General features: G+C 68.2%; 82 protein-coding genes and 4 tRNA genes (1 of these 86 only partly in view). 29 read left to right on the forward strand and 57 right to left on the reverse strand.

What is annotated here, in order from left to right; all coding sequences use genetic code 11:
* The 13 genes from ACFWPH_RS03135 to ACFWPH_RS03195 form a co-directional block, all read right to left on the reverse strand.
* On the reverse strand, nt 1-216 hold the beginning of the coding sequence (locus ACFWPH_RS03135; protein ID WP_378747796.1) for a phosphatidylinositol mannoside acyltransferase. The gene continues 756 nt to the left of window position 1, outside the view; 216 of the gene's 972 nt are visible here — the first part of the coding sequence; it begins with the start codon at nt 214-216; the stop codon falls past the left edge of the window.
* Nucleotides 213-881 (reverse strand): phosphatidylinositol phosphate synthase, encoded by a 669-nt coding sequence (gene pgsA / locus ACFWPH_RS03140; RefSeq protein ID WP_378747798.1) that lies wholly within the window; start codon nt 879-881, stop codon nt 213-215. Before pgsA ends, ACFWPH_RS03135 begins: the two co-directional genes overlap by 4 nt.
* Nucleotides 882-944: 63 nt before the next feature.
* Complete coding sequence (locus ACFWPH_RS03145) at nt 945-1,544, reverse strand: HIT family protein (protein WP_378747799.1); 600 nt, start codon at nt 1,542-1,544, stop codon at nt 945-947.
* Between the two features lie 36 nt (nt 1,545-1,580).
* The gene (gene thrS, locus ACFWPH_RS03150; RefSeq protein WP_378747800.1) at nt 1,581-3,653 is read right to left on the reverse strand and encodes a threonine--tRNA ligase; all 2,073 of its coding nucleotides are present in this window, start codon (nt 3,651-3,653) and stop codon (nt 1,581-1,583) included.
* Between the two features lie 392 nt (nt 3,654-4,045).
* Nucleotides 4,046-4,756, reverse strand: coding sequence for an IucA/IucC family C-terminal-domain containing protein (locus ACFWPH_RS03155; protein ID WP_378747801.1), 711 nt, complete (start codon nt 4,754-4,756; stop codon nt 4,046-4,048).
* On the reverse strand, nt 4,723-5,238 hold the full coding sequence (locus ACFWPH_RS03160; protein ID WP_378747802.1) for a TIGR02611 family protein: 516 nt from the start codon (nt 5,236-5,238) through the stop codon (nt 4,723-4,725). Before ACFWPH_RS03160 ends, ACFWPH_RS03155 begins: the two co-directional genes overlap by 34 nt.
* Nucleotides 5,239-5,514: 276 nt before the next feature.
* A complete protein-coding gene (locus tag ACFWPH_RS03165; protein ID WP_378747804.1) occupies nt 5,515-7,821 on the reverse strand; it encodes a SulP family inorganic anion transporter in 2,307 nt (768 codons plus the stop codon).
* 420 nt (nt 7,822-8,241) lie between these two features.
* Nucleotides 8,242-9,729, reverse strand: a complete 1,488-nt coding sequence (locus tag ACFWPH_RS03170) for an AMP-binding protein (protein ID WP_378747805.1) — start codon at nt 9,727-9,729, stop codon at nt 8,242-8,244.
* Nucleotides 9,722-10,324, reverse strand: a complete 603-nt coding sequence (locus tag ACFWPH_RS03175) for an energy-coupling factor transporter transmembrane component T family protein (protein ID WP_378747807.1) — start codon at nt 10,322-10,324, stop codon at nt 9,722-9,724. The genes ACFWPH_RS03170 and ACFWPH_RS03175 overlap by 8 nt, the downstream gene beginning before the upstream one ends.
* Nucleotides 10,321-11,001, reverse strand: coding sequence for an energy-coupling factor ABC transporter ATP-binding protein (locus ACFWPH_RS03180; RefSeq protein WP_378747808.1), 681 nt, complete (start codon nt 10,999-11,001; stop codon nt 10,321-10,323). Before ACFWPH_RS03180 ends, ACFWPH_RS03175 begins: the two co-directional genes overlap by 4 nt.
* Complete coding sequence (locus ACFWPH_RS03185; protein WP_378747809.1) at nt 10,998-12,125, reverse strand: thiolase family protein; 1,128 nt, start codon at nt 12,123-12,125, stop codon at nt 10,998-11,000. Before ACFWPH_RS03185 ends, ACFWPH_RS03180 begins: the two co-directional genes overlap by 4 nt.
* Complete coding sequence (locus ACFWPH_RS03190) at nt 12,122-13,243, reverse strand: AMP-binding protein (RefSeq protein WP_378747811.1); 1,122 nt, start codon at nt 13,241-13,243, stop codon at nt 12,122-12,124. Before ACFWPH_RS03190 ends, ACFWPH_RS03185 begins: the two co-directional genes overlap by 4 nt.
* A complete protein-coding gene (locus ACFWPH_RS03195) occupies nt 13,236-13,820 on the reverse strand; it encodes a biotin transporter BioY (RefSeq protein ID WP_378747812.1) in 585 nt (194 codons plus the stop codon). Before ACFWPH_RS03195 ends, ACFWPH_RS03190 begins: the two co-directional genes overlap by 8 nt.
* 355 nt (nt 13,821-14,175) lie before the next feature.
* Here ACFWPH_RS03195 and ACFWPH_RS03200 point away from each other — a divergent pair, with 355 nt between their 5' ends.
* On the forward strand, nt 14,176-16,509 hold the full coding sequence (locus ACFWPH_RS03200; RefSeq protein ID WP_378747813.1) for a molybdopterin-dependent oxidoreductase: 2,334 nt from the start codon (nt 14,176-14,178) through the stop codon (nt 16,507-16,509).
* A gap of 41 nt (nt 16,510-16,550) precedes the next feature.
* On the opposite strand, the gene ACFWPH_RS03205 is transcribed toward ACFWPH_RS03200, so the two are convergent.
* The 3 genes from ACFWPH_RS03205 to ACFWPH_RS03215 form a co-directional block, all read right to left on the reverse strand.
* Entirely contained in the window at nt 16,551-17,915 is a 1,365-nt protein-coding gene (locus tag ACFWPH_RS03205; protein ID WP_378747814.1) for an MFS transporter, read from the reverse strand.
* A gap of 88 nt (nt 17,916-18,003) precedes the next feature.
* Nucleotides 18,004-18,918 (reverse strand): NAD-dependent epimerase/dehydratase family protein, encoded by a 915-nt coding sequence (locus ACFWPH_RS03210; protein WP_378747815.1) that lies wholly within the window; start codon nt 18,916-18,918, stop codon nt 18,004-18,006.
* Between the two features lie 27 nt (nt 18,919-18,945).
* Complete coding sequence (locus ACFWPH_RS03215; protein WP_378747816.1) at nt 18,946-19,761, reverse strand: SDR family NAD(P)-dependent oxidoreductase; 816 nt, start codon at nt 19,759-19,761, stop codon at nt 18,946-18,948.
* A 162-nt stretch (nt 19,762-19,923) separates the two neighbouring features.
* Here ACFWPH_RS03215 and ACFWPH_RS03220 point away from each other — a divergent pair, with 162 nt between their 5' ends.
* Complete coding sequence (locus tag ACFWPH_RS03220) at nt 19,924-20,676, forward strand: IclR family transcriptional regulator (protein ID WP_378747817.1); 753 nt, start codon at nt 19,924-19,926, stop codon at nt 20,674-20,676.
* Between the two features lie 19 nt (nt 20,677-20,695).
* On the opposite strand, the gene ACFWPH_RS03225 is transcribed toward ACFWPH_RS03220, so the two are convergent.
* From ACFWPH_RS03225 to ACFWPH_RS03270, 10 genes are all read right to left on the reverse strand, one after another.
* Nucleotides 20,696-22,159 carry an NAD-dependent succinate-semialdehyde dehydrogenase gene (locus ACFWPH_RS03225; protein WP_378747818.1) on the reverse strand — a complete coding sequence of 488 codons (1,464 nt, stop codon included), beginning with the start codon at nt 22,157-22,159 and terminating at the stop codon, nt 20,696-20,698.
* Nucleotides 22,160-22,237: 78 nt separating this feature from the next.
* Complete coding sequence (locus ACFWPH_RS03230) at nt 22,238-23,041, reverse strand: HpcH/HpaI aldolase/citrate lyase family protein (protein WP_378747819.1); 804 nt, start codon at nt 23,039-23,041, stop codon at nt 22,238-22,240.
* A complete protein-coding gene (locus tag ACFWPH_RS03235) occupies nt 23,026-23,814 on the reverse strand; it encodes a fumarylacetoacetate hydrolase family protein (RefSeq protein WP_378747821.1) in 789 nt (262 codons plus the stop codon). Before ACFWPH_RS03235 ends, ACFWPH_RS03230 begins: the two co-directional genes overlap by 16 nt.
* 57 nt (nt 23,815-23,871) lie before the next feature.
* Nucleotides 23,872-25,026, reverse strand: a complete 1,155-nt coding sequence (gene hpaD / locus ACFWPH_RS03240; RefSeq protein ID WP_378747822.1) for a 3,4-dihydroxyphenylacetate 2,3-dioxygenase — start codon at nt 25,024-25,026, stop codon at nt 23,872-23,874.
* A gap of 46 nt (nt 25,027-25,072) precedes the next feature.
* Nucleotides 25,073-26,587 (reverse strand): 5-carboxymethyl-2-hydroxymuconate semialdehyde dehydrogenase, encoded by a 1,515-nt coding sequence (gene hpaE / locus ACFWPH_RS03245; protein ID WP_378747823.1) that lies wholly within the window; start codon nt 26,585-26,587, stop codon nt 25,073-25,075.
* 33 nt (nt 26,588-26,620) lie between these two features.
* On the reverse strand, nt 26,621-27,325 hold the full coding sequence (locus ACFWPH_RS03250) for a GntR family transcriptional regulator (RefSeq protein ID WP_378747824.1): 705 nt from the start codon (nt 27,323-27,325) through the stop codon (nt 26,621-26,623).
* Entirely contained in the window at nt 27,312-28,826 is a 1,515-nt protein-coding gene (locus tag ACFWPH_RS03255; protein WP_378747825.1) for a fumarylacetoacetate hydrolase family protein, read from the reverse strand. The genes ACFWPH_RS03250 and ACFWPH_RS03255 overlap by 14 nt, the downstream gene beginning before the upstream one ends.
* A 111-nt stretch (nt 28,827-28,937) precedes the next feature.
* The gene (locus ACFWPH_RS03260; protein ID WP_378747826.1) at nt 28,938-29,276 is read right to left on the reverse strand and encodes an IclR family transcriptional regulator C-terminal domain-containing protein; all 339 of its coding nucleotides are present in this window, start codon (nt 29,274-29,276) and stop codon (nt 28,938-28,940) included.
* Nucleotides 29,277-29,620: 344 nt separating this feature from the next.
* A complete protein-coding gene (locus ACFWPH_RS03265) occupies nt 29,621-30,766 on the reverse strand; it encodes an RNA-guided endonuclease InsQ/TnpB family protein (protein ID WP_378747828.1) in 1,146 nt (381 codons plus the stop codon).
* A gap of 19 nt (nt 30,767-30,785) precedes the next feature.
* Complete coding sequence (locus tag ACFWPH_RS03270) at nt 30,786-31,922, reverse strand: helix-turn-helix domain-containing protein (RefSeq protein WP_378747829.1); 1,137 nt, start codon at nt 31,920-31,922, stop codon at nt 30,786-30,788.
* A 332-nt stretch (nt 31,923-32,254) separates the two neighbouring features.
* Between ACFWPH_RS03270 and ACFWPH_RS03275 the strand changes: the two genes are divergently transcribed.
* Both ACFWPH_RS03275 and ACFWPH_RS03280 read left to right on the forward strand, forming a co-directional pair.
* Nucleotides 32,255-32,563, forward strand: coding sequence for a hypothetical protein (locus ACFWPH_RS03275; protein WP_378747830.1), 309 nt, complete (start codon nt 32,255-32,257; stop codon nt 32,561-32,563).
* A 501-nt stretch (nt 32,564-33,064) separates the two neighbouring features.
* Nucleotides 33,065-33,763 (forward strand): IclR family transcriptional regulator, encoded by a 699-nt coding sequence (locus ACFWPH_RS03280; RefSeq protein ID WP_378747831.1) that lies wholly within the window; start codon nt 33,065-33,067, stop codon nt 33,761-33,763.
* Between the two features lie 4 nt (nt 33,764-33,767).
* Here ACFWPH_RS03280 and ACFWPH_RS03285 read toward each other — a convergent pair whose 3' ends face one another.
* The 3 genes from ACFWPH_RS03285 to ACFWPH_RS03295 all read right to left on the reverse strand — a co-directional run bounded on the left by ACFWPH_RS03285 (nt 33,768) and on the right by ACFWPH_RS03295 (nt 38,685).
* Nucleotides 33,768-35,669, reverse strand: coding sequence for an FAD-binding monooxygenase (locus tag ACFWPH_RS03285; RefSeq protein WP_378747832.1), 1,902 nt, complete (start codon nt 35,667-35,669; stop codon nt 33,768-33,770).
* 129 nt (nt 35,670-35,798) lie between these two features.
* Nucleotides 35,799-37,151 carry an MFS transporter gene (locus ACFWPH_RS03290; protein WP_378747833.1) on the reverse strand — a complete coding sequence of 451 codons (1,353 nt, stop codon included), beginning with the start codon at nt 37,149-37,151 and terminating at the stop codon, nt 35,799-35,801.
* A gap of 895 nt (nt 37,152-38,046) precedes the next feature.
* Nucleotides 38,047-38,685, reverse strand: a complete 639-nt coding sequence (locus tag ACFWPH_RS03295; RefSeq protein ID WP_378747834.1) for a TetR/AcrR family transcriptional regulator — start codon at nt 38,683-38,685, stop codon at nt 38,047-38,049.
* A gap of 136 nt (nt 38,686-38,821) precedes the next feature.
* Here ACFWPH_RS03295 and ACFWPH_RS03300 point away from each other — a divergent pair, with 136 nt between their 5' ends.
* Nucleotides 38,822-40,822, forward strand: a complete 2,001-nt coding sequence (locus tag ACFWPH_RS03300) for a hypothetical protein (protein WP_378747835.1) — start codon at nt 38,822-38,824, stop codon at nt 40,820-40,822.
* A gap of 118 nt (nt 40,823-40,940) precedes the next feature.
* Here ACFWPH_RS03300 and ACFWPH_RS03305 read toward each other — a convergent pair whose 3' ends face one another.
* On the reverse strand, nt 40,941-41,852 hold the full coding sequence (locus ACFWPH_RS03305; protein WP_378747836.1) for a D-alanyl-D-alanine carboxypeptidase family protein: 912 nt from the start codon (nt 41,850-41,852) through the stop codon (nt 40,941-40,943).
* Between the two features lie 130 nt (nt 41,853-41,982).
* On the opposite strand from ACFWPH_RS03305, the gene ACFWPH_RS03310 reads away from it, so the two are divergent.
* Nucleotides 41,983-42,774 carry a GTP pyrophosphokinase family protein gene (locus tag ACFWPH_RS03310; protein WP_378747837.1) on the forward strand — a complete coding sequence of 264 codons (792 nt, stop codon included), beginning with the start codon at nt 41,983-41,985 and terminating at the stop codon, nt 42,772-42,774.
* A 100-nt stretch (nt 42,775-42,874) separates the two neighbouring features.
* Here ACFWPH_RS03310 and ACFWPH_RS03315 read toward each other — a convergent pair whose 3' ends face one another.
* Together ACFWPH_RS03315 and ACFWPH_RS03320 are read right to left on the reverse strand one after the other, a co-directional pair.
* Entirely contained in the window at nt 42,875-43,087 is a 213-nt protein-coding gene (locus ACFWPH_RS03315; RefSeq protein WP_378747838.1) for a ferredoxin, read from the reverse strand.
* A gap of 5 nt (nt 43,088-43,092) precedes the next feature.
* Nucleotides 43,093-44,295, reverse strand: a complete 1,203-nt coding sequence (locus ACFWPH_RS03320) for a cytochrome P450 (protein WP_378747840.1) — start codon at nt 44,293-44,295, stop codon at nt 43,093-43,095.
* A gap of 230 nt (nt 44,296-44,525) precedes the next feature.
* Between ACFWPH_RS03320 and ACFWPH_RS03325 the strand changes: the two genes are divergently transcribed.
* Complete coding sequence (locus tag ACFWPH_RS03325; protein ID WP_378747841.1) at nt 44,526-45,206, forward strand: helix-turn-helix domain-containing protein; 681 nt, start codon at nt 44,526-44,528, stop codon at nt 45,204-45,206.
* 145 nt (nt 45,207-45,351) lie between these two features.
* On the opposite strand, the gene ACFWPH_RS03330 is transcribed toward ACFWPH_RS03325, so the two are convergent.
* The 3 genes from ACFWPH_RS03330 to ACFWPH_RS03340 form a co-directional block, all read right to left on the reverse strand.
* Nucleotides 45,352-46,122: an SDR family NAD(P)-dependent oxidoreductase gene (locus ACFWPH_RS03330; protein WP_378747842.1), complete on the reverse strand. Its 771-nt coding sequence runs from the start codon at nt 46,120-46,122 to the stop codon at nt 45,352-45,354.
* 150 nt (nt 46,123-46,272) lie between these two features.
* Nucleotides 46,273-46,656 (reverse strand): hypothetical protein, encoded by a 384-nt coding sequence (locus tag ACFWPH_RS03335; protein WP_378747843.1) that lies wholly within the window; start codon nt 46,654-46,656, stop codon nt 46,273-46,275.
* A gap of 373 nt (nt 46,657-47,029) precedes the next feature.
* Nucleotides 47,030-47,101, reverse strand: a tRNA-Val gene (locus ACFWPH_RS03340).
* 322 nt (nt 47,102-47,423) lie between these two features.
* Between ACFWPH_RS03340 and ACFWPH_RS03345 the strand changes: the two genes are divergently transcribed.
* The 3 genes from ACFWPH_RS03345 (at nt 47,424) to ACFWPH_RS03355 (ending at nt 47,687) form a co-directional block, all read left to right on the forward strand.
* A tRNA-Gly gene (locus tag ACFWPH_RS03345) sits at nt 47,424-47,496 on the forward strand.
* A 44-nt stretch (nt 47,497-47,540) separates the two neighbouring features.
* Nucleotides 47,541-47,611: transfer RNA gene (locus ACFWPH_RS03350), tRNA-Cys, on the forward strand.
* 1 nt (nt 47,612) lies between these two features.
* A tRNA-Val gene (locus ACFWPH_RS03355) sits at nt 47,613-47,687 on the forward strand.
* A gap of 255 nt (nt 47,688-47,942) precedes the next feature.
* Here ACFWPH_RS03355 and ACFWPH_RS03360 read toward each other — a convergent pair.
* Nucleotides 47,943-49,082 carry a hypothetical protein gene (locus tag ACFWPH_RS03360; RefSeq protein ID WP_378747844.1) on the reverse strand — a complete coding sequence of 380 codons (1,140 nt, stop codon included), beginning with the start codon at nt 49,080-49,082 and terminating at the stop codon, nt 47,943-47,945.
* Between the two features lie 277 nt (nt 49,083-49,359).
* Between ACFWPH_RS03360 and ACFWPH_RS03365 the strand changes: the two genes are divergently transcribed.
* Nucleotides 49,360-50,607, forward strand: a complete 1,248-nt coding sequence (locus ACFWPH_RS03365) for a hypothetical protein (protein WP_378747845.1) — start codon at nt 49,360-49,362, stop codon at nt 50,605-50,607.
* Here the strand turns inward: ACFWPH_RS03365 and ACFWPH_RS03370 are convergent.
* The 3 genes from ACFWPH_RS03370 to ACFWPH_RS03380 form a co-directional block, all read right to left on the reverse strand.
* Nucleotides 50,597-51,514 (reverse strand): hypothetical protein, encoded by a 918-nt coding sequence (locus ACFWPH_RS03370; RefSeq protein ID WP_378747846.1) that lies wholly within the window; start codon nt 51,512-51,514, stop codon nt 50,597-50,599. The genes ACFWPH_RS03365 and ACFWPH_RS03370 overlap by 11 nt on opposite strands.
* A 150-nt stretch (nt 51,515-51,664) precedes the next feature.
* Nucleotides 51,665-52,618 (reverse strand): LysR family transcriptional regulator, encoded by a 954-nt coding sequence (locus tag ACFWPH_RS03375; protein ID WP_378747847.1) that lies wholly within the window; start codon nt 52,616-52,618, stop codon nt 51,665-51,667.
* An 8-nt stretch (nt 52,619-52,626) separates the two neighbouring features.
* A complete protein-coding gene (locus ACFWPH_RS03380) occupies nt 52,627-56,001 on the reverse strand; it encodes an FAD-dependent oxidoreductase (protein ID WP_378747848.1) in 3,375 nt (1,124 codons plus the stop codon).
* A gap of 176 nt (nt 56,002-56,177) precedes the next feature.
* On the opposite strand from ACFWPH_RS03380, the gene ACFWPH_RS03385 reads away from it, so the two are divergent.
* On the forward strand, nt 56,178-56,711 hold the full coding sequence (locus ACFWPH_RS03385; protein WP_378747849.1) for a GNAT family N-acetyltransferase: 534 nt from the start codon (nt 56,178-56,180) through the stop codon (nt 56,709-56,711).
* An 11-nt stretch (nt 56,712-56,722) separates the two neighbouring features.
* Here ACFWPH_RS03385 and ACFWPH_RS03390 read toward each other — a convergent pair whose 3' ends face one another.
* Together ACFWPH_RS03390 and zapE are read right to left on the reverse strand one after the other, a co-directional pair.
* Nucleotides 56,723-57,529: a tyrosine-protein phosphatase gene (locus ACFWPH_RS03390; protein ID WP_378747850.1), complete on the reverse strand. Its 807-nt coding sequence runs from the start codon at nt 57,527-57,529 to the stop codon at nt 56,723-56,725.
* A gap of 152 nt (nt 57,530-57,681) precedes the next feature.
* Nucleotides 57,682-58,698 (reverse strand): cell division protein ZapE, encoded by a 1,017-nt coding sequence (gene zapE, locus ACFWPH_RS03395; RefSeq protein ID WP_378747852.1) that lies wholly within the window; start codon nt 58,696-58,698, stop codon nt 57,682-57,684.
* A gap of 35 nt (nt 58,699-58,733) precedes the next feature.
* On the opposite strand from zapE, the gene ACFWPH_RS03400 reads away from it, so the two are divergent.
* From ACFWPH_RS03400 to msrB, 4 genes are all read left to right on the forward strand, one after another.
* Entirely contained in the window at nt 58,734-59,498 is a 765-nt protein-coding gene (locus tag ACFWPH_RS03400; protein WP_280419506.1) for a pyrimidine reductase family protein, read from the forward strand.
* A 161-nt stretch (nt 59,499-59,659) separates the two neighbouring features.
* On the forward strand, nt 59,660-61,210 hold the full coding sequence (locus ACFWPH_RS03405; RefSeq protein WP_378747853.1) for an alpha/beta hydrolase: 1,551 nt from the start codon (nt 59,660-59,662) through the stop codon (nt 61,208-61,210).
* A gap of 96 nt (nt 61,211-61,306) precedes the next feature.
* Nucleotides 61,307-62,638 carry a glycosyltransferase family 87 protein gene (locus ACFWPH_RS03410; protein WP_378747854.1) on the forward strand — a complete coding sequence of 444 codons (1,332 nt, stop codon included), beginning with the start codon at nt 61,307-61,309 and terminating at the stop codon, nt 62,636-62,638.
* Between the two features lie 43 nt (nt 62,639-62,681).
* A complete protein-coding gene (gene msrB / locus ACFWPH_RS03415; RefSeq protein WP_378747855.1) occupies nt 62,682-63,134 on the forward strand; it encodes a peptide-methionine (R)-S-oxide reductase MsrB in 453 nt (150 codons plus the stop codon).
* A gap of 94 nt (nt 63,135-63,228) precedes the next feature.
* Here the strand turns inward: msrB and hemQ are convergent, their stop codons facing one another.
* From hemQ to hemE, 3 genes are all read right to left on the reverse strand, one after another.
* Nucleotides 63,229-63,924, reverse strand: a complete 696-nt coding sequence (gene hemQ, locus ACFWPH_RS03420; RefSeq protein WP_378747856.1) for a hydrogen peroxide-dependent heme synthase — start codon at nt 63,922-63,924, stop codon at nt 63,229-63,231.
* 218 nt (nt 63,925-64,142) lie between these two features.
* Nucleotides 64,143-65,510 (reverse strand): protoporphyrinogen oxidase, encoded by a 1,368-nt coding sequence (locus tag ACFWPH_RS03425; protein ID WP_378747857.1) that lies wholly within the window; start codon nt 65,508-65,510, stop codon nt 64,143-64,145.
* Nucleotides 65,511-65,640: 130 nt separating this feature from the next.
* Entirely contained in the window at nt 65,641-66,696 is a 1,056-nt protein-coding gene (hemE, locus tag ACFWPH_RS03430; RefSeq protein ID WP_378747858.1) for a uroporphyrinogen decarboxylase, read from the reverse strand.
* A gap of 208 nt (nt 66,697-66,904) precedes the next feature.
* Here hemE and ACFWPH_RS03435 point away from each other — a divergent pair, with 208 nt between their 5' ends.
* Both ACFWPH_RS03435 and ACFWPH_RS03440 read left to right on the forward strand, forming a co-directional pair.
* A complete protein-coding gene (locus tag ACFWPH_RS03435; RefSeq protein ID WP_081595621.1) occupies nt 66,905-67,540 on the forward strand; it encodes a DUF3000 domain-containing protein in 636 nt (211 codons plus the stop codon).
* A 38-nt stretch (nt 67,541-67,578) separates the two neighbouring features.
* Entirely contained in the window at nt 67,579-68,949 is a 1,371-nt protein-coding gene (locus ACFWPH_RS03440; RefSeq protein ID WP_378747859.1) for an HRDC domain-containing protein, read from the forward strand.
* A gap of 7 nt (nt 68,950-68,956) precedes the next feature.
* Here the strand turns inward: ACFWPH_RS03440 and dxs are convergent, their stop codons facing one another.
* Nucleotides 68,957-70,855 carry a 1-deoxy-D-xylulose-5-phosphate synthase gene (gene dxs / locus ACFWPH_RS03445; RefSeq protein ID WP_378747860.1) on the reverse strand — a complete coding sequence of 633 codons (1,899 nt, stop codon included), beginning with the start codon at nt 70,853-70,855 and terminating at the stop codon, nt 68,957-68,959.
* A 221-nt stretch (nt 70,856-71,076) separates the two neighbouring features.
* Here dxs and ACFWPH_RS03450 point away from each other — a divergent pair, with 221 nt between their 5' ends.
* Nucleotides 71,077-71,745: an SIMPL domain-containing protein gene (locus tag ACFWPH_RS03450; RefSeq protein WP_378747861.1), complete on the forward strand. Its 669-nt coding sequence runs from the start codon at nt 71,077-71,079 to the stop codon at nt 71,743-71,745.
* A 549-nt stretch (nt 71,746-72,294) separates the two neighbouring features.
* On the opposite strand, the gene ACFWPH_RS03455 is transcribed toward ACFWPH_RS03450, so the two are convergent.
* Entirely contained in the window at nt 72,295-73,671 is a 1,377-nt protein-coding gene (locus ACFWPH_RS03455; protein ID WP_378747862.1) for a class I SAM-dependent RNA methyltransferase, read from the reverse strand.
* 240 nt (nt 73,672-73,911) lie between these two features.
* Nucleotides 73,912-75,900: an APC family permease gene (locus ACFWPH_RS03460; RefSeq protein WP_378747863.1), complete on the reverse strand. Its 1,989-nt coding sequence runs from the start codon at nt 75,898-75,900 to the stop codon at nt 73,912-73,914.
* Nucleotides 75,901-76,119: 219 nt separating this feature from the next.
* Here ACFWPH_RS03460 and ACFWPH_RS03465 point away from each other — a divergent pair, with 219 nt between their 5' ends.
* Together ACFWPH_RS03465 and ACFWPH_RS03470 are read left to right on the forward strand one after the other, a co-directional pair.
* Nucleotides 76,120-76,785 carry a potassium channel family protein gene (locus tag ACFWPH_RS03465; protein WP_378747864.1) on the forward strand — a complete coding sequence of 222 codons (666 nt, stop codon included), beginning with the start codon at nt 76,120-76,122 and terminating at the stop codon, nt 76,783-76,785.
* A 2-nt stretch (nt 76,786-76,787) separates the two neighbouring features.
* A complete protein-coding gene (locus ACFWPH_RS03470; RefSeq protein ID WP_378747865.1) occupies nt 76,788-77,507 on the forward strand; it encodes a potassium channel family protein in 720 nt (239 codons plus the stop codon).
* A gap of 149 nt (nt 77,508-77,656) precedes the next feature.
* Here the strand turns inward: ACFWPH_RS03470 and shbA are convergent, their stop codons facing one another.
* The 3 genes from shbA to ACFWPH_RS03485 form a co-directional block, all read right to left on the reverse strand.
* Nucleotides 77,657-78,295 carry an RNA polymerase sigma factor ShbA gene (gene shbA, locus ACFWPH_RS03475; protein ID WP_378747866.1) on the reverse strand — a complete coding sequence of 213 codons (639 nt, stop codon included), beginning with the start codon at nt 78,293-78,295 and terminating at the stop codon, nt 77,657-77,659.
* A 125-nt stretch (nt 78,296-78,420) separates the two neighbouring features.
* On the reverse strand, nt 78,421-79,134 hold the full coding sequence (locus ACFWPH_RS03480; protein WP_378747867.1) for a DUF3159 domain-containing protein: 714 nt from the start codon (nt 79,132-79,134) through the stop codon (nt 78,421-78,423).
* A 3-nt stretch (nt 79,135-79,137) separates the two neighbouring features.
* Nucleotides 79,138-79,542, reverse strand: coding sequence for an OB-fold nucleic acid binding domain-containing protein (locus ACFWPH_RS03485; RefSeq protein ID WP_378747868.1), 405 nt, complete (start codon nt 79,540-79,542; stop codon nt 79,138-79,140).
* 91 nt (nt 79,543-79,633) lie between these two features.
* On the opposite strand from ACFWPH_RS03485, the gene ACFWPH_RS03490 reads away from it, so the two are divergent.
* Nucleotides 79,634-80,365, forward strand: coding sequence for an alpha/beta fold hydrolase (locus ACFWPH_RS03490; protein WP_378747869.1), 732 nt, complete (start codon nt 79,634-79,636; stop codon nt 80,363-80,365).
* A gap of 39 nt (nt 80,366-80,404) precedes the next feature.
* On the opposite strand, the gene ACFWPH_RS03495 is transcribed toward ACFWPH_RS03490, so the two are convergent.
* Both ACFWPH_RS03495 and dut read right to left on the reverse strand, forming a co-directional pair.
* Nucleotides 80,405-81,370: a DUF3710 domain-containing protein gene (locus ACFWPH_RS03495; RefSeq protein ID WP_378747870.1), complete on the reverse strand. Its 966-nt coding sequence runs from the start codon at nt 81,368-81,370 to the stop codon at nt 80,405-80,407.
* A gap of 1 nt (nt 81,371) precedes the next feature.
* A complete protein-coding gene (gene dut / locus ACFWPH_RS03500) occupies nt 81,372-81,866 on the reverse strand; it encodes a dUTP diphosphatase (protein ID WP_378747871.1) in 495 nt (164 codons plus the stop codon).
* Nucleotides 81,867-81,957: 91 nt separating this feature from the next.
* On the opposite strand from dut, the gene ACFWPH_RS03505 reads away from it, so the two are divergent.
* Nucleotides 81,958-82,434, forward strand: coding sequence for a DUF3093 domain-containing protein (locus ACFWPH_RS03505; RefSeq protein WP_280463029.1), 477 nt, complete (start codon nt 81,958-81,960; stop codon nt 82,432-82,434).
* A gap of 13 nt (nt 82,435-82,447) precedes the next feature.
* On the opposite strand, the gene ACFWPH_RS03510 is transcribed toward ACFWPH_RS03505, so the two are convergent.
* Nucleotides 82,448-82,750: a DUF4193 domain-containing protein gene (locus ACFWPH_RS03510; RefSeq protein ID WP_378747872.1), complete on the reverse strand. Its 303-nt coding sequence runs from the start codon at nt 82,748-82,750 to the stop codon at nt 82,448-82,450.
* 393 nt (nt 82,751-83,143) lie between these two features.
* Here ACFWPH_RS03510 and cei point away from each other — a divergent pair, with 393 nt between their 5' ends.
* A complete protein-coding gene (cei, locus tag ACFWPH_RS03515; protein WP_378747873.1) occupies nt 83,144-83,824 on the forward strand; it encodes an envelope integrity protein Cei in 681 nt (226 codons plus the stop codon).
* 6 nt (nt 83,825-83,830) lie between these two features.
* Here the strand turns inward: cei and ACFWPH_RS03520 are convergent, their stop codons facing one another.
* On the reverse strand, nt 83,831-84,733 hold the full coding sequence (locus ACFWPH_RS03520; protein ID WP_378747874.1) for an inositol monophosphatase family protein: 903 nt from the start codon (nt 84,731-84,733) through the stop codon (nt 83,831-83,833).
* Between the two features lie 196 nt (nt 84,734-84,929).
* On the opposite strand from ACFWPH_RS03520, the gene ppgK reads away from it, so the two are divergent.
* Complete coding sequence (gene ppgK, locus ACFWPH_RS03525) at nt 84,930-85,688, forward strand: polyphosphate--glucose phosphotransferase (RefSeq protein ID WP_378747875.1); 759 nt, start codon at nt 84,930-84,932, stop codon at nt 85,686-85,688.
* A 168-nt stretch (nt 85,689-85,856) separates the two neighbouring features.
* On the forward strand, nt 85,857-87,227 hold the full coding sequence (locus tag ACFWPH_RS03530; protein ID WP_378747876.1) for an RNA polymerase sigma factor: 1,371 nt from the start codon (nt 85,857-85,859) through the stop codon (nt 87,225-87,227).
* A gap of 96 nt (nt 87,228-87,323) precedes the next feature.
* Here ACFWPH_RS03530 and eutC read toward each other — a convergent pair whose 3' ends face one another.
* Nucleotides 87,324-88,148 (reverse strand): ethanolamine ammonia-lyase subunit EutC, encoded by an 825-nt coding sequence (gene eutC / locus ACFWPH_RS03535; RefSeq protein WP_378748231.1) that lies wholly within the window; start codon nt 88,146-88,148, stop codon nt 87,324-87,326.
* Between the two features lie 163 nt (nt 88,149-88,311).
* Nucleotides 88,312-89,724: an ethanolamine ammonia-lyase subunit EutB gene (locus ACFWPH_RS03540; RefSeq protein WP_378747877.1), complete on the reverse strand. Its 1,413-nt coding sequence runs from the start codon at nt 89,722-89,724 to the stop codon at nt 88,312-88,314.
* Between the two features lie 176 nt (nt 89,725-89,900).
* Here ACFWPH_RS03540 and ACFWPH_RS03545 point away from each other — a divergent pair, with 176 nt between their 5' ends.
* Together ACFWPH_RS03545 and ACFWPH_RS03550 are read left to right on the forward strand one after the other, a co-directional pair.
* On the forward strand, nt 89,901-91,121 hold the full coding sequence (locus tag ACFWPH_RS03545; protein WP_378747878.1) for a sensor histidine kinase: 1,221 nt from the start codon (nt 89,901-89,903) through the stop codon (nt 91,119-91,121).
* Nucleotides 91,118-91,789 carry a response regulator gene (locus tag ACFWPH_RS03550; protein ID WP_378747879.1) on the forward strand — a complete coding sequence of 224 codons (672 nt, stop codon included), beginning with the start codon at nt 91,118-91,120 and terminating at the stop codon, nt 91,787-91,789. The genes ACFWPH_RS03545 and ACFWPH_RS03550 overlap by 4 nt, the downstream gene beginning before the upstream one ends.
* A 20-nt stretch (nt 91,790-91,809) precedes the next feature.
* Here the strand turns inward: ACFWPH_RS03550 and ACFWPH_RS03555 are convergent, their stop codons facing one another.
* Nucleotides 91,810-92,169, reverse strand: a complete 360-nt coding sequence (locus ACFWPH_RS03555) for a DUF952 domain-containing protein (RefSeq protein WP_378747880.1) — start codon at nt 92,167-92,169, stop codon at nt 91,810-91,812.
* Nucleotides 92,170-92,439: 270 nt separating this feature from the next.
* On the opposite strand from ACFWPH_RS03555, the gene ACFWPH_RS03560 reads away from it, so the two are divergent.
* A complete protein-coding gene (locus ACFWPH_RS03560) occupies nt 92,440-92,634 on the forward strand; it encodes a hypothetical protein (protein WP_030521621.1) in 195 nt (64 codons plus the stop codon).
* Nucleotides 92,635-92,816: the final 182 nt, after the last annotated feature.

Consider the following 92,816-nt stretch of genomic DNA (forward strand, 5'->3'; position numbering starts at 1 on the left):
CATACTCGCCCGGACCAGATCGTCGGGCACCGCTTCCGGCGCGGTCCCGAGCACCCGGGCGAGATTGCGCCGCAACTGCACGGGCCCACCTTTACGCGCCGCGAAATCGGCGCCGCGGTCGAACACTGTGCGCGCCATGGAGTCGGGCAGGGCCCGCACCAGACGCCAGCCGGCCGCGTACCCACGGTCACTCAGATTCGCCCGCCACCCGCTCACGACGGCTGCTCCGTTCCCGAATTCGATGCGCCCAGGATCTCGCGGGCACCCGGCGAACTACGCACCGCCAGCACCCGCTGGGCCACGGTGACGATACTGAGCACGGCCAGAACCCACATGGCCACATGGACTGCCCAGGTCAGCCATTCGATTCCCCAGTAGCCGCCGATACCGGTCAGCCCGGCGCCGACGAGCACGATCACCAGCCGATCCGGCCGTTCGATGAGCCCGCCGTCGGCGGACAGCCCACTGGCCTCGGCGCGTGCCTTGGCGTAGGAGATGACCTGCGAGGTCACCAGCACCACCAGGGTGGCGACGAACAGCGGTTTGCTCTGCTCGTGGTACACCGCCCACCAGGCCAGACCCCCGAAGATCGCGCCGTCGGCCACCCGGTCGCAGGTGGCGTCGAGGACGGCGCCGTAGCGGGTACCGCCGCCACGCGCCCGGGCCATCGCGCCGTCGAGCATGTCGAACATGACGAACAGCCAGATCACCATGGTCCCCCAGAACAGGTGCCCGGTGGGGAACAGCGTGACAGCGGCCGCGATCGACGCGGCGGTGCCGATCAGGGTGACGGCATCCGGGGTCAGCCCGGTACTCACCAGCGCTTTCCCCAGCGGCGCGGTGGCCTTGGCGAAGGTCGCCCGCCCGAAGATGCTCAGCACCTACGCCCCCAGCTCATCACAGCCTCCTGCCGTCGTCTGCGCGGCCCTCGTAGGTCGCGGCATCTACGCCTCCTCCCAGGCCGCCGACAACAGGGCCCGGGTTTCGCGGAGCAGCTGCGGCATAACCTTCGCTCCACCGATCACGGTGATGAAATTGGCGTCCCCACCCCAGCGCGGCACGATGTGCTGATGCAGGTGGTCGGCGAGGGAGCCACCGGCGACCCCGCCCAGATTGAGTCCCACATTGAAACCGTGCGGCCGCGACACCTTCTTCATCGTCCGGATGGCGCGCTGGGTGAACTCCATCAGCTCCGCGGCCTCGGCGGCGGTGAGATCCTCGAGATTCGCCACCCGGCGATACGGCACCACCATCATGTGCCCGGGGTTGTAGGGGTACAGGTTCAGCACCGCGTACACCTGCTCGCCGCGGGCCACGACCAGCCCGTCCTCATCGGACATGGTGGGGATATCGGTGAAGGGATGACCGGTCGCGCCCTTGGGCGCGGACGTGGCGGCCTCCGCGATGTAGGACATCCGGTAGGGCGTCCACAACCGCTGCAACCGGTCGGGTTCGCCCGCACCGCGGTCCACGATCTCCTCGGCCCGCTCGGCCGCCTCGGTTTCCGATCCGGTCAGACCGTCCGGCACCGTGCGCTCACTCATAATCCATACCCTTTCCCCGCCCGGGCGGACCCGGTATCACTCGGGCGCACCGCCCGCACCGTCCACCAGGGGACGTACCGATTCCGCGGTGGGTGAGGTGTTGTCCCGGCGCTGCACCCAGTCCACGACCAGTCGTACCGCATCGGCCACCGGCACCCCGTTGACCTGGGTTCCGTCGCGGAACCGGAAGCTCACCGCACCCGCTTCCACATCCCGCGCACCGGCCAGCAGCATGAACGGCACCTTCTGCGCGGTGTGGTTGAAGATCTTCTTCTGCATCCGGTCGTCACCGCGGTCCACCTCCGCGCGGACACCGGCCGACCGCAACTGCGCGACCACACCGTCGAGGTGTTCGACGAAGGTGTCGGCGACCGGGATTCCTACCACCTGCACCGGCGCCAGCCAGGCCGGGAACGCGCCCGCGTAGTGCTCGGTGAGTACTCCGAAGAAGCGTTCGATCGACCCGAACAGCGCGCGGTGGATCATCACCGGCTGCTTCTTGGTGCCGTCGGAGGCGGTGTATTCGAGTTCGAACAGGCCGGGTTCGAAGAAGTCGAGCTGGATGGTCGACATCTGCCAGTTGCGGCCCAGCGCATCGCGGGTCTGCACCGAGATCTTCGGGCCGTAGAACGCGGCGCCGCCCGGATCCGGGACAAGTTCCAGCCCGGAGGCCTCCCCGACCTGACGCAGGGTCGCGGTCGCCTCGTCCCATAGCTCGTCGGAGCCGACGTACTTCTCCGGGTCCTTGGTCGACAGTTCCAGGTAGAAATCGTCGAGGCCGTAAGCCTTCAGCAAGTCGAGCACGAAGTTCAAGGTGCCGGTCAGTTCCTCGACGACCTGTTCCTCGGTGCAATAGATATGCGCGTCGTCCTGGGTGAAGCCGCGGGCACGGGTCAGGCCGTGCACCACACCGGATTTCTCGTACCGGTACACCGAACCGAATTCGAACAACCGCAGCGGCAGTTCCCGATACGACCGGCCCCGCGACCGGTAGATCAGGTTGTGCATCGGACAGTTCATCGGTTTGAGGTAGTAGTCCTGGCCCGGTTTCCGGACAGTGCCGTCCTCGTTGAGTTCGGCGTCCAGATGCATGGGCGGGTACATGCCCTCGGCATACCACTCGAGGTGCTTGGAGGTCTCGAACAGATGCGCCTTGGTGATGTGCGGAGTGTTGACGAACTCGTAGCCCGCTTCGACATGCTGCCGGCGCGAGTAGTCCTCCATCTCCTTGCGGATGATGCCGCCCTTCGGATGGAACACCGGCAGGCCCGAACCCAGTTCGTCGGGGAACGAGAAAAGATCCAGTTCCGCACCGAGTTTGCGGTGATCGCGCTTCTCCGCCTCGGCGAGCAGGGTCAGATATTCGTCCTGCGCCTCCGCCGATTCCCACGCGGTGCCGTAGATACGCTGCAGGCCTTCGCGGTTCTGGTCGCCGCGCCAGTAGGCGGCGGAACTGCGGGTCAGTTTGAAGGCCGGAATGAATTTGGTCGTGGGGATATGCGGACCGCGGCACAGATCGCCCCAGAGACGTTCGCCGCTGCGCGGGTCGAGATTGTCGTAGATGGTCAGCTCGTTGCCGCCGACCTCCATGATCTCCGGATCGTCGATCCCCGATTTGTCCCCGATCAGTTCGAGTTTGAACGGCTCCTTCGCCAGTTCGATACGCGCCTGATCCACCTCGACCACGCGCCGGGAGAAGCGCTGCGCGCCCTTGACGATCTTCTTCATCCGGGTTTCCAGCTTCGCCAGATCCTCCGGAGTGAAGGGACGGTCGACGCGGAAGTCGTAGTAGAAGCCGTCCTTGATGGGCGGGCCGATCCCCAGTACCGCCTCGGGGAACTCCTGCTGCACCGCCTGGGCGAGCACATGCGCGGCCGAATGCCGGATCACGCTGCGACCGTCGTCGGTGTTCGCGGCGACCGGGATGACCTCGGTATCGAGTTCCGGCGCCCAGGACAGATCCTTCAGATCACCCGCGGCATCCCGGACGACCACCACGGTATCCGGGCCCTTGGTCGGCAGACCCGCCTCACGAACCGCGGCACCCGCCGTAGTCCCGGCCGGCACCCGGACGGGGGTGACTGGGCTGCGGGGGGCTGTGGTGGTCACGGTGGCGCTCTCCTCGGGTTTCCGCGGCCGGATCCGCTCCGGCTCGCTCGGCTTCGGACGGACCGCCCCTCCCGGCTGCCCCGGTTCGGTGACGGCTCGTCCGTCGATCGGTAACCGGACAGTGCCCGGCCGCGACCATGCTATCGGGACACACCCGGACGCGTGTCGATGGACCGGGCAGGACACCGGCAGGACCGCGCGCAGTCCCGTCATTCGCGGTCTGCCCTCGCCGGCGGCGGCCGCGCGTCTGCGCCGTACGAACCGATCTCAGCATCACGAACCCGCCCGCGACAGCGAACCGGTTCGCCTCGCTACCCGCGCCGGCCCCGGTCCGCGGTTGTACGGCTCCGTGTCCTGAGCGTGGCTCTGTGCCCGAAACACACTGCCCGGTGTCAGGCGGGCCGTATGTAGTCCGCGAGCAAGGCTGCACGTTCGGCCGGCGGGCGTTTGGGGCAGCTGACGCATTTCTCGCAGCCCGGGGCCTCGTAGACGAGACAACACGAGGCGCGACGCACGAATGTCCGGCCCGCGACGTCGACGAACCGCGGTGCGGGCAGGGCGGGCCCGAGTTCGGCGGCCAGCCGCTGCCCGATCTCCGGTGCCCGCGCGTCGACCGCCCAACTGGCGATCACATCGGTGACGACAGCCCACAGTGCCGGCGCCCGCACTCCGGAGACAGCGGCGAGCCGATCGATCACTGTGGCGAGAGTGGCGCGCAGGGCCCCCGGGACGGCATCGGCATCGGCATCGGCATCGGCATCGGCATCGGCATCGGCATCGGCATCGGCATCGGCATCGGCATCGGCATCGGCATCGGCATCGAGGATTCGTATCCTCTCGACCGTGCCGTCCGGGCGAAGCGTCAGCTCCAGCCGGTCGAGTTCTGGCGCCGCGATCGGAGTCTGTCGAGCCAGGGCCCGCACCACCGGCTCGACCAGCGCCGAGGCGGTCATACACCACCACAGCGTGGCGCCCACCCGCATCGAATCGGTACCCCAGGAAGCGTTGAGGTCCGCGATCCGGGCGGCCAGCCACGATTCGTCCCCCAGCATCTGCCCCGGCGCCGCTTTCACGACATCAGAGGACTGTGCAACCACTGCCATTCGATTCCGATCCAGCCGCCGACCAATCCGAACGTACCGAGTATCCACAGCGTGGCCACGACCACCGCGCAGGTCACCAGGAACGCCAGTACCTGCATCAACGGCCCGCGGGAGATATACCAGGCCATACCGCGCCGGTATTTGTCCCGCAGCCAGACCAGTGCGTGCCGCGCCACCGCGAATTCCGTGGCGAGGATGCCGATACCGGCGAAAACCAATGCCCATCCGGGCCCGGGGAACGGAATGGTGATCACGCCGACCACCAACACCACCGTGCCGACCACGGCCACCCCGACCCGGTAGACCAATTCGAGCGTAGGCCGCCCGGCGATCCGCCCGCGGAAGGCACGCCAGAAGGCGGGTCCCGACCGCTCCGGCCCACCGTCACCTCCCACATCCGGCTCGGTACCGGTGCCCGGTGTCGATGCTGCCTCAGCGCGCACGGCGCCCCGCCCGACCGCAGTATCGGAAGACTTCTCCACGAAACCAGCCTACGAGGCACACCGGCCCGATCTCCAAAACGTGATGCACCGGCCCTGCCGATTCGGCAGCTGCCGCATGCCGGCCATACGGAACCGAACCGACCAGCAACGCCGGTCGGCACCCGCGCCCACGGGTACCGGCCGCCGCCGAACCCAACGCACCCGGCGACGCCCCGGTCTCGGCGCCGACGAGGTTCCGGCCTTCTCTCCGATACCGGAGGCCGGGACCTTCACCGCTGGTACGGAAAGGTCCCGGCCTCCGGAGAACACCGAGCGTTATTTCCCGGCCGAAGCTGTCTCGCGATGTAACTGTTGCAGCACACCGTCGTTCTCGATCGGCGCGATCCCGTCCACGCGAACCTCGATGAGGCGGGCGCTGGCGATATCGAAGAACAATCCGGAGACGGCGACCCCGCGTTCGTCGACGGCGCGGCGGACCGACGGGTGCCGGTGCAGATTCTCCAGCTGAACGGCGATGTTGACCATGCTCAGCTGCTCCACCGGTCCGAAGCCGGCGCCTTCGGCAGCCCGGCCCACCGCGTGACCGGCGCGGTAGCGGGTCAGGCTTGCCTGCCCGTGTTCGAGCCAGTTGTCGATTCCGGGGCCTGCGGACTCACCCGAATGCAGGGCGCCCATTGCACCGCAGGACGAGTGCCCGCACACCACCACCGAGCGGACGTTGAGCTTCTCGAGCGCGAAGACCAGTGCCGCTTCGACAGAGGCGTCCCCGTGTTCGGGTACGAGGTTGCCGACATTGCGGACGGTGAACAGATCGCCCGGACCGCTGTTGGTGATCACATTGGGCACGATCCGGGAGTCGGAGCAGGTGAGGAAGAACGAATCGGGATCCTGCCCGTCGCGCAGTTCGTCGAGGTGCGGCCGCATCAGATGCGCGTGGCCGCGGTGGTAGGCGGCGATACCGGTGACCAGTGGATCGTCCTTGTCGCCGGACCCGTCCGCCGACCCGCTGCGATCGACCCGCCACGGCCCGAGGACATCGTCGAGCACCACGCGGCCGAGGCTGCGTGACGGCGGCGCTGCCTCGGCACGCGCCATCCGCGCTTCGCCGATTTCTACGAAATCAACTGTGCCACCATTGCTCTCGTGCTGGCGGGCCCAGTCGGTGATGGCGTCGTAGGCGGCGTGGTCGAGGAAGTCGACGGTCATCTCCACGGTGACCGCGACGCCCTGCGGCACCGTCGCGAACATGGTGGACAGTTTCGGAAGCGACAGGAAGGTGCAGGAACCGTCGATCCGGATGAGCCAGCGGTCGGTGCCGCCGAGCGGTTCGGCGCTGACCGCGACGCGCACGACACGCCAGATCAGCAGTGCGAACGCCAGCGCCAGGCCGATGAGCACGCCCGCGAGCAGGTTCACGAACACCACCACCAGCAGGGTGACTCCGTACACGAGCAGATCGCCGGTGCGATGGGCGAGCCGGATATGGGCCAGCTTCACCAGCTGCACGCCGATGACGATCAGCAGACCGGCCAGCGCGGCCAGTGGAATCTGTTCGACGAACGAGACCAGCGCCACCGAGAAGATGAGCACCCAGAAGCCGTGCAGTACGGCCGAGGCGCGGCTGCGCGCACCCGCGGCGACGTTGGTGGAACTGCGCACGATGACGCCGGTGACGGGCAGGCCGCCGAGCAGCCCCGACAGGACGTTCGCCGACCCCTGGCCGATCATCTCGCGATCGAAGTCGGCGCGGGGACCGGTATGCATCTTGTCGATCGCAACGGCCGACAGCAGGCTCTCCACACTGGCGATCAGGGCGAAGGTCAGGATCATCACTACGATCGCGGCCCAGTCGCTGCGGGGCAGCTCGGGCAGTCCGATCGCGTCGAACAGCGAGCCGTCGATGGTGACCCTTTTGACATCCAGAGACAGCACCAGCGACAGCACGGTGGCCGCCACGATCGCGGCCAGGGCGCCGGGAACGACCTTGATTCGTTCGGGCAGATACTTCCAGCCGAGCATGATTGCGATCACCACCACGCCGAGCAACGCGGCGGGCCCGTGCAGCGAAATCAGCTGTGCGGGAAGGTCGGTGATGTTGTTCCAGGCGGTGCTGTTGGATTCACCACCGAGCAGTACGTGCAACTGTTGCAGCGCGATGGTGACACCGATACCCGCGAGCATCGCGTGCACCACCACCGGCGCCACCGCCAATGCCGCTCGCGCGATCCGGCTGAGACCGAAAACGATCTGCAGGACACCGGCCACGACGACAATGAAACCCGTTACCTTCCAACCGAATTGCTGAATGGACGAGGCAACTATCACGGTGAGTCCCGCGGCCGGGCCGCTCACCTGCAGGAGGGAGCCGCCGAGTGAACCGGCGACGATTCCGCCGATGACAGCGGCGATGAGTCCGGCGGCCACGGGGGCCCCGGACGCGATCGCGATACCTAGCGAAAGAGGTAGCGCGACAAGGAATACCACGATCGAGGCCGGTACGTCGTGACGCAGGATCGAGGTGATGCGAGAGGAATCGAAACGAGCCCCGGACCCGGCAGGCGGCGAGCCCTCCGGATCCCGGCCAGTTTGTGTCCCCGGGGGATTCGGTCTTTTGATTGCCATCGCTCTCCTTCGCCGACTCGGCCGGAGCCGAGGTCGGTTGACGATCAATATGTCCAGTCGGGCACAGACCGCGAACCGGCATCTCGCGGTGAAGTAGGTACTCGGCACGGCAACGGGCCGAGACTTAAACCGTCGCCATAGTATGAGTAAAGACTTATCAAAGCCTGAGAGGGCACCTCCACTGCTGGTGATATCTCACCGAACGACGTCGTCCGATCGCTTACGAACCCGAATACTGCCGAAAAACCTTGCAGAACAGGAGATTATGAGTAGACGAACACAACCGGCACGGATGGCCGGAACCCGGTGGCCATCACGCGGCGTAGCTGTTCGTCAACTCCTCTTATAGTAAAGAACTACCCAAGCTTGGCAATAGATATGACGTGACGAAAATGACAATCGCTGCAAAACCGCAACGTGTCACGGCGAGTCGTGGTTACTCCGGCCGGACCCGCCGAGCACGGCGATCACAGCCGGACGGTCCACTTTGCCCCGGGGCGTACGCGGGAGCGTGTCGAGCACCTGAACCCGCACCGGCACACTCGGGCCCGGCAGCACCGCGCGCAATTGCCGGCGGATCTCCGCGGGATCCGGTGCCCGCCCGTCCACGACCACTGCGGCCACCGGTACCTGCCCCCAGCGGTCATCCGCGACCCCGAGACAGACGGCCTCAGTGATACCGGGGATCGCGGTCAGGGCGGCCTCCACCGCCGCCGGTTCGACGTTCAACCCGCCCCGGATGAGCATCTCGCTGTCCCGGCCGAACAACCGCAGCCGCCGGCCGTCCAGGGCACCGCGATCCCCCACCGAGACCCATCCGTCCACCGGCCCGTCCACCACACCGGTTTCGGTCAGATAGCCGCAGAAAACCATATCGCTGCGCACGAACACCCGGCCGTCGCGAATCTCCGCCTCGACCCCGTCGAACAACTCCCCCACCGAATAGTCGCCGGCAGCACCGTCGCTAACGCCTCCGACCGTGCCGTCCGCGCCGCGCGCCGCATGGTCACTGCCGGCTCCGGAGGTACCGTGTTCATCTGCTCTACCGAAGCCCCGGTCGAACGAGACGAAGCTGAGTTCGGATGCGCCGTAGAAATGGGTGAGCGCCGCATTCGGCAATACTTCGCGCAGCGCGGCCCGCCCGCTCCGGGGCCATCGCGCCGCCGAGGACAGCACTTCCCGCACGTGCGGGTACGGACCGCTTGCCGAACGCACGACATCCCAGGCGAGGGTCGGCACCGAGTACAGGTGGGTCGCACCGTGGGCGAGCGCGTCCACGGCCGGGCGCAGGTCGACCGTCGCGCCGCGGGTCAGGGCGTGCAGGGCGCCGTAGAGAAAATGGGTATGGTCCAGCACCCCGGGCACCGCCACCGTATCGCCCGGCCCGATATCGAAGGTCCGGTCGGATCGGTCCAGGGTGGCCGCCCAGGACGCCTGATCCCGGACGAAGAGTTTCGGTTCTCCGGTGGTCCCGGAGGTGACACCCATGAGCAGTTCGGAGCCGGGCCGGGCGTCGCCGGCCGACCCGGCGCACTCCAGCTCGGCCGCGGTGCGCGGTACGCCGTCGAACCCCATCCGCCGCAACCGCCGATGCTGCGCCGCCACGGCCACCACGGCGCCGGGTCGGGTCACGGTCAGCACCCGCCGCAACTGGTCCGGCGACAGATGCCGGTGCAACAGCACCACGCAGACCCCGGCCCGCATGGCCGCCACCACCGTGACCAGCGAGTCGATATCCGAGGTCGGCAGTACCGCGACCCGCCGCATACCGGCCAGGCCCGCGCCGACCCGCGAGACCCGCGCCCAGAACCCGGAATAATCGATGCACTCGTCTGCAGTACGAACGGCCCGCGCCGCGGACCGCGCCAGCACCTGCCGTGCGATACGTTGCGCGAGCAGTTCAGTCATCGTCGACCCCGCGTGCCGCGAGCGCATCCCCCATCGCGTCGGCGGTCCGCAACGAGCGCACCAGCACGGGAGTGACCAGTGCGGTCATCGACCATTGCAGACCCCGTGCTCGCCGCGCTTCGGCGACGTCGCGCACGATCGTCGCCAGCAGCGGGACGCAGCGGATCGCCAGCGCCAGCAGTAGGCCGATCCGGTCCGGGTCCACGCCGACCCGCCGCAACGGCCCCAGCACCCGCGTGATCGCGTCCAGCATGTCGGTGACCCGGGTGGTGAGCGTGACCAGCGCGGCCAGCGCCACCGACAACAGCAGCAACCCGCACACGACGACTGCCCGCGCCGGTGAGGTGGTCAGCACCTGGAAGACCGCGATGATCGCCAGCATCCACACCATCGGGCGCAGCTGTTCCCCAGCGACGCGCCACGGGATCCGGGCCAGTACGAACAGTCCTGCCGCGACCAGGGCGGCCACACCCAGCTGCAGCGGGGTACGCACGAACACCGTGGCCGCCGTGATGAGTACCAGCAGCAGCACCAGTTTCATCCCCGCCGGTGTGCGGTGCACCGGCGAATCACCCGGCCGGTACAGCCCGATCACTCGACCAGCTCCCGATAGGCCGGGAGCGCAGCGGCAGGATCGCCGTCGAAGGCGACCGCACCGTCGTCGATAACGATCACCCGGTCGAATCCGGCCAGGAGCGACAGCTGATGGGTCACCACGATCACCTGCTGATCGACGGCGTCCAGCGCCTCGGCGATGATCCGGGCATTGCGCAGATCCAGCAGGGTGGTGGGTTCGTCGGCGACGATCACCTCCGGCCGGCGGATCAGCACCGCCCCGAGGGCGAGCAACTGTTTCTGCCCACCGGAGAGCAGATGCGACGGATGCTCCGCATGCCCCGCGAGCCCGAACCGGTCGAGGATCTCGGCGACTCGCGCGGCGACCTCCGTCTTGGCCAGACCGCTGCGCCGCAGCGAAAAGGCCAGATCCTCGGCGACCGTGGGCATGACGATCTGGGTATCGGGGTCGGTGAACACGAACCCGACTTTGCGCCGGACCTTCGCCCCTTTGCGGGCAGTATCTACACCGTCCACCGTGACGGTCCCGGCGGCCGGGGTGAGCAGGCCGTTGATCATGCGGGCCAGGGTCGATTTCCCCGACCCGTTCGCGCCGACGATCCCGACGCGCCGCTCCTCGATCCGCAGATCGATACCCCGCAGCACCCGCCGCTCACCGAACGAATGGTGCACCGAATCGAAAACGATCTCACTCACGCCGCACGCTCCACCAGCATCGCGACACCTTGACCGCCTCCGATAGCACAAGCGGCGAGGCCGAGTTCAGGACCACCCGGGCGCAGCATGCGGCTCGCCAGCCGCACCAGCAGGACGGCGCCCGAGGCACCCCACGGATGCCCCATGGCGATCGCGCCACCGTCGGGGCAGATCAGCGATTCGTCGAGACCCAGCTCGTCCGAAACCGCCAGCACCACCGAGGCGAAGGCCTCGGTGATCTCGACTACTCCCACATCGGATACTGAGCGACCGGCGCGGCGCAGGACCGCACGGATCGCCGGTACCGGGCCGAGGCCGGGCAGCGCCGGGTCACCGGCGGCGACGGCGGTGGCCACGATTCGCAGCGCCGGGAGCCCGGCCGCCTCCTGCGCGGTCGTCACCGCTACCACAGCCGCACCGTCGGAGATACCGCAGGAGTTTCCGGCGGTCGCGGTGCCGTCGGTTCCGAAACCGGGCCGGAGCCGGGCGAGGCGCGCGGTGGTCATCCCGGCGCGGATCCGTTCGTCCCGGTTCACACCGGCCACCGGCACGATCTCCGGGCTGAAATCCGCGGCCGCGGCCAGTGTGTGCGAGCGGGCCGCGTATTCGTCCTGGCGTTCCCGCGAGATTCCCCGGACCCGGGCGAGATCATCCGCGGCGACACCCATATCGGGGTCGGGGAAACCGGCCGGGGCGAAGGGGGCCCGGGTGTAGCGCACCGGGTCGGCGCCGGCCACCGGCGGCCAGAACCGCCAGGGCGCGGTACTGGCCGATTCGGCGCCACCGGCCAGGATGAGCCGGTCGGCTCCGCTGCGGATCCGTAGCGCCGCCTGGATCACCGCGTCCAGCCCGGAACCGCACTGCCGGTCGACGGTCACTCCGGGCACCTGCGGGCCGAGGCCGGCCTGTAATGCCGCGACGCGCGCCGGGTCGCCGCCGGGTCCCAGGCAGTTACCGAGGACGACATCATCGATCGGGAGTTCCACGCCCGCATCGCGCAGCGTCCCGGCCACGGAGGCGAGCACCGGCGCCGCCAGATCGGTGACGGTGTGATCGGCGAACCCGTGACCGGCCGTGCCGATGGGGGTGCGCCGGGCGGCGACGAAAACGGGGTCGAGGTTCATACGAGCAAGTCTTTCAACCGGCTGCGGGCGATTTTCCCAGCGGCCGTGGTGGGCATTTCCCGGACCGGTACCCAGCGCCGCGGCATCGCTTCCCGGGTGAGCAGCCCGCGCGCCCGCCGCCGGACCTCGTCGATCTCGGCGCCATCCAATTGGACTGCCGCGGTGATGGTTTCGCCGAACACCGCATGGGGGCTGCCGATCACGGCCGCGACCGCGACGCCGTCGATGCCACCCAGCACCCGCTCCACATCCTCGGCGACGACCGTGGTGCCCCCGACATTGATCACCGCTTCGCCGCGGCCGTGCACCCGTAATTCACCGTCGGCGCCCAGTTCGGCGATATCGCCGACGCAGTACCATTCCGGCGCGCCGAGCACGGTGTACGGGGACCGTACGTGTAGCAACCCGTCCCGGATCCGCGTCTCGACCGCGGGCAGCACGCGCAGGGGTGCGGGGACCTCCCGGGCCGCGACCAGCGACACTTCGGAGGCGCCGTAGTACTCGACGACGCGCAGGTGGCGGGCCGCGGCCAGTGCACCCGGATCGGCCGCGATACCGGCCACGATCGCGGTCCGCAGCCGCGGCGCCCGCGGTAGCAGCTCACGCAGGACCGCGGGAACGGCATGCACTGCGGTGGCCTGCGCCGGATCGTCGGTGACGCAGGCACCGCACCACAGCGCGTGCAGGGCACCGAACAGATGCATGGTCGCGTGCAGCGGGCCGGTGAGCAGCACGCGGTCCTGCGGGGTCACCCGGGTGATCCCGGTGAAGTCCGGGAAGCTGTCGTACCAGGAGGCGGCGGTGCGGGCCAGCGGTCGCGGGCGGCCGGTGGAGCCGGAGGTGGCGACCAGCAGGAACGCGTCGGCAGGCCAGGCGGATCGGTGCGGGCGGGCGGCCGGATCCTCGACAACGACCGGCACGGCGAGCCGCGCGGCGGCGCAGATACAGATGAGGGCGTCGGCGACCGGCAGGGTGGAGGCGTCGTAACCATGCGGTCCCGGTGGGTGCCGGTCGATCCAGTGATCGACGGCGCGGTCGAGTTCGGCGTAGGCGAGGGTGCGGCCGCCGAGGTCGAGCGCGGGCGCCGCCGCGGCACCGCCGAGTATGCGGCTATCCACGGATCAACCCCGGGTAGGCACGGTGCACACCTTTGGCCACGATCGTGGCGACAACCACTTTCAGCAGGTCACCGGGCAGGAAAACCCCGTTGGCCTGGATCGCAGCGAGTACTCCGAGGTCGGTGCGCAGCAGCAGGCCGAGGGTGCCGAACAGGTAGATGACCGCGATTCCGCCGACCGCGTTGATCAGCAGTGCGGGCACCAGCGGGTACTTGGGCACGATCCGTGCCGTGAGCAGGCCGATGACCAGGGCGGCCGGTATCCAGCCGACCAGATAGCCGGCGCTGGGGCCGGCCAGCGCTGCGAGTCCCGTGCGCCCGCCGGAGAGCAGCGGCAGGCCGATGATCGTCAGCGCGATGAACACCGCGACCGCCGCGGTCCCCTTCCGCGCTCCCAGCACGGCGGGGGCGAGGATGACGCCGAGAGTCTGCACGGTGATCGGCACCCCGCTGAAGCCGACCGTGATCGCGCCCGGCAGGCCCAGTGCGGCGATGAGCGCGGCGAATACCGCGATCTGCGCCATATCCCGCGAAGTGGTGCGAGTCTTCGGCGCCCGCGAGTCCTCGACACCGTTCATGACGCCATCCTTCGCAAAACTCGAGCTTGAACGTCGTTCAAGATAGCAACGCGCTCGCCGTCCACAGACGCGACCCCGCCCGGACTCGCATACCCCGCCTGCGCCGCACCGGGCAGGCGGTACTCGTGACGGCGTGGGCCATACCCGTCCTCGTCCCGTGCGTGCGCAGGTAGCACCACCGCCCGCAGCCCCTACGCTTCCGGACGCGCATACGTGGTACCCGGGGCCCGCATGCACACTTGAACACGAGACACGCCCACTGCCGAGCGGTTCGGGCGTGGCAGACGGTGACCGCGGGCCGGAACCGCACCCCGCCGGCGGGGTGACCGGCCGCCCGGCGCCGGGAAGGATGACGATGACACGGGCCCGACCCACCGCCACCCACTGGGGGAACTACCTCGTCGACACCGCCGCCGACGGAACGCTCTCGGTGACACCGCACGGCGACGACCCGCACCCCTCCCCTATCGGGCGCTCGCTGGCCGCGCTGCACGATCCGGCCCACCGCATTGCCCGACCGGCAATACGCCTCGGCTATTACCGTGATCGGGGTGCTGCCGATCCCACGCTCCGCGGGCGCGAACCCTTCGTCGAGGTCGACTGGGACGAGGCGCTCGATATCGCCGCCGACGCACTGCGCACGGCCCGCGCGACCGGCGGTAACCGGGCCATCTACGGCGGTTCCTACGGGTGGGCCGGGGCCGGCCGATTCCACCACGCCCAGGGGCAGGTCCACCGCTTCCTGCAGCTTTTCGGGGGTTATACGGCGTCGGTGGACACCTATTCGTTCGCGGCGGCCGAGGTGCTCATTCCCCACGTCCTCGGTATGAACGCCTACGTCGCCGCCCGGCAGGCGCCCAGTACCGAGGAGATCACCCGGCACTGTGCCCGCATCGTGTTCTTCGGTGGCGCCCCGCAACGCAACACCCAGGTCAACCCCGGTGGTATCGGGGCACATCCGGGCCCGGGCAGACTTACCGCGCTGCGGGAAGCCGGTATCGAAATCGTCCATATCGGTCCCGTCCGCGACGATTGCGACCCGGCCCTCGCTGCCCGCTGGATACCGTGCCGCCCGCACAGCGACGCCGCGATCATGCTCGCCCTGTTGCACACCCTCCTCACCGAAGACCTGCACGACCGCGCATTCCTCGATCGCTACTGCACCGGCTTCGACCGGCTCGCCGAGTACCTCACCGGCCGCAGCGACGGCATACCCAAATCACCGGAATGGGCCGCGGAGCTCGCCGAGGTCCCGGCAGCCGAGATCCGCGCGCTGGCCCGGCTGATGGCCCGCGAACGCTGCCTGATCGGATTGCCGTACGCCCTGCAGCGTGCCGAGCACGGTGAGCAGAGTTATTGGGCCGCGTGGGCGCTCGCGGCCGCGCTGGGCCATATCGGGCTACCGGGAGGCGGGGTGCTCATGGGTACTGGAGTCGGGATGACCAACAATATGCAGCGCCGCTATCTGCCCTTCGAGATCGGTGTGCTGCCGCAGCCGGGAAATCCGGTGGCCGATATCGTTCCGGTCGCCCGGCTCACCGAGATGCTGGAACGCCCCGGCGGCACGGTCGACTACAACGGGCGGTCCCTCACCTATCCGCCGATCGACCTGATCTATTGGGCCGGCGGTAATCCGTTCCACCATCACCAGGATCTGAACCGGCTGCGGCGGGCATGGTCGCGGCCGCGCACGGTGGTCGTCAACGAGATCAGCTGGACCGCGACCGCCCGGCTGGCCGATATCGTGCTGCCCACCACCGCCTCCGCGGAGCGGGAGGATTTCACCGGTGGACGCACCGATCACTGGTTGACGCCCATGCACCGCAGCCTCGCACCGTACGGCCAGGCACGCGACGATTACGAGATCTTCACCGGTCTCGCCGAACGACTCGGTTTCGCGGAGCGTTTCACCGAAGGGCGGACCGCGCGGCAGTGGGTGGAACAGCTGTGGCGTACCACTGTGGACAATGCCGCGGCCGCCGGTATCCGATTACCCGAGTACGCGGATTTCTGCGCCGGCGGGCCCCTCGATCTGCGGCCGCAGCTCCCGGAGTCCCGCCACGTCCTCGAACAGTTCCGCGACGATCCGCAGCGGCACCCGTTGCGGACTCCGTCGGGCCGGATCGAACTCTTCTCCCGGACCATCGCCGGATTCGGCTATCCGGACTGCCTCGGCCATCCCGCCTGGTTCCCGCCGCAGGAATGGCTCGGCGGCCGGGCGGCGCAACGTTTTCCGCTGCATCTGCTCTCCCACCAGCCCGCGACCCGCCTGCACAGCCAGCTCGATCACGGCGTCACCAGCCGGGAAGCCAAGGTCCGCGGACGCGAGCCGTTGCGGATGAATCCCGCCGACGCCGCCGCGCGCGGGCTGCGCGACGGCGATATCGCCCAGGTCCACAACGATCGCGGCGCCCTGCTCGCCGGCGTCCGGATCAGCGATGCGGTACGGCCCGGTGTGGTGCATATGGCGACCGGCGCCTGGTACGACCCGCTGGACCCCTCCGATCCCGAATCGCTTGATGTGCACGGCAACCCGAATACGGTCACCAACGATATCGGCACCAGTTCGCTGGCCCAGGGCCCCTCCGCGAACAGCTGTCTGGTGGAGGCCGAACGCTACGACGGCGAACTCCCGCCGTTGTCGGTCGGCACACCGCCGCCACTGGTGGACGCCGGCTCGATCCGGTGACCGGCGTCTCCTCCCGGCGCTCACGTCGCCGCCGCAGCTGCCTACCCGCGAACGAACTCCGCAGTCAGATCGCGCCCGCGGGTTTCGGCCATACGCCAGATCGCCGTGGCCGTGACGAGCGCGGTGACCCCGATGATCGCACTGAGCGGCAGACTGGAGCCCCCCGTCGAGGCGACGAAACTGCTCGCGATCAGCGGACCGAAGCCGGCCCCGATCAGGCTGGCCATCTGATAGCCGAGTGATACACCGGTGTACCGCATCTCGGTACCGAACATCTCCGCCAGCAGGGGCGCCAGCGGCGCGTACATGAGGTTCTGCACCACCTGCGCGATCAGCAGCCCGACGGTCAGCCAGAGGACCGAACCGGTGTTCACCAAGGCATACAGCGGGAGCGCGAAAACCACGGCGCCCAGGGCACCGGCCAGTGTGACGGCCCGGCGGCCCAGCCGGTCCGACAACGCGGAGAACAACGGAATGCAGACCAGCGATACCACCGACATCGCTACCAGCGTGCGCATCACCTCGGATTCGTCGTATCCGGTATCGGTAGCGTAGGCGATGATGTGCGAGGTCGTGAGCGCGGTCAACGCAAACGGCCCGATTCCCGCGGCGCACGCCAGGACGAGCGGGCGCGGGTTGCGCAGCAGTTGAACCAGCGGTGTTGCGGCTTTCGGTTCGGACTCGGATTCGGCCTGTTCCAAGGCCTCCCGGAAGACCGGGCTCTCCACCACACCCAGGCGCACATACAGGCCGACGGCCACCAGCACGCCGCTGAGCAGGAAGGGCAGACGCCAGCCCCAGGAGTACAGGCTCTCGTCCGGGAGCATGGTCACCACCATGACCACCACCGTGGAGAGCAGGAAGCCGATCGGGGAGCCGAGTTGCATGATCCCGGCCCATCTACCGCGACGATCCTTGTCGGCGTGTTCGATCACCATGAGTGCCGCCCCACCCCATTCGCCGCCGATCGCGATGCCCTGGACCAGGCGCAGCGCGACCAGCAGGATCGGAGCCAGCACACCGATCGTCGCGTAATCGGGAAGCAGACCGATGACGAAGCTGGCGCCGCCCATCATCACCATGGTCACGATCAGCATCGATTTCCGCCCGAGCCGATCGCCGAAATGACCGAACAGGACGCCGCCGATGGGCCGGGCCGCGTAACCGGCGGCGAGCGTGCCGAAGGCGGCGATGGTCGAGGCGGCCGAGTTCGACGACGGGAAGAACAGCTTGCCGAAGACCAGGGCGGCCATGGTGCTGTAGAGAAGGAAGTCGTAGTACTCCAGGACGGTGCCGAGCAGGCTCGACAGCGCGACTTTACGCAATTGCGTGTTGTCGCTCGCCGCGTCCGGCGTTGCGGCGGCCGCCGGGGATTCGGCTCTCGGCGGTTGTTTCTCTGTGTACATGGGGACTCCAGCGTCGGTGATCAAGCCTCGGCGCGGACCGGCTACGGCGAATATCTCGCCGTAGCCCGGCGCGCGGAAATCGGATGGTTCAGTGTGTGGCCGTGCGGGCCACGTCGATGAGTGCTTCGACGGCCCGGGCGCAGTCGTTGCGGGTGTAACCCAGCCGGCGCACCTCGCCGGCATCGGGTTCGTAGGCCAGCGTGTTGCCGCGGCCCTGGATGATGGCGGCGTCCGGCAGCAGCGGATGCTGTTCGTCGCGTTCGGTGATTTCCCGCGCCCCGCCCGCGGCGTCGACCATCATCTGGAAGAACTGCCGGTACGAGAGGTTCTGGTCACCGATGAGGTACGCCGCACCGGATTCCCCGTCGACCAGGGCACCGCGGATCGCCTGTGCGAGTGAGGCGGCGGACATGTAGTTGGTGCCGCCGACCGGGGCGAAATCGGGGATATCGGGCTCGTTCCCGGCCGCCCACGAGACCATCCGCCGATAGCGGCGGGCCGAGGCACCGGAAACCGCGCCGATGATCGAGGGCGGATTGAGCGTGCACACACTGAACGATTCGTCCGCGAGCGCGCGGGCACCCTCGTCGGCTGCCTTGCGGGCGGCGATATACGGGTTGTTGTCCGCGAGGTCCGGTCGCAGCTGGTGGTAGTAGCTGCCGACCTGCACGAAACGGCCCACACCGGCCTGTTTGGCGAGTTCGGCGAACCGCGGCACGCCCTCGATCTGGGTATCCGCCCAGAATTGTGCAGGGTCGTCCTCCGCCTTCTTGTGCCGCACATCCTGGCCGGCGGAGAACACGATACCGTCGAACCGCGACAGTTGTTCCCGGGTGAATGTGGGAACGGTGTAATCGCCTGTGAGCAACGGGAATCCGGCGACCGGGGAGTTGCCGGGGATCTCCCCGCGTGCCGCGATGGTGACGTCGTCGCCGTGTTCACGCAGGTGCAGCGCGGCGTGCGCGCCGACCATGCCGGTGCCGCCGATGATCAGAATCTTCATAACTGAGAGGACTTTCGGTGCGTCGGGTCAGGGATTACGGGGACGGTTGGTCCAGCCGCCGGAGTGGCGCGGCACCCAGCCACCGGCGGCGTGGGTTCCGCCGTCGACGTGGATAGTGCCGCCGGTGACGAAGCGGGACAGGTCGGAGGCGAGGAACAGCGCCACACCGGCCACATCGTCCGGCTGTCCCGGACCGCCGAGCGGTGACCAGGTCGGCCACAGGTGCCGGTCCTCCTCGGGAACGAGCGTGGCGTAGGGCACCTGGACCGATTCGATGAGGTCCGGGGCGATGGCGTTGACGCGGATTCCGGCGGGACCGATTTCCGCGGCCAGCGACCGGGTGAATCCGGTCAGTGCGGCTTTGTACCCCGAGTACACGGCGTGGCCGGGGATCGCGCGATGGCCCTCGACCGTGGTGAGGTTGATGATGGAACCGGTGCCGCGCTCGGTCATCCCGGGTAGCAGCGCATGGGTCAGGCGCAGGACGTGCGCGAAATTGATGTCGTGCAGTTCGTCCCACAACGCGGGCGCGTTGGTGGCGAAGGTATGCGGCGGTTGCAGGTAGTGGCCGACGTTGTTGACGAGTACGTGGGGCCGGTGCTCGACGATGGCGGGCGGGCACGGCGATTCCCGCACATCCCATTTCACGTGCGTTATCGAGCCGCCCGCGGCAGCATCGAAATCGGCAGAACCGATCGGCTCGATATCGGCGACCAGGACGTCGGCACCGTGCGCGGCGAAGGCCCGCGCGACGGCGGCGCCGATACCGGCGGCACCACCGGTGACCACGGCCCGCCGGCCCGCGAGCAGCGCAGCGGGAGTGAATGAGCAGAGTTCGGTCATCCACGGATTACAACCCGCCGGCATCGGCGTCCGATAGCGAAGTTTCCGGACAGTGGAAGTATTCGTCCCCGCCGCACCCGGCGCAATCTATGGTGCGAGGAGCGATGCGGCCCCCTGACGTGGAGTTATCCCGTCGCGTCGTCCGATGAGGAAGGAGACCGGATGCGGTCGCAGAATTCCCGCGCGACCCCGACCGGAGTCATGCAGCGCGCGGCCTCGATCCTCGATGTGCTCGACGGCGCCGAACCCATGAACCTGTCACAGATCGTCGCGGCCACCGGATTACCGCTGTCTTCGGCGCATCGCGCGCTGGAACAGCTGGTCGCGTTGCGCTGGGTGCACCGGCACGGCAAGAAATACCAGCTGGGTATGCGCATCATCGAGCTCGGCTCGGCCGCATCCCAGCAGAACGCGCTACGGCAGGCCGCGCTCCCCAGCCTGCACTGGTTGCACCGGGTGACCGGTTGCATTGTGCATCTGGGCGTACTCGACGGCGACGAGGTGGTCTATCTGGAGAAGGTCGGCGGGGAACTCGTCACGGGTATCCGGTCGCGGGTCGGCAGCCGGATGCGCGCGGAGACCTCGGCGATCGGCAAGGCCCTGCTTGCCCTCGACCGGCCCGCCCCCGCCGCCTCACCGGATATCGACCGGGCACGGGAACTGCGCATGGTCTACGAGCACGAGCGGTGCATGAAAGGTTTCAGCTGTGTGGCGGCGCCGATCGGGACGATGGGTCACGGGGAGCCTGCCGCGGTCTCGGTTTTCGGCTCGGTCGCCAAGATCCGCGCGGACCAGCGGATACACCTGTCGGTGCAGACCGCGGCGGCCGAAATCGGACGGCGACTGGATCTGCCCCGCGCCGGTACGACCCAGCGGCGTCCCACCCGATACCGGCAGAGCCGATTGGGTGCCTAGCACCCGCCCCGGGTTCGATTCAGTCGTTCGGGATGAGGGTGTACTTGGTGAAGAGGAATTCGTGGATACCCTCGAATCCGCCTTCGCGCCCGATTCCGGACTGTTTGATCCCGCCGAACGGTGCCGCGGCATTGGAAACGACACCGGCGTTCAGGCCCATCATGCCGGTTTCCAGCCGGTCGATCATGCGGTGGCCGCGGGCGAGGTCGCGGGTGTACACGTAGGAGACGAGACCGTATTCGGTGTTGTTCGCAAGGCGCACGGCTTCGTCTTCGGTGCTGAACGTGGTGATGGCGAGGACGGGGCCGAAGATCTCCTCGCGCAGGATTTCGCTGCCCTCGGCGACGCCGGTGAGCACCGTGGGCTCGTAGAAACTGCCGGGGCGCTCGACCCGGGACCCACCGGTACGCACCACCGCGCCGCGCGCTGTGGCGTCGGCGACGAGTTCGGCGGCCTTGTGTACCGCCTTGTCGTCGATGAGCGGGCCGATCGTCACGCCGTCCTCGGTGCCGCGGCCGATGGTCATCGCCGCGACGCGGGCGGTGATCCGGTCGGCGAATTCCTCGGCGATCCGCTCGTGCACGATGAACCGGTTCGCGGCCGTGCAGGCCTGCCCGATATTGCGGAATTTCGCCGCCAGGGCTCCGTCGACCGCCTTGTCGAGGTCGGCATCGTCGAAAACCACGAACGGGGCATTGCCGCCGAGTTCCATCGATACGCGCAGAACTGTATCGGCGGCCTGGGCGATGAGCTTGCGACCCACCCCGGTCGACCCGGTGAACGACAGTTTCCGCAGCCGGGGGTCGGCGATGAGCGGCGCCGAGACACTGCTCGCGGAAGCGGTGGTCACCACGTTCACCACGCCGGCGGGCAGCCCGGCGTCGGCCAGTAGCTGCGCGAAGAACAGGGTGGTCAGCGGGGTGGCCTCCGGCGGTTTGAGCACCGTGGTGCACCCCGCGGCCAGTGCCGGCGCGATTTTGCGGGTGGCCATGGCGAACGGGAAATTCCAGGGGGTGATGAAGAACGAGGGCCCGACCGGATGCTGCGAGACGATCATCTGTCCCGTGCCCTCGGGATTGCTGCCGTACCGGCCGTGGACGCGTACGGCCTCCTCACTGAACCAGCGCAGGAATTCGCCACCGTAGGTGACCTCCCCGCGGGCCTCGGCCAGCGGTTTCCCCATTTCCACCGTCATCAGCAGGGCGAGGTCGCCGGCGCGTTCCTGCACCAGCTCCCAGGCGCGGCGCAGGATTTCGCTGCGCACCCGGGGTGCGGTCGCCGCCCACGACTCCTGCGCGCCCACCGCAGCGTCCAGGGCACGGAGGGCGTCGTCGGGGGTGGCATCGGCAACCGTGCGAACCACCTGTCCCGTCGCGGGATCGTGCACCTCGAAGGTGGCGCCGCCGGTGGCATCGAGCCATTCGCCGCCGATGAAAAGCTGGTTCGGGGTCACGGAGAGCAGCGTGTTCTCGCGGTCGGTCACTTCGTCACTCCTGAGGATGAGAACAGTTGGGCACGGCGGAGGCCCTCGGTGCGGTCGGGTAGGGCGTGCACAGCACGGTCAGTACGAGGCACGCGGGGGATCTTCGCTACTGCCGACAAAGGTCTGTGCCAACTGCTCGGAACCACGCGCCAGCAATGCCACATCGGCGCCGACGAGGATGAACCGGGCGCCCGCCGCGGCGTAGTCCCGCGCGGCGGCGGGGTCGAAGGCGTTGACCCCGATGGGTTTACCCGCCGCGGCGATTCCCGCGAATGCGCGTTTCACGGCGGTGACCACCTCGGGATGGGTCTGCTGCCCGAGCAACCCCATCGAAGCGGCGAGATCGCTGGGGCCCACGAATACACCGTCCACACCCGGTGTTTCGGCAATCGCGCGGGCGTTGTCCACACCCTCGATCGATTCGATCTGCACGAATACCGAAATATGGTCGGCGTCGTTGTTCAGGTATCCCTCGACCCGGTTCCAGCGTGCGGAACGAGCCAGGGCGCTGCCCACACCGCGCCGGCCGGCGGGCGGGTACCGGGTCATGGCCGCCACGTCCGCGGCTTCCTCGGGTGTCGAGATCATCGGCACCAGCAGGTTCTGCGCGCCGAGATCGAGTACCTGTTTGATGATCACCGTTTCACCCACGGGCACGCGGACCAGCGGGGTCGAGGGGTAACCGGATACGGCGTAGAGCTGCGCGAGGGTGGATTCCAGCCCGTTGGGCGCGTGCTCCATATCGATGAGCAGCCAGTCCAGGCCCGCGCCGGCCATGATCTCGGCGACCACGGGCGAACCCGAACAGATCCATCCGCCGTAGAGGGTGCAGTCGGTGGCGGCCAGCCGGTCCCGGAAGGTGGGGGTCAGACGAAGCGGCACGATATCGTTCCCATCGGTCCGTAGTCGGCGAGCACGGTATCGCCGGGCTCCACCCACATCGGGCGGGTGAAGGAGCCGGCCAGGACGATCTCGCCGGCGTCGAGGTGATCGCCGTGCTGAGCGAGTTTGTTCGCGAGCCAGGCGACGCCGGTGGCGGGATGGTTGAGCACCGCCGCGGCGACTCCCGATTCCTCGATGGTCTCGTTGCGGTAGAGCAGGGCCGCGACCCAGCGCAGGTCGATATCACCGGGTTTCACCGGATTGCCGCCGTACACCAGCCCGCCGAAGGCGGCGTTATCGCTGATGGTGTCGACGATCGTCCGGCCCGGTAGTTCGACCCGCGAGGACAGGATCTCCAGCGCCGGGACGACGTACTCGGTCGACCGCAGCACATCGAAAACGGTCGTATCGGGTCCGTGCAGTGGCTCGGCGAGGACGAAGGCGAGTTCGACCTCGATCCGGACGTTCGAGAACTGCGCATGTTCGATCACCGCGCCGTTGTCGAATACCGCGTCGGCGAAGATCGCGCCGTAATCGGGTTCGGTGATACCGGTGGCCGCCTGCATGACCTTGCTGGTGAGCCCGATCTTGCGGCCCACCGGCCGGCGGCCCGCCGCGATACCGCGGCGGCGCCATTCGTTCTGCACGGCGTAGGAATCCTCGACGGTCATCGACGGATAACGCCCGGTCAGCAGCGGCACAGTCGTGCGGTCGCGTTCCGCGGCGGCCAGTTCGTCGGCGATCGCCGTATGGGTTGCGGCGTCCAGCGCCATCGGAAATCCTTCCTGCCGGCCGGTCCCGAACTGTGGGCCCGGGACCGGCCGTGGTCGTCAGAGCTGGTGGCCCAGCTTGTATTCGCCCTTTTTCCAGTCCGGTAGGTCCTCGGCACCGGGGTCGCGGGTGTAGGAGAACCCGTCGGCACCGATGGTGACCTCCAGCTCGCTGGAATCGGTGCGCGACACGACCGGTTGCGGGTTACCGTCCAGATCGAGCACGAGCGAGGCGTCGGTGTACCAGGACGGGACAACCGGGGTGCCCCACCAGTCGCGGCGCTGGTTGTCGTGCACATCCCAGGTGACGACCGGATTGTCCGGGTCGCCGGTGTAGTAGTCCTGGGTGTAGATCTCGATGCGGTGCCCGTCGGGGTCGCGCAGGTAGAGGTAGAAGGCGTTGGAGACGCCGTGGCGGCCGGGGCCGCGTTCGATGTGGTCGGACAACCGCAGGGCGCCGAGCTTGTCGCAGATCGCCAGGATGTTGTGCTTCTCGTGGGTGGCGAAGGCGACGTGGTGCAGGCGCGGGCCGTCACCGCCGGTGGTGGCGGTGTCGTGGACGGTGGGTTTGCGGCGCATCCACGCGGCATAGGTGGTGCCGGCTTCGTCCTGGATATCCTCGGTCACCCGGAAGCCCAGATCCTGGTAGTGCTTCACCGCGCGCGGGACATCCGGGGTGACCTGGTTGAAATGGTCGAGACGGACCAGCGCGCCGGGGCTGTAGAGGTCGTAGCGCCAGGCCAGCCGCTCCACATGCTCGGTGTCGTAGAAGAATTCGTAGGGGAAGCCGAGCGGGTCGACGACGCGTACCGAATCGCCGATGCCCTTGGTGAAGCCCTCGGCCCGGCGTTCGGTCCGGCAGCCGAGCTCGGTGTAGAAGGCGACCGCCCGATCCAGATCCTCGGGCGTGCGGACGCGGTAGGACAGTGCGGCGAGCGCGGCGACCGGGCCCGTGCGGATCACCAGGTTGTGGTGGATGAACTCCTCGAGGGTGCGCAGGTAGACCGCGTTCTCGTCTTCCTCGGTAACGGTCATCCCGAGCACATCCACGTAGAACTCGCGGGAGCGGGCCAGATCGGTGACGACGAGTTCGGCGTAGGCGGCGCGCACGATATCCGGCGGCGGCGCGGTGGGGGTCGCCACCGGATCGTCGGCGTGGATGGGGGCTTCCTGGGTCACGAAGAAGCCCGACGAGGTGCGAGTACGTTCGGTCATTGCTGCTGCCTTGGGGTGAGAGGTCGGGACAGGTCCGGGCGGGATATCAGGCGGACTTGCCGAAGGTGGGGTTGTGGACCTTGCCGAGGGTGATGTGCACGGCCTGCTGGTCGGTGTAGAAGTCGATGGAGCGGTAGCCGCCCTCGTGGCCGAGGCCCGAGGCCTTCACACCGCCGAAGGGGGTGCGCAGATCGCGCACATTGTTCGAGTTCAGCCACACCATGCCGGCCTCGACGGCCTGCGAGAAGTTGTGCGCGCGTTTGAGGTCGTTGGTCCAGATATAGGCGGCCAGACCGTATTTCACGCCGTTGGCGAGTTCGAGCGCCTCTTCCTCGGTATCGAAGGGCGTGATCGCCACGACCGGGCCGAAGATCTCTTCCTGGAAGATCCGCGCATCGGGTTTCACATCCGCGAAGACGGTGGGGCGCACGAAGTTCCCCGCCGGGAACTCGGCCGGACGATCGCCACCGGCCACCAGGCGCGCCTCGCCCTTGCCGATCTCGATATAGCTGACGACCTTGTCGTAGTGCTCGGGATGCACCAGCGCGCCGACCTCGGTGGCGGGGTCGTGCGGGTAGCCGACCTTCACCCGTTCGGCCTGCGCGGCATAGCGTTCGACGAATTCGTCGTACACCTCGCGCTGCACCAGGATCCGGCTGCCGGCGGTGCAGCGTTCACCGTTGAGAGAGAACACACCGAAAACCGTGGCGTCGATCGCGGCATCGAGATCGGCGTCGGCGAACACCACGGCCGGCGATTTCCCGCCGAGTTCCATCGACAGACCCTTGAGATAGGGCGCTGCGTTGCCGAAAATGATCTGCCCGGTGCGACTTTCACCGGTGAACGAGATCAACGGTACGTCCGGATGTTTCACGAGGGCATCGCCGGCGTCCTCACCGAGACCGTTGACCAGGTTGAACACACCCTGCGGCAGTCCGGCTTCCTCGAAGATTCCCGCCCACAGCGACGCCGACAGCGGAGTGAATTCCGCCGGCTTGAGCACCACGGTGTTACCGGTGGCCAGCGCCGGCGCCAGTTTCCAGCTCTCCAGCATGAACGGCGTATTCCACGGCGTGATCAGGCCCGCGACACCGATGGGTTTGCGGTTGACGTAGTTGATCTGGCGGCCCGGCACCTTGTAGGTGTCGTCGGCCTGGGCGACGATCAGGTCGGCGAAGAAGCGGAAGTTCTCGGCGGCCCGGCGCGCCTGCCCCAGCGCCTGGGTGATGGGCAGACCGGAATCGAAGCTCTCCAGCTCCGCCAGCCGGGCGTCGCGGGATTCGACCAGATCGGCGATGCGGTGCAGCACCCGGGAACGCTCGCGGGGCAGCAGCTTCGGCCACGGGCCCTCGGTGAACGCCTTGCGGGCCGCGGCGACGGCGCGATCGATATCGGCCTTGCCACCCGCAGCGGCCTGCACATACGTGTCGTTCGTGACCGGATCGAGCACCTCGAAGGTGGCGCCGTCGACGGAATCGACGAAGGCTCCGTCGATGTAATGGCGGATACGGTCGGGCAGGTCAGCCGGTACGTGGTGCTGTGGCGACACGCTGTCGGCCATGGGAATCCTCCTGTGTGAGGTCGGGGAAAGGGATCAGTCGGTGAGTTCGGCCGCATCGAACCGGTGCGCGCCGGGTTCGTACTCGCCGAGGTAGGCGTTCATGGTGCGCCAGCGGTGCTGCCGCGCGGCCATTTCGATTTCGAGGGGATCGGCTTTCCGGCGGATCAGATCGACGATCTGATCGTGTTCTTCCACCGATTCGCGCGCCCGGTCGGGCACGAAAGCGAAAGTCGAGGAGCGCAATCCGGACATCCGGGTCCAGCCGCGGTGCACCAGGTCGAGGATGTGCGGGTTCGGGCAGGGTTCGAACAGCACGCTGTGGAACTGCTCGTTGATATGGGTGAACAGATTCGGGTCGAAATCGTCGAGCAGGGCCCGTAGCCGCGCGTTGACGGCGGCGGCCCGGTCGAGATCGGCCTCGGTGAGATGCGGGACCGCCAGCGCGGTGGCGGCTCCTTCCACGACGCCGAGAGTCTCCATCGTGTGCAGGTATTCGCTCTGGTCGATCTGGGCGACCCGGGCGCCGACATTGCGTTCGAATTCGACGAGCCCTTCGGCCTCCAGCCGCCGGATCGCTTCCCGCACCGGCACCACGCTCATCCCGAGCGATTCGGCGATCGACCCCAGCACCAGCCGGTACCCGGGGACGAACCGGCGGTCCGCGATGCGGGTGTGGATCCATTCGTAGGCGCGCTGCGATTTGCTCCCGGCAGCGATCACCGGATCACCCGTCGACATTTCCGCGTGCCTCCTCGTAGCGTGCCCGCCATTCGGCGTTCATGGGGAACAGTCCGTCGACCGGGTGCCCGGCCGCCACCTGCTCGGCGATCCACGCGTCCTCGGCTTCCTGTGCCAATGCCGCGTCGACGACTTCCTCGGCCATGGCGGCGGGGATGACGATGACACCGTCGTCGTCACCGACGATGATGTCGCCGGGCAGGACCGTCGCGCCGCCGCAGGCCACCGCGATATCGCTTTCCCAGGGCACGTGTTTACGGCCGAGAACGGCGGGATGCCCGCCCTGGCCGAACACCGGTATGCCGATCTCGTCGACCGCCGCGGAGTCCCGGACACCACCATCGGTGACGATGCCCGCAGCTTCCCGGGCCTTGGCGCGTAGCGCGAGAACGTCACCGAGCGTGCCCGATCCACGCTCCCCGCGGGCCTCGATCACAATGACTTCGCCGGGTGCGACGGTGTCGAAGGCACGCTTCTGGGCGTTGTAGCCGCCGCCGTGACTGCGGAACAGGTCTTCCCGGTTCGGGACGAAACGCAGGGTCTTCGCCGTGCCGACCATTTTGGTTCCGGGCCGCAGTGCGTGCACACCGTCGATGCACACATTGTTCAGTCCGCGTTTGCGCAGGATCCCGGTCAACCCGGCGACCGGCGCCTCCTGGAGCTTGGCCAGCAGTTCGGGCGAAATCCCCGAGCCACCGGTTTCGGCGGGGCCGAGCCCCGCGGCCTCCCGCGACCCCCACGCCTCCTCGCGCTGCCGGTCGTCGACAGAAGGCAACGAACCGAGCGCCGGATCGAACGTATCCACACCGTCGGCGACCCGCGTCTCGAGCCGGCCACTGGACAACCCCGTCGCAGGCGCGTCGACTTCGACCTCGACGACATCACCCGGCATCGCCACCGAGGCCCCCGCCGGAGTGCCGGTCAGTATGACGTCCCCGGTTTCCAGCGTGCAGTGCTGGGACAGATCGGCCACGAGCTGCGCAAGCGGGAAGATCAGTCCCGCGGTCGTATCGTCTTGCGCGAGGCTGCCGTTGTGCCAGGTACGCAGACGTAACGCGCCCGGATCGACCTGGCGAGCATCGATGAGTCCGGGCCCGAGCGGCGTGTAACCGTCACGCCCCTTGTTGCGGACATTCGATCCCTTGTCGTTGCCGCGCAAATCGTAGAGCCCCCAGTCGTTGGCAGCGGTAACCCATGCGACGTGCGACCAAGCCTCCTCGCGCGCAACACGGCGAGCGGGCGCTCCGATGACGAGCGCGATCTCACCCTCGTAGGCGAGCAGTTCGGTCCCCTGCGGCCGTTCGACCACCGATCCGGTCGCAGCGACCGAACTCGCGGGTTTGAAGAAGTACGACGGCGCGGCCGGCCGACGCCCGCGCTGAGCGGCGCGTGACTCATAACTGAGGTGTACCGCGATAATCTTCCCCGGCACCGAGGGCAGGCCGGCGAACCGGGTTTCCGCAGGTAGCGCAGAAGAAGGAACGCTGTCGCTCAAGGTCATATCTGAAATCGTATATGATCTGTGACGTCCAGGCAACGTCCCGCACCAACATCGGGCCCGCAAACCTAGGCGATCCACAAGCCCAACCGAACGCGGCAGCGGCAGCGGACCTCAGGAGCCGAGCGCGCTGTTGATCCGATCGGCAGTTCGCCGAACCGATTCGATGATCACCGCCGCCTTCTCGTCATCGATCCGGAATGCCGGACACGGGGCGGACAGCGTCCCCACCGGTTGGCCCTCACTACGGATCGACGCTGCCGCACTCCACACGCCCTCATCGATCTCCTCGGAGCTGGCTGCCCACCCGTCCGCTGCCACCTCCCCCACATCGGCGAGGAACTGCTCGACCCCCTCCACGAGCGGCCGTTCACCTCGAGCATCCCGCAGGTATTCACGGCGCGCAGTCTCGTCGAAACCTTCGAGCAGCAGCCAGGCACTGGTACCCCGCACACGCGGGCAGGTGCCGGCCGATCTCGAACGACAACCGCATCGTCAGCTGGTAACCGCCGTGCGCGCTTCCTTGATCAACCCCACCTCCCGCAGCACAGAGCCACGTAGCGATGCACGGCCGGCAGCGGCAGCGGTAGCCGGGTGCATTCGGAAACCTCCCGCACTGTGGACACCGGTTTACGTTCGAAGGCGAACAGAGCCTCGATCGCTCGCCGGGGACTACCACCGCCGCACACACACCCCTTGTTGACTCATTGACTTCCTCCAGGCCTAGAACGGCCCGGATTCCTCCTGAACCACATGGTTCTCCGGTGGGTTCCTGCTTCACCGAGGCACGCCGTCCGCTACGCGGCCGGACTTACCGCCTCTCCACAAGCGTTTCGACTCTCCGCAAGCCCTGCGGCGAGAATATTACGAGCAGCATTCACATCCCGATCGTGCACAGCACCGCATCCGCACGTCCATTCCCGCACATGCAACGGCTTCTTCTCGCCGACCACCCCACACACCGAACACATCCGCGTCGAGGGAAACCAGCGATCCACTCGGGCGAACCCGCGGCCGTACCGTCGAGCTTTCTCCTCCAACATCCGGCTGAACATGGTCCACCCCGCGTCGTGCACCGACTTCGCGAGCTTCGTACGCGCGAGACCTTGCACACACAGGTCCTCCACGAATATCGCTTGGTTCTCGCGAGTGATCCTCGTGGAATGCTTGTGCGCGAAATCCCTGCGCGTATCGGCCACCTTCGCATGTGCCTTGGCGGCCCTGATCCGGGCCTTCACCCGGTTCTGCGAGCCCTTCTCCTTACGAGACAAGCACTGTTGCGCCTTCTTCAGCCGGCGCTCGGCGCGCCGAAGAAACCTAGGACTGTCGATCTTGCGCCCATTCGACAAGACCGCGAACGTCGCCAGACCCAAATCGATACCCACCTGAGTGGCGGCCTCGGGCAGCGGCCGATCGTCGATTGTGACCACGAACGACGCGAAATACCGGCCCGCCGAATCGTTGACGATCGTGACCGACGACGGCTGCGAGGGCAACTCCCGCGACCACGCCACCTTCAACTCGCCGACTTTGGCCACATACAACTTCCGATTCACCCGCACACCGAAACCGTTGCGGGTGAGCCGGATCGCTTGCCGATTGTCTTTCCGGGACCGGAAGCGAGGCTTGCCGAGTTTCGGGCCTTTACGTTTGCCCGATAGCGAGTCGAACCAGTTCCGATAGGCGGCGCGGGCGTCCTGGCAGGCTTGTACCAGCACCACCGACGACACCTCCGCCAGCCACGACCGTTCTGGGGTGCGTTTAGCTTCGGTGACCACCCGCCGCTGAACCTCGGTATCCGATAGTTTCACCCCGGCTGCATGTGCGTGTCCGCGGGCGCGGAGGTTGTCGTTGTACACCACCCGGGCGCACCCGAACGCCTGTGCCAGCGCGTTGCGCTGGCTCGGCGTCGGGTAGACGCGGAAGTTGTACCGAAGCTGCACCCGCGCACGGTAACAGCCCCTACCGACACAAACACTCGGATATCGGTCCGGTGATCTCGTCCATGAGCATCCGCAACGTGAGTGAGTGCTTCTCCGGCGGAAGCGCATCCAGTGCTGTCCTCGCATAGGAAACCCCGCCCGCACGGTCACCCGCCCGAACGAGCATCAGGCCCCGATGCATTTCCAGGTGCGTGGCGAACCGGGGAAGCGTCGGCGGCAGCAATCGGCGCGCCTCGTCCTGAGCTTCCACCGCATCCGATTCATCGCCGAGCCGGGCACGTAACAACGATCGGAACACTCCGAGCCGCCAGTACGGAACCGCGTAGTCGGAGGCTTCATCGTCTCCCGAACCGGCACGATCGAACACTCGTCTGCCTTCGGTATCGAGGCCACGGGCCGTATCGGTGTCTCCGACGATCGCTGCGGCGTGTGCCTTGCCGTAAATGGCGTTCAACCGGCCCAACGACGGCCGATCGTCGATGGCGAGGGCCTGGTCGGCGAACATTGCCGCCACAGGCAGCGCCGCACCCTCGTACCCGAGAGCGATGGCTGCCCGGCCGCGAACCCAGACCCGGGTGCCGATATCTCTGGAGCGATCAGCGGACTCGGCGGCCATCCGGTACCAGGTCACCGCTCTGTTCCCATCCGCCCCGGGAAACGTCTTGGCGTACAAAGTCATCAAGCGTGCGACATGTGCCCACATCTGCGGGGAATCGCACTGCTGCTGGATCACCGCGAGGTCGACGGCCAGCCGCTTCTGGATCTCGGCCGCGCCCAGTGTCATGTAGTCGGCACCGTAGGTCGTCAAGGTGTCCGCCCACGCTTCTACCGATGGCCCGGCACCTTTCAGCCGCGCGGAGAAACCCTCCTGCAGCAGATCGGACGCGACCCCCGGCGCGACAGTGGTCGCTGCCAGAGTCGATAGAAACTTCCTTCGATTCACGTCGGACTCCATAACTGCCAGCGGCACATCCAGGACGGCGGCCAGGTGCCGCATCCAGAACGGGGACGGCACAGACCGACAGGACTCCCATCGCCGCGAGATGTATTCGCGGCTGATCGACATACCCGAATGCTCGGCCAGTTCGTCGGCGAGACGACCTTGGGACCATCCGCGAGCCCGGCGCAGGTCGCGGATGAGCGTGCCCGTGTGCATATCGCCATGATGCCCGCATATTCCGGGTTCTGTGGGCGTGCCACTAGAGATGCCACTCCGAGACCACTAGGTATGCCACTCGCCGGCTTCACCACACCGCAGAAATATTGACCCCGGAAGGCGGATTCGAACTGCTACCGATCCAAGGGCCGTCCGGCCGTCTACGGCCGGTCGGGTGGAGCCCTCCAACGCCCCGAGGGGAATGCACGCAATTCCTGGTGGGCGAAACAACACGCCATGCCCCCGGCCACGAGACCCCTCGGCACTGGGGCTTTGGACGACACGTCGATCGGGGAGGAAATGCACAAGCAAGCACAGAGGTCCGGAAGATCATGAACCATGGCCGCTCGATCGCCCTGGGCTGGATCGATTACGACCTCAGTCACGCACCCGACTGGGATCGCGCCCAAATCCAACGCCTCGCCCGCCACCTCGGTTACCACCTCGAATGGCCGTGCGAACGATCAGTGCTACAGGTCGCCGTTCAGGCGCGCAACATTGCCGCCGACATGGTGATCCTGCCTGCACCCCACCACCTGAACCCACTCGAACTCAATGCAGTGATGAACGTTGCCGATGTGGAAACGGTCGTACCGCGCCTCAGCTTCGCACGCTGGGCTTTCAGGAGGGTGCTTCGATGAGCGCCCTGGTGGTGGCGGGCTTGGCGATCGCGGTAGGTCTGCCCCTGCTGGTGATCGTGGCGTCGATCTGGTGGCCGTGACGGTCCGATGGCGAATCGGATCGGGCACAAAGCCAGTCGTCCGCCGCCTACCTCGGTATCCACCGACGGGGACCGTCCAGCAGGGGTAGCCGCCCTTACGTCGCAGTGAAGCCGGGGTGGGCCGACCCCAGATCCTCGAGCAGGTACCGGGCACCCATTTCCCCGATGAGTATCGCGGGGGCGTTGGTGTTGCCCGTGGTGACGCGCGGCATGTACACCCGCGCGCCAGGCCAGCAGCGAATCGCCCTGTCCCGATTCGCAGCGGTGGCGGATGGGTGCCAGTTCTGCGGGGCTCATCCCTGCCCTCCTTCGGTGACAGCAACGGCACGCGTCGGATGATCGAATAACGAATTCCCTATTCTACTATCGAGCGGTAGGGCGCGGCCGGGTCCGCGTGGAATGTATGAGAAGGGGCGGCTTCGTGGCCGATAAACCAGGACAGTCCGCCGGATCGCAGACCCTGCGGCGAGGTATCCGGCTGCTCGAAATCCTCGCCGCCGCGGGGCGGAGCCTGAGTATCGATGAACTGGCCGAAACGCTCGGCGTGCATCGCTCGGTGGCCTATCGACTGCTTCGTACATTGGAGGACCACGGTCTCGTCGCCCGGGAACCGTCGGGCCGGATCGTGCTCGGCGCGGGCCTGGCCGCCCTAGCATCGGGGGTCTCCCTCGACCTCCAGCAGGCGGCGCAACCCGAATTGCGGACGGCCGCCAATGAACTCGGGATGACGTGCCTGCTGGTGGTGCGGCTCGACGACGACGAGGCCGTCACCCTCACCAGCGCGGCGCCTGAGCAGAGCGTCGCGGTGACCTATCGTCCCGGCCACCGGCATCCGCTCACCCGGGGCGGTCCGGGGAAGGCGATCCTGATGGAACTGGACGCACATGCCTGGCCGGCGGAGTTGCGTGACGAGCTGGTGACCAGTCGCGCGCGCGGTTTTGCCGTCAGCAGTGACGAGGTGGTGCCGTCGCTGCGGTCGGTGGCAGTTCCGCTGGTGGTTCCCGGCCAGCCCCGAGGTTCCATTGCCGCAATCCATGTGTCGTTTCCGCGGCCCGAGGCCGAGATCGCCGAACGCCTGCGGACCGCGGCGGGGCGGGTCGCGCGGGCGCTCGGCGGCTAGCGAATCAGACCGCGTCGGAACGGGTTACGAAGATCCCGGCGAAGAATTCAGCGAGTTCTTCGGTGGCGTCGAGCGGCAGGATATGGGAGACGTACTGGTCGGGACGGACGACCACCACCGCACCGGCACGGGAGACGCCGCGCGCGGTGAAGATATCGTCGGCCGGCGCGGTGGCATACACCTTCTCGTAGTCGGTGAGCTGGAACGGCCCGACCTTCGGCAGGAACACCGCGGGCACCTTGCCCAGATCCACATCGGCGTGGGGCTGCTGGTAGATCACCTTCACGTCGAACCAGGCGTCGAGGTCAGCGTCCTGGGGAGTGTGGGCGAGCAAGGGTGAGGACGGTGCGGTGACCAGCCATTCGGCCAGGTCGGCCGTCCGGGAGGGTTCGCCCGCGGCCGGCGCATCGGCGAAAACATAGATACGCCACCGGCCGTCGGCCGTCGCGTGATGACCGAGTTGCTTCGGGTTCGCATCGCATACCCGCGTAACGAGGGTCGACTTGAACCGCTTACCCACCGGGAATCCCGTCGCGAGCTCCTGCCGGCTGTCCCCGGCGACCAGCATCGACGGCGTGTATTCGGTCATGAAACCGGCCGGGAACTCCGCGGTTTTGACGTAGAACTCCTCGAGCTGGGACGGATCCTCCATCTCCTCGGGCCGGGTCGCCATCAGCGTCGACCACTCCCGGTCGAAGTCGATGAGGTTCTGGGCGATCACCTGACGTTCGGCCGAGTAGGTGTCGAGGATCGATTCCGGTGCCCGGCCGTCGAGCACATGCCCCAGTTTCCAGGCGATATTCCAGCCGTCCTGCATCGACACATTCATTCCCTGACCGGCTTTCGCCGAATGGGTATGGCAGGCATCGCCGGTGATGAATACGCGCGGGGTCCGGGTGCCGCTGTGGTCGGGGTGCACATCGTCGAATTTGTCGGTCACCCGGTGGCCGACCTCGTACACGCTGCGCCACGCCACATGTTTCACCGTCACCGTGTACGGGTGCAGGATCTTGTTCGCCCGCGCCTCGACCTCTTCCTGCGAGGTCAGCCGGACTTTTCCGCCGTCGTCTTCGGCTACTTCACCGAGGTCGACATACATCCGGAACAGGTGGTTGCCCTCGCGCGGGATGTGCAGGATGCTGCCGCCGTCGTGCGATTGGATGGCGCATTTCAGGCGGATATCGGGAAAGTCGGTTTCGGCGAGGACATCCATGACGCCCCAGGCGTGGTTGGCCTTCTCGCCCAGGAACCGGCGGCCGATGGCTTCCCGCACCCGGCTGTGCGCGCCGTCGCACCCGATCACGTATTTGGCCTGGATATTCCGGGTCTCCCCCAGATGCCCGCCGGCCGTATACCGAAGCGTCACAGTGACGGGATAGTCGCCGTCCTCGGCCACCTCGAGACCCACGAACTCGTAGCCGTAATCCGGTTCCAGCCGCGTCGGTGAATTCCTGGCCACCTCGGCGAAGTAGTCGAGCACCCGCGCCTGATTGACGATCAGATGCGGAAATTCGCTGATTCCGGCTTCGTCGTCGAGAGCGCGGGCCGCGCGGACGATATTCGCCGGGTTCTGCGGATCCGGCTTCCAGAACGCCATCTCGGTGATGCGGTAGGCCTCGGCGATGATGTGCTCGGCGAAACCGAACGCCTGGAAGGTCTCCACGCTGCGCGCCTGGATCCCGTCGGCCTGCCCGACCTCGAGCCGGCCGGGGCGGCGCTCCACGAGACGGGTGTTGATATTCGGGAACTGAGCGAGCTGCGCGGCGGCGATCATGCCCGCGGGACCGGAGCCGACGATGAGCACATCGACCTCGTCGGGAAGTTCGACAGAACGGTCGAGGCCGACACCGGCGGGCGCCTGGATGCGCGGGTCACCGGATACATAGCCGTGGTGGTGGAACTGCACGGGCTCTCCTCACTCCGTTGCGGGCGAGTCGCATTTGTTCGATAATAGAACAGCGAATTCTAATATTGACTGTTGTGGTCGATGGTATGCGGTGACCCGGCTCTCACACAAGTCGGCCCCGGCCCGGGGTCACTTCTCCCACGCGTAGATGCCCACCTGCTGCTTTGCCTCATTGGCGGGGCTCAGATCGATACCCTTGCGGTCCCGCAGCAGCAATGTGCCGACCAGACCCAGCGCGGTCATACCGAGCAGGTAGTAGGCGACATTCGTCGACGAGCCCGTGCTCTGCTGGATCCACTGCGCGATCGTCGGAGCGAAGGCACCGCCGAGGATCGAACCGAGCGCATACGAAATCGACACCCCGGAGAACCGCACCGACGCGGGGAACAGCTCGGTGTACCAGACCGACTGGGCGCCGTAGGTGAAGCCGAGTCCCAGCGTGAGCAGCACCAGACCGGCGCCGAGCAGCAGCACGTTTCCGGTGTTCACCAGCGGGAACAGGGTGAGCACGAAAACGCCCTGCACACACCAGCCGATGATGTAGGTGGTGCGGCGGCCGATGAGGTCGCAGAGCCACCCGGCGGCGAGGGTCGCGAGGAGCCAGCTGATCGACGAGACGGTGACGGCCCACAGCACGTCCCCGCGATCGAGGCCGAGGGCGCCGTCCGGATCGGTGGCGTAGCCCTGGATATAGCCGCCGGTGGTCATGTACCCGACAGCACTGTTACCGACGAAGACCAGCGCCGACAGCAGCACCAGCGGAGTGAAGCGCGCGAACAGTTCGACGATGGGCGCCTTGGTCTGCTCCTTGCGCTCGGCGATCTCGGCGAAGACTGGGCTCTCCTCGACACTGCGGCGCAGCCAGGAACCCACCAGGATGAGCACCACCGAGAACAGGAACGGAATACGCCAGCCCCAGTTCAGGAATGCGTCACCGGGGAAGAGCATGTCCATGAGCGCCATCATGGCGCTGGCCATCAGCAGCCCGAGCGGCACGCCGATCTGCGGCATCGCACCGAACAGGCCGCGGCGGTTACGCGGCGCATGTTCGACGGCCATCAGCACCGCCCCACCCCATTCGCCACCGGCCGAGACCCCCTGCAGGATCCGCAACAGCACCAGCAGCACAGGCGCGCCGATACCGATCGCCTCGTACGTCGGCAGCAGGCCGATCAGCGCGGTCGAGGTACCCATCAGGACGAGCGTGGCCACCAGCACCGGCCGCCGGCCGACCTTATCGCCGAAATGCCCGGCGAGGAACGCGCCCAGCGGCCGGAACAGGAAGCTCACGCCGACCGTGAGGAAGGACAGAATCGTGCCGAATCCGGACCCGGCCGGTTCGAAGAACAACGTCCCGAACACCAGACCGGCGGCCGAGGCGTAGATGAAGTAGTCGTACCACTCCACCGCCGTACCGACGACGGTGGCGAAAGCGACGCGTCTGCGGTCGACAGCGGAGACGGTCGAAAGATCCGTGGACATCTGCACTCCTTTGTGATGTCGCTGTGAGGTGGGTCTCGCCCGGTAATGCGAGAATGATCGTATATGATTTGAGATATGACAATAGGCGCGGTGTCCCGAGCGCCGATCGGGCCGCGAACCACCTGGTCACAGGCATGAATCGGATTGCCGGGAACATCGCGATCCGCTGAGACACATCGCCCGGCACACAGCTCTGACTCCCCCGGGTTCGCAGGTGCCGATCCCATACCGGGATCACGGATGCTCGGCGCAGGCGTCTGCCCACCTCGACCGCGTAACTGCGCAGGGCGACCAACCATAGGCACCGGCAAGCATCCGCGTGCTCCGAACCCTCTGCCGCAAATCGGAAAACCGCCAGCTCAGACCCTTGCATATGGCCCTCGGCGGGAAGTAACCGGACGTTTACCCCGAAGCCTTGTCGCGTAACCGGGCCCGGTCGCACGCCATCGGCATGCACGATATCGCCGGAGGCCACCACGTTACGAAACTCGGCGAACGGCTCGGCCCATATGACCGGACACGCGACCGGTCCGCGTTCACAGCACAGGTCGGGCGGCTACTCCCCACCGCGGGAGCCCTGACAGCTCGCCGGCTGCGCGATCTACTGCGCGCGGAACTGCGCTCCGACACTTTCGGCACCGGGCGGCTGCCCAGCGAATCCGAGCTGATGGCCCGGCACCGCGCCTCACGTGGCATCGTTCGCGCAGCCCCCGACGATACCGCCGAGAACACTGCGGTCCAGGCGATGTGCCGGCTGGCCGGTGGGATGGGGGCCTTGCGCACCGTGTCGACGAAGCCCGCTATGCCGACCCGAGCGGCCGTTTCGCGGTCGGCTGACCGTCCGCTGTGGCTCTCGCGACCCCAGCCATCCGGGATGGGCCGGCACAGCCGGTTCTCACAGACCGGCGGCGGGATCGAGCAGTTGCTGTCTGGCCTCCATCCAGTTTTGCCCGGTCAAGCGGCGGAACGCGTCCAGCAATAACGTGCCGAGGTCGAACGACGGTTCGACCGACCACTGGGTCTGCAAACCAGTCCAGGTGGCCAGGAACTGGCGGGCCACCTCGGCGGGGTCCAGACCCGGATGCGCCAGGCCCGCCTCCTGCCGTGCGGTGATGATCGCGGTCCACCGGTGCCGCGCCCGGGTGTAGTGCTCGGCGAAGAATTCCTGCGCCGGATGGCCGGGGGTCCCGGCGTATCCGGCCAGTGTCGTATAGAGCTGCGCGAGCTCCGGGCGGAGTCTTGTCGCGTAGTTCCGCAGTCGTTCCAGATCCAACGCTGTGTTCCCGGCGAGTGATGTCTGTTCCTCGTCTTCGTCGAACGCCTCGCGCAACGCCGCCACCAGGAGATTGTCACGGGTCGCGAAGTGGTACAGAACAGTGGCCTCGGCGACGCCGGCGCGGGCCGCGGTTTCGGCGGTGGTCACGCCGGTATGCCCTTTCTCCAGCACCAGGTTCAGGACCGCACGGGCAATCGTCCGGCGGCGGGCCGCGGTCCCGGCGTAGCTACCGCGGCTACGGGTCGATGCTGTCGACATGCTGCGACTCTATCCGGAGCCAAAAACTGAGTACATACTTGTTTTTATACCGCGATACGCGGATAGGTAGCGTGTAGACGTCAAGGCATTGCGAGATCTACAGTGGTGTACTCGAATTTCGCTCCGAGGAGACTCTGTGGTCCACGCGCCCGATCCCGACTTCACCGCGCCCTACACCGATATCGACGAGTGGCGCGAAAACCCCGTGCCCCACCGTTACGTGCACGGCGGATTCGGCGGCACCGACACCCGGTTCTCGGTGTACCTACCGCCCGCCGAGGATTACGGCGGCCGTTTCTTCCAGCACATCACCCCGGTACCCGACAGCGAGCACCTCGCCCAGAGCGCCACCGGCCGCGAGGACAAGATCGGATTCGCGTTCTCCTGCGGCGCCTACTTCCTGGAGACCAACGGCGGCGGCAGTCCCGCGACCCCGGGTAGCGCGGGCGATCCGACCGTCACCACCTACCGCGCCAATGCCGCCGCCGCACAGCAGTCCCGCGAGATCGCACGGAGCGCCTACGGCGATCATCGCCCGTACGGCTACGCCTACGGCGGTAGCGGCGGCGGTTACCGGACCATCGGCGGCGCGGAGAGCACCGAGGGCGTATGGGACGGGTTCGTGCCCTACGTCATCGGCAGCCCGATGGCGATCCCGAACGTTTTCGCCGTCCGCATGCACGCCCAGCGGGTTCTTCGCCACAGCCTCGATCGAATCGCGGATGCCGCCGACGCCGGTTCGCCGCACGCCGTCGAGGACGGCCTCACCGAGGACGAGCGCGCAGCCTTGGCAGAGGTGACGCGGATGGGTTTCCCGACGCGCTCCTGGTTCGGCCACCGCACCATGGGATTCCACGCGTTCGGCGCCCTCTACCCGCATGTCCGGGCCGTCGACCCGGCGTATTTCGAGGACTACTGGACCACCCCGGGCCACCTCGGCGCGGACCCCGCTGCCTCCGTGCACGCGGACCGCATCCGTCACCGCTGCCGGACCACCGGCACACTCACCCGCGAACAGGCCACCGCTCGCGGCATCCCGGATCACCGGGCAGCCGGAACACCGCAGGGCGGGGTCGATGTGGCCTTCAAGGGCCCCGCCGGCGCTGAAAGCGCCATCGTCGCTGTCGGTGTACCCGGGTTGCCCACCGATGCTCCGATCCAGGGAGCCGACCTGGTGGTACTCACCGGCCCGGCCGCCGGGGCCCGCGCCACCGTCACCGGCCTCCACGGCGAAATGGCGGTGCTCGATATCCCCGACAGCGCCCTGGCCGGGCTCGGGCCCGGCGATACCGTCGAAATCGACAACAGTGCTTTCCTCGCTGCCCAGACCTACCACCGCCACCAGGTTCCCGGCCCCGATTACCCCGTGTGGGACCAGTTCCGCGGACAGGACGGGACCCCGCGGTACCCGCAGCGGCCGCTGTTGCTCGGCCCGCTGTTCACCGAGGCCGCCTCCGGGCACCTCCCCACGGGCCGTTTCACCGGAAAGATGATCGTCGTGGCCTGCCTGCTGGACCGCGAGGCGTTCCCCTGGCAGGCCGACTGGTACCACCGGCAGGTCCGCGACCATTTCGGTGACCGCACCGACGACCATTTCCGGCTCTGGTACGTCGACCACGCCCTGCACGGCGACGACGACCGCCAGGAACACCCCACCCGCACGGTCAGCTATCTCGGCGTACTGCACCAGGCGCTGCGCGAACTCAGCGCCTGGGCCGAAACCGGCCGGCCGGCCACCGCCACCACCCGATACACCGTCGACGACGGCCAGGTCCACGTCCCCGCCCGCGCCGCCGACCGCCGCGGCGTCCAGCCGGTCGTCACCCTCACTGCCGACGGTGCCGACCGCGCCGAAACCACCACCGGCCGGCCCGTCCGGCTGAAAGCCGTCGCCGAAACACCGCCTGGGGCGGGCCTGATCGTCTCCCTCGCCTGGGATTTCGACGGCACCGGCTCCTTCACCGACACCACCGACCTCTCCCCCGCCACTACTGTCACCGTGGAACGCGACCACGTCTTCACCGAGCCCGGAACATATTTCGCCACCGTCCGGGTCTCCGCCCAGCCGGACGGCGACCCCGCCACCCCCTACGCCCGAATGGACAACCTGGCCCGGGTCCGCATCATCGTCGAATGAACGATCGGCACGCGGACCCCAGCGAGGCGGATCGGTGATCGGCGAATCGACATGTAATCAGTAGTGGTAGTCGGCGGGTGCCGGACCGCCTCGACTGCTCAGCAGCCACTGCGCCGGGTCAGCCGATGGGCAGCGAGCTGAGGATCGGAACGAAACCCCGGTCCATGATGCGGCGGGCGTCGGCTGTCGCGGCGTCCAGGTCGTGGGGTGAACTGTTCAGGACCACCCCGATCAACCGCTGGCCGCCGCGGGTCGCCTCGAACAGCAGACAGGTCCCGGCGGCGTTCGTGGACCCGGTCTTGATACCCGCGGTGCCCGGATACTCCTGGAGCAGCCCGTTGGTGTTCTCCCAAACGTGATGCCGATTCGCGGGCCCCGCCGGCTGGTGCTGGACCGGTGTTCCGACGATCTGCCGGAACACCGGGTTCGTCATCGCATGCCGGCCCAGCCGCACCAGCTCTGCCGGCGTGGAGTAGGTGGCGAAATCGTCGGGGACGGGCAGACCGCTGGGGTCGGTGAAATGCGTATTCGGCATACCCAGCCGGTGCGCGGTGGCATTCATCTTGGCGATGAAAGCGTCGCGGCCGGGTCCGAACGCTTCGGCGAGCGCGTAGGAGGCATCGCAACCGGACGGCAACATCATCGCGTACAGCAGCTGCCGCGCTGTGAGCACTTCCCCCGGCACCAGGCCCGCGGTACTGCCCCCGTGGGCGGCGGCGGAATCGACGGCCGCCTGCGACACCGTGATCGGCCGTTCGAGATCACCCGATTCGAGCACGACCACCGCCGTCATCACCTTGGTGAGACTGGCGATCGGCAACCGGGTATCCGGCTGCCGCGACCACACGATCACACCGGTATGGGCCTCCGCCAGCGCCGCCCCGGGCGCCTGTACGCCCTCCGGCTGGAGGGTCAGCGGAAACGGGAGCTGAGCCGAGCCACCCGGAACCGGGGCGGCCGCGACGGTAGGCGCGAAGACGACGAGCACTCCGGCGAGGACCGCCGGCAGCACGCGGGTATAGGTTCGCATCGCCACATTCTGTCGCCTGACCTGGTCTAACGGTGGGATATCCGACCCGAGGCGTCGCCGCCGATGCGGCCCGATCGGAATCATGGTGGATATCACTCGAGGTGGCGGGTAATTCGCAGGTGAAGGCACAATGGGCGTAATGAAGCCCTGGCATCCGGACACCACAGCCGTCGATGGTTTCTCCGGTGAGTCGGGGCGAATCGATATCGAGCATGTCCATGCGCTGCGCGATCAGTTCGTCGACTTCATGCTCGGCTACAAATTCGCGATCGACGAGATCACCACGAAGATCAATATCCTGCGCGAGGATTTCAACAGCACCCACGAGTACAACCCCATCGAGCATGTGAGATCGCGGCTGAAATCGCCCGAAAGCGTGCTGGAAAAAGTGCAGCGCAAGAATTACCCGATGAACTTGGCGGCGATCCGGGAAAATGTGCTCGATATCGCCGGGGTCCGGGTGGTCTGCAGCTTCATCTCCGATATCGCCGCGATCCGGGACATGCTGGTCGGCCAGGAAGACATCACCCTCCTGGAGGAGCGCGACTACATCGCCCACCGTAAACCGAACGGCTACCAGAGCCTGCACCTGATCGTGTCGATCCCGGTGTTTCGCTCCGCAAGCACCGAACGGGTACCGGTCGAAATCCAGATCCGCACCATCGCCATGGATTTCTGGGCCAGCCTGGAACACAAGATCTACTACAAGTACCGGGGCGAGGTGCCCCCGAACCTGCGCAGCGACCTCGCACAGGCCGCCGAAGTCGCCACACAGCTCGACGAAAAGATGGAAGCGCTGCACCGCCAGGTGGACCGCACTGCCCACGTGCGCACGGGTCCGGCCGATTCCCTGGACCTCACCGGCCTGTACCAGAGTCTTGCGGCAGAGCGTTCCGCGCGACCCGGCCCGCCCGAGCGGTGACTGTAGACCGGTCGTACACCGCCTCGGCGCGAACCGTCGCCACTTTAAGGACGCCGGGCGACTACCCGGTGTGGACCCACCACGATCCGAACACAGCCCTCTACGACGGGACCGGTCCCGGGCTCTGGGACAGCTGTATCGCGGCAGCGGGACACTCCTGTTCGGCCACTCGCACCCTGACGTGGAGCTCGGGCGGCGGTTCTGCGTCGAGCACCACCGACCTGCCGTCGTCGGTCTGCTCGAAGACCTCGGATGCGTTCAGTACGCACATTCCCGCACCGATACACGACCGGCGGTCCACCGATACCCGCATCCGGCTCACCACGTGACCGGCAGGCTGTGCACGCCGTAGACATCCGCACCGTGCCGCAGCGGTACGGCGCCGGGCGCCACCGCGAGGCGGAGCTCCGGGAAGCGAGATACCAGTGCGGGCAGAGCTACTCGCATCTCGACGCGGGCGAGTTGCTGTCCCAGGCATTGGTGCGGGCCGTAGCCGAAGCCCAGGTGGCCGGTGGCGTTGCGGTGGATATCCAAGGTATCGGGGTCATCGAACCGGCGGGCGTCCCGGTTCGCCGTCTGTAGCGACAGGGCAACGGTTTCGCCCGCGGCGATCGTCCGGCCGGCCAGCTCGATATCGGTGAGTGCCACACGCGAGTTGGTGTGCACAATGGTCAGGTAGCGCATGAGTTCTTCGACTGCGCGGTCCGCGAGGTCGGGATCGTCGCGCAGTGTGGCGAACTGGTCCGGGTGGGTGAGCAGGGCGAAGGTGCCCAGACCGAGCATGTTCGCGGTGGTGTCCAGGCCGGCGCCGAGGAGGAAGGTGCCGATTCCGGCAAGTTCGTCGTCGTCGAGGTCTGTGGCGGTCAGATCACTGAGCAGATCGTCGGTTGGGGCCGCGCGTTTCGCGGCAACCAGAACGCGCACATACTCCTCGATCGCCGCGAAGGCCGTGAGTTGATCGGCTTGACTGCTGTCGGCACTGTTGACGGCGAGCGCATGGTGTTCGAAAGTCGCTCGCTCGGCGAACGGCACCCCGAGCAGCTCACAGATCACCTGCGCCGGGATCGGGTGCGCGAACTCTTCGACGAGGTCCAGCGGCCCACCCGAGTCCGCCATCGCCTCCAGGCAGGAGTGGGTGATCTCCTCGACGCGGGCGGTGAGCTGCCGCATCCGGCGCACGGTGAAGCGGCCGATGAGCAGGCCTCGATATCGGGGGTGCTGCGGTGCGTCCACCCCCAGGAGGTCGCCGATCGGAGCAGGCGACAGCGGCCCCGAATCCGCGACCGGGTTGTGCATCAGTTCGTAGCGGGAACTGAACCGGCGGTCGGCGAGCACGGCCCGGACTTCGGTATGGCCGGTGGCCAGCCAGCCGTGGTGACCGTCGGGGAAGGTCCAGCGCGTGAGCGGACATTGTTCGCGCTGTTCCGATAGTTCGATCGGGGGATCGAAGGGGCGTCCCGGTGGTTTCCGGGTGTGCAACGTCGCTGCGGTGTTCTCAGCTGCTTCCCGAGGCTGTGTCATCGTCGCTCCCGATCTCGCCGTTTCGTTCAGATCGAGACGAACGCTAAATTGCATTAAGAATTTGCTCAACAAACAGATCGGCACGTTTTCGGTTATGCGCAGCTCAATCGGGGTAACCGTGTTGCAATTTCCTTGCGGATTAATGCTCACTCTTGGTAGCTATCGTTGCAACCAACTGCCGGTGAACGCTGTTATCGACCGGACACCACCTACAGAGAGGGCCCACCACGATGCCGGGATCCAGACTGTCCGCGGAGGACCGCAGAGAGATCGCCGCCGGCCTGCAAGCCGGGATCGGCTACGCCGCGATCGCACGGCAGCTGGACCGCCCGACATCGACGATCAGCCGGGAGGTCAACCGCAACGGCGGACCCGGACGTTACCGTCCCGAACAGGCCCACCGAGCCGGCCTGCAACGGTCCCGCAGGCACGCGCATCCCGACCGCGCACAGCACACCGGCGACAGCCGCGCACTCCCCGTTATCGACCGCCTCACTTCGCTGTTCGTCCACACGGGGATGCCACGCACCGCCGCCGGCGTATTGGCGTGCCTGATGACCGCCGACGACGGCAGCTCGGTCGCCGCCGAACTCGCCGCGACACTGCGGGTGAGTCCGGCGGCCATCTCCGCGGCGGTCGGGTACTTGCAAGCACAGGAACTGATCTACCGGAAACGCGATGAACCTCGGCGCCGCGACCGCTACATCATCGACGAAACCGCCTGGGCACGAGCCACTATGGCGGGGGTGCGCCAGAATTCGGCGATCGCGTCCGCGGCCCGCAGCGGCGCAGCCGAGCTCGGCGCCACCACAGCCGCCGGCGAACGGCTGGCCGGTATGGCCGATTTCCTCGACCACGTCGGTCGCGACCTCACCGCCTCGGCCCAACGATGGGCGAAGTTGCTGACATAACCGGAAAACCGTCTCAGTGCACCGGCCTGCCCGCCGCCTGCATGCGATCGACCACCGCGGCCCGGCCGCCGCCGATGCACATCACCTCGAGCGCGCAACGCCCTTCACGCGGGTCGAGTTCATGCCCGGATCCTCGCTTTCCCGGTCAGGGCATACCACCGTCGGAGCGCAACGTGGCCCCGGTGGTGAAACTGGACGCGTCCGAGGCGAGAAACAACGCGGCACCGACGATCTCGTCGGGACGCCCCGGACGTTGCAGCGCGTGGGCGGCGAACGGATTGTCTTCCGGGGCGATGTCCTCCAGCTTCCAGCCGGCGGTGGCCTCGGTCAGATGTGGACCCGCCATCAGGGTGTTCACTCGTACCGTAGGCCCGAATGCCAGCGCCAAACCTTCCGTCATCGCGTTGAGCCCGGCCTTGGCGGCCGCATACGGGACGATCGACGGGCGCGGCCGAATCGACCCGGAGGAACTGACATTGATGATCGAGCCACCCCCTGCGGCCATCATCCGATCCCCCACGAGCACCGACAGCCGGAACGGGCCCTTCAGATTGAGGTTCACCACGGAATCGAACAGCTTCTCGGTCACCGTATTCAGCGAATCGTAGACCGGCTGCATACCCGCATTGTTGATCAGCACATCGACCCTGCCGAAACGGGCATAGGCGGCCTCGGCCAAACCGTCGAGCTGGTCCCAGCGGCCCACATGCACGCTGTAGGGCAGCACGGCCCGCTCGGTCTCCTGCTCGATCTCCGCGGCCGTCGCCACGCAACTCTCGTAGTTCCGGCTCGCGATCACCAGATCCGCACCGCACCGGGCGGCCGCGAAGGCCATCTCGCGCCCCAGCCCACGGCTGCCGCCGGTGATCATTACCACGCGCCCGCTCAGATCGAACAGTTCATCGGCATAGCCCACGACACCCTCACCCCGACTCGGGCCGGGAGGCCACCACACCCGCACCGAGCCAGGCCTCAGATTGTTACTCTCTATTTCAAGAATATCATTCTTTACAGGGAAATCGTCACCCTTTCGACTTCACGAGCATCCACGGGCTCGTTTACCGAATCACCTGATGTCGATTGTTCCGTCGAACACCAGCGGCGTGGGCCCCGGCATGCAGTCACGGAACGAGCTGGTCGGCATCGGAACGCCGTATCCGATCATGTTCGGTGCGCCGTTCTGCCCCTTGGCCACAGTAATTTGAATGGCCATCGAATCCGGCGCAAAGACCATCACCGGCTGGGCGGTGGTGATCGGATATACCAGCGAAACCGTATTGCCCTGCACCCGCAGGCAGGTGACCGGGCCGGTTACCTTCACCGGTAACGGCATATTGCCGAGTTGCCCGGTCGCGCTGTATGTGCCGGTAGCGGGCCCATCTCCTTGCCCTTGCGCGTCGACGTGCAGAATATTCAGGCCCAAAACCTGCATACTGCCGTCGATCGTCACGCTGGCCGGTGCCGCACCTGCCGGCCCCGCCCCAGCAACCGCCACCGCTCCCACCGCAGCTGCCGAGACGCACAGACGAGTAAGCCATGTCCTCATGACGAGCCTCCGAATCCTAGGTTTGCGGACGGCGGATACCCGGCCTCCGACCACCTACACCCCGAACCGTGGCCGCAGTACGGTACGACGACCAGCGGCCGACGACCACCTCGTCAGGACGATGAGAACCGATTCCGAGCGCGGCGAGTCCATGCAATACACGTGCGACCGACGTCGGCATTCAGCAGTCGATACCGGACAGAAATCGGACCACTGCCCAGATGGGCCGAAAACACAAAAATTCCCCCTGACCTGCAAAGATCAGGGGGGATTCCGGTGGTCCCAGCTGGGATCGAACCAGCGACCTTCCGCGTGTGAGGCGGACGCTCTCCCGCTGAGCTATGAGACCGGGAGCCGCTCGGCGGCTTCTTTCGATGCCCTCCGAACGAGATGGAACCTTAACACGCACCACCCACCCGCCACCAAATCACCCCGATGTCATTCACTTCGGTGGCACGCACACGAAGCTTCGGGACTCCCGTATTACACGGAGCCGGCCACCGATGCGGTCGCCATCGGTGGCCAAAGGGCATCGACGGCCACCCTCCGGACGACTGAATGACAACGTTGTCATTCATAGCCTTCTACCAGGCGATTTGTAGGTTGCGGCGTACGTCGGCTAATGTTCTGTCTCGCACCACGGAGGACAGCGAGCCACCGAGGATGCAAATGCGGATGTAGCGCAGCTGGTAGCGCATCACCTTGCCAAGGTGAGGGTCGCGGGTTCGAATCCCGTCATCCGCTCGAGAGGTAGGGCCAGGCGCATAGAATGCCTTCCCCCTTTGCGCGGTGGAGTGGCCGAGTGGTGAGGCAACGGCCTGCAAAGCCGTGCACACGGGTTCGATTCCCGTCTCCACCTCGCGCGATTAGCTCAGCGGGAGAGCGCTTCCCTGACACGGAAGAGGTCACTGGTTCAATCCCAGTATCGCGCACCATCGTACTACCAGATCAAAGGCACTTTCCCGGAACCCGGGCGGGTGCCTTTTCTGCTTTCCGGATACGAGTTCCGCCTCTCCGTCTATGGGGACGTAGCGCTAACGGGTATCACCGTTTCCACGTCGGCTACGTCCATTACCCGGTTCACTCCAGCGAGCCGAGGTGTTCCGGACCGGCCCTCACGACGGCATCGACGTCGGCCGCACGGAACTGTTGCCCCGGTTACCAGAATCGGAAATTACTGCTGGAAGCAGCTAGGGCGCGTAGCGGAGGATACCGGCGAGCTGGGCCCCGTCGGGGAGGTCCGCCGCGCGTACGGCGAGGACGTCGCCACCGGTCAGGAGTACGCGGCGGCTGATCTCGTCGAGGATTCCGGTGGATTCGGCGGCCGCGGAATCGGCGAAAGTGACCGCGCCGTCGGCGGTTACCGTGCCGGGGACCGAGGCGTCGATATCCACCAGCAGGGTGTCGACGGATCCGGCGGACGCCGCGCGCGCCAGATCGGAGACATCGGTGGCGGCCCGGCCTTCGCCACGGCGGAGTTCGACCAGGTCGACGAGATCGGCCAGTTGGGCGGCATAGTGCCGGTCCAGTACTTCGCGGGATCGGTCGGCCAACTCGTGGTCGGTCGTGTGCTCCGGGTTGCCGGGGATGCTCTCGTCGAGCAGGTTGTCGTAGCTGTTCACAGAGCGGAACAAGGCGTTGATGGGTTCGGTGGCGGCCAGGATCAGCGGGGTGTCCCGGCCGGCGAGCAGATCGCGCAGTTCGGTGTCGACGGCGCGGGCGAACTGCCGCGCCCGCATCTTGCGGCCTTCGTCGCCCTGGACGCGACGCTTCGGGGCGCGATCGCCGAGGCTCGCCTTGCCGGCATGGTCGGCGGCGCTGGTCGGAAGGCCGGGAACCGGCACGGTCCGGGCGGGGCGGTCGGCGCTCACTTCTACCAGCCGGACGCCGCCCTCGGCCAGGGCGAGGACAAAGGCGGTCTGCGGGAAGGTCACCGCCCGGAGCAGCCGCTTCAGATAGAAGCGGTTACCGACCGTCTCCGAGGCATTCAACTGGTTCGGAATGCGGAAGGTGCGGATGCGGGTAGGTGTCGCGAGCACCACCAGTGTGCGGGACTGGAAGCGCCAGAACGCGGCGTCGTCGATATAGGCGTCGAATTCTTCTTCCAGCGCGGCGCGTGCCTCGGGGTCGGTGACGAGATCGAGTACTCGGCGGGCCTGGTTCGAGAAGGCGATCCGGTTGCGGTCCGGGTCGGCGGTATCGGATTCGGTAGGCGTGTAGATGGAAACGCACCAGGTGTCGGTGACACCGGCGAGGGCCTTGATCTCACTGCGGGTCGGGATATCGGTATGCAGCACGAGCGCCTCCACATCGGACGGTCGGAACGGCACGCCGGCGCCCGCGGAGTGAACCTGGAATTAAGGTGGCGGTCGGCGTCCGGTGCGGACGGCCGCTGCGGGAGCGTCGCCCGGATCGGTCCTCTATCAGCATTTTCTCGGCAAACCCATTAGATCACACGGCAGCGGCAGCGACCGGATCTGCGGCGGCGGGCCGACCCCTGCGCTTCCGGCATTCCGTGGCTGTGCCGGGCGCTGTCGGTGCCCGCCGTTAGGCTGGCCCACACGAACTCGAGCCGGCCGGTGAACCGGTGTCCCGAAGGGGGTGTGTATGCAGGCGGAGCCAGTGCGTGGCGACGCATCCGGGTATGCGAATGACACGACGGACTTTCCCGATGATCTGCGGGATCATCTCTCCTTCGAATTGGAGGACTGCGCGCACGCGCTCGGCGAACTGGTCGACGATTACGGGGTGGATCGGGAACGCGCCGCGGCCATCCTGCGGTTCCGGCTCGGTATCGCCGGGGAGCGGCCCGAAACGCTGACGCGGATCGGGGCCCGGTTCGATTTCTCCCGCGACCGGGCCCGGCAGTTGCACACCAAGGCGGTCGGCGAACTGCTGCGGCATACCGCGCACTCCGGGCGGCTCCCCGTTCCCGAGTACGCCCGGCGCTACCCCGTGGGGACCCGGGATTCGGTGCTCACGCGTGCGCTGCTGGCCGAAACCTATGCCACCGATGGTGATATCGCCGTGAATGATCTCGCGTATCTCAAATTGCGTCTGGCGGGGCACGACGCGACCGATGCGAAACGGGTGGCGGGATATGTCACTCAGCGCATCGTGGGCTGGCGTAAGAAAACCAACCATCTGCTGTCCCGGCTCCGCGAGACCGGTCCCCCCGCCGGGCCGCCCGCGCCGTGGCCGCACCGGATCGATTGGCCCACCCGGTCAGGGGCGCCGGCCGCGCTGCCGACCACCGCGGCGCGCGCGTTCGATCTCGACGACGACGGACGCGGCCGGTTCTATCTGCACACACCGGGTCGCGATATCGGCTTCGACTCCGGGCTCGAGGCGCGCCTGATGCGGCTGCTCGATACCGACGACCGGATTCGCACCTTTCAGGAATATCCCGAAGCCGTCGGATACCGGGTCGACGGCGAAGAGCACCTGCATTTCCCGACCCTGGTGGCCGAACTCGCCGACGGCCGCAGGGCGCTGATCGATGTGCAGCCGCTGGGGCATATCGGTTTCCACGTGAACCGGCTGAAAGCGCGTGCCGCCCGGGATTGGGCGCACGAGCACGGCTGGGGCTGGCTGCTGTGGACCGGAAGTGCGGTGGGTGAACCGGAACTCGCCGCCCATCCGGTGCCCGCGGGGGTCCGCGACCGGCTGACCGGACTGCTCGCCGACGGCCCGGTGCGCCGCGACGCGTTGCGGCAGCTGCGGGCCGACGGGCTGGAACCACTCGACCTGCTGGCGCTCACCGTCCGTCACGAATGGCGGTGGGAGCGGGCGCCGTTCCGGCTGTCGGCCGCGAATCAACCGCAGCCGGAAGTGCCCGCACCGATCAAGGTTTGATGAACATGGTCGCCGCGATGAAGGTGGCCAGCAGCAGCATTACGAAAACCGTCACCACCTGCCAGTTGTCGATGGTTTTGTGCAGGCGGCGGATGGTGTCCTCCAGCGCGCGGTGCACCCGCTCCTGATCGGCGATTCGCCGCCCCACCGCGGCCACCGACTCGGCCTGCTCACGGGCCTTCGCCGCGGTGCGCTCCATCCGGGCGTGCGCGCGCTCGAGCTGCTGCTTCTTCTCCCGCACTGCCTGCCGGGAAACCGCGAGCGCGGTGCGCTGCTGGATCAGCTCCTGCCGCTGCTGTTCGAGCAGCAGCGCCTGTGTCCGAGTGTGCTTTTCCCAGTCGGTCACTGCCGCCCATCCCTTCCTCAAATGATCGCGGTAACCCCACGCGACCTCACCCGCCACCCACTCGCGCAGGAACTCACGCAGTTCGTACGGGCGCTCCCCCGGCACCACCAATCCCTCGGAACCCAGGTCGAGCATGCCGCTCGCGGCGCGATACTCACACGACTCCGGCGCGAGATCGGCGATACCGAGCGCGGGCAGCTGCGCCACCCAGAAACCCGGCGCACACAGCCACAGCACTCCGGCATATCCGAGGGCCTTCAACTGGTCGGTGTGCTGCTGTGCGAGTTCCTGAGTCAGTGGCCCGGAACGCACCTCGATCGCGAACTGCTCGGTGCCGCGCCGCCACCACACATCGACGGTCAGCGGTCCGCACCGCCGGTCGACGACCGCCTCGTCCGCGCCGAAGGCGAGCAGCCGGGCGGCCAGCCAGTACTTCAGGCGCTGGGTATTCCACTGGGCTTCCGCGCAGCGGCCGCAACGGCAGCCGTAACCGGGTGCGGTGTTGTCCCCGGCCGATTCCACCCGCCCGGAACCATCCGAAATCCCCAGGTCGGACAGCATTGTCCGGCGCCCACACCGTATATCCGTTCGCCGCTTCGTCTGCATGCGACCACCCATCTAACCCGTCCCACCGCGCCGGCCCGACCACCACACCGGTACTTCCCAGAGTGCGCCACAACTGCCGGTCAGCGCCAGGTTTCTGCCCAGCAGTTACCCAAGTGGGACCCGCCGAACCTTGTCCGCCCGCGCTGTCCCGGTCACCGGATCACCGGCCCCCAGCACGGTGCGGATCAACGTGCGCAGCCAGGCATGCGCCGGATCGGGTGTATTGCGCGGATGCCAGGCCAGCGAAATCGTCATTTCCGGCAGCGGCAGCGGGATCTCGAAGGCACACAGCCCCAATGCCGGCAGTGTCGTTTTCGCGACAACGGCCGGCGCCGGGCAGACCACCGCACCCGACCGCACGGCCAGCAGCGCGGTGGTGAGATCCGGCACGATCGACACAACCCGGCGGGTGCGGCCGTGCAACGCGAGGCGGTCGTCGATCACGCCGCGGGCGATACCGGGCGGCGAGATACTGATATGGGCGGCCGCGGCGAAGGCGGCGACGGTGACCCGGTCCGCGACCAGTGGGTGACCGGGGGCGGCGACCCCGATGAGCCGGTCGCCGCGAATACGTTCCACCCGGGTCTGCGGATCGGCCCGGTCGATCACGCCGACCTCGACATCGATACGGCCGTCGCGCAGGGCGCTGGCAGACCCGGCCGCATCGGCCGGAACGAAACGGAGCGTTACGCCCGGGGCCTGCGCACGGACCTCGGTCAGCAGTTGCCCGGCAAGCTCGGGCAGCACCGCGTCGTTCACATGCAGCGCGAAACCGCGGACCAGGGCCGTGGGGTCGACGGTATCCGGTTTCGCCAGCAACGCCCGGCCCTGTTCGACCAGTGCGCTCACCTCGAATCTCAGCTCGAGGGCGCGCGGTGTCGGCACCAGTTCGCGGCCGGCGCGCACCAGTAGCGGGTCGCCGTAGACGCGGCGCAACCGGGCCAGCGTGCGACTCATGGCGGGCGGTGAGGTGTTGAGCCGTTCGGCGGCGCGAGTGACGCTGTTCGTTTCGAGCAGCGCGTGCAACGCCACCAGCAGGTTCAGGTCGAGGTCGGCCACGCCGCGGGTCAGGTTCGCGGGCCGGTGCCGGGGTACGGCGCGGCGTTATCCGCCGCGTCCCCGGATTTCGGCTCCGCGGAGTTCGTCCCGGGTCCAGCAGATTCGGCCGGCGCAGTCGACTCGGTCTCTGCATCCGACCCGGCGGGCGCAGCCGACTCGGCACACGCTGGAGCACCCCCGGTCGCATCCGCTCCGGAGCCGGCAACGCCCTGCTCCGTCGCCTCGGTTCCGGACCCGTTCGCTTCGGTTGCGGTCTCGTTCGCCTGCACGCCGGAGCCCGGATCGGCGGCCGTCTCGGAAGCAGCCGCTGTCACGCCGTTCGGACCCTGGTCGGCTCGCACCACAGGTACCGGTTCGACCGGCGTCTGTTCGTTCCCATCCAAATCCACAGTCGTCCGGGTGGGAGTATTCCCCCGTACCTGCCCGCCGGGACCCGAAGCTACCGTTTCGGCGACCGGTTCCGGCGATCCGATATCGTCGGCGCTCGGCGCGGACGCGGATATCCCGTCGTCCGCCGCAGCCGAATCGATCGGTCGCTCAGAGGGGCCGCTGCCGGCAGCGGCCGCGCCGGTATCTGCCGGAGCGGCACGGCCCGACGGCTCGGCCACACCGAGTTCGTCGTCGGGCGGCTGCGTCACGCCGGAAGCGAACGCGGATAGCTGCCCGGCCGAACCGGCGCCGGTCGCGACCGGCGGCGCCGCATCGCCCTCCGCTTTGTCGACAGCCCCCTCCGCATCGTCTGCGGTCGTCCCCGTCGCCCGGGTGGCGGACGTGGTGGTGGTGTTATCCGCAGCGACGTCCGTTCCGGCCGAGGTGGTCGCTGAGCCGGCCGGGCCCGGATCCTCGGCAGTGCCGGGTGCGGAGCGTGGCCCTGCCCCGGGTAGCTCTGCCTTCGCCCCGGCTGGTCCGGTTTCCTCCGCCCCGTCTTGTCCGGTCGGTTGCGAAATGTTGTTCGCACGCTCCCCCGCCGGTCCGGCTGCGACCGGCCCGCGGGTTTCCTCGGACGTTCCGGCCTGTGGCCGAATATCACCTATGGGCTCGGAGGTTTCCGAGGCGATTTCGGCGCGCTGCGCTGCGGGTATCGGACTCCGGGACTCGGTGTTCTGCTCCGGAAGGGATCGTTCGCCGCCGGAAGTGGTCTCCGGTTGACCGAGTTCGCGGTCGGCGGAGTCGGCGGGCCGGCCCGTCGAATCGTCGGCGGGATCCGCAGGTTGCGGCGTCGGCGACTCGGCGCCTGCCTTTCCGGTAGAGCCCGGAACCGGCGCCGACTCGGGCTGCGCCGCGGCCGGCCCCTCGGCGAGGGACTGCGCGGTACGCATATCGATCCGCACCGTCGGATTGTTGGAGCGGGCCGCGATTCCGGCGGCGCGCTGTTCGGCGGCTGCCCTGCGCTCGGCCTCTGCGGCGGCCTGCCGAGCGGCTGCGGGCGTGGAACGAGGCGCTACGGCAGGAGGCCGGGAAGCCACCGGGGAGGACTGGGGCGTCGGAGCCTGAGGAGCTACGGTCGCGGGCCGGGGCGCAACCGCGGGCACCGGGGTTGCCGGGACGAATTGGGAGGGTGCGGGTATCGGCCGGGGCCCGCCGGGCGCGGTGGCCGGGTGTACCTCGGGTACCGGCCGGGTGCGGGCGGTGGGGTCCACGGCGGGCAGGGTGGTCGTCTGGACAGCACTGGCGGCGACCGCCTCCGGGATCCGGACGGTCGGTGATTCGGCGGAGGCGGCGGGGGCCTGGGACTGTGCAGGTTGCGCCCGGGCCGGCAGTGGAGCGGCCGCATCGGGCCGCGGCGCCCCGACGGGGAGGCCAGGGGTTTCGGCGGGGCCGTGCGGAGCAGCCTGCGAGGCGACCGTTAGCGGGGCCGTGGCGGGATGAGCCGCGACCGGTTCCGCGGCGGCGGGCGCGGTCGCCTGCGTGCCGGGACCGCGTTTGCGGCGCGACACCACCCGGTAGTCACCCGGCCGCACCGGCCGTAGCCACTGCGCGGTGCGCGCGGCGAGTGGCAACCGGACCCCGATATCGCCCAGTAGCTCGTCGATATCGCGGATCGCGTCCGGCGTGATCGTGCCGTGCGCGTGGCGTCCGCCGGTGTGCTGGTCCAGCCAGCGCAGCCGGGTATCGATACGTTCGCTCATGGCCTCGACCGGCGGCAGCGCCAGGTTCCCGGTGAGCAGGGCCGCTGTCCAGTGCGCGCCGATTTCCGCGCTCACCGCGCCGAGCAGCGAGGTGTTGTAACCGGCGAAGGTCAGATGTGGGACATCCAGCGGCAGGATCTGCCGGTACAGCCGGAAATTGCCGTCGTCGTCGGTGAGCTGCCGTTGGACGTACGGGGTGAGGAACGGCACCCGCTGCTGGAATCCGGTCGCGCAGACGACGATATCGGCCCGGACCCGCTGCCCATCGGACAGTTCGGCGAACGGTCCGGCCGGTCCCCCGCCGAGCGCGATCACCTTGGTCTGCCCGCGCACGGTGAGGCGGCCTTGGGTCACTTGTTCGGCGAAACCTTCGGCGGCGAGGCCGAACGCGTCGTCATAGGCCTGTTCGAACCGCCGGTCCGGGACGAGCCCGAGTTCGGCGGCGCCGGAGCGCTGCGCCACCAGCGCTTCGATCAGATCGAGATTGCTCTCCCGGAAGGAGCGTGCGGGGCCATGTAGCAGGCGTTCGATCCGGCCGGGTTCGGGGTGGCCGAAATGCGCGGCGCCGGTTCGGGTGAGCAGGATCCGTTCGGCGTCGATACCGGCGGCGAGGCGCCGCGGCATCTTCCACAGCAGCCGGCGCGCCACCATCGTCGTATCCGCGGCGACCTTGCTGATCTCGGTTGCCAGATCGGCGGCGGCGGCGCCGTAGCCGACCACGACCACTGCTCGGTCGCGAACCGCCTCCACATCGAGGAACTGGGTGGAATGGCCGAGCTGTCCGCCCGCGCGGGCGAAGGCGGTCGTGTCCGCGAAGTCCGGGATCTCGGGTTCGCTGAACACACCGTTGGCGATGATCAGGTGATCGCAGGAGGTGCGATGCACTCCGTCGGCGTCGCGGATCTCGAGCAGCCAGCCGCCCTCGACCGGATCCGCGGCCACCACCTCGGTGCGCAGGCGCAACCGGTCGGTCAGGCCGAAGGCACGCACGTAGCTGGACAGGTACTCCTGCATCCGTGCGCCGTCGAGCACCCGTGGGTAGTCGGCGGGCATCGGATGGTCGGAGAAGTGGTAGGTGTTCTTGGTGCTCTGCGCCCGTAAGCCCGGGTAACGGCGGGTCTCGCTCCACACGCCGCCGATATCGGGGGAACGATCGAACACTTCGACCGCGAACCCATCCTCAGTCAGGACCTTCGCGCAGACCAGACCCGCGATACCCGCACCGACGATTGCGATGCGGTTCCCGCTCCTCATGGGCGAGAGATTACGTCGGATGCGTCCGGCAGCAAAGCCGGAGATCGCATTTCGGCCATCGTCGCAGGTCGCGAGGAGGCGGCGCGACCGGCGCCGGGGGCCGCCGGTGGGGCCGGTCGCCACCGTGGGACCTGCGCACATGCCGTTCGCCGGGGTCGCTGTGGTCTCATTGAGCTATGACCACTGTCACCGTGGACCGGGCCGGACTGTGGGACGCCGAAGCGCTCAGCGATGTCGCCGCTGCGACCTTCCCGCTCGCCTGCCCTCCGGATACCGATCCCGACGATATCGGTGTGTTCGTCGCGGAGGTGCTGTCCGGCGAACGGTTCGGCGAATACCTGTCGGATCCGGCCCGCACCGTGCTCAAAGCGGTCGCCGACGACGAGATCGTGGGTTATGCCATCCTGAACGGGGGCCCGCCGGACGATCCCGCCGTGGCGGCGGCTATAGCGCTCGACCCGGTGCTGGAGATCAGCAAGATGTATGTCCTGCCGGGTCACCACGGCGTGGGGGTGTCCGCCGCGCTCATGCGGGCGGCACTGGAACGCGCCCGCGGCGCGGACTACGCCGGTATCTGGCTCGGCGTGAACCAGCAGAACCTGCGCGCGCAACGTTTCTACGCCAAGTACGGGTTCGAGCAGGTGGGCACCAGAACCTTCACCGTCGGCCGTCAGGTGCACCACGATTACGTGCTGCGCCTGGTGTTCTGACCGCCAGGGCCTCAGCCGAGCATGCGCGCTTCGAGTGCGTCGATCTCGGCGGCGCTCAGTCCCAGGCCCTCGCTGACGTAGCGGTCGAAACTGCCGTAGCTGCGCTGGACCTGATCGAAGGCCGAATCGAGCCACGCCTGCTCGACCCCGGCCAGCCCGTCACCGGGCGCGGCGTTGCGATAATGGTTGGACAGCAGGAAATCCGCGGTGACGGTATCGCGGTCCACGCCGAGAACGGTGAGCAGTACCGCCGCCACCCAGCCGGTGCGGTCCTTGCCCGCGGTGCAGTGGAACAGAACGGCCCCGCCCTCGGGGTCACGGCCGGTCTCGATGATATCCCGGAGCACCGCGGCCACCGCCTGGTTCGCGCCCGGAGCGGTGATGAAGGCCCGGTACAGATCGGCCCCACCGGCCAGGGTCGACATCAGCTCCGGCAGCGGGGCGGCGCCGATCACGTCGTACCAGTTGGCCTGGGCACCCGCGGGAATCCGGTCGGGGGCGAGGGCGCGCTCGTAGACCGTGCGCAGATCGTCGACCTCCCGGACCCCCAGCCGGTTCAGCTCGGCCAGATCCGCCGGGGTGAGATCGGTGAGCTGATCGGTACGGAAGGCGATTCCGGTGCGGACGGTCCGGCCGTCGGCGGTGCGGTAGCCGCCCACGTCCCGGGCATTCGGGGCCCCGGCCAGATGCAGCGACCGATCCACCTGCAATTCGGCGGCGGCCGGCGGATCGGCGAGGCCCATCGCCGTCGCGGGACCGAACCCGACCAGCAGGCCCGCGAGTACTGCCGCGGGTACGCGCGCGCAACGATGAACCATGGCCGGACTCCCCTCGATATTCGACGGCATCCCCGAGGGGTGCCCGGTTCAGCAAACCAACCGCGAGCCATGAGGTCAACCACGTAACGGCGTGGCGCCGCGCGTCCCGGACTTACGGCAGGAGCCCGTGCCCGACTGTCACTCGGTGACCGTCAGGCCGCGACCTCGAACCTGGACAGCGCCAGCAGCCGGGAGATCGCCCGCAGATACTTCTTGCGGTACCCGCCGTCCAGCATCTCCTGGGAGAAGATCTCGTCGAGTTTCGCCCCGGATACGGTGACGGGCGTACCCGCGTCGTAGAGCCGGTCGGCCAGCACCACCAGGCGCAATGCGACGGCCTGGTCGGTCACCGGATGTACGCCCGAGATCAACACTGCGGGCACCCCGTCGATCAGTGCGCCGTACCTGGACGGATGCAGGGTGCTGAGATGCCGCAGCAGGGCGTCGAAATCGTCGAGGGTCGCGCCGGGTGTCACCGCCGCGCGATCAGCCAGTTGTTCCGGGCTGCTCGGTTCGGGAGCGGGCGGCAGATCGCGGTGACGGTAATCGGGACCGTCCACCCGGACCGCCTCGAAGATCGAGCCCAGCTTCTTGATCTCGCGCAGGAAATCCTGGGCGGCGAAGCGGCCTTCCCCGAGCTGCCCGGGCAAGGTGTTGGAGGTGGCCGCGATCGAGACACCGGCCGCGGAGAGTTCGGTGAGCAGCCGGGACACCAGCATCGTATCGCCGGGATCATCCAGTTCGAACTCGTCGATACACAGGACGCTGTTGGCCGACAGCCGCTCCACCGCGTTGCTGAAACCCAGCGCGCCCACGAGGTTGGTGAGCTCGCCGAAGGTACCGAACGATTTCGGCGCCGGAGCGCTGTGGAAGATCGAGGCCAGCAGGTGGGTTTTACCGACACCGAACCCGCCGTCCAGGTACAGGCCCGCTCCCTGGGCCGGCTTCTTCTTGCCGAACAGCGATTTCTTGTGCGAGGCCTTGTGGATGGCGGCGACCTTGCCGGCGAATGCGCGGCCCGCGGCCACCGCTGCGGCCTGGCTCGGCTCGTTGGGGTCGGGAATGTAGGTGTCGAAACCGACCTCGTCGAACATGGGCGGGGGCACCATCTGGGCGACCAACTGGTCGGCGGGGACCTCCGGGCGGCGGTCGACGAGGCGTTCTTGCATGAATGCAGCCTAATGACGTGATATGAGCTGTTGTTATGCAGCGTAGCCCCGATGCGATCCAGCTCACAGACCTCGACAACGAGGCCCTGACCGATCTGTACGCCTATCCGGCCGAACGGGAACGGAGTTGGCTACGGGTCAATTTCGTCGCCAGTATCGACGGGGCGGTGACGGGGACGGGCGGGGTCTCCGAATTCCTCGGCACACCGGCCGACAAACGGGTGTTCCATCTACTGCGCGAACTCGCCGAGGTGGTGCTCGTCGGTGCGGGGACCGTACGCGCCGAAAACTACGGCGGCGCCCAGACCGATCCGCACTTTCGTCGCGACCTGTACCTCCGGGGCGTGGGCGGCCATCCGGACGGCGCCCCGCCGCCGATCGCGATCGTCACCGCATCCGCCGCGGTGGATCCGGCGCATCGGGTGATCACCACGGCCGTCACCCCGACACTGATCCTGACCACTGCCGCCGCACCGTCCGCCTGGAAGCGAGCGCTGGCGGACGCGGGCGCGGAGGTGCTCGAGGTCGGGGACCGGCTCATCGAACCGCACGCCCTGCCGGCCGCGCTCGCCGCCCGCGGGCTGCGGCGCATCCTGTGCGAGGGCGGGCCGCAGTTGTTCGGGGCGCTGGCGGGAGCAGGTGCCGTCGACGAACTCTGCCTGACGACCGCGCCGCTGCTCATCGGCGGCGGGGCGCGGCGGATCGCGGTATCGCATGAGGAATTCGCCCGCCGGATGACCCCGGCGCATGTGCTGTTCGATACCGACGGAACGGTCCTCACCCGCTGGGTCCGGGCCTGATCCGGGCGCCCGGGCAGGGCCGTGAACTGCGCGCGGGCGATACGGTCCGCGCCGCGTGCACACGACGGGCAGCACGGCACGGCCGATACGCCGGCGGAGTCGCGCACGCCGGTGGTGTCCCGCGCAGGCGAACCCGGAGCGGACCTGGCAGGCTGTAACGCATGCGCTGGACTCGGGCAGTGGTGCCGGCCTCGGCACTCTTGATCATGATCGCCGGCTGCGGCGCCGGACCTTCGGACCGTCCGCATGTCGCCGTCGAACGTCCGCCGGTACCAGGCGATTCCGCCCCTTCGGCCGAGGTTCCGCCGCCGCCCGCGGCAGAGGTTCCGAAAAACGAGCTGGCCTGGCGCGACTGCACCCGGGAGACATTCGACGAGCTCGGCCTGGGCCCCGGGCCCAGCGGTCTGGTACTGGAATGCGCGGATTTCTCCACCCCGATCGACACTGCGGGCACGGTGCGCGGCAATTTCCGTGCCGGCGCGCTGCGCGCCCGCCTCCCGCAGACCCCCGCCGACGCACCCCCGCTGGTCCTGACCTCCGGTGTCGACCGCTCGTCCACCGCCACCCTCGCGGGCATGGCCACCGGGCCCGCCGGTGCGCTGCTGGCCGCCCGGCCCGTCGTCGCGGTGGACCGCCGCGGTATCGGCAGCTCCCAGGCGATCGACTGCCTGCCCGACGATATCCGCACCGGCCTGCAGAACAACGCGCAATTCGCGCCGGGGGGCGACCCGGTGGCCGCCATGGTCGACATGTCCCGGAACGGAACCATCGCGTGCCGGGATTTCCTGCAGCCCTACGACGGCACCTTCGATGCCGCCCACGCCGCCGACGATATCGAGCAGCTGCGCCGGGAATGGGATGTCGAGCACATCGCGCTCCTGGGCACGGGCAGCGGCGCCCAGGTCGGCCTCGAATACGGGCGCAAATACGGTGATCGGCTCGCCCGGCTGGTCCTCGACTCCCCCACCCCCGTCGGCGTGGACACTGTCACCCGCACCGAAACCGCGCTGCAGGGCGCGGAAGCGGCATTGAGCGCGTTCGCGCAACAGTGCGCCGGGATCGCCTGTTCGCTCGGCCCCGACCCGCGGGCCAAGGTGACCGAACTGGTCGGCAAGGCCGCCGCCGGCCAGCTGGGCGACATTTCGGCAAACGCGGTCCGCACCGCGGTGACCGGCTTCCTCGGCAGCCCGCGCGCCGACCAGTCGAGCCGGGTCGCCGAGCTGGCCGATGCGCTGTCCGCGGCGGACCGGGGCGACCGGGGCCCGCTGCAGGCGATCATCGACCGGCAGGAGAAGGCCACCGCCGGGGACGGCCAATTCGTCAACAGCTGCACCGATATGCCGCAGCCGCCGCCCGCGCCCCAGGTGACCGATCTGTCGGCGATCTGGGCCGAGAAGTATCCCGCGTTCGGCCGGTCGGCCGCAGTGTCGATGCTGGTCTGCTCGGCGTGGCCGGTGAACGAGGCGCCGCCCGCGCTGGAGAAACTGGAGCTGCCGGTACTGGTTCTGTCCGGCGCCGCAGACCCGGTCACCGGCGCCGCCCAGGCCTCGGTGACCGGCGCGCTCGGCGCCGCCGGCGCCCGGCATTCGACCATGATCTGGCAGGGCTGGGGTCATCCGGTCAGCGCCCATTCCGGGTGCGCGCAGACCGCCGTCGTCGAGTATCTGAAGGACGGCAAACTTCCGGGCGACGGAACCGCCTGCCCGGCCTGACAACCGTCCGCACCGCCCGGCCCGATGTGCGTCTGACCGGCGCGTCGAGGGTGGGTCCCGGCAACACCACGGCACCGTCCGGTGTACCGTGCCGTGGTGTTCCTTCGACAGCTCGAGCCCCGCACCGCTCGAACCACCGCCGACGTGATCCGGTTCGCGCTCTGGCCGCTGGCAATCATGACCGTGCTGAACCGGGTGTTCATCAAGGCTGTCAACGGTTTCGTCACCGACGACTACAAGCCGGTGTATCAAGCCTCGCTGGATTTCCTGAACGGGCGTGAGGTCTACACGGCGAATTTCGATTCGGTCGACCCGCACTACCTGTATCCACCCAGCGGCACCCTGCTGATCGCGCCGATCGCGGTGATCGACTACGAGAAGTCGCGCTGGCTGTTCATCCTGCTCAATGCGGTCGCGATCCTCATCGCCTGGTATCTGCTGCTCAAGCTGTTCAACTACACGCTGCGGTCGATCGCCGCACCGGCGCTGCTGCTGGCAATGTTCCTGTCCGAGACGGTGATCAACACACTGGTGTTCACCAACGTCAACGGATGCCTGCTCCTCGCCGAGATGTTGTTCCTGATCCTGCTACTGCAGAGACGCGATATCTGGGCCGGCGTGATACTCGGCTTGAGTATGGCAGTGAAACCGACCCTGGCACCCCTGCTGTTGATAGCCCTGGTGCGCAAACAGTGGACATTGGTCGCCACGGCGGTGGCCGTGCCGATCGCGCTCACCGGCGTCGCCTGGCCGCTGTCCAAGGATCCGGAGGCGTTCTTCGCCCGGACCGCCCCGTACCTGATGGAGACCCGGGACTACTTCAACAGCTCGATCCCCGGCAACGCCGAGTACTACGGGTTGCCGCCGTGGTTGATGTGGGGCATCCGGGCGGCCATGGCGGTGCTGGTACTGATCGCGCTGTGGATTCTGTACCGGTACTACCGCGAAGACGAGCTGTTCTTTGTCACGACCTCCTTGGGTCTGCTGCTCACCGCCGAGTTCGTGCTCCTCTCCCTCGGGCAGATGTACTACTCGATGCTGCTGTTCCCATTCCTCATGTCGGTGGTGCTGCGCAATTCGGTATTGCGCAACTGGCCGGCCTGGCTGGCGGTATTCGGGTTCATGTCCTACGACAAATGGCTGTCGGACCGCTGGCCCGATATCGGCCGCAACCTCGAATACCTGCGGATCACCTTCGGCTGGGGTCTGCTGCTGATCGTGGTGTTCTGCGTCCTCGGCGACCGGTACCTGGCCGCCCGCCGGGCCGGCCGGCTACCGCATCTGGACCCGGAGTGGATGGCGACCGCACCCGATTCCCGGGAGACCACCGATGCACCCGCGGTCCCCGGCGGCGGCCGGGACGAACGGCCCGCCGATCCGGCGCCGGTTACGTCCCGGCTCGCCGAACCCCAGAGCGTGCGCGGCTGAACCGGTACGGGACGCGGCGGCGGGAGCGTATTAGCGTGGAGGCATGAGTTCCGACGCGGACGCCACCGATACCTCCCTGCCCGCCCCGAAAATCCAGCTGACCCCGCAGCAGTGGCGGGCGAAACTGGATCCGATGGAGTACGCCGTGCTCCGGGAAGCCGGCACCGAGCGGCCGTTCACCGGTGAATACACCGACACCAAGGCCGAAGGCGTGTACAGCTGCCGGGCCTGCGGTGCCGAACTCTTCCGCAGTTCCGAGAAGTTCGAATCGCATTGCGGCTGGCCGTCGTTCTTCGATCCGGCGGATTCGGACGCGGTGCTGTTGCGCGCGGACGATTCGCTCGGGATGCGGCGTGTCGAAGTGCTGTGCGCCAACTGCCACAGCCACCTCGGACACGTCTTCGAGGGTGAGGGATATCCGACACCCACCGACAAGCGGTACTGCATCAACTCGATCTCGCTGCGGCTGCACCCCTCGACCAGCTCAGCGGAGTGAGCTCCCCGTTTGCCGATCGGTACGTTACGTAACGACCGCCCGGTTCACATGCCCCCATTTTCCGGGGCCCTACCGGGCGGTCGGTATCGGTAGGTCAGGGCAGCGCGGTGACGAGCTGTTCGATCTCGACTCGCGGGCCGGTGAAGAACGGGGTCTCCTCCCGGACGTGCATACGCGCCTCGGTCGCCCGCAGATCGCGCATCAGATCGACGATCCGGTGCAGTTCCGGTGCCTCGAAAGCGAGAATCCACTCGTAGTCGCCGAGCGCGAACGAGGAGACGGTATTGGCCCGCACATCGGCGTATCCGCGTGCTTCCTTACCGTGATCGGCCAGCATCTTGCGGCGTTCGTCATCGGGCAGCAGGTACCACTCGTAGGACCGGACGAACGGGTACACGCAGATGTAGTTCCCGGGATCCTCTCCCGCCAGGAACGCCGGAACATGGCTCTTGTTGAACTCCGCCGGGCGATGCAACGCCACATTGCTCCACACCGGGGTGCTGGCCCGGCCCAGTTCGGTGGTCCGCCGGAAATCCGCGTAGGCGGCCTGCAGATCCTCGACCCGCTCGGCATGGGTCCACACCATGAAATCGGCGTCCGCGCGCATACCGGCCACGTCGTAGACGCCGCGGACCACCACATCCCGATCCGCGAGACCGTCGAAGAACGCCTGGGCCTCCTTGATCGCCGCCGCCCGGTCCTCGCCCAGCGCGCCCGGCCGCACCTGGTACACGGAGAACATGAGATAGCGGATGGTGGAGTTGAGAGCCTGGTAATCGAGTCGCGCCATACCCCCATCGTGCCACCTGAACGGAACCGGACCGCCTCCGAGTGAGTAATCTGTGTCGCCCGGCTGTGTCGATTCACGGCAGTTCCGACGGCGCCGGTTCGGGCGCCGGTCTCGATTTCACTCCACCGCTGCACACCCGTTCCCTGGCTCCGGAAGGCGACCAGCGAACAATCGAGGCCCGCGGAGTACGCGTGTGGCTATAGCGGCGACGCCGGCAGTTACCGGCCCGCGGAAGCCGCATCAGCGCATGCCGTGGCGATCCGGCGGGCTGCGGCGGTGGCCGAGGCGACGCAGGCCGGTACGCCCACACCGTTCAGGTACGCGCCGGTCACCGCGAGATCGTCGAGATCTGTCAGCCCGGCCTCGATTTCGGCCACCCGGTCGGTGTGGCCGGGCGCGTATTGGGCGAGCCCACCGGGCCAGCGCTGGACGACCGCCGAATTCGGGGTGATGGCGGCACCGGTCACGGTGGCGAGATCGGCGGTGGCGGCGGCGACGAGTTCGGTATCGGAGAGTGCGGTTGCGGTGTCGTCGCCGAAGCGCCCGAACGATATCCGGACCACCGCGGTATCACGCGCCGCCAGATGCGGCCATTTCCGGCTCGACAGCGTGAACGCCTTGGCCCGCAGCGGTTCACCCGTCGCCACCAGCACCCCCGAGTTCTGCGGTAATGCGGTGTCCTTCGGCAACTCGAGGACGACGAGCGCCGACGAGGACAGTTCGATTCCGGCGGCCGCCCGCGCGGACCTCGGGGCGACCTCGGCCAGCAATCGGGCGGTCACGGGCGCCGGGGTCGCGAGTACCACGGCGTCGAACTCGCCGACCGGGTCCACGCGCCAGCCGCCGGGCGCCCGGTGCAGGGCGTCGACCCCGGTATCGCGGATTGTGGTCGCCGCGGTCCGGTCCGCCAGCGCGCGGAGCAGCGCCCCGTAACCGTCGCGGAGCGCACCGAACACCGGGGCATCCGACGGCGGCGGCAGTAACGCCGATATCGCGGCGGTGAGACTGGTGGCGCCCCGGTCGAGGGCCGCAGCCAGCGCGGGCAGGGCCGCGCGGAGACCGATCGAGCGGGCCGTGCCCGCGTAGACGCCGCCGAGCAAGGGGTCGACACTGCGCGCCACGGTTTGGGCCCCGAACCGGTCGGCCACCAGGGAATACACATCGGTGTCGGCGCCGGGCCGCCAGCTGAACGGACGGGTGGGTTCATCGGCGATCCGCGCCACTGTGTCCGGGTCGAGAAGTCCCGCAACCGAGTCTGGACCGGACGGGATACCCATCAGCGTCCGTTCCGGCAGCGGATGCGCCCGCCCGCCGGCCCACACCAGTGGCCGCAGCCCGGCCGGATGCACCAGTTGGTCGGCGATCCCCAGTTCCCGTAACAATGCCGGGACCTCCGGCCGCCGCCCGACGAACGCTTCCGCACCCAGATCCACCGGTTCGCCACCGACCGACCCCGTCCGCAGCACACCGCCCAGCCGATCGCGGCCCTCGATCACGGTGAGGTCCGCCGCGGCGCCCAGCGCCTGCCGCAGCCGGTATGCCGCGACCAGCCCACTGATTCCCCCACCGACCACCGCGATTCTCATACCCCGACGGTAGCCGTTACTGCAATCATGTGAAGTACATGGCCGAGGACGATAGGTCCGTGGAGGAACGACGAGCAGTGCGGTGCCGTCGCCGGCGCGTGCGCAGCAACGGTCGGTCGACCCGGCGGTCTTACAGCTCGTGGACCAGCTCCACCAGCGCCGTCAGCACCCCGGGGTCGGTCTCCGGGAGCACCCCGTGGCCGAGGTTGAAGATATGGCCCGTCGCGCCCATCGCGACCGCGGAATCCGCTTCGTCGGCGATCCGCCGCGCCTCGGCCTCCACGACCGGCGCGCCGGCGAACAGCACGGATGGGTCGAGGTTGCCCTGCAGGGCTTTGCCGGGGCCGACGCGGCGAACCGCCTCGGTGAGCGGTACCCGCCAGTCCACACCGACCACATCGGCGCCGGCCTCCCCCATCGCCCCGAGCAGTTCCCCCGTACCCACACCGAAGTGGATCCGGGGCACGCCGGCGTCGGCGACCTCGGCGAAAACCCGTTCCGAATGCGGCAGGACATAGCGGCGGTAGTCGGCCAGAGACAGGGCGCCGGCCCAGGAGTCGAACAGCTGGACCGCGTCCACCCCGGCGTCGAGCTGGGCGCGCAGGAACACGATGGTGATATCGGTGAGCACGCCGAGCAGCGCGTGCCAGGAGGCCGGATCGCCGTACATCATCGCCTTGGTGCGCTCATGATGCTTACTGGGCCCACCCTCGACCAGGTAGGACGCCAGAGTGAAGGGCGCGCCGGCGAATCCGATCAGCGGGGTCTGCCCGAGCTCGCCGACCAGCAACCGGACCCCGTCGGTGACGGCACCGACTTCCTCGGGCCGCAGGCGGGGCAACGCCTGGATATCGGCCGCGGTCCGCACCGGGGAGGTGACGACCGGGCCCACCCCGGGGACGATATCGAGATCGATACCGGCCGCTTTCAGCGGGACGACGATATCGGAGAACAGGATCGCCGCATCCACCCCGTGCCGGCGGACCGGCTGCAGTGTGATCTCGCAGACCAGTTCCGGATCGAAGCAGGACTGCAGCATCCCGATACCTGCCCGCAGTTCCCGGTATTCGGGCAGCGACCGCCCGGCCTGCCGCATGAACCAGACCGGCCGCCGGGCCGGTGCCGCCCCGGATGCGGCGGCCAGGAACGGGGCATCGGACAACTGGCGGCGCGTGTAAGTGCTCATCACCGGCCATCGTATGCGGCCCCGCCCGCCCCGGCGTGCAAGCCCGGACCCACTGCCCACCTGTCCTGGTCGCCGAACCGGCCCGCGACCGGATGACCAGCGGGACAGTTGCGCGGTATTTACCACGAAGGGGCACGAACACCCAGCAACAACGGTCGCCCGGCGCGCCTCCGCACGCCCCGGCTACTACAGGTCTACCGTCACTCCCGTGACACCGCTCGATATCCGCGACGGCGCACCGAACGATGGGCCCGGCGACGAACCCGCATCGTTTCGCGCTGCCGTTTCGGCGATGGGCGCCGCGTCCGTACATCCGCGGATCGAACTGTCCCCGATCCGGCCGCCGCAGCGTCTCGCCCCGTATTCCTACGCACTCGGCGCCGAGGTGATCCACGAGGATTCGCCGGTGGTGCCCATCGATTCGGAGGGTGATGCGTTCGGCCGGCTGATTCTGCTACACGATCCGAACGGCGACGAGGCCTGGCACGGAGTGTTCCGGCTGGTCGCCTATATCCAGGCCGATATCGACGGCGCCCTGGCGGCCGATCCGCTGCTGCCGGAGGTCGCGTGGAGCTGGCTGGTGGACGCGCTGGAGTCACACGACGAACCGTTCACCGCGCTCGGCGGAACGGTGACCTCGACCAGTTCGGTGCGCTACGGCGATATCGCCGGACCGCCCCGGGCACATCAGCTGGAACTGCGGGCGTCCTGGACGGCCCGGACCACCGAGATGGCTCCGCACGTAGAAGCTTTCGGTGAAGTACTGGCCTATGCGGCGGGTCTGCCACCCGCGGGTATCACCGATCTACGGCCGTCGGAGTCCACCAACACCGACCGTGGTTGAATATCGGCCGTAGCCTCGGCCACGTAGAGTGGCCCTTTATGCCGGTAGTAGAGGAGCCCGAACACCTGTCCGGTGGCCACCCGGACGGTGGCGCCGTGCCGTCATCGGCGTCCGGGCCGGGGGTGGACAGCGCACAGGCAGGTTCGATACCGGAGAGCGGGCTGCCCGAACCACCCGCTGCGGTCCCACTGCTGGCCCCGGCCGACGGGATTCCGCCGGTCTGCGCGACCCCCGGCGAGGTCGCCACGGCGGCGGAACGACTGGCCGCCGGCACCGGACCGCTGGCCGTCGACGCCGAACGCGCCTCGGGTTTCCGCTATTCGTCCCGTGCCTACCTGATCCAGTTGCGCCGCGCCGGGGCGGGCACGGTACTCATCGATCCGATTCCGGTGACCGAGGCGCTGGGTCCGCTGGCGGAGGCGATCAACGGCCTGGAGTGGATCCTGCATTCCGCCGATCAGGATCTGCCCGGCCTGGCCGAACTCGGACTACGGCCGGCGAAACTGTTCGATACCGAACTGGGCGGCCGGCTGGCCGGATTTCCGCGCGTCGGCCTGGCCGCCATGGTCGAGCAACTGCTCGGGCGGGCGCTGCGCAAGGGGCACGGGGCGGCCGACTGGTCGACCCGGCCGCTGCCCGAAGCGTGGCTGAACTACGCCGCCCTCGATGTCGAACTATTGCCCGAACTCCACGAAGCGGTGGCCGCGGACCTCGCCGACCAGGGGAAAACCGGCTGGGCGGCACAGGAATTCGAGCATATCCGGCTCGCCGAACCCGCAGCACCCAAACCGGACCGCTGGCGGCGCACCTCCGGAATCCACACCCTGCGCCGGGCCCGCCAGCTCGCGATCGTGCGGGAACTCTGGACCACCCGCGACACCCTCGCGCGCGGACGCGATATCGCGCCGTCGCGGATCCTCCCGGATTCGGCCATCATCGCCGCCGCGAACGCGGACCCCAAGAGCATCGGGCAGCTGCGCGAGTTACCGGTGTTCGGTGGGCCGCGACAGCGCCGCTACTCACGGGAGTGGCTGGGTGCGGTGGAACGGGTCCGCGCCCTGTCCGACGAGGAGCTGCCGCGGATGAGTCAGCCCTATGAGGGCCCGCCGCCGGTCAACCGGTGGGAACGCCGCGACCCCACCGCAGCCGCCCGGCTCACCCGCGCCCGGGCCGCGATGACGGGGATCTCGGAACGGGTCACGGTACCGGTCGAGAATCTGCTCGCACCCGATCTCGTACGCCGCCTGTGCTGGGACGGACTGCCCGATTACCGGCTCGGACCGGAATCGGCGGGCGAGGTCGCCACGACGATCGACGGTTTCCTGAAATCGCACGGCGCCCGGCCGTGGCAGCGCGAACTCACGGTGGACGCGCTCGCCGGGGCACTCACCCAGGCCCCGGCGCAGTGAATCGCGGTCAGCCGGCGTTCAGCCAGCCGGCGACGCGGCGCGCGATATCGGGGGCCGTCAGTCCCAGGTCCTGACGTATCTGGGCGGTACTGCCGTGGTCCAGGAACTCCTGGGGGATCCCGATGTCCCGGGCCGGGACATCGAGTCCGGCTGCACGCAGGCGCGCCGATACGGTCGAACCGATGCCGCCGTGCACACCGCTGTCCTCCAGGGTCACCACCAGCCGATAGTTCTCCGCGAGTTTCACGATGGTGTCCGATACCGGCAGCACCCAGCGCGGGTCGATCACCGTCGCACTGGTCTGCTCGGCCTCCAGCAGCTCCGCGGCCTGCAGCGCGGCCGGTACGAGCGAGCCGACCGCTACGAACAGCACATCACCGCGCTGGGCCCGCGCCGAAGGACCCTCGCGGTCCGGCAGCCACAGCACGTCCACCCCGTCGAGTCGTTCCACGGCTCGGATATCGGCGCCGACACTGTCCTTGGGGAACCGGAGGGCGGTGGGGCCGTCGTTGACCGCGAGGGCCTCGGTCAGTTCCTCGGCCAGGGTGGTGGCGTCGCGAGGCGCGGCGACCCGCATCCCGGGCACGATTCCCAGCAGCGACAGATCCCACATACCGTTGTGACTGGCACCGTCCGCGCCGGTGATACCGGCGCGATCCAGGACCAGGGTGACCGGTTGCTTCAACAGCGCCACATCCATCAGCAACTGATCGAAGGCGCGGTTGAGGAAGGTCGAGTACAGCGCGACCACCGGATGCAGGCCGCCCAGCGCGAGACCCGACGCGGAGGCCAGCGCATGCTGTTCGGCGATCCCCACATCGAAGAGGCGATCCGGGAAGCGCTCCCCGAACGCGGACAGGCCGGTGGGGCCGGGCATGGCCGCGGTGATCGCGACGATGTCCTCGCGGCGTTCGGCGTGCGCGATGAGTTCCTTGGAGAACACCGAGGTCCAGCTGGCCGCACCGCCCTTGCTCACCGCTTCGCCGGTGAGAGGATCGATGGGACCGCAGGCATGCATCTGATCGGCCACATGGTTCTCGGCCGGTTCGTACCCGTGCCCCTTCTGGGTGACGGCGTGCACCACCACCGGGCCACCGAATTCCTTGGCATGGCGCAGCGCCGATTCCAGCGCGACGATATCGTGGCCGTCCACCGGGCCCACGTACTTGATCCCGAGATCGCCGAACAGCTCCTGCGGGCTCACCGCGTCCTTGATCCCGGCTTTTACCGCGTGCACCATGGAATACGCGGAATCACCCACGCCCGGAATGCTTTTCAGGAAACGGCGGCCCGTGTCGAGCATATGTTCGTACACCGGCTGGGTACGCAGCGCGGTCAGCCGTTCGGCCAGACCACCGATGGTCGGCGCATAGGAGCGGCCGTTGTCGTTGACCACGATCACCACCGGCCGGTCCGGCGCGCCGGCGATATTGTTCAGCGCCTCCCAGCACATGCCGCCGGTGAGCGCCCCGTCGCCCACCACCGCGACGACATGGCGGTCCTGCCCGGTGAGCGCGAACGCCTTGGCGAGACCGTCGGCATAGGAGAGTGAGGCCGAGGCATGGGAGGACTCGACCCAGTCGTGTTCGCTCTCCGCGCGACTCGGATATCCCGACAGCCCGTCCTTGCGGCGCAGGGTGTCGAAGCCGTCCTTGCGACCGGTCACGATCTTGTGCACATAGGCCTGGTGGCCGGTGTCGAAGATCAACGGGTCGGCGGGCGAATCGAATACCCGGTGCAGTGCGAGCGTGAGTTCCACCACCCCGAGATTCGGGCCCAGGTGCCCGCCGGTGACGGCGACCTTGTGCACCAGGAACTCACGGATCTCGGCCGCCAGCTCCCGCAGTTGCGGTACCGACAGCCGTCGCACGTCTTCGGGCGTATCGACCCGGGAAAGCACTCCCACCTGATTCGCTCCCTCCGGATAGCGCAGTTGATCCGACCAGTCTAGGAGCCGCGGCCGAGTACTCACCCGACGACGAGGGCTGCGCACCGCCGCACCGGGCCGGATCCGCGGTCCGGCGTATCCGTCCAGCCTAAGGTGAACGACGTATGCCGCGCGAACCGCGTGCACTGACGGCCGCGGCGCGCCACACGAGTGCCGCAGATCCGAGGCGAGGAGGCCGGATGAACCATCCGCAGACCGGGACCGTCACCGTATTCGGGCAGGGCACGGTACGTGCGGTACCCGATCTGATCGTCGTCGGGATCGGGGTGGAATGCCGCGCGAGCACCGTGGGCCTCGCCTACGAACAGGCCGGCCGGCGGCTGACCGCGATCACCACCGCGCTCCGCGACGACGAGGTCGCCGATACCGATATCGCCACCGGAGTGCTGTCGGTGCGTTCGGATATCGCGTGGCAGGACGGTGTATCCAGAATCACGGGATATATCGCCACCAGCGGCCTGCGTATCACCCTGAGCGGGCCCACATCCGGAGCAGCCGACGCCGGCCCGGCCGATGTCATCGCACACGCCGTCGCCGCCGGCGGCGACGACGCACGGCTGGGCGGCCTGCAGCACGCCTTCACCGACCGCACTCGGCTATTGACGCGGGCGCGGGATGCGGCCTGGGACGATGCGCTGGACCGGGCCCGCCAGTACGCCCGCCGGGCCGCGCGCGACCTCGGACCGGTGCTCGAGATCACCGAGGACACCGCCTCTCCGGCTCCCCGCGCGCCTCAGGAACCCGGGGGTGTCCGCATGGTCGCGGCGACGAGCCAGTCCCCGGTGCCGGTGGAGCACGGCGAACAGGAGGTCTCCGCGATCCTGCGGGTTACCTGGCAACTGGGCTGACGCACCGGTCCACCCCGGCCGCGGAAGTGCGCCCCGGACAACGGCACGTCGGCCGCCGGCCGAGCGCCAGCGTCATGTGCCTGACCTGGGGACCGACCAATTCGGGAGTTCATGCTGAGTGGCGATAGCAAGCCCAGCCGCCCCCAACGAACCACCGACGCGAGCATATGCGTATCGGCGGGAGGCCGGGACGCCCCCGATATCGCCGAACCGATCGAGGAGCGGTCCAGCACGCGAGGTCGCCGGTGCGGTACATGCGCAGGCCCGGGCCCCGTTGTAGGGGTCGGCGACGAAGCGGGCCGCGGCGCCGTCTTCGAGTGCCGCTGGGTAACCGTCGGTCTGCCCCGGACCCGACGCGGGCAACCCGAGATGCCCCTGCGCCACACCGACCGTGGAATACCGCGTGGCGCCACGGGTGGCCGCGTCGGTTAACGGCTGACTACACGGCGTTCACAGACCGGCGACCGGCACGGCGGCTGTTCGACCGTCGCTTTCAGCCGGCCTCCGCCTGGGGCGGGCGGTGTGCCGTCCAGTTGCCGCCGCGGCACCTCAGCGTTCCAGCAGCGCGAGGCATTCCACGTGGTGGGTCGCGGGGAACGCATCGAAGGCGCGCAGCGCACCCAGCCGGTAACCGGCGTCCAGGTACAGCCGGAGATCGCGGGCGAAGGAGGCGGGGTCGCAACCGATGTGCACGATGCGGTCCGGTGCGGCCGCGGTCACCGCGGAGACCACGGGTTTGCCGGCCCCGGCGCGCGGAGGGTCGAGCACGACGACCTGCGGCCGGGGTCCCGGGTGACCCGCGATCCATCGCTCGACGCGGCCCGCCTGCAGGGTCAGCCACGGAAGGTCGCCGAGCGCGGTATTGCCGTCGGCGACCGCGCCCGGCGCGGATTCCACTGCATGCACCGCGCCCCCGGATCCTGTCCGGTCCGCCAGCCGGGCGGCGAATACGCCCACACCGCTGTAGAGGTCCCACGCGGTCGCCCCCGGGGCCGGATCGGCCCATTCGGCAACGAGGTCGGAATAGCATTCGGCGGAACCTCGATGCGCCTGCCAGAACCCGGCAGCCGACACGTCCCAGCGGCGCCCCGCCACGTACTGGACGGCGCGGCCGGTCCCCTCGATCACCCATTCGTCGCGTGCGGTATGCGCGGCAGCTCGGCGGGCCACGGCGCGACGCCGCTGCCCATTCGGAGTGTCGGACGCCGATCCCTCCGGCCCTGCCCGGCGTACAGGTTTCGGCCGGGCACCCCGCCGCCGGTCAGCAGGGCCGCGGCGACCGTCTCGGGCGACCGCACCGCGGTACTCTTGCGGCTGCGACACCGGGGCGAGTTCGACGATATGCCGGTGACCTTCGTCGTCGACCGCGATCACCAAATCCGCGCCGGGCGTCCAGCGTCGCTCGGCAATCCCGTCGAGCGCACCGGGAACCGGTTGCGGGCACCGCAGGTCCGGGAGAACCTCGGTACTGCGGTACCGGTGCACACCGGCCCGCCCGGCGGCGTCCACCACGAGCCGGACCCGGGTGCGCCAGCCGCCGGCCGAATCGGAAGGGCCGGGCATCGGTTCGACCTCCGGTTCCCGTTCTATCCCGGTGATCCGGCGCAGTTGCTCGGCGACGACCATCGACTTCAAGGCGCGCTGCGCCGACGGCGTCGCGTGAGCGAAATCACAGCACCCTGCGCCGCCCGGGCCCGATACCGGGCAAGTTCGCGGCACCCGGTCCGGTGCGGGCTCCAGGATCTCCACCGCATCGGCTCGGCAGAACGCTCCACCTCGATCCTCGGTGACCCGCGCCGACACCAGTTCGCCCGGCAGGCCGTGCCGGACGAACACCACCCGCCCCTCGTACCGGGCCACACAGAACCCGCCGTGCCCAGGCGGGCCCAGCCGCACCTCGAGCAGGCGATCGCGCCAGGAATTCATAGATCGGTTTCTCCCTGTCCGCGTTCGATGCTGTCTCCCCGGAGAGCTGCACGGCCGCGCAGGAATCCGGGCGCGACAACCGGATCGCACCGGTCGAGCTCACCCTCATATCGACCCGGACGCGCGTCACCGCCCCGGCATCGGACGCGGATCGAGTCGCGGATCACGCGATACGCCTGCGCGTCCTGCCGGTACCCGCGAACGCCGACCGGCCGGCACCGTGCCCGCAGGCCCGCAGACTCACCCATTGTCGCCGTACCCGCGACGTACCGACCCCGGCGCCGCATGTTCGCCCGCGGTACGGGCCCGCGCCGAGGAACTGAGCTGCCACGGCACGCTGGTCACCATCACTCCGGGTTCGAACAGCAGACGGCCCTTCAACCGCAACGCGCTCTGGTTGTGCAGCACCTGCTCCCACCAGTGACCGACGACGTATTCGGGGATGAACACCGTCACCACATCGCGGGGCGCGTCCTTGCGTACCCGTTTCACATAGTCGAGAACGGGTTTGGTGATCTCGCGGTAGGGCGATTCCACAACCTTCAACGGTACCGAGATATCGCTGGTCTCCCAGTCCCGGACCAGGGAGCGGGTGTCCTGCTCGTCGACGTTCACCGTGATCGCCTCGAGCGTGTCCGGGCGACCCGCCCGTGCGTAGGCCAGCGCGCGCCGGGTCGGCAGGTGCAGCCGGGACACCAGCACGATCGAATGGGTCCGGCTGGGCAAAACCCCGTCCCATTCGTGCTCCTCGAGTTCGCGGGCCACCGAATCGTAGTGGTGGTGGATCATCTTCATCACCACGAAGATCACCGCCATCGTCACGATCGCGATCCAGGCGCCGGCGAAGAACTTCGTGACCAACACCACTACGAGCACCGCGCCCGTGGCCACCAGACCGAGCGCGTTGATGGCCCGGGACCGCCGCATCCGCGACCGCTCGGCCGGATCGGTCTCCCGGCGCAGCAACCGGGTCCAATGCCGCAGCATGCCGGTCTGGCTGAGGGTGAAGGAGACGAATACGCCGATGATGTAGAGCTGGATGAGTTTGGTGACTTCCGCGTCGAACGCCACCACGAATCCGATCGCGCCCACCGCAAGGAACAGGATGCCGTTGCTGAAGGCCAGCCGGTCGCCGCGGGTGTGCAACTGGCGGGGCAGGAACCGGGCCTGGGCCAATACCGAGCCGAGCACCGGGAACCCGTTGTAGGCGGTATTGGCCGCCAGGACCAGGATCACCGCCGTCACCACCGCCACGAAGTAGAAACCGGGCGTGAATGTGTCGAATACCGCGTGCGCGATCTGCGTGACCAGCGTTTTCTGCTGGTAGTCCGCCGGGGCACCGATCAGCTGCGCCGTGCTCTCGGCGATAACCACATGGGCTTCGCGGGCAACCACGATGATGCCCAGGAACAAGGTGATGGAGATACCGCCGAGCATCAGCAGCGTGGTCGCGGCATTACGCGATTTCGGTTTGCGGAACGCCGGGACTCCGTTGCTGATCGCCTCGACACCGGTCAGTGCTGCGCTTCCCGAAGAAAAGGCGCGGGCGAGCATGAAAATCAGCGCTATCCCCGCCAGATGTTCTTCCTCGGCCCGCAGTTCGAACGAGGCCGATTCGGCTCGCACTTCGTCGCCGAGGACGAAGATACGGATCAGGCCCCAGCCGAGCATCGCGAACATACCGATCAGGAAGGCGTACGACAGCAGTGCGAACGTCCGCCCGGATTCGCGCACTCCACGCAGGTTCATCGCGGTGAGCAGGGCGATGGCGGCCACCGCGAACAACACCTTGTGGGTGGCGACGAACGGTATGGCCGATCCGATCGTGGAAGCCGCCGAGGATATCGAGACCGCGACCGTCAGCACATAGTCCACCAGCAGCGCGCTGCCGACCGCCAAACCGGCGGTGGGGCCGAGATTGGTGGTGACCACCTCGAAGTCGCCGCCGCCGGACGGGTAGGCATGCACATTCTGGCGGTAGCTGGCGACCACGATGATCATCACGACCGCGACGGCGAGTCCGAGCCATGGGGCGTAGGCGTAACCGGCGAGTCCGGATACCGACAGGACGAGGAAGATCTCCTCGGGCGCATAGGCGACCGAGGACATCGCGTCCGAGGCGAATACCGGCAGCGCGATACGTTTCGGCAGCAGGGTGTGGCCCAGGGCGTCACTACGGAAAGGCCGCCCCAGCACCAGGCGTTTGGTGGCGGTCGTCAACTTCGACACTGGACGGAGCATAAGCCCCCACCCAGCCCGCCGCCGTCAGGCATTACCGGATTACCGGTTTGCCCGGGTCCGGCAGGGGGAATCTGGCAGTGGGCGCGAACCGCCGAGTACGGTTCGTTTCGCGGCAACCGCGTGGCTACGCGGGAACACTCGCCGCGGGGCCGTGCCGCACGATCGGGCGCGGTCGTCGGCAGTACGGAGTCAGGAGCGGGATTCACGGTGTACGTGGTGATCATGGGATGCGGACGGGTGGGGGCGTCGCTGGCCCGTGCTCTGGTCCGGATAGGGCATGAGGTCGCCGTGATCGACCGCAACCCGGACGCGTTCCGGCGGCTCGGCGACGATTTCCCGGGCGAACGGGTCACCGGGGTCGGTTTCGATCGCGATGTGCTGCGCCGGGCGGGTATCGAACGGGCCGGCGCGTTCGCGGCGGTCTCCTCGGGCGACAACTCCAACATCATCTCGGCCCGGGTGGCGCGCGAGATGTTCGGTATCGAACGGGTGGTGGCGCGGATCTACGACGCCAAACGCGCCGCCGTCTACGAACGGCTCGGCATCCCGACGATCGCGACCGTGCCCTGGACCACCGACCGTTTCCTGCACAACCTGCTGGGCGATGCGGGCACCACCACCTGGCGCGATCCCACCGGCACGGTCGCCGTCGCCCAGCTGATCCTGCACGAGGACTGGTATGGGCGCACCGTGCGCGAGCTGGAGAGCGCCACCGGCGCCCGGGTCGCGTTCATCATCCGTTTCGGGCAGGGCGTCCTGCCCGATGCCAAAACCGTCGTCCAGGCCGATGACACCGTGTACGTGGCCGCGACCTCCGGTTCCGCCGGTGAGGCCGTCGCGCTGGCCGCGAAACCCCCAGTGAACAAGGACTGATCATGAAGGTGGCCATTGCCGGAGCCGGGGCCGTCGGCCGCTCCATCGCGCGCGAGCTGCTGCGGTCGGGGCACACGGTCATGCTGCTCGAACGCCAGCTCGACCATATCGACCGGGATTCGGTGCAGGACGCCGTCTGGGTGCACGCCGACGCCTGCGAACTACAACTGCTGGAGGACGCGGGCCTGCAGGACTACGAGGTCGTCATCGCTGCCACCGGCGACGACAAAGCCAACCTGGTGCACAGCCTGCTGGCCAAGACCGAGTTCGGGGTACGCCGGGTGGTGGCCCGGGTCAACGATCCCCGTAACGAATGGCTCTTCGACGAGGCGTGGGGTGTCGATGTCGCGGTCTCGACCCCGCGACTGCTGGCGTCGCTGGTCGAGGAGGCGGTCACGGTGGGCGACCTGGTCCGGTTGATGACGCTGCGGCAGGGTCAGGCGAACCTCGTCGAACTCACCCTGCCGCCCGATACCACGCTGGCCGGCAAACCGGTCCGCAGTCTGCGGCTGCCGCGCGATTCCGCCTTGGTCACCATCCTTCGTGGCGGGCGGGTGATCGTGCCGCAGCCCGACGATCCCTTCGAAGGCGACGACGAACTGCTGTTCGTCGCCTCCGCCGAGGCGGAGGAGGAACTGCGCTCGGTGCTGGCACCGATCGGCGCCGCCGAATCCACGGCCGCCGCAACGGGCCTCACGCCCTCGCAGGACGCCGAATACTGACCACCACATTTCGAGCATCCCCGGACGGTCTAAGTTCCTCGGTCGGGGCGCGCCCGGTTCTGGAGCGACGGAGCGGGGGAGCGAAGCGGAGGAGTGAAGAACCGGGTTGATAGGGCCCCGACCTCGAGGCGCGGAGCGCCTCCGATATTTCACGCGGCAACGGGCCGTTCGGCACGGGCCCGCAGTTTGTTCAGTGCCCGGTACTGCATGACCCGGACGACCCCCGCGCTGGTACCCAGTTCTGCCGCGGTTTCGGCCGCGCTCAAACCGAGCACGATCCGCATCACCAGCACCTTCCGGTGCACCGGATTCAGCTGCTGCATGAGCTCGCGGGCCACCGCGCCCCGTTCGGCCGCCAGCGCCCATTCCTCCGGACCCGCCGCCGTCGACGCCAGCTCGGGAATATCCGCTACGGGATAGGCGGGGTGGACCTGTGCCCCGCGAAAGGCATCGGACACCTTGTTCGCCGCAATTCCGTAGACGAAGGCGAGGAACGATTTCCCCTGGTCTCGATAGCGGGGAATCGCGGCGACGGTGGCCATCAGGACTTCCTGGGTCACATCGTCGGCCGTCACATGGAGATGGGCCGGGTTGCCCAGCCGGGTACGGCAGTAGCGCTGTACCAGGGGTTGCACCAGCCGCAGGATTTCGGCTACCGCGCGGCGGTCACCGGCGGCCGCGGGTTCGACCAGGAGATCGAGTTCGGCGGACACCAGGCGGCTCTGTGACCGCACCGGATGCTCACGCCCCCGCTCCGGACGTGTGATCGTGTGCTGCTCGGTACGCATTCGCCAGTCCTCTCGGCAGATCGTCTTCTGTAACGATCGTCCGATGAACGGCGCTGTCGGGATAGACACCAAAGGGTGGGTCATCCGCCACCCTGGCGGGCGAGCGCATGCCGCGAATGTTCGGGTCAGGCGGCGTGCCGTGCCGAGGAGGCCGGCAGATGCCCGGCCCGGCGTACCGCCCAGACGGTCACCACGAGGGCCAGTGCGGTGAGTGGCCAGCCCATCGCGATCCGGGCGGCGGCGAGCCAGCCCGTGCTGTCGGCCGCGTACAGATGGTGCTGCACCAGGTAGCGGGCGCCGAAAACGAGCACCCAGGCGGCGGTTGCCGCATCGTAGAGCCGGACCACCCGGGAATCGGTGCGCCAGCCGACGCCGTGGCCGTTGAGTACGCCCCACACCACGCCGACGAGCGGGCGGCGGATCAGTATCGAGATCAGGAAGGCGGCCCCGTAGACGAGGCTGGTGTAGATGCCGAACAGGAAGAAGCCCTTGGCCTCCCCCACCCGCCAGGCGATCAACGCGCAGATCCCGACGCCCAGGAATCCGGAAATCGCCGGTTGGATCGGTTCCCGCCGCACCAGCCGCCAGACCAGCACGGCCCCCGCGACGCCCAATGCCGCCCAGATCGCCACGGTGAGCCCGAGTAACGCGTTCGCCGGAACGAAGACCAGCACCGGCAGGGTGGAGTAGATCAGCCCGGAGAAACCGCCCAGCTGTTCCAGCAGGGTCTGCTGCGCGGGCTCGGCGCGCTCCTCATCCGGTACATCGTCCGCGGACGATTCCGGTGCGGGGACGGTCCGCGGTAGCGGCGTGGTGGCGTACTCGTCGCTCGATGCCATGCGTCAGCTGTTTCCGCGCAATTCGTAGTAGGGGTTGTAGATCACCTTGCGGCCCTCGCGTTCACCGATACGGCCGCGCACCATGATGCGCCGGCCCGATTCGATACCGGGAATCCGGCGTCGCCCGATCCACACCAGCGTGATGGCATCGGTGCCGTCGAAGAACTCCGCCTGCACATTCGCACCGGCGGCCTGCGGACAGGAATCGACGCTGCGCAATCTGCCCAGCATCGTCGCCTCCTCACCGCGTCGGCACTCCGAGACCCGGCAGGCGCCCGAAGCGTCCGCCGACTCCGCCAGTTGCTCGGCGTCGAGCTGATCGAGATCCTCGGTCAACCTGCGGCCGAGCCTGCGAAAATATCCTGTTGCGGACTTGGCGCCCGCTTTTCTTCCGGCCGAGGAAGACATCGCTTGCTCTCCTGCTGCGCGGACGGCGTGGGTCGCACGTCATCCGAGATTCTCTGCTACGGCCCGGCTGTGGCCGTACCCGCCACTGTAGATGGGTACCGGCGGCACCGCTACGCTCGGTCCGGTGTTCGATTCCCCACGTCCGGCAGTCGTGGTCGCGCTTCCCGGCACCGGCTCCGATGCGCATTTCGCCCGACGCGCCTTCGAGCCCGCCTGCACCGCCCGCGGGCTCGAGCTGATAGCGGTCGACCCCGAACCGGGCGCGGTGATCGCCGGCTACCTCGCCGCCCTGGATACCGCCGCTGCCCGTGGCCCGGTCCTGGCCGCGGGTATCTCCCTGGGGGCGGCGGTAGCGCTCGAATGGGCCGGCCGCCGCGCAACCGAGGACGTGGCGGGCGTTATCGCCGCGCTGCCGGCTTGGACCGGCCCCGATACGGCGCATTGCCCCGCCACTCTCAGCGCCTCGGTCACCGCCGCACAACTGCGCGCGGAGGGTCTCGAACCGGTCGTCACCCGGATGCGGGCGAGCAGCCCGCGCTGGCTCGCCGACGCACTCACGCGTTCCTGGCGCTCGCAGTGGCCCGGGCTGCCGGACGCCCTGGAGGAAGCCGCCCAGTACAAATGGCCGGAAGCGACGCTGCTGGACACGCTGGCGGTCCCGCTGGCGGTGATCGCGGCCGCGGACGATCCGGTGCATCCGGTCGCCGTGGGCCGGGAGTGGGCGCGCCGCGCGCCGCGCTCGGTGATCACCGAGATCACCCTCGACGAACTCGGCGCCGATCCCGCGGTAGTGGGCCGGCTCGGCTTGCGGTACGCCCGCTGACCGAACACGGCCCCCCGGCCGCCCCTGAAGAGGAGGTAATCAGCCGCGGCCGAGCTGCTGCATCGCCGAACCCTCGGCCCCACGCCGCGGCTGTTGTGGCTGCTGGGGAGGCAGCACCGAACCGGTCTGCGCCGGTCGCGGGGTGTTCTGCTGCACGGCGGCGGTTTGCTGCGCCTGCTGGGCCTGCTGTTGTTGTTGCTGCTGTTGCTGATGGGCCGCGGTGAGCTGCTCGGCGAGCTGTTGCGGGAGCACCACCGGCAGCGGTTCCCGTACCGGGAGCGCATCGGTGCCGCGGCGGATGATCGTTTCGCTGAGCACCGCCCGAGCCGCGGCCACCAGCGGGCTGCCGACCGCGGTGGACCCCGACGGGCCGGCCGCCACCAGGCGAATCATCCACCGGTAACCGTCCACACCGATGAACCGCAGATCGGCCCCCTCAGTGACGGCGACCAGTTCGCGGCCCCACGGCCCCTTCTCCACCGAGACCCGGGCGCCGTCCTTGCGCAGCGATTCCGCGAGGTCGGCCGCCACGGTGCGCCACTGCCCCTTGGATTTCGGTGCGGCATAGGCCGCGACCGTGATCCGCCCGTGTTCGGTGGCCAGATGCACCGCCTGCGGGGTGCCCTGCGGGGTCATCTCCACCTGCAGCTGCCCGCCCGGCGGTACCGGCAGGATCACCGAACCGAGATCGAGCCGGGTATCGGTGAATTCCGCCAGCACCTCGGCGACATCGTCGTAGTCGTAGGGACCCCGCCGGTGCGGTTCGGTATCGGGATCGTCGATCGCCGCGTCGTAGGCGTCGCTGTAGGCGGCGCCGCCGTACCCGTCGTCGTAGCTGTCGTCGTGGTCACCGGGGTATTGCTCGTCGGCGGCGCGGTGATATCCGCCGTCGTCGTAGTTGTCGTAGTCGTCGTACTCGCCCTGATACTCGCCGGTGCGGTATTCGCCGGTGTCGTACCGTTCGTCCTCGGATCTGCGTCCGCCCGATTTCCGTCGTCCGAACATGTCAGGCCTCCTTGCCGTGGGCGCCGTCGGCACCGTTCGGCATCAAACTCGCGTGTCCCCCGCTGGACCCGTACCCGCCCGCGCCGCGCACGGAATCGTCGAGCCGGTCCACCGCCACGAAATCGACCAGTTCCACACGTTGCACCAGCAACTGCGCGATCCGGTCGCCGCGGCGCAATTCGATGGGTGTCCGTGGATCGTGGTTGATCAGGCACACCTTGATCTCACCGCGGTATCCGGCGTCGATCGTTCCCGGCGTGTTCACCACGGACAGACCCGTCTTGGCGGCCAGACCGGACCGGGGATGGATGAGCCCGACCGTGCCCACCGGCAGCGCGATCGCGATACCGGTACCGACCAGCACCCGCTCTCCCGGCTCCAGGACGACATCCTCGGCGGTGCACAGGTCCACGCCCGCATCGCCGTCGTGGGCGCGACTGGGCATGGGAATCCCCGGATCCAGCCGGAGCAGTGGTATCGGTGAGAGTGCGTTCACGTCCGACCAGCCTACGCGCAGACCCGGCGGGCATGTCGCTTAGTGTGGAGTCGTGTCCGACCAGCCCCGACTCACCGAATCCGGCCACTCCGTGCGGCCGGCGCCACCTGTCCATCGCGAGCGCCTCTGGGTACCGCTGTGGTGGTGGCCGGTGGGCTTCGCACTCGCCGCCCTGCTCGCCGCGGAGGTCCATATGGGAGCGCCCGGCCTGCGGGCCTGGCTGCCGTACGTGCTGCTGCTCCCGATCCCGGTCTGGGTTCTGCTCTGGTTCAGCCGGCATCGGGTCGAGGTCGCTGCCGACAGCAGCGGAACACCGGAACTGCGCGTCGACCGAGCGCATCTGCCGGTCTCGTTCGTATCCCGTGCGACGGTGGTGCCCCGCAGCGCCAAGACCGCAGCCCTGGGCCGCCAGCTCGACCCGGCCGCCTATGTCCAGCATCGCCCGTGGATCGGCACCATGGTGCTACTGGTGCTCGACGATCCGGATGACCCGACGCCGTACTGGCTGGTCAGTACGCGCCGGCCCGAAGAGGTACTGGCCGCGCTCGGAATCCCGAGCGCGGAATGACCTCGCGCCGCCGTCAGGCCGCGCAATCCATGCAGATCATCCGACCGCCGGCCTCACTGGCCAGGCGGCTGCGGTGATGTACCAGGAAGCAGCTCGAACAGGTGAACTCGTCGGCCTGTTTCGGGACCACCCGAACTGTCAGCACTTCCTCGGACAGGTCCGCGCCGGGGAGCTCGAACGACTCCGCGGTATCGGATTCGTCGACATCCACGACGGCGGACTGGGCTTCGTTGCGACGCGCCTTCAGCTCCTCGAGCGAATCCTCCGAAACATCGTCGGTTTCGGTGCGCCTCGGTGCGTCATAGTCGGTTGCCATGTCGTCTTCCCCTCGTCCTTACTCCGTATATCCGGATCGGCGTACGCCATCGGTTTCGACCGCGGCAGCCGCCCCGCCGGTGGTGCACTTCACATGCGTACCGGTCTCCTATCAGCGTGAATCTGTGGACACACCGCCGATAGCGTCCGGACAACGCGTGAGTTGCCCTGCTTGTTCCCGCGACCGATCGCCGATTTACTCACCGATGTTTCGGTCTGGGCGGGCAGACAATAGCGGACCGTGCGGAAATTGTCGCAATCGAAACCCAGCCGTGTCGAAACCGCCGGGCAATCGATACGCGGGGTCACGGCGCCGTGCGAGGCGCCGGTCCGGCGCGCCCGCCGGCGACTGGGTAATGCGCGGACCCCGGACTCGGGTACGTACAGTATCGACGTGGTTTCACTGATCACCGAAGGCAGTTCGACGGATGCCAAAGGCCGTCCCTACCCGCGCCGGCGGATGCGCCCCTGGCTCATTCTGGTCGTTGTGCTCACGCTGATCTCCGCAGCTCTGTGGACCAGTGCCCTGACCACCAAGGACGACGACTACACGCCGATGGCCTGTAATGCGCCGAGTCCGGCCACCGACCCCAAGGCGGCCCCGCAGCCGCTGCCCGGGCAGCGGCTGAGCGCGGACTCGCTGGCAGACGTGGAACCCGCTCCGATGGCGGAGACGAAGGTGCGCGTCCTCAACGCCAACGGCCAGCGCGGGCAGGCCGCGCATGTGGCCGCGCAACTCGGCGACCTCGGGTTCCGCAGCGTATCCGGCGACCCCTATGGTAACGATCCGATATATGCCAACGGTGATCTCGAATGCACTGGGCAGATCCGGTTCGGCGAGAGCGGTCGCCCGGTCGCGGCCGCCGTCCAGCTGGCCGTGCCGTGTGCCGAACTCGTCGAGGACAAGCGCAGCGACAACAGCGTCGATCTGGTCCTGGGCGCAGTGTTCGGCGGTGATCTGCAACCCAACAACGACGCCGAAGAGGTGCTGCGGTCACTGAAGAACCCGGTGAGCGGCGAAAGCCCGGAAATCGACCCCGATATGCTCGAGGCGGCCCGGACCGCGCGCTGCTGAGCGCGCTCAGGCGTCCGGAATCGGCGCCGACAACTCCAGCCGGTCCAGCAAGGCGAACAGTTCCTCGCTGATCCCGGGCGCGGCGGCCACCACCAGTGCGCCCGCGGATCCCGCGGTCGCCAGCGGAGGCAGGCGCAGCACCGCGCCGGCCTCGGCGGCGATCAGCCCACCGGCCGCCCAATCCCAGGGGTTGAGCCCGTGCTCGTAATGGGCGTCGACCCGGCCCTCGGCGACCATGCACAAATCCAGTGCGGCCGCGCCGATGCGGCGGATATCGCGCACATGGGGCAGCAGTTCGGCGACGTAGGCGGCCTGCCGGGTCCGCCGCGCGACGCCGTAGCCGAAGCCGGTGGCGACCAGCGCCAGTCGCGCCGAGCGCACCGGGTTACAGCGCAGCGTGGTCGCCTTTCCGCCCGGGCCGATCCGGTCGGCTCCCAGGCCCGCTCCGGCGGCGTACACCGTCGAGGCGGCGATATCGGCCACCGCACCGGCCACCGGGCGCCCGGCGCGTACGGCGGCCACCGAGACCGCGTACGCGGGTATGCCGTACAGGAAGTTGACCGTGCCGTCGATCGGGTCGACCACCCAGACCACGTCGTCGTCGCCGGCCGCGGAGAGATCGCCGCCACCTTCCTCGCCGAGGATGTGATCGCCGGGGCGCAGCCGGGCCAGTTCGTCGCGGATCAGCTGTTCGGTTTCGGTATCGACGACGGTCACCGGGTCGGTCGGGGTGCTCTTGGTGCGGACCGCGGTATCCGCTACGCCGGAGGGCCCGAATACCTCGGGCCGGCGGGCCCGGACATGGGCGGCGGCGATACCGGCGAGATGGGTCGCGATCCGGCGCAGCAGCACGGCGTCGGTGGGAGCGGGTTCGGTGGCAGCGGTCAGGGACCAAATCGATTCCGGCACGCCCACCATCGCAGCACAGATCCTGCGGTCCGGGCATGCGGGCGCGCACATTACTCTTGTCGTGCACACCACACCGGCCCGAGTCGGCCCGGGGGCGGCCAGCGCGGGCCGAGTGGCGGATCAGCGCCGTTCGAGTACTCGCGCATACCCCGGCGCCGGACGACAGCAGCCAGCACAGGGAACGAGGGAAACTCGCATGTCCGCTCGACGGCACGCGTTCGGGATCGATATCGGCGGCAGTGGCGTCAAGGGCGCCGCGGTCGACCTCGACACCGGGGAACTCCGGCACGAACGCATCAAGATCGCCACCCCGCAACCGTCCACTCCGGACGCGGTCGCCACGGCCGTCGCGCAACTCATCGCCCAGGCGGACTGGGACGGTCCGGTGGGGCTCACGCTGCCGTGTGTCGTCCTCGACGGCGTCGCCCACACCGCCGCCAATGTCGACAAATCCTGGATCGGTACCGACGCCCGGACCCTGTTCTCCGGTGCCCTCGACGGCCGGGAGGTCACGGTCCTCAACGATGCCGACGCGGCGGGGCTGGCGGAGGACCGTTTCGGAGCCGCCCGCGATATCGACGGCCTGGTCCTGCTGCTGACCTTCGGCACCGGAATCGGGTCGGCACTGCTCAACAACGGGAACCTGGTCCCGAATACCGAACTCGGCCATCTCGAGATCGGCGGTATGGAAACCGAACACCGGGCCGCGGCCTCGGTGAAGGAACGCGAAGATCTGAGCTATCCCGAATGGGCGGCCCGGGTCAGTACGGTGCTGCGCGGGCTGGAGGACCTGTTCTGGCCGACGGTTTTCGTCGCCGGTGGCGGGATCAGCCGCGACGCCGACCAGTGGATTCCACTGCTCACCAACCGCACCCGGGTGATCCCGGCCGATCTGCGCAATACAGCGGGTATCGTGGGCGCGGCCATGGCTGTCGATGCCGGAATCACCCCCTGAAGATGTCCGCCGCGCAGGCAGGGGCACACTGGTGGATCGTTACAATGGAAGGACCCCGGCGGTGAGCCGGACACCCGACCGGCGTTTTAGCCGGTAAACCCGACAGACCGCTCCGCCGGAATACTACTCTGGCGTGACGCCGCACGAGACCGTCACGAAAGGGCGTACGTGGTAGCCACGAATACCCGTCAGACAGCCGAATCGGCCGACGCCGAGGCCACGGAAGTTCCCGCGGCACGCCCGGCCCGCAAGGCCGTGGCCAAGAAGGCCCCGGCCAAGAAAGCCGCCGCCAAGAAGGCTCCCGCGAAAAAAGCGGCCGCCAAGAAGGGCGCGGCCAAGAAGGCCCCTGCGAAGAAGGCCGGTAGCGCAGGCGCGCCCGGCCCGGGTGAGGAGCAGCCGGACGACGAATCGCTGGATGTGGCCGATCTCGGGGATCTCGAGGTCTCCGAAGACGATCTCACCGACGAGGGCGACGAACTGGTGGCCGAGGTCGCCGGGGAGGAACCCGAGGCCGAGACCGCCGAACCCACCGCGGCCGATAAGGCCTCCGGTGATTTCGTCTGGGACGAGGAAGAATCCGAGGCGCTGCGCCAGGCCCGTAAGGACGCCGAACTCACCGCCTCCGCGGATTCGGTACGCGCCTACCTCAAGCAGATCGGTAAGGTCGCGCTGCTCAATGCCGAGGAGGAGGTCGAACTCGCCAAGCGGATCGAGGCCGGCCTCTACGCGGCCGAGAAGATGCGCGAGTTCACCGAGGCCGGGGAAAAGCCGCCGGTTGCGATCCGCCGCGATTTCAACTGGATCGTCCGCGACGGCAACCGCGCCAAGAACCACCTGCTCGAGGCGAACCTGCGCCTGGTGGTATCGCTCGCGAAGCGCTACACCGGCCGCGGTATGGCCTTCCTGGACCTGATCCAGGAGGGCAACCTGGGTCTCATCCGCGCGGTGGAGAAGTTCGACTACACCAAGGGCTACAAGTTCTCCACATACGCCACCTGGTGGATCCGTCAGGCCATCACCCGCGCCATGGCCGATCAGGCCCGCACCATCCGTATCCCGGTGCATATGGTCGAGGTCATCAACAAGCTGGGCCGTATCCAGCGCGAGCTGCTCCAGGATCTGGGTCGCGAACCCACCCCGGAGGAACTGGCGAAGGAAATGGATATCACCCCGGAGAAGGTGCTGGAGATCCAGCAGTACGCCCGGGAACCCATTTCGCTGGATCAGACCATCGGCGACGAGGGCGACAGCCAGCTCGGTGATTTCATCGAGGATTCCGAGGCCGTGGTCGCGGTGGACGCGGTGAGCTTCACCCTGCTGCAGGATCAGCTGCAGTCGGTGCTGGAGACCCTGTCCGAACGTGAGGCGGGCGTAGTGCGGCTGCGGTTCGGCCTCACCGACGGCCAGCCGCGGACCCTCGACGAGATCGGCCAGGTGTACGGGGTCACCCGCGAACGTATCCGGCAGATCGAATCCAAGACCATGAGCAAGCTGCGCCATCCGAGCCGCTCCCAGGTCCTGCGCGACTACCTCGACTGAGGAACTTCGGGCACCTGCTCCACGCTACGGCCCCTGAACACGCCGGAACCTCCGGTTCCCGCGATGCTCAGGGGCCGTGGCGTGTCCGGAGCCGGGTCACCGCCCGCCGTCTTCGAGGGGCGCCGCGGGCCCCGGCAACACCGGATCCCGGGACATATCCTTCAGTTCGACACCGGAGCGGCCGAGCCGGTGCGCGCCGGCGACCAGGCCCGCCGTCACCTCCGCGGCGCGCCGGTAACCGAGGCCTTCCGGTGGATGGATATTCGAAACGCAGTTGCGGTCCGCGTCGGTGGCCCCCGGACGCGGCCGGTGGGTGAGATAGATGCCGAGACTGTCCGCGACCGATAGGCCGGGACGCTCCCCGATCAGCACGAGAACGGTCGCCACTCCGAGCGCGGCACCGATATGGTCGCCGAGTGCGACCCGGGCCTGCGTGGCTACCACGGGCACGGCGACCGAATAGCGCGGCCGCAGTAGTTCCACGATCGCCTCGAGCAGTGACGGACCGTGCTCGGTGAGAGCCCGGGACGAAAGGCCGTCCGCGAGAACCACGCCGATGGAAGGCCCGTTTTCGGCGCCGGACGGGATCGGGTCGAGTGGAATCGGTCCCTCGGCCGGGAGCCGTCCCAGGTCGGGGCGACGCAGGTATTCGGCGCGGTCCCGCGCCCGGCTCGGTACGTGAACCGGTTCACCGAGACCGAGGGCTGCGACCCGCGCCGAGAAGGTGGTTACGTCCAGCGCCGTATGCACCGCGTCGCGGGCGCGGGCATGCGCCGCGGCGAATTCGAGCACCTGCCGGGTCGGCAGTGCGTCACCGGCCCGGCCCAAGCCGATCCGCGCCTGGGTGAGCGTGCGTAATCCGGTCCAGAACGAATGGCCGGCGGCGGTCTCCGCCCGATCTCCGTCGCTGCCGATTCCCATGGTCACCACGCCCTTTCTGACCCGATTCATCATCCCCCCGAACCGCCTGCGCCGCGCTGCGTCGAGTCTGAGCCGGCGGGGTCGTACACGCCTTCGGCACGCCGGCACCGCTGCGGGAACCGGCCCGCCCGGTGGCGACGCCGGGACCGGTTCGCTGCCGCCTCTACAACAGGGCGCGCAACGGCGAGGCGGACGGCGGTATCGCCCGCACCCGGCCCGTTTCGTCGAGCATCCCGAGCCGGTCCAGCCAGCCCGCGAATTCGGGGGCCGGCCGCAGACCGAGCACCCGGCGCGCGTAGAGCGCGTCGTGGAAACTCAGGCTCTGATACCCGAGCATCACATCGTCGGCGCCGGGCACCGCGATGACGAAGGCGCATCCGGCGGCACCCAGCAAGGTGAGCAGGGTATCCATATCGTCCTGGTCGGCTTCGGCGTGGTTGGTGTAGCAGACATCCACCCCCATCGGCAGGCCCAGCAGTTTGCCGCAGAAATGGTCCTCGAGGCCCGCGCGGACGATCTGTTTGCCGTCGTACAGATATTCCGGCCCGATGAACCCGACCACGGTGTTCACCAGGAGCGGTCGCAGTTCGCGCGCCACCGCGTAGGCCCGCGCCTCCAGCGTCTGCTGATCCACCGGCTTCCCGCCCGTACCCAGATGCGCGCCCGCCGACAATGCCGAGCCCTGGCCGGTTTCGAAGTACATGACGTTATCGCCGGCGCTGCCGCGGCGCAGGGAGCGCCCGGCGTCCTCGGCTTCCCGCAGCAACGCCAGATCCACCCCGAACGCGGCGTTCGCGGCCTGTGTCCCCGCCACCGACTGGAACACCAGATCCACCGGTGCCCCCGCGGCGATCAGCTCGATGGTGGTCGTGACATGGGCCAGGACGCAGGATTGGGCGGGGATGTCGAAACGGGTGCGGATATCGTCGAGCAGCGCCAGCAGTTCGGTGGCGGCCCGTGGGGAATCGGTGGCGGGATTGATCCCGATCACCGCGTCGCCGCAGCCGAGCAGCAGCCCGTCCAGCACGGCGGCCGCGATACCGCGCGGATCGTCGGTCGGGTGATTGGGCTGTAATCGGGTAGCGAGCGTACCGGGCAGCCCGATGGTCGTCCGGAAGGCCGACTGCACCCGGACCGCCCGCGCCACCGCGATGAGATCCTGGTTCCGCATGATCTTGGCGACCGCCGCGACCATCTCCGGGGTGAGACCGGGCGCCAGATCGCGCAGGGTCGCGGCCGGATCCGAGATCCCGTCGCCGGCCGCGATACTCAGCAGATGATCGCGCAGATCCCCCACAGTGCAGGAGGCGATCGGCGCGAACGCGCTCCGATCGTGGGTGTCCATGATCAGCCGGGTCACCTCGTCGGTCTCGTACGGCACCACCGGCTGTGCCAGGAACTCGGTCAACGGGAGATCGGCCAGCGCCCACTGGGCCGCAGCCCGCTCGGCATCCGTGGTCGCGGCACACCCGGCCAGTTCGTCACCGCTACGGCGCGGGGTGGCCTTGGCCAGCACCTCCACCAGGCCGTCGAATCGATAACTCGTACCGCCCAGCTGCTGGGTGTAGACAGTCATCCGCCGGTCCCCTCCGTCTGGGCCGCTGCTCACCGGCGCGGCGGGCCGAGAACGCATACGGCCGAAATACGCCGTGACCATGAACGGTACCGAGCGATGCGGGGGTGTGTTCGCTGCGACGGCGGATCGTTATTTCGATGGACTCCGCGCGGCCGGCCGTGTGCTGAGATTGAGGAATGCAACGGTGGTCGGCATTATCGGCGACGGGCAAGGACATCGTCATCGCGGTCGTCTGGTTCGCGTTCGGTGCACTGCTGTACCTGGCCGGCTTCCATATGTTGTTCATCTCCGCCGACGGCCCGTCCACACCGCTGGCGCCACGTTTCGCGCTGCTGGCGATGGTGTGCGCGGTGCTGCTGGTGCGGCGGCGGGCGCCGATCACCGCCATGGTGGCCGGGCTGATCCCGCTGGCGTTCGATCTGATGCTCGGGCCGACGCTGCCGGTGTGGCTCGTCTACTCCGACCTGATCTATGCGGCGGTCGTCTACGGCACCCGGCGCCAGATGCAGGGGGCGGTGGTGGCATGGCTGGCGCTGTCCGCGACGGCCGCGGGCGTGGTGCTGGCGATGACCGAGAACTGGCGTTTCATGGTGCTGGCGCTGATCATGGCAGCGGCCTTCGTCGGCACCTCTTTGTGGTGGGGGCTCACGGTTCGCGCACATATGGAGACCGCCGCGGCCGAACGCGCCCGCCGGCGGGCACTGACGCAGGTGGCGGAACTGGACCGCCGGGCGGCGGTGGCCGACGAACGCAAGGCCATGGCCCGCGATCTGCACGATGTGATCGCCGGGCATCTGTCGGCGATCGCCCTGCACTCCGAGGCGGCACTGGCGGGTATGAACGGAACCGGCACCGATCCGCGGCTCACCGGCATCCTGACCGCCATCCGCACCAACAGTGTCGAGGGCCTGCAGGAAATGCGGACCATGATCGGGCTGCTGCGCCGGGACGACGATGCGGCCGAAACCACCGCGCCGGGCCGGCTGGCCCAGTTGCCGGGACTGGTCGCGGTGGCCCGGCAGGCAGGTATGCGGGTGCGGGTACGACAAGACACGGTGGGTCACCCGGTGGCAGGCGCGGTCGATCAGGCGGCGTACCGGATCGTCCAGGAAGCTGTTACCAACGCGATGAAGCACGCACCCGGACAGGAGGTCGATATCGAGGTGCACACCGAGACCGGAACGCTCGTCCTGACAGTGTGTAACCCGCTCCCTGTCGAGGAAACAGCACCGGCCGCCCTCGATACCGGCGTGGAGCCGCGCGGCCTGGCGAATATGCGCGAACGCGCGACCGCGCTCGGCGGCACCTTCCGGTCCGGCCCGGAATCCGGGTGCTGGTGGGTGCAGGCACGACTGCCGTTCACCGCGACCGCGGAACCCGTGGGAGAACCACTGTGATCCGGGTGCTCCTCGCCGACGATCACGCGGCGATCCGGGCCGGGCTGCGCATGATCCTGGACACCGCCGGCGATATCGAAGTGGTGGGCGAGGCAGCCGACGGAGCGGTCGCGCTCGCCCAGGCCCGCGCCCTGCGACCCGATGTGGTGCTGATGGACGTACGGATGCCCGGGATGGACGGTATCGCCGCGACTGCCCGGATCACCGGCGACGACCTGGCTCGGGTCCTCGTGCTGACCACCTTCGACCTCGACGAATACGTGTTCGGCAGCCTCCGTGCTGGGGCCGGCGGTTTCGTCCTGAAATCCGCGTCGGGACCGGCGCTGATCGAGGCGGTCCGGTCGGTCGCCGCCGGAGACGGTGTCCTCGCGCCGGAGGTGACCCGCGCGGTGATCCAGGCCTTCGCGAGTACGAACTCCTCGCCCCGGCCGGAGCCACCCCCGGGCTTGGCCGATCTGACCGGCCGGGAGCGCGAGGTCCTGGACTGTTTGGGCGCCGGATTGTCCAACGCGCAGATCGCCGCCCGGCTGTTCATCGGGGAGACGACGGTGAAAACGCATGTCTCGCGGATACTGGCCAAACTGGGACTCCGGTCCCGGGTGCAGGCCGCGATCCTCGCCCGGGAACTGGCCGTGGAGCCGGAGGACGAATCGGGCGCCTGGCTGTAATGCTGGCGCAATCGGTCCGGTCAGCCGGTCAATGGCGGGTACAGCCCATCCGGGCCGGGCCTATAAGGTTCCACGCCGATCACTGCCTGCACCGGCAGCGGGCCGTACAGGTGCGGGAACCGCAGCGCGGGATCGTCGCCGGGAACGCCCGGCTCCCACCGCACCGGGGCGTTCAGTCGCGCGGGGTCGAGCCGGAGCAGCACCATATCTGATCGGCCCGCGAAAAGCCGGTTTGCCGGCAGGTGCACATGGTGCGGCACCGACAGGTGCACGAAGCCCTCGGTGGCCAGGGAGGCCGGCCGGTGCGCGCCGAATTGCCGTGCGGTGGCCCACTCACCGGGAGAACAGAGGTGAACAAGGGTGTGAGTGTCACAGGGCACGGGTAACCTCCGATACACAACTCGACAGTCGTACAGGGCAGCGGGACACCGGTATTCCACGCCCGGCCGGAGGTGTTCGCCACAGGCGGAAACCGCTGGTCGTGTTAGGGAAAACACAGTCGTTCCCCACAGGGAACAAACCCAATGCCCGGAACGTCTGACAGAGTAGTCATACCACTGCTGGGAAGTAGCGGAAGCGAGCCCGCGGAGTGACCACGGGCCTCACACCAGGTGAACGGTCTTTGTGCCGGAAGCCAGGACGGAGGAGTCATGCCAGGAACCCTGACTAGCACCCCACTGACCGCGGTCGATCGCTGCGATCGCTGCGGGGCGGCGGCCCGTGTGCGTGCCGTTCTGCCCGCAGGTGGCGAGTTGCTCTTCTGCCAGCATCACGCGAACGAACATATGGAACGACTGCGTGAGCTGGACGCCGTGATCGACACGGAGTCCGCTCCCGCCCTCTGACCCGTCTGCGCGTCCGACACAACAGCATCGAACAACAGAACACCGCTTATTCGTGGCGGGGGGACCCCCCGTCGCCCCCCCCCCCCCCCCCCGGCAAGACTGCCCCCAGCCAACCCACACACCCCCCCCCCACACCCACCACCCGAGCCCCCCACGCCCCGTCCACCCCCCCCCCCACCGAC

The sequence above is a fragment of the Nocardia sp. NPDC058499 genome (assembly GCF_042719915.1).
Taxonomy (GTDB): domain Bacteria; phylum Actinomycetota; class Actinomycetes; order Mycobacteriales; family Mycobacteriaceae; genus Nocardia.

What these genes read in the sequence shown, in the direction of transcription:
- ACFWPH_RS03250 (WP_378747824.1), bottom strand. Translation starts at nt 27,325, where the DNA reads ATGTCGACGGGTGATCCGGTGATCGCTGCCGGGAGCAAATCGCAGCGC.
- ACFWPH_RS03490 (WP_378747869.1), top strand. Translation starts at nt 79,634, where the DNA reads ATGGGTACCGGCGGCACCGCTACGCTCGGTCCGGTGTTCGATTCCCCA.
- ACFWPH_RS03305 (WP_378747836.1), bottom strand. Translation starts at nt 41,852, where the DNA reads ATGCGAACCTATACCCGCGTGCTGCCGGCGGTCCTCGCCGGAGTGCTC.
- ACFWPH_RS03255 (WP_378747825.1), bottom strand. Translation starts at nt 28,826, where the DNA reads ATGACCTTGAGCGACAGCGTTCCTTCTTCTGCGCTACCTGCGGAAACC.
- ACFWPH_RS03390 (WP_378747850.1), bottom strand. Translation starts at nt 57,529, where the DNA reads ATGGTTCATCGTTGCGCGCGCGTACCCGCGGCAGTACTCGCGGGCCTG.
- ACFWPH_RS03540 (WP_378747877.1), bottom strand. Translation starts at nt 89,724, where the DNA reads ATGACTGTCTACACCCAGCAGCTGGGCGGTACGAGTTATCGATTCGAC.
- ACFWPH_RS03440 (WP_378747859.1), top strand. Translation starts at nt 67,579, where the DNA reads ATGCCGGTAGTAGAGGAGCCCGAACACCTGTCCGGTGGCCACCCGGAC.
- ACFWPH_RS03235 (WP_378747821.1), bottom strand. Translation starts at nt 23,814, where the DNA reads ATGGCGCTGGACGCCGCAACCCATACGGCGATCGCCGACGAACTGGCC.
- ACFWPH_RS03315 (WP_378747838.1), bottom strand. Translation starts at nt 43,087, where the DNA reads ATGCGGGTATCGGTGGACCGCCGGTCGTGTATCGGTGCGGGAATGTGC.
- hemQ (WP_378747856.1), bottom strand. Translation starts at nt 63,924, where the DNA reads ATGGCGCGACTCGATTACCAGGCTCTCAACTCCACCATCCGCTATCTC.
- ACFWPH_RS03275 (WP_378747830.1), top strand. Translation starts at nt 32,255, where the DNA reads ATGAACCATGGCCGCTCGATCGCCCTGGGCTGGATCGATTACGACCTC.
- ACFWPH_RS03185 (WP_378747809.1), bottom strand. Translation starts at nt 12,125, where the DNA reads ATGAACCTCGACCCCGTTTTCGTCGCCGCCCGGCGCACCCCCATCGGC.
- ACFWPH_RS03200 (WP_378747813.1), top strand. Translation starts at nt 14,176, where the DNA reads ATGACACGGGCCCGACCCACCGCCACCCACTGGGGGAACTACCTCGTC.
- shbA (WP_378747866.1), bottom strand. Translation starts at nt 78,295, where the DNA reads ATGCGTACCGAGCAGCACACGATCACACGTCCGGAGCGGGGGCGTGAG.
- ACFWPH_RS03370 (WP_378747846.1), bottom strand. Translation starts at nt 51,514, where the DNA reads ATGCTGTCCGACCTGGGGATTTCGGATGGTTCCGGGCGGGTGGAATCG.
- ACFWPH_RS03145 (WP_378747799.1), bottom strand. Translation starts at nt 1,544, where the DNA reads ATGAGTGAGCGCACGGTGCCGGACGGTCTGACCGGATCGGAAACCGAG.
- ACFWPH_RS03155 (WP_378747801.1), bottom strand. Translation starts at nt 4,756, where the DNA reads ATGGCAGTGGTTGCACAGTCCTCTGATGTCGTGAAAGCGGCGCCGGGG.
- ACFWPH_RS03270 (WP_378747829.1), bottom strand. Translation starts at nt 31,922, where the DNA reads ATGCACACGGGCACGCTCATCCGCGACCTGCGCCGGGCTCGCGGATGG.
- ACFWPH_RS03320 (WP_378747840.1), bottom strand. Translation starts at nt 44,295, where the DNA reads ATGACACAGCCTCGGGAAGCAGCTGAGAACACCGCAGCGACGTTGCAC.
- ACFWPH_RS03485 (WP_378747868.1), bottom strand. Translation starts at nt 79,542, where the DNA reads ATGTCTTCCTCGGCCGGAAGAAAAGCGGGCGCCAAGTCCGCAACAGGA.
- ACFWPH_RS03170 (WP_378747805.1), bottom strand. Translation starts at nt 9,729, where the DNA reads ATGACTGAACTGCTCGCGCAACGTATCGCACGGCAGGTGCTGGCGCGG.
- ACFWPH_RS03295 (WP_378747834.1), bottom strand. Translation starts at nt 38,685, where the DNA reads ATGTCGACAGCATCGACCCGTAGCCGCGGTAGCTACGCCGGGACCGCG.
- ACFWPH_RS03560 (WP_030521621.1), top strand. Translation starts at nt 92,440, where the DNA reads ATGCCAGGAACCCTGACTAGCACCCCACTGACCGCGGTCGATCGCTGC.
- ACFWPH_RS03480 (WP_378747867.1), bottom strand. Translation starts at nt 79,134, where the DNA reads ATGGCATCGAGCGACGAGTACGCCACCACGCCGCTACCGCGGACCGTC.
- ACFWPH_RS03450 (WP_378747861.1), top strand. Translation starts at nt 71,077, where the DNA reads ATGAACCATCCGCAGACCGGGACCGTCACCGTATTCGGGCAGGGCACG.
- ACFWPH_RS03165 (WP_378747804.1), bottom strand. Translation starts at nt 7,821, where the DNA reads ATGGCAATCAAAAGACCGAATCCCCCGGGGACACAAACTGGCCGGGAT.
- ACFWPH_RS03325 (WP_378747841.1), top strand. Translation starts at nt 44,526, where the DNA reads ATGCCGGGATCCAGACTGTCCGCGGAGGACCGCAGAGAGATCGCCGCC.
- ACFWPH_RS03195 (WP_378747812.1), bottom strand. Translation starts at nt 13,820, where the DNA reads ATGAACGGTGTCGAGGACTCGCGGGCGCCGAAGACTCGCACCACTTCG.
- ACFWPH_RS03215 (WP_378747816.1), bottom strand. Translation starts at nt 19,761, where the DNA reads ATGACCGAACTCTGCTCATTCACTCCCGCTGCGCTGCTCGCGGGCCGG.
- ACFWPH_RS03425 (WP_378747857.1), bottom strand. Translation starts at nt 65,510, where the DNA reads ATGAGAATCGCGGTGGTCGGTGGGGGAATCAGTGGGCTGGTCGCGGCA.
- hpaD (WP_378747822.1), bottom strand. Translation starts at nt 25,026, where the DNA reads ATGACCGAACGTACTCGCACCTCGTCGGGCTTCTTCGTGACCCAGGAA.
- ACFWPH_RS03220 (WP_378747817.1), top strand. Translation starts at nt 19,924, where the DNA reads ATGCGGTCGCAGAATTCCCGCGCGACCCCGACCGGAGTCATGCAGCGC.
- ACFWPH_RS03310 (WP_378747837.1), top strand. Translation starts at nt 41,983, where the DNA reads ATGGGCGTAATGAAGCCCTGGCATCCGGACACCACAGCCGTCGATGGT.
- ACFWPH_RS03510 (WP_378747872.1), bottom strand. Translation starts at nt 82,750, where the DNA reads ATGGCAACCGACTATGACGCACCGAGGCGCACCGAAACCGACGATGTT.
- ACFWPH_RS03405 (WP_378747853.1), top strand. Translation starts at nt 59,660, where the DNA reads ATGCGCTGGACTCGGGCAGTGGTGCCGGCCTCGGCACTCTTGATCATG.
- msrB (WP_378747855.1), top strand. Translation starts at nt 62,682, where the DNA reads ATGAGTTCCGACGCGGACGCCACCGATACCTCCCTGCCCGCCCCGAAA.
- ppgK (WP_378747875.1), top strand. Translation starts at nt 84,930, where the DNA reads ATGTCCGCTCGACGGCACGCGTTCGGGATCGATATCGGCGGCAGTGGC.
- eutC (WP_378748231.1), bottom strand. Translation starts at nt 88,148, where the DNA reads ATGGGAATCGGCAGCGACGGAGATCGGGCGGAGACCGCCGCCGGCCAT.
- hpaE (WP_378747823.1), bottom strand. Translation starts at nt 26,587, where the DNA reads ATGGCCGACAGCGTGTCGCCACAGCACCACGTACCGGCTGACCTGCCC.
- zapE (WP_378747852.1), bottom strand. Translation starts at nt 58,698, where the DNA reads ATGCAAGAACGCCTCGTCGACCGCCGCCCGGAGGTCCCCGCCGACCAG.
- ACFWPH_RS03290 (WP_378747833.1), bottom strand. Translation starts at nt 37,151, where the DNA reads ATGTCCACGGATCTTTCGACCGTCTCCGCTGTCGACCGCAGACGCGTC.
- ACFWPH_RS03495 (WP_378747870.1), bottom strand. Translation starts at nt 81,370, where the DNA reads ATGTTCGGACGACGGAAATCGGGCGGACGCAGATCCGAGGACGAACGG.
- ACFWPH_RS03380 (WP_378747848.1), bottom strand. Translation starts at nt 56,001, where the DNA reads ATGAGGAGCGGGAACCGCATCGCAATCGTCGGTGCGGGTATCGCGGGT.
- ACFWPH_RS03470 (WP_378747865.1), top strand. Translation starts at nt 76,788, where the DNA reads ATGAAGGTGGCCATTGCCGGAGCCGGGGCCGTCGGCCGCTCCATCGCG.
- ACFWPH_RS03365 (WP_378747845.1), top strand. Translation starts at nt 49,360, where the DNA reads ATGCAGGCGGAGCCAGTGCGTGGCGACGCATCCGGGTATGCGAATGAC.
- ACFWPH_RS03545 (WP_378747878.1), top strand. Translation starts at nt 89,901, where the DNA reads ATGCAACGGTGGTCGGCATTATCGGCGACGGGCAAGGACATCGTCATC.
- ACFWPH_RS03455 (WP_378747862.1), bottom strand. Translation starts at nt 73,671, where the DNA reads ATGAATTCCTGGCGCGATCGCCTGCTCGAGGTGCGGCTGGGCCCGCCT.
- ACFWPH_RS03205 (WP_378747814.1), bottom strand. Translation starts at nt 17,915, where the DNA reads ATGTACACAGAGAAACAACCGCCGAGAGCCGAATCCCCGGCGGCCGCC.
- hemE (WP_378747858.1), bottom strand. Translation starts at nt 66,696, where the DNA reads ATGAGCACTTACACGCGCCGCCAGTTGTCCGATGCCCCGTTCCTGGCC.
- ACFWPH_RS03400 (WP_280419506.1), top strand. Translation starts at nt 58,734, where the DNA reads ATGCAGCGTAGCCCCGATGCGATCCAGCTCACAGACCTCGACAACGAG.
- ACFWPH_RS03385 (WP_378747849.1), top strand. Translation starts at nt 56,178, where the DNA reads ATGACCACTGTCACCGTGGACCGGGCCGGACTGTGGGACGCCGAAGCG.
- ACFWPH_RS03210 (WP_378747815.1), bottom strand. Translation starts at nt 18,918, where the DNA reads ATGAAGATTCTGATCATCGGCGGCACCGGCATGGTCGGCGCGCACGCC.